The sequence below is a fragment of the Chiayiivirga flava genome, from assembly GCF_014202825.1.
GTDB classification, from domain to species: domain Bacteria; phylum Pseudomonadota; class Gammaproteobacteria; order Xanthomonadales; family Xanthomonadaceae; genus Chiayiivirga; species Chiayiivirga flava.
The window spans coordinates 115344-229208 of the sequence record NZ_JACHHP010000001.1 but is presented as its reverse complement, the minus strand read 5'-3'; the positions used below and the strand labels follow the sequence as shown (position 1 = coordinate 229208).

The 113865-nt window shown below is 69.0% G+C and carries 101 protein-coding genes and 1 pseudogene (2 of these 102 running past the window's edge); 54 read left to right on the top strand and 48 right to left on the bottom strand.

What is annotated here, in order from left to right; translation table 11 throughout:
• The 5 genes from lexA to HNQ52_RS00990 all read left to right on the top strand — a co-directional run.
• Positions 1 to 266: the 3' portion of a transcriptional repressor LexA gene (gene lexA / locus HNQ52_RS01010; protein WP_183958911.1), read on the top strand. It extends 349 nt beyond the left edge of the window; 266 of the gene's 615 nt are visible here — the last part of the coding sequence; its start codon lies off the left edge, out of view; it ends in the stop codon at positions 264 to 266.
• Entirely contained in the window at positions 263 to 517 is a 255-nt protein-coding gene (locus tag HNQ52_RS01005; RefSeq protein WP_183958909.1) for a hypothetical protein, read from the top strand. The genes lexA and HNQ52_RS01005 overlap by 4 nt, the downstream gene beginning before the upstream one ends.
• 3 nt (positions 518 to 520) lie before the next feature.
• Positions 521 to 1147: a translesion DNA synthesis-associated protein ImuA gene (imuA, locus tag HNQ52_RS01000; protein ID WP_183958907.1), complete on the top strand. Its 627-nt coding sequence runs from the start codon at positions 521 to 523 to the stop codon at positions 1145 to 1147.
• 311 nt (positions 1148 to 1458) lie between these two features.
• The gene (locus HNQ52_RS00995; RefSeq protein ID WP_183958905.1) at positions 1459 to 3045 is read left to right on the top strand and encodes a Y-family DNA polymerase; all 1587 of its coding nucleotides are present in this window, start codon (positions 1459 to 1461) and stop codon (positions 3043 to 3045) included.
• Positions 3046 to 3254: 209 nt separating this feature from the next.
• Positions 3255 to 6662 (top strand): error-prone DNA polymerase, encoded by a 3408-nt coding sequence (locus tag HNQ52_RS00990; RefSeq protein WP_183958903.1) that lies wholly within the window; start codon positions 3255 to 3257, stop codon positions 6660 to 6662.
• A gap of 327 nt (positions 6663 to 6989) precedes the next feature.
• Here the strand turns inward: HNQ52_RS00990 and HNQ52_RS00985 are convergent, their stop codons facing one another.
• Positions 6990 to 7832 carry an NYN domain-containing protein gene (locus tag HNQ52_RS00985; protein ID WP_183958901.1) on the bottom strand — a complete coding sequence of 281 codons (843 nt, stop codon included), beginning with the start codon at positions 7830 to 7832 and terminating at the stop codon, positions 6990 to 6992.
• 164 nt (positions 7833 to 7996) lie between these two features.
• Between HNQ52_RS00985 and HNQ52_RS00980 the strand changes: the two genes are divergently transcribed.
• Together HNQ52_RS00980 and HNQ52_RS00975 are read left to right on the top strand one after the other, a co-directional pair.
• The gene (locus HNQ52_RS00980) at positions 7997 to 9256 is read left to right on the top strand and encodes a TCR/Tet family MFS transporter (RefSeq protein ID WP_183958899.1); all 1260 of its coding nucleotides are present in this window, start codon (positions 7997 to 7999) and stop codon (positions 9254 to 9256) included.
• Between the two features lie 83 nt (positions 9257 to 9339).
• On the top strand, positions 9340 to 10071 hold the full coding sequence (locus HNQ52_RS00975) for an N-acetylmuramoyl-L-alanine amidase (RefSeq protein ID WP_343059131.1): 732 nt from the start codon (positions 9340 to 9342) through the stop codon (positions 10069 to 10071).
• A 35-nt stretch (positions 10072 to 10106) separates the two neighbouring features.
• On the opposite strand, the gene asd is transcribed toward HNQ52_RS00975, so the two are convergent.
• Positions 10107 to 10967 carry an archaetidylserine decarboxylase gene (gene asd, locus HNQ52_RS00970; RefSeq protein ID WP_183958895.1) on the bottom strand — a complete coding sequence of 287 codons (861 nt, stop codon included), beginning with the start codon at positions 10965 to 10967 and terminating at the stop codon, positions 10107 to 10109.
• The gene (locus HNQ52_RS00965) at positions 10967 to 11629 is read right to left on the bottom strand and encodes an SCO family protein (RefSeq protein ID WP_183958893.1); all 663 of its coding nucleotides are present in this window, start codon (positions 11627 to 11629) and stop codon (positions 10967 to 10969) included. Before HNQ52_RS00965 ends, asd begins: the two co-directional genes overlap by 1 nt.
• Before the next feature lie 101 nt (positions 11630 to 11730).
• Between HNQ52_RS00965 and prmB the strand changes: the two genes are divergently transcribed.
• From prmB to trpA, 8 genes are all read left to right on the top strand, one after another.
• Positions 11731 to 12651 carry a 50S ribosomal protein L3 N(5)-glutamine methyltransferase gene (gene prmB / locus HNQ52_RS00960; protein ID WP_183958891.1) on the top strand — a complete coding sequence of 307 codons (921 nt, stop codon included), beginning with the start codon at positions 11731 to 11733 and terminating at the stop codon, positions 12649 to 12651.
• A gap of 272 nt (positions 12652 to 12923) precedes the next feature.
• Positions 12924 to 14024 carry a chorismate synthase gene (gene aroC, locus HNQ52_RS00955; protein ID WP_183958889.1) on the top strand — a complete coding sequence of 367 codons (1101 nt, stop codon included), beginning with the start codon at positions 12924 to 12926 and terminating at the stop codon, positions 14022 to 14024.
• Positions 14025 to 14091: 67 nt separating this feature from the next.
• On the top strand, positions 14092 to 15111 hold the full coding sequence (locus tag HNQ52_RS00950) for an aspartate-semialdehyde dehydrogenase (RefSeq protein WP_183958887.1): 1020 nt from the start codon (positions 14092 to 14094) through the stop codon (positions 15109 to 15111).
• A 103-nt stretch (positions 15112 to 15214) separates the two neighbouring features.
• Positions 15215 to 17557: a FimV/HubP family polar landmark protein gene (locus tag HNQ52_RS17340; protein WP_183958885.1), complete on the top strand. Its 2343-nt coding sequence runs from the start codon at positions 15215 to 15217 to the stop codon at positions 17555 to 17557.
• Between the two features lie 86 nt (positions 17558 to 17643).
• The gene (gene truA / locus HNQ52_RS00940) at positions 17644 to 18411 is read left to right on the top strand and encodes a tRNA pseudouridine(38-40) synthase TruA (RefSeq protein ID WP_183958883.1); all 768 of its coding nucleotides are present in this window, start codon (positions 17644 to 17646) and stop codon (positions 18409 to 18411) included.
• Positions 18408 to 19058, top strand: coding sequence for a phosphoribosylanthranilate isomerase (locus tag HNQ52_RS00935; RefSeq protein WP_343059129.1), 651 nt, complete (start codon positions 18408 to 18410; stop codon positions 19056 to 19058). Before truA ends, HNQ52_RS00935 begins: the two co-directional genes overlap by 4 nt.
• A gap of 174 nt (positions 19059 to 19232) precedes the next feature.
• On the top strand, positions 19233 to 20447 hold the full coding sequence (gene trpB, locus HNQ52_RS00930) for a tryptophan synthase subunit beta (RefSeq protein WP_183958881.1): 1215 nt from the start codon (positions 19233 to 19235) through the stop codon (positions 20445 to 20447).
• 40 nt (positions 20448 to 20487) lie between these two features.
• Complete coding sequence (gene trpA / locus HNQ52_RS00925; RefSeq protein ID WP_183958879.1) at positions 20488 to 21303, top strand: tryptophan synthase subunit alpha; 816 nt, start codon at positions 20488 to 20490, stop codon at positions 21301 to 21303.
• A 60-nt stretch (positions 21304 to 21363) separates the two neighbouring features.
• Here the strand turns inward: trpA and lpdA are convergent, their stop codons facing one another.
• The 6 genes from lpdA to purB all read right to left on the bottom strand — a co-directional run bounded on the left by lpdA (position 21364) and on the right by purB (position 31196).
• Positions 21364 to 22788 (bottom strand): dihydrolipoyl dehydrogenase, encoded by a 1425-nt coding sequence (gene lpdA, locus HNQ52_RS00920; RefSeq protein WP_183958877.1) that lies wholly within the window; start codon positions 22786 to 22788, stop codon positions 21364 to 21366.
• A gap of 260 nt (positions 22789 to 23048) precedes the next feature.
• Positions 23049 to 24254, bottom strand: a complete 1206-nt coding sequence (gene sucB, locus HNQ52_RS00915) for a dihydrolipoyllysine-residue succinyltransferase (RefSeq protein ID WP_183958876.1) — start codon at positions 24252 to 24254, stop codon at positions 23049 to 23051.
• Between the two features lie 60 nt (positions 24255 to 24314).
• Positions 24315 to 27158 carry a 2-oxoglutarate dehydrogenase E1 component gene (locus HNQ52_RS00910; RefSeq protein ID WP_183958874.1) on the bottom strand — a complete coding sequence of 948 codons (2844 nt, stop codon included), beginning with the start codon at positions 27156 to 27158 and terminating at the stop codon, positions 24315 to 24317.
• 472 nt (positions 27159 to 27630) lie between these two features.
• The gene (locus tag HNQ52_RS00905) at positions 27631 to 28587 is read right to left on the bottom strand and encodes a GNAT family N-acetyltransferase (RefSeq protein WP_183958872.1); all 957 of its coding nucleotides are present in this window, start codon (positions 28585 to 28587) and stop codon (positions 27631 to 27633) included.
• Entirely contained in the window at positions 28584 to 29768 is a 1185-nt protein-coding gene (locus HNQ52_RS00900; protein WP_183958870.1) for a cupin domain-containing protein, read from the bottom strand. Before HNQ52_RS00900 ends, HNQ52_RS00905 begins: the two co-directional genes overlap by 4 nt.
• 63 nt (positions 29769 to 29831) lie before the next feature.
• Positions 29832 to 31196 carry an adenylosuccinate lyase gene (gene purB, locus HNQ52_RS00895; protein WP_183958868.1) on the bottom strand — a complete coding sequence of 455 codons (1365 nt, stop codon included), beginning with the start codon at positions 31194 to 31196 and terminating at the stop codon, positions 29832 to 29834.
• A gap of 127 nt (positions 31197 to 31323) precedes the next feature.
• Between purB and HNQ52_RS00890 the strand changes: the two genes are divergently transcribed.
• The gene (locus HNQ52_RS00890; protein ID WP_183958866.1) at positions 31324 to 32730 is read left to right on the top strand and encodes a class II fumarate hydratase; all 1407 of its coding nucleotides are present in this window, start codon (positions 31324 to 31326) and stop codon (positions 32728 to 32730) included.
• 142 nt (positions 32731 to 32872) lie between these two features.
• Here the strand turns inward: HNQ52_RS00890 and HNQ52_RS00885 are convergent, their stop codons facing one another.
• Genes HNQ52_RS00885 through HNQ52_RS00870 form a run of 4 tightly spaced genes read right to left on the bottom strand, consistent with a single transcriptional unit; the run spans position 32873 to position 35389 of the window.
• Positions 32873 to 33832: a hypothetical protein gene (locus HNQ52_RS00885; RefSeq protein ID WP_183958864.1), complete on the bottom strand. Its 960-nt coding sequence runs from the start codon at positions 33830 to 33832 to the stop codon at positions 32873 to 32875.
• A complete protein-coding gene (locus tag HNQ52_RS00880; protein WP_183958862.1) occupies positions 33829 to 34683 on the bottom strand; it encodes an ABC transporter ATP-binding protein in 855 nt (284 codons plus the stop codon). The genes HNQ52_RS00885 and HNQ52_RS00880 overlap by 4 nt, the downstream gene beginning before the upstream one ends.
• Positions 34680 to 35054 (bottom strand): GntR family transcriptional regulator, encoded by a 375-nt coding sequence (locus HNQ52_RS00875; RefSeq protein ID WP_183958860.1) that lies wholly within the window; start codon positions 35052 to 35054, stop codon positions 34680 to 34682. Before HNQ52_RS00875 ends, HNQ52_RS00880 begins: the two co-directional genes overlap by 4 nt.
• A gap of 2 nt (positions 35055 to 35056) precedes the next feature.
• A complete protein-coding gene (locus HNQ52_RS00870; protein ID WP_183958858.1) occupies positions 35057 to 35389 on the bottom strand; it encodes a hypothetical protein in 333 nt (110 codons plus the stop codon).
• A 174-nt stretch (positions 35390 to 35563) separates the two neighbouring features.
• Between HNQ52_RS00870 and HNQ52_RS00865 the strand changes: the two genes are divergently transcribed.
• The 10 genes from HNQ52_RS00865 (at position 35564) to HNQ52_RS00820 (ending at position 44407) form a co-directional block, all read left to right on the top strand.
• Positions 35564 to 36127 (top strand): glutathione peroxidase, encoded by a 564-nt coding sequence (locus HNQ52_RS00865; protein ID WP_425486456.1) that lies wholly within the window; start codon positions 35564 to 35566, stop codon positions 36125 to 36127.
• Between the two features lie 201 nt (positions 36128 to 36328).
• Positions 36329 to 37039: a BamJ family beta-barrel-assembly machinery protein gene (gene bamJ, locus HNQ52_RS00860; RefSeq protein ID WP_183958856.1), complete on the top strand. Its 711-nt coding sequence runs from the start codon at positions 36329 to 36331 to the stop codon at positions 37037 to 37039.
• Positions 37040 to 37175: 136 nt separating this feature from the next.
• Entirely contained in the window at positions 37176 to 38531 is a 1356-nt protein-coding gene (locus tag HNQ52_RS00855) for a UDP-glucose dehydrogenase family protein (protein WP_183958854.1), read from the top strand.
• Between the two features lie 10 nt (positions 38532 to 38541).
• A complete protein-coding gene (locus HNQ52_RS00850) occupies positions 38542 to 38751 on the top strand; it encodes a SlyX family protein (RefSeq protein ID WP_183958852.1) in 210 nt (69 codons plus the stop codon).
• Positions 38752 to 38760: 9 nt separating this feature from the next.
• Positions 38761 to 39372 (top strand): DUF2058 domain-containing protein, encoded by a 612-nt coding sequence (locus HNQ52_RS00845; protein WP_183958850.1) that lies wholly within the window; start codon positions 38761 to 38763, stop codon positions 39370 to 39372.
• Between the two features lie 67 nt (positions 39373 to 39439).
• The gene (locus HNQ52_RS00840) at positions 39440 to 40555 is read left to right on the top strand and encodes a hypothetical protein (RefSeq protein ID WP_183958848.1); all 1116 of its coding nucleotides are present in this window, start codon (positions 39440 to 39442) and stop codon (positions 40553 to 40555) included.
• Positions 40556 to 40785: 230 nt separating this feature from the next.
• Complete coding sequence (locus HNQ52_RS00835) at positions 40786 to 41871, top strand: 3-deoxy-7-phosphoheptulonate synthase (RefSeq protein ID WP_183958846.1); 1086 nt, start codon at positions 40786 to 40788, stop codon at positions 41869 to 41871.
• Between the two features lie 94 nt (positions 41872 to 41965).
• Positions 41966 to 43228 (top strand): FAD-dependent oxidoreductase, encoded by a 1263-nt coding sequence (locus HNQ52_RS00830; RefSeq protein ID WP_183958844.1) that lies wholly within the window; start codon positions 41966 to 41968, stop codon positions 43226 to 43228.
• Between the two features lie 20 nt (positions 43229 to 43248).
• Positions 43249 to 44028, top strand: a complete 780-nt coding sequence (locus tag HNQ52_RS00825; protein WP_183959922.1) for a HipA family kinase — start codon at positions 43249 to 43251, stop codon at positions 44026 to 44028.
• Positions 44006 to 44407: a DUF3037 domain-containing protein gene (locus HNQ52_RS00820; protein ID WP_183958842.1), complete on the top strand. Its 402-nt coding sequence runs from the start codon at positions 44006 to 44008 to the stop codon at positions 44405 to 44407. The genes HNQ52_RS00825 and HNQ52_RS00820 overlap by 23 nt, the downstream gene beginning before the upstream one ends.
• Positions 44408 to 44425: 18 nt before the next feature.
• Here HNQ52_RS00820 and HNQ52_RS00815 read toward each other — a convergent pair whose 3' ends face one another.
• From HNQ52_RS00815 to HNQ52_RS00795, 6 genes are all read right to left on the bottom strand, one after another.
• Positions 44426 to 46192 (bottom strand): ABC transporter transmembrane domain-containing protein, encoded by a 1767-nt coding sequence (locus HNQ52_RS00815; protein ID WP_183958840.1) that lies wholly within the window; start codon positions 46190 to 46192, stop codon positions 44426 to 44428.
• Positions 46193 to 46213: 21 nt separating this feature from the next.
• Entirely contained in the window at positions 46214 to 46816 is a 603-nt protein-coding gene (locus HNQ52_RS00810; protein ID WP_343059127.1) for an IMPACT family protein, read from the bottom strand.
• Positions 46817 to 46844: 28 nt separating this feature from the next.
• Complete coding sequence (locus HNQ52_RS16970) at positions 46845 to 47720, bottom strand: hypothetical protein (protein ID WP_246387450.1); 876 nt, start codon at positions 47718 to 47720, stop codon at positions 46845 to 46847.
• Positions 47720 to 48268 (bottom strand): RNA polymerase sigma factor, encoded by a 549-nt coding sequence (locus HNQ52_RS00805; protein WP_183958836.1) that lies wholly within the window; start codon positions 48266 to 48268, stop codon positions 47720 to 47722. Before HNQ52_RS00805 ends, HNQ52_RS16970 begins: the two co-directional genes overlap by 1 nt.
• 276 nt (positions 48269 to 48544) lie before the next feature.
• Positions 48545 to 50281, bottom strand: coding sequence for a vWA domain-containing protein (locus HNQ52_RS00800; RefSeq protein WP_183958834.1), 1737 nt, complete (start codon positions 50279 to 50281; stop codon positions 48545 to 48547).
• A 73-nt stretch (positions 50282 to 50354) separates the two neighbouring features.
• Positions 50355 to 51236, bottom strand: a complete 882-nt coding sequence (locus tag HNQ52_RS00795) for a PhzF family phenazine biosynthesis protein (protein WP_183958832.1) — start codon at positions 51234 to 51236, stop codon at positions 50355 to 50357.
• Positions 51237 to 51313: 77 nt separating this feature from the next.
• Here HNQ52_RS00795 and HNQ52_RS00790 point away from each other — a divergent pair, with 77 nt between their 5' ends.
• Positions 51314 to 51931 carry a rhomboid family intramembrane serine protease gene (locus HNQ52_RS00790; protein ID WP_183958830.1) on the top strand — a complete coding sequence of 206 codons (618 nt, stop codon included), beginning with the start codon at positions 51314 to 51316 and terminating at the stop codon, positions 51929 to 51931.
• 10 nt (positions 51932 to 51941) lie between these two features.
• On the opposite strand, the gene rlmC is transcribed toward HNQ52_RS00790, so the two are convergent.
• Complete coding sequence (rlmC, locus tag HNQ52_RS00785; RefSeq protein ID WP_183958828.1) at positions 51942 to 53075, bottom strand: 23S rRNA (uracil(747)-C(5))-methyltransferase RlmC; 1134 nt, start codon at positions 53073 to 53075, stop codon at positions 51942 to 51944.
• Positions 53075 to 54310 (bottom strand): TIGR03862 family flavoprotein, encoded by a 1236-nt coding sequence (locus HNQ52_RS00780; RefSeq protein WP_183958826.1) that lies wholly within the window; start codon positions 54308 to 54310, stop codon positions 53075 to 53077. The genes rlmC and HNQ52_RS00780 overlap by 1 nt, the downstream gene beginning before the upstream one ends.
• 342 nt (positions 54311 to 54652) lie before the next feature.
• Between HNQ52_RS00780 and HNQ52_RS00775 the strand changes: the two genes are divergently transcribed.
• Together HNQ52_RS00775 and HNQ52_RS00770 are read left to right on the top strand one after the other, a co-directional pair.
• Positions 54653 to 55135, top strand: a complete 483-nt coding sequence (locus tag HNQ52_RS00775) for a DUF2383 domain-containing protein (protein WP_183958824.1) — start codon at positions 54653 to 54655, stop codon at positions 55133 to 55135.
• A gap of 117 nt (positions 55136 to 55252) precedes the next feature.
• Positions 55253 to 56227, top strand: a complete 975-nt coding sequence (locus tag HNQ52_RS00770) for an NAD-dependent epimerase/dehydratase family protein (RefSeq protein ID WP_183958822.1) — start codon at positions 55253 to 55255, stop codon at positions 56225 to 56227.
• 58 nt (positions 56228 to 56285) lie between these two features.
• On the opposite strand, the gene HNQ52_RS00765 is transcribed toward HNQ52_RS00770, so the two are convergent.
• On the bottom strand, positions 56286 to 58418 hold the full coding sequence (locus tag HNQ52_RS00765; protein ID WP_183958820.1) for a M3 family metallopeptidase: 2133 nt from the start codon (positions 58416 to 58418) through the stop codon (positions 56286 to 56288).
• 347 nt (positions 58419 to 58765) lie between these two features.
• Between HNQ52_RS00765 and HNQ52_RS00760 the strand changes: the two genes are divergently transcribed.
• Together HNQ52_RS00760 and HNQ52_RS00755 are read left to right on the top strand one after the other, a co-directional pair.
• The gene (locus HNQ52_RS00760; RefSeq protein WP_183958818.1) at positions 58766 to 58975 is read left to right on the top strand and encodes a cold-shock protein; all 210 of its coding nucleotides are present in this window, start codon (positions 58766 to 58768) and stop codon (positions 58973 to 58975) included.
• 146 nt (positions 58976 to 59121) lie between these two features.
• A complete protein-coding gene (locus HNQ52_RS00755; RefSeq protein WP_183958816.1) occupies positions 59122 to 59817 on the top strand; it encodes a hypothetical protein in 696 nt (231 codons plus the stop codon).
• A 7-nt stretch (positions 59818 to 59824) separates the two neighbouring features.
• Here HNQ52_RS00755 and fghA read toward each other — a convergent pair whose 3' ends face one another.
• Complete coding sequence (gene fghA, locus HNQ52_RS00750) at positions 59825 to 60685, bottom strand: S-formylglutathione hydrolase (RefSeq protein ID WP_281377945.1); 861 nt, start codon at positions 60683 to 60685, stop codon at positions 59825 to 59827.
• A complete protein-coding gene (locus tag HNQ52_RS00745; RefSeq protein WP_183958814.1) occupies positions 60682 to 61791 on the bottom strand; it encodes an S-(hydroxymethyl)glutathione dehydrogenase/class III alcohol dehydrogenase in 1110 nt (369 codons plus the stop codon). The genes fghA and HNQ52_RS00745 overlap by 4 nt, the downstream gene beginning before the upstream one ends.
• A gap of 98 nt (positions 61792 to 61889) precedes the next feature.
• On the opposite strand from HNQ52_RS00745, the gene HNQ52_RS00740 reads away from it, so the two are divergent.
• On the top strand, positions 61890 to 62372 hold the full coding sequence (locus tag HNQ52_RS00740) for a glutathione peroxidase (protein WP_183958812.1): 483 nt from the start codon (positions 61890 to 61892) through the stop codon (positions 62370 to 62372).
• Between the two features lie 37 nt (positions 62373 to 62409).
• Here HNQ52_RS00740 and HNQ52_RS00735 read toward each other — a convergent pair whose 3' ends face one another.
• Both HNQ52_RS00735 and HNQ52_RS00730 read right to left on the bottom strand, forming a co-directional pair.
• Positions 62410 to 64278, bottom strand: coding sequence for an ABC transporter ATP-binding protein (locus tag HNQ52_RS00735; RefSeq protein WP_183958810.1), 1869 nt, complete (start codon positions 64276 to 64278; stop codon positions 62410 to 62412).
• 344 nt (positions 64279 to 64622) lie between these two features.
• Positions 64623 to 65087, bottom strand: a complete 465-nt coding sequence (locus tag HNQ52_RS00730; RefSeq protein WP_183958807.1) for a TerB family tellurite resistance protein — start codon at positions 65085 to 65087, stop codon at positions 64623 to 64625.
• A 205-nt stretch (positions 65088 to 65292) separates the two neighbouring features.
• Here HNQ52_RS00730 and HNQ52_RS00725 point away from each other — a divergent pair, with 205 nt between their 5' ends.
• Positions 65293 to 66807 carry a FumA C-terminus/TtdB family hydratase beta subunit gene (locus HNQ52_RS00725; RefSeq protein ID WP_183958805.1) on the top strand — a complete coding sequence of 505 codons (1515 nt, stop codon included), beginning with the start codon at positions 65293 to 65295 and terminating at the stop codon, positions 66805 to 66807.
• Positions 66807 to 67208: a hypothetical protein gene (locus tag HNQ52_RS00720; protein WP_183958803.1), complete on the top strand. Its 402-nt coding sequence runs from the start codon at positions 66807 to 66809 to the stop codon at positions 67206 to 67208. Before HNQ52_RS00725 ends, HNQ52_RS00720 begins: the two co-directional genes overlap by 1 nt.
• Positions 67209 to 67226: 18 nt before the next feature.
• Here HNQ52_RS00720 and HNQ52_RS00715 read toward each other — a convergent pair whose 3' ends face one another.
• The 3 genes from HNQ52_RS00715 to HNQ52_RS00705 form a co-directional block, all read right to left on the bottom strand.
• Positions 67227 to 68546: a DUF1501 domain-containing protein gene (locus tag HNQ52_RS00715; protein WP_183958783.1), complete on the bottom strand. Its 1320-nt coding sequence runs from the start codon at positions 68544 to 68546 to the stop codon at positions 67227 to 67229.
• 10 nt (positions 68547 to 68556) lie between these two features.
• A complete protein-coding gene (locus HNQ52_RS00710) occupies positions 68557 to 70536 on the bottom strand; it encodes a DUF1800 domain-containing protein (RefSeq protein WP_183958781.1) in 1980 nt (659 codons plus the stop codon).
• A 190-nt stretch (positions 70537 to 70726) separates the two neighbouring features.
• Positions 70727 to 71821 (bottom strand): aromatic ring-hydroxylating oxygenase subunit alpha, encoded by a 1095-nt coding sequence (locus HNQ52_RS00705; RefSeq protein ID WP_183958779.1) that lies wholly within the window; start codon positions 71819 to 71821, stop codon positions 70727 to 70729.
• Between the two features lie 111 nt (positions 71822 to 71932).
• Between HNQ52_RS00705 and HNQ52_RS00700 the strand changes: the two genes are divergently transcribed.
• Positions 71933 to 72811 (top strand): alpha/beta fold hydrolase, encoded by an 879-nt coding sequence (locus tag HNQ52_RS00700; protein ID WP_183958777.1) that lies wholly within the window; start codon positions 71933 to 71935, stop codon positions 72809 to 72811.
• On the opposite strand, the gene HNQ52_RS00695 is transcribed toward HNQ52_RS00700, so the two are convergent.
• The gene (locus HNQ52_RS00695) at positions 72799 to 75030 is read right to left on the bottom strand and encodes a DUF5916 domain-containing protein (protein ID WP_183958775.1); all 2232 of its coding nucleotides are present in this window, start codon (positions 75028 to 75030) and stop codon (positions 72799 to 72801) included. The two genes, HNQ52_RS00700 and HNQ52_RS00695, sit on opposite strands and share 13 nt — an antisense overlap.
• Before the next feature lie 146 nt (positions 75031 to 75176).
• Here HNQ52_RS00695 and HNQ52_RS00690 point away from each other — a divergent pair, with 146 nt between their 5' ends.
• Positions 75177 to 76037 (top strand): pirin family protein, encoded by an 861-nt coding sequence (locus tag HNQ52_RS00690; protein ID WP_425486455.1) that lies wholly within the window; start codon positions 75177 to 75179, stop codon positions 76035 to 76037.
• 69 nt (positions 76038 to 76106) lie between these two features.
• Here HNQ52_RS00690 and HNQ52_RS00685 read toward each other — a convergent pair whose 3' ends face one another.
• The gene (locus HNQ52_RS00685; protein WP_183958771.1) at positions 76107 to 76574 is read right to left on the bottom strand and encodes an outer membrane lipoprotein; all 468 of its coding nucleotides are present in this window, start codon (positions 76572 to 76574) and stop codon (positions 76107 to 76109) included.
• 123 nt (positions 76575 to 76697) lie between these two features.
• Positions 76698 to 77093, bottom strand: a complete 396-nt coding sequence (locus tag HNQ52_RS00680) for a cytochrome c (RefSeq protein ID WP_183958769.1) — start codon at positions 77091 to 77093, stop codon at positions 76698 to 76700.
• 106 nt (positions 77094 to 77199) lie between these two features.
• On the opposite strand from HNQ52_RS00680, the gene HNQ52_RS00675 reads away from it, so the two are divergent.
• A complete protein-coding gene (locus tag HNQ52_RS00675; RefSeq protein WP_183958767.1) occupies positions 77200 to 78000 on the top strand; it encodes a tRNA threonylcarbamoyladenosine dehydratase in 801 nt (266 codons plus the stop codon).
• Here HNQ52_RS00675 and HNQ52_RS00670 read toward each other — a convergent pair.
• Together HNQ52_RS00670 and HNQ52_RS00665 are read right to left on the bottom strand one after the other, a co-directional pair.
• Positions 77992 to 78765, bottom strand: coding sequence for a TatD family hydrolase (locus HNQ52_RS00670; protein WP_183959920.1), 774 nt, complete (start codon positions 78763 to 78765; stop codon positions 77992 to 77994). The genes HNQ52_RS00675 and HNQ52_RS00670 overlap by 9 nt on opposite strands.
• Complete coding sequence (locus HNQ52_RS00665) at positions 78765 to 78980, bottom strand: DUF6116 family protein (protein ID WP_183958765.1); 216 nt, start codon at positions 78978 to 78980, stop codon at positions 78765 to 78767. The genes HNQ52_RS00670 and HNQ52_RS00665 overlap by 1 nt, the downstream gene beginning before the upstream one ends.
• Positions 78981 to 79274: 294 nt before the next feature.
• Here HNQ52_RS00665 and HNQ52_RS17335 point away from each other — a divergent pair.
• The 8 genes and pseudogenes from HNQ52_RS17335 to HNQ52_RS00625 form a co-directional block, all read left to right on the top strand.
• Positions 79275 to 79706: pseudogene (locus HNQ52_RS17335) on the top strand (glycine zipper 2TM domain-containing protein); the annotation flags it as partial.
• 102 nt (positions 79707 to 79808) lie between these two features.
• Complete coding sequence (locus tag HNQ52_RS00655; RefSeq protein ID WP_183958761.1) at positions 79809 to 80507, top strand: glycine zipper 2TM domain-containing protein; 699 nt, start codon at positions 79809 to 79811, stop codon at positions 80505 to 80507.
• A gap of 132 nt (positions 80508 to 80639) precedes the next feature.
• Positions 80640 to 81806, top strand: coding sequence for an acyl-CoA dehydrogenase family protein (locus HNQ52_RS00650; protein ID WP_183958760.1), 1167 nt, complete (start codon positions 80640 to 80642; stop codon positions 81804 to 81806).
• A 25-nt stretch (positions 81807 to 81831) separates the two neighbouring features.
• Positions 81832 to 82356: a GNAT family N-acetyltransferase gene (locus HNQ52_RS00645; RefSeq protein WP_425486439.1), complete on the top strand. Its 525-nt coding sequence runs from the start codon at positions 81832 to 81834 to the stop codon at positions 82354 to 82356.
• 73 nt (positions 82357 to 82429) lie between these two features.
• Positions 82430 to 84691, top strand: coding sequence for a thiamine pyrophosphate-dependent enzyme (locus tag HNQ52_RS00640; protein WP_183958756.1), 2262 nt, complete (start codon positions 82430 to 82432; stop codon positions 84689 to 84691).
• A 220-nt stretch (positions 84692 to 84911) separates the two neighbouring features.
• A complete protein-coding gene (locus tag HNQ52_RS00635) occupies positions 84912 to 85811 on the top strand; it encodes an adenylate/guanylate cyclase domain-containing protein (protein WP_183958754.1) in 900 nt (299 codons plus the stop codon).
• A 26-nt stretch (positions 85812 to 85837) separates the two neighbouring features.
• Positions 85838 to 87436: a calcineurin-like phosphoesterase C-terminal domain-containing protein gene (locus HNQ52_RS00630; protein ID WP_183958752.1), complete on the top strand. Its 1599-nt coding sequence runs from the start codon at positions 85838 to 85840 to the stop codon at positions 87434 to 87436.
• Positions 87433 to 88350, top strand: coding sequence for a glycerophosphodiester phosphodiesterase family protein (locus HNQ52_RS00625; RefSeq protein ID WP_183958750.1), 918 nt, complete (start codon positions 87433 to 87435; stop codon positions 88348 to 88350). The genes HNQ52_RS00630 and HNQ52_RS00625 overlap by 4 nt, the downstream gene beginning before the upstream one ends.
• Positions 88351 to 88354: 4 nt before the next feature.
• Here the strand turns inward: HNQ52_RS00625 and HNQ52_RS17505 are convergent, their stop codons facing one another.
• The 6 genes from HNQ52_RS17505 to HNQ52_RS00595 all read right to left on the bottom strand — a co-directional run bounded on the left by HNQ52_RS17505 (position 88355) and on the right by HNQ52_RS00595 (position 94500).
• Complete coding sequence (locus tag HNQ52_RS17505; RefSeq protein ID WP_183958748.1) at positions 88355 to 89869, bottom strand: C13 family peptidase; 1515 nt, start codon at positions 89867 to 89869, stop codon at positions 88355 to 88357.
• Positions 89870 to 89871: 2 nt separating this feature from the next.
• Complete coding sequence (gene mtnC / locus HNQ52_RS00615; RefSeq protein WP_183958746.1) at positions 89872 to 90639, bottom strand: acireductone synthase; 768 nt, start codon at positions 90637 to 90639, stop codon at positions 89872 to 89874.
• 17 nt (positions 90640 to 90656) lie between these two features.
• On the bottom strand, positions 90657 to 92276 hold the full coding sequence (locus HNQ52_RS00610; RefSeq protein WP_183958744.1) for a right-handed parallel beta-helix repeat-containing protein: 1620 nt from the start codon (positions 92274 to 92276) through the stop codon (positions 90657 to 90659).
• A 194-nt stretch (positions 92277 to 92470) separates the two neighbouring features.
• A complete protein-coding gene (locus HNQ52_RS00605; RefSeq protein WP_183958742.1) occupies positions 92471 to 93028 on the bottom strand; it encodes a 1,2-dihydroxy-3-keto-5-methylthiopentene dioxygenase in 558 nt (185 codons plus the stop codon).
• Complete coding sequence (locus tag HNQ52_RS00600) at positions 93025 to 93663, bottom strand: methylthioribulose 1-phosphate dehydratase (protein WP_183958740.1); 639 nt, start codon at positions 93661 to 93663, stop codon at positions 93025 to 93027. The genes HNQ52_RS00605 and HNQ52_RS00600 overlap by 4 nt, the downstream gene beginning before the upstream one ends.
• Positions 93664 to 93750: 87 nt before the next feature.
• Positions 93751 to 94500: a type 1 glutamine amidotransferase gene (locus HNQ52_RS00595; RefSeq protein ID WP_183958737.1), complete on the bottom strand. Its 750-nt coding sequence runs from the start codon at positions 94498 to 94500 to the stop codon at positions 93751 to 93753.
• Positions 94501 to 94686: 186 nt separating this feature from the next.
• On the opposite strand from HNQ52_RS00595, the gene HNQ52_RS00590 reads away from it, so the two are divergent.
• From HNQ52_RS00590 to HNQ52_RS00575, 4 genes are all read left to right on the top strand, one after another.
• Positions 94687 to 95130 carry an Rrf2 family transcriptional regulator gene (locus tag HNQ52_RS00590; RefSeq protein WP_183958735.1) on the top strand — a complete coding sequence of 148 codons (444 nt, stop codon included), beginning with the start codon at positions 94687 to 94689 and terminating at the stop codon, positions 95128 to 95130.
• Between the two features lies 1 nt (position 95131).
• Entirely contained in the window at positions 95132 to 96055 is a 924-nt protein-coding gene (locus HNQ52_RS00585; RefSeq protein ID WP_183958733.1) for an NAD(P)/FAD-dependent oxidoreductase, read from the top strand.
• Positions 96052 to 96726 carry a class I SAM-dependent methyltransferase gene (locus tag HNQ52_RS00580; protein WP_183958731.1) on the top strand — a complete coding sequence of 225 codons (675 nt, stop codon included), beginning with the start codon at positions 96052 to 96054 and terminating at the stop codon, positions 96724 to 96726. Before HNQ52_RS00585 ends, HNQ52_RS00580 begins: the two co-directional genes overlap by 4 nt.
• A gap of 138 nt (positions 96727 to 96864) precedes the next feature.
• On the top strand, positions 96865 to 98340 hold the full coding sequence (locus HNQ52_RS00575; RefSeq protein ID WP_183958729.1) for a DNA recombination protein RmuC: 1476 nt from the start codon (positions 96865 to 96867) through the stop codon (positions 98338 to 98340).
• A gap of 34 nt (positions 98341 to 98374) precedes the next feature.
• Here the strand turns inward: HNQ52_RS00575 and HNQ52_RS00570 are convergent, their stop codons facing one another.
• Both HNQ52_RS00570 and HNQ52_RS00565 read right to left on the bottom strand, forming a co-directional pair.
• Positions 98375 to 99700, bottom strand: a complete 1326-nt coding sequence (locus HNQ52_RS00570; protein ID WP_183958727.1) for an amino acid permease — start codon at positions 99698 to 99700, stop codon at positions 98375 to 98377.
• Between the two features lie 3 nt (positions 99701 to 99703).
• The gene (locus tag HNQ52_RS00565) at positions 99704 to 101170 is read right to left on the bottom strand and encodes an amino acid permease (protein ID WP_183958725.1); all 1467 of its coding nucleotides are present in this window, start codon (positions 101168 to 101170) and stop codon (positions 99704 to 99706) included.
• Positions 101171 to 101336: 166 nt separating this feature from the next.
• Between HNQ52_RS00565 and HNQ52_RS00560 the strand changes: the two genes are divergently transcribed.
• Together HNQ52_RS00560 and HNQ52_RS00555 are read left to right on the top strand one after the other, a co-directional pair.
• Positions 101337 to 101888, top strand: coding sequence for an NUDIX hydrolase (locus tag HNQ52_RS00560; protein ID WP_425486438.1), 552 nt, complete (start codon positions 101337 to 101339; stop codon positions 101886 to 101888).
• The gene (locus HNQ52_RS00555) at positions 101885 to 102778 is read left to right on the top strand and encodes a carboxylesterase family protein (RefSeq protein WP_183958723.1); all 894 of its coding nucleotides are present in this window, start codon (positions 101885 to 101887) and stop codon (positions 102776 to 102778) included. The genes HNQ52_RS00560 and HNQ52_RS00555 overlap by 4 nt, the downstream gene beginning before the upstream one ends.
• 258 nt (positions 102779 to 103036) lie before the next feature.
• On the opposite strand, the gene efpL is transcribed toward HNQ52_RS00555, so the two are convergent.
• The 6 genes from efpL to HNQ52_RS00525 all read right to left on the bottom strand — a co-directional run bounded on the left by efpL (position 103037) and on the right by HNQ52_RS00525 (position 108406).
• Complete coding sequence (gene efpL, locus HNQ52_RS00550; RefSeq protein WP_183958721.1) at positions 103037 to 103600, bottom strand: elongation factor P-like protein EfpL; 564 nt, start codon at positions 103598 to 103600, stop codon at positions 103037 to 103039.
• Positions 103601 to 103703: 103 nt separating this feature from the next.
• On the bottom strand, positions 103704 to 104474 hold the full coding sequence (locus HNQ52_RS00545) for an SDR family NAD(P)-dependent oxidoreductase (protein ID WP_183958720.1): 771 nt from the start codon (positions 104472 to 104474) through the stop codon (positions 103704 to 103706).
• 70 nt (positions 104475 to 104544) lie between these two features.
• Complete coding sequence (locus HNQ52_RS00540; RefSeq protein WP_183958718.1) at positions 104545 to 105156, bottom strand: hypothetical protein; 612 nt, start codon at positions 105154 to 105156, stop codon at positions 104545 to 104547.
• Between the two features lie 74 nt (positions 105157 to 105230).
• On the bottom strand, positions 105231 to 105677 hold the full coding sequence (locus HNQ52_RS00535) for a hypothetical protein (protein WP_183958716.1): 447 nt from the start codon (positions 105675 to 105677) through the stop codon (positions 105231 to 105233).
• 129 nt (positions 105678 to 105806) lie between these two features.
• Positions 105807 to 106982: a thiolase family protein gene (locus tag HNQ52_RS00530; protein WP_183958714.1), complete on the bottom strand. Its 1176-nt coding sequence runs from the start codon at positions 106980 to 106982 to the stop codon at positions 105807 to 105809.
• Positions 106983 to 107308: 326 nt separating this feature from the next.
• Positions 107309 to 108406: a Glu/Leu/Phe/Val dehydrogenase gene (locus HNQ52_RS00525; RefSeq protein WP_183958712.1), complete on the bottom strand. Its 1098-nt coding sequence runs from the start codon at positions 108404 to 108406 to the stop codon at positions 107309 to 107311.
• A gap of 261 nt (positions 108407 to 108667) precedes the next feature.
• Here HNQ52_RS00525 and HNQ52_RS00520 point away from each other — a divergent pair, with 261 nt between their 5' ends.
• From HNQ52_RS00520 to HNQ52_RS00510, 3 genes are all read left to right on the top strand, one after another.
• Positions 108668 to 109246: a hypothetical protein gene (locus tag HNQ52_RS00520; protein ID WP_183958710.1), complete on the top strand. Its 579-nt coding sequence runs from the start codon at positions 108668 to 108670 to the stop codon at positions 109244 to 109246.
• A 98-nt stretch (positions 109247 to 109344) separates the two neighbouring features.
• Complete coding sequence (locus HNQ52_RS00515) at positions 109345 to 112170, top strand: WD40/YVTN/BNR-like repeat-containing protein (protein ID WP_183958708.1); 2826 nt, start codon at positions 109345 to 109347, stop codon at positions 112168 to 112170.
• 288 nt (positions 112171 to 112458) lie between these two features.
• On the top strand, positions 112459 to 113865 hold the 5' end (the start) of the coding sequence (locus tag HNQ52_RS00510) for a methylmalonyl-CoA mutase family protein (RefSeq protein WP_183958706.1). The gene runs 2130 nt beyond the window's last position; 1407 of the gene's 3537 nt are visible here — the first part of the coding sequence; its start codon is at positions 112459 to 112461; its stop codon lies beyond the right edge, outside the window.

Sequence of the window (113865 nt, the reverse complement as noted above, 5' to 3'; positions counted from 1 at the left end):
TCCTGCTGCGTGTGGAAGGCGACAGCATGGTCGACATCGGCATCCTCGACCGCGACCTCATCGCCGTGCACCGCACCCCCGACGCGCAGCACGGGCAAGTGGTGGTGGCACGCATCGACGGCGAGATCACGGTCAAGCGCCTGCACCGCAAGCAGGGCGAGCTGCGCCTGCTGGCGGAAAATGCGGCGTACGCGCCGATCGAGATCGCGCCGGATGCCGAGTTCGCGATCGAAGGGCTGTACGTCGGCGTGATCCGTCGCGCATGAACGCGCCTGTGGGCATGCATGCGATCTCCCGCCCCGGCGCCGATGCGCGCGGTTGTGCGGCATGGCTGGCGCAGGCGCGCTGGCTGGCGGCATTGCGGGCGGTGCGTGCGGCGTCGGCGCCGGCATCGACGGGCAGCGTCGATGCGGTGAACGTCGATGCCGTGAAACCGGAGGCATCGGACATGCATGCATCCGAGGGTGCCGTGCTGCCGGCATCGGTTCCTGCGCGTCCAACCCAGCGCGAGCGATGAGGCATGCGTGCCGTGCTTTCGCTCAACCAGGCCCTGCTCGACGGCCGCCTGTTCCTTGCCGGCAAGCCGCTGGCGCGCGGGCAGGGTGCGCTTGCCAGTGGTTGGGATGCCCTCGACGCCGCGCTGCCGTGGGGCGGATTTCCGCGCGGCGCGCTGACCGAAATCCTCTATCCCTTCGATGGCGTCGGCGAGTTGGATCTGGTGCTGCCGGCCTGGCGCGCGCTGCTGCGCGAAGAAACGCTGGCGCTGGTTGCCCCGCCGTATCTGCCGTACGCGCCGGGCTTCGCGTTCGCGCGGCTGCCGCTGGAGCGCCTGCTGTGGATCGACGCCCCGCGCGAACGTGCGCTGTGGGCGGCCGAACAGTGCCTGCGCGCCGGCTGCCTCGGCGGTGCCGCGGTGTGGAGCACGGACGCCGATGTGCGCCCGCTGCGGCGGTTGCAATTGGCGGCGGAAGAAGGCGACAGCGTGGGGTTCGTCTGGCGTCCGGCCCGGCATGCGCACAATCCCAGCCCGGCTGCATTGCGTCTGCAATTGCTGAAGGCCGACACCGGCGAACTGTGCGTGCGGGTGCTGAAGAATCGCGGCGCGATGGCCCAGGTGCAGCCGCTGCGGCGCGGGCGGGTGCATTGATGTGTGTGCAGGCACGTTGGGGCTGCCTCGGTCAGGCCAGTCGAGTTGCGAACCGCAGCAATGCAACCGCCGGGTGTGCTGTGTTGAACGCCTCGAACGCCTCGAAATTTCCCGAAGCCCTGGAAGCCCCTCTCCCGCCGGGAGAGGGGTTGGGGAGAGGGTTCGGGCTTTCGCGCTCGGGTGAATTCAACGAGCAAGGTCGTCCCGTATTACGCCCGGACCGCCCCAGCCCCCAGCCAGCACGCCTCCTCCTCCGCACCATCGAAGCGACCCACCCCCCACACCCCGAGCAGGCGCGGCATTGATCTGCCATGCAATCGCTGTGGATCTGCTTCGTGCTGCCGATGCTTCCGTTGGAAGCCCACCCGAGCGTCACCGGTGCGGCCACGGTTGCGGCTGGCCGCGACGGCTTCATCGATTTCCGTGACTTCGACCCCGCCACAGCTGCGTCCACACCCGCCGCATCCGGCCACCACACACCCTGCGCCATCCACGACGGCGGCGCCCCGCGCTCCCGCATCGTCCGCGCCAACGCCGCCGCCAGCGCCGCCGGCATCGTCCCCGGCCTGACACTCGCGCAGGCGCAGGCACTGCTCCCCGGCCTGCGCTCCTATCCGCGCGACACCGCTGCCGAAACCCGGCGGCTCGAACACCTCGGCGCCGTCGCCTACGGCTTCAGCAGCCAGGTGCGCCTGCTGCCGCCCGACGCGGTGGCGCTCGAAGCCGGCGGCAGCCTCAGGCTCTTCGGCGGCTACGACGCCTTGCAGCGCGAACTGCGTGCGAGCCTGGAGCAGCTCGGCCACGTCCATCATTGCGCGGCGGCGCCCAATGCGCTCGCCGCGCGCGTGCTCGCGCCGCTGCACGATGGCATCGCTCTGTTCAGCGACGAGCACATGCGACGCGAACTGGCCCGGGTGCCGATCGAACGCGCGCACCTCGACGCCGACACCGTCGCCGCACTCGCGCGCCTGGGCCTGCGCCGCCTCGGCGACGTCGACGTCCTCACGCCCGCCGCGCTCGCACGCCGTCTCGGCCGCCCGCTGCTCGACACGCTCGATCGCCTGCACGGCCACATCCCCGATCTCGCATCGCTGTACCAGCCGCCGAACCGCTTCGAACGACGTTTCGAGTTCGACTACGGCGTCGAACGCAGCGGCGCGCTGGTGTTCCCGCTGCAACGCCTCGCGCGCGATTTCGCGGCCTTCCTGCACGCGCGCGACGGCGGCGTGCTGCACTTCGAATTGCGCTTCGACCACGAAGACCATCCGCCCAGCCGCATCCACGTGGGCCTGCGCAAGCCGGCGCGCGATGTCGATGCCTTGTTCGAGGCGGTGCGCGGCCGGCTCGAACGCCTCGCGCTGCCCGCCGCGGTGCAGGCCGTGACGTGGATCGCCGAGGACCTGCCGCCGTTCGTGCCCGAACGCTTCGATCTCTTCGACGCGCGCACCCGCGGCAAGCTCGATCTGGACACGCTCGCCGAACGCCTGCGCACGCGCCTGGGCGACGACGCCGTGCGCATGCTCGGCGTGCGTGCCGACCACCGCCCCGAGCGTGCCTGGTTCGCCACCGGCACGCTGCCGGCCGCGCGTGCGCGCGCCGACCACGGCGATGCGCCGCGCAGCACCGCCACCACCAACGCCCGCGGCATCGCGCCTCCGGCCGTGCCGGCCGCGCCGGTGCGCCGTCCGCTGTGGTTGCTGCCACATCCCATTCCGCTGCGCGCGCGCGTGCTGCGGCTGCTCGAACCGGATCCCGAACGCATCGAAAGCGGCTGGTGGGACAACGCCGACACGCGCCGCGATTACTTCGTCGCCGAGCTCGACAGCGGCCAGCGCGCCTGGATCTACCGCACCCTGGGCAGCGGCGACGACTGGATGTTGCACGGCTGGTTCGCATGAGCGGCGGCGGCAACGAGGACCGGGACGGCATCGATCCGCGCTGGCGCGATCACTATGCGGCCCGCGGCGGCAAACGTCCGGCAACACGGTCCTCCATTGCCGGGCCTGCGCCGGTATCGGAGCCGGTCCCCGCTCGGGCCGGCCCCGTGGCGCCGGCCAGGGCGCCGGCGGCGGGAACGGCACGGCGGATGTCGCCGGATGCGGCGTCGATGCCGGATGCCATTGCGGCGCCGGCTCCGGCGGCGTCGGGTGCGCCGGCATACGCCGAACTCCACTGCCTGTCCGATTTCAGCTTCCAGCGCGGCGCATCCAGTGCCGAGGAGCTGTTCGCACGTGCACGGTTGCTCGGCTACAGCGCGCTCGCGATCACCGACGAATGCTCGCTCGCCGGCGCGGTCCGGGCGCTGAAGGCGTCGGAGGAGACCGGCGTGCGTCTCATCGTCGGCAGCGAGTTCGTGCTCGACGACGGCCTCACCGTCGTGCTGCTGTGCGAAACCCGGGCAGGTTACGCCACGCTGTCGAAACTCATCACCCGTGGCCGCCGTGCCGCGCCCAAGGGCGAGTACCGGCTGTCGCGCGAGGACATCGTTCGGCACGTGTTCGCCGACGGCACGCACCTCGATGCCTCCGCAACCGGCGACGCATCCACGCCGCATCGCAGCGACGGCCTTTTCGCTCTGTGGATACCGCGCCGCCAGGAGCGCTGGGGCGAAGAGCTGCGCTGGCTGCGCGATCGCTTCGGCGACCGCCTCCGCGTGGCCGTCGAACGCCACCGCGAGGCCGGCGAAACCGCGCGCATCCAGCACCTCGTACGCATCGCGCAGGGGTTCGGCGTGCCGCTGGTGGCCTGCGGCGACGTGCACATGCACCACCGTTCGCGGCGCGCGCTGCAGGACGCGATGACCGCCATCCGCCTCGGCCGACCGCTTGCCGACTGCGGCCATGCGCTGTTTCCCAACGGCGAACGGCATCTGCGTCCGCGCGAATCGCTGCGCAAGCTCCACGACGAAGCCTGGATGGCCGAAAGCGTGCGCATCGCCGAGCGCTGCAGATTCACGATGCGCGACCTGAAGTACCGGTATCCGGCGGAACTGGTGCCCGACGGCCACACGCCGACGACATGGCTGCGCAAGCTCACCGAAGACGGCCTGCGCCAGCGTTGGCCGCAAGGCGAGAGCGCCGATGTGCGCCGGCTCGTCGAGAAGGAACTCACGCTGATCGCGGAACTGGAATACGAGGCCTTTTTCCTGACCGTGGAAGACATCGTGCGCTGGGCCCGCGCGCACGACATCCTCTGCCAGGGGCGTGGTTCCGCAGCCAATTCCATCGTCTGTTACTGCCTGCGCATCACCAGCGTCAGCCCGGATCGCATCGGCATGCTGTTCGAACGCTTTCTCTCGAAGGAGCGCGACGAGCCACCCGATATCGATGTCGACTTCGAGCACGAGCGGCGCGAGGAAGTGCTGCAGTACGTCTACGAAAAATACGGCCGCGAACGCGCCGCGCTCGCCGCCACCGTCATCGCCTACCGCAGCAAGAGCGCGGCGCGCGACCTGGGCATGGCGCTGGGGTTTCCGCAGGACCGCATCGAGGAACTGTCGCAGGCCTACCGCTACGGCTTCGGCGCACCGCTTTCGGAGAAACTGCGCGAGCGCGGCTTCGACCCCGATGCGCAGGAGGTGATGCGCCTCACCGCGCTGGTGCAGCAGATGTACGGCAAGCCGCGCCACCTGTCGCAGCACGTCGGCGGTTTCGTGATCTCCGGCGAGCCGCTGCACGATCTGGTGCCGGTGGAAAACGCCTCGATGGCCGATCGCAGCGTCATCCAGTGGGACAAGGACGATCTCGAATACCTCGGCCTGCTGAAGGTCGACTGCCTTGCGCTCGGCATGCTCACCTGCCTGCGCAAGTGCTTCCGGATCATCGAACGCCACGGCGGACCGCGGCTGCGCCTGGCGGACGTGGACGAAGGCGACGAACCCACCTACGAGATGATCCGCCGCGCCGACACCATCGGCGTGTTCCAGATCGAATCGCGTGCGCAGATGGCGATGCTGCCGCGGCTGCGGCCCGAGCACTACTACCACCTCGTGATCCAGATCGCGATCGTGCGACCGGGACCGATCGAGGGCGGCATGGTGAATCCGTACCTGGAAGGTCGCGCGCGCGAACGCGCCGAGCGCGAGGCACGTGCGCGGAGCGGCGCGGGCGGGGCGTCGCCGAGCGCGGACGATCCGGATTTCATGGCGATGGGCGAGGTCGAGAACGAGCACCATCGCGCGGTCAAGGCACTGCTCAAGCGCACCTGCGGCGTGCCGATCTTCCAGGAACAGGTGATGGCGCTGCTGAAGGCGGCGGCGGACTTCAGCGAGGGCGAGGCCGACCAGTTGCGGCGTTCGATGGCGGCGTGGAAAAAACGCGGCGGACTCGAGCATTTCGAGGAAAAGATCTTCGCCGGCATGCGCAGGAACGGCTTCAGCGACGAATACGCGCAGCGCATCTACCGGCAGATCCTCGGCTTCGGCAGCTACGGATTCCCCGAATCGCACGCGGCGAGTTTCGCGTTGCTGGCGTACGTGTCGTGCTGGCTCAAGTGCCGGTATCCGGCGGTGTTCGCGTGCGGCCTGCTGAACTCGCTGCCGATGGGCTTCTACGGGCCGGCGCAGATCGTCGCGGATCTGCGTCGGCACGGGTACGCGGTGTCGCCGCCCGACGTCACGCGCAGCGAGTGGGACCATCGGCTGGAGCGGGCCGGCGTGAACCTGTGTCCGGACGACGACGCGGCGTTGTGGCAGGCGCTCCCGCCGCAGCACCCGCGCGTGGCGGCGGCGGGCAGCCTGCCGCCGTCGGTCACGCCGGGCAAGCCGCCGCCGCCGGACCTGCACGACGGCCGCGTCGAATACGATCGCAATCTCGGCCTGCGCCTGGGCCTGCGCGCGATTTCCGGGCTGGGCGAGGACGTGGCGCAACGCATCGTGGCCGCGCGTCGTGTCGCGCCGTTCCGCGATGTTGCCGATCTGGTGCGCCGCGCGCGCGTGGATGTGCGCAGCCGCGATGCGCTGGCATCGGCCGGCGCGCTGCATCGGCTAGCCGGGCATCGGCATCGCGCCTACTGGGACATCGCCGGCATCGACATGCGCGACGACGTGCTGCGCAACGCCGATTTCGACGAACGCCGCCCCGTGCTGCGCCCGCCGAGCGCGGCCGAAAACCTCACCGCCGACTACGCGACGCTCGGGCTCACGCTGGGCCGGCATCCGCTGCAACTGTTGCGGCCGCAGCTGCAGGCGCGCCTCTGCAGGCGCTCGGACGAACTGCAGCACCTGCAGCACGGCGCGCCGGTGCGGTTCGCAGGCCTCGTGACACTGCGCCAGCATCCCGAAGCGGCCAAGGGCGTCACCTTCATGACGCTGGAGGACGAGCGCGGCCTGGTCAACATCGTGGTGTGGCAGCAGGTGGCGCTGGCGCAACGCCGCCCGATGCTCGAATCGCGCCTGCTGCACGTCGCCGGCAGGCTCGAACACAAGGACGGCGTCCTGCACGTGGTGGCGCGCACGCTGCAGAACTGGAATGCGATGCTCGGCGGCCTGCGCGTGGAGTCGCGCGACTTCCATTGATGTTGCGAGGTGCGGCAACGTCGTCGATTGCACGGAGCACGTTGCGAGTCGACACCGAGAACATTCGTTCTCGCCTTCCCGGCGAACGCCGGGATTAAGGGGCGCTGCTCGGTGTTGCTCGCATTTTTAGGATTGAACCGGAAGAAACGCCACTGGGTCCCGGCGTTTGCCGGGACGACGGAATGTGGAGCGCGGCGAGATTCCCGGACCGCAGTGGGCACTCGCCGGGTTGACGTCGGTGCAGCAACGTTTCCCCTGCAGCCAGCGCACGATCACCGCGTTACCGGATCGGGGGAACACCTGCGTTTGCCCGAAAAGCCAGGTGTCTCAGGGCTTCACCGCGCGCACGAAAATCGTCTTCGTCCCGGCCGTGTTGCCGCGTTCCTCGGACTGGAACGCCGCCGGAATGGCGCGGATCAGATCGCTCAGCTTCCGGTGGCCATACAACCGCGGGTCGAAGTCCGGACGGATCTTGGTGAGGTAATTGCCGACCGCGCCGAGGCTGGCCCACCCGGTTTCGTCCGTGGCCTCGTCGATGGCCTGCAGGATGAGCTGCACCGGCACGGCGGAGGCGCGATTCGTCGAAGGCGGCGTGGATGGCGCGGGCGCCGCGGCGCTTTCCACCGTGCGGCCCGACACGCGTTTTGCCGGCGCCTTTTTTGCAGGCGTCGGGGCAGGGCGAGCCGCCGGCTGCGGCGTTTCCGGGCGCAGCACCTCGGTGTAGACGAACTTGTCGCAGGCCACCACGAACGGTTCGGGCGTTTTCTTTTCGCCGAAGCCGAGCACCAGCAGGCCCTCCTCGCGCAGCCGTTGCGCCAGGCGGGTGAAGTCGCTGTCGCTCGAAACCAGGCAGAAGCCGTCGAAGCGGCGCGTGTACATCAGGTCCATCGCGTCGATGATGAGCATGCTGTCGGTCGCGTTCTTGCCCGAGGTGTACGCGAACTGCTGCACCGGCGCGATGGAGTGGCGCAGCAGCGCGCGTTTCCACTGCGCGTGGCTGGTGGAGGTCCAGTCGCCGTAGATGCGCTTGACCGCGGCCACGCCGAACTTGGCCACCTCCTCCAGCAGGCCCTGGATCACGGACGGCTGCGCGTTGTCGGCATCGATGAGCACGGCGAGGCTGCGCTGGTCGTCGCCGCCGTCGAGGCGGGTCTTGTCGCGGGTGGGCATGGGAACCTCGTTGCCGGCGGAAGTGGCGACGATCCTCGCACACCCGCGCGGCGGACGCGGCGGCCGGCCCGCATCGGCTGCAACGACGCTGCGATACCATCGCGTCGCGTGCCGTGCGACGTGTGCGGCGCATCGTGCCGACTTCGCTCCCGCTCCGGATGTCCATGCCTGTCCTCACCACCGGCCGCCGCCGCGCTGCGGTCGCCTTCATCCTCGTCACCGCCGCGCTCGACATCATCGCGATGGGCATCATCATTCCGGTGCTGCCGGAGCTGATCGAGCAGTTCGTCGGCTCCAACGCGCGTGCCGGTTTCATCAACGGCGCGTTCGTGGCGTTGTGGGCGCTGATGCAGTTCGTCGCCTCGCCGATCATCGGCAGCCTGTCCGACCAGGTCGGGCGCCGGCCGGTGATCCTGCTGTCGGCCGCCGGACTTGCCGCCGACTACGTGCTGATGGCGCTGGCGCCGAACCTGTGGTGGCTCGCGGTCGGGCGCATCATCGCCGGCATCACGTCGTCGAGTTTCACCACCGTGTTCGCCTACATGGCCGACATCACGCCGCCGGCACAGCGTGCGCGTGCCTACGGACTCATCGGAGCGGCGTTCAGTGCGGGCTTCGTCGCGGGACCGGCGCTGGGCGGCGTGCTCGGCGAGATTTCGCCACGCGCGCCGTTCTGGGCCGCGGCGGCGGCGAGTGGCCTTGCCTTCGTGTATGGGCTATTGGTGCTGCCCGAATCGCTGGCGCCGGAAAAACGCATGCCGTTCGCGTGGTCGCGCGCCAATCCGGTCGGTGCGCTGAAGCTGCTGCGCACGCATGCGGAACTGGCGGGGCTCGCCGTGGTGAATTTCCTGCTGTATTTCGCGCACCACGTGTTTTCCGCGGTGTTCGTGCTGTACGCCGGCGCGCGCTACGGCTGGGGACCGTGGGAGGTTGGCGTGTTGCTGGCGATGACGGGCGAGCTCGACATGATCGTGCAGGGCCTCGTCGTCGGCCCGGCGGTGAAGCGCTTCGGCGACCGTCGCGTGATGGTGTTCGGCCTGTTCGGCGGTGCGCTCGGCATCGCGTGCATGGGGCTCGCACCGACGGGGCTGCTGTTCACGCTCGCGATGCTGCCGAACGCGCTGTGGGGACTGGCCATGCCGACGCTGCAGTCGCTGATGACGGCGCGCGTGTCGGAGTCCGAACAGGGCCAGCTGCAGGGCGCCAACATGAGCGTGGCGAGCATCGCGGGCGTGCTGTCGCCACTGTTTTTCGGCTTCGTGTATTCGGTGACCACCGGCACGGACGCGTGGTTCGCGTTTTCCGGCACGGCCCTACTGATGGCCTCGCTGGTGCTGCTGGTGGCGGCACTGATCGGCTGGCGCGTGGCGCGCGATGCGGGCCGCGCCGACGCGGTCGCGGTGCTGGCGGGCGGCGCGCAATGACGTGCCGGCGCTGTCGAACGCGTGGCGTCGTTGCCGTATTGTCCGGCGTTCGCCACCCGCGTAACACGGCTTTCGTGCGGGCGATGCTGCTCGTCGCGCTGGTCTGCATCGGCGGCTGCGCAACCGCGCCGATGCGCAATCCGCTTGCCGCCTGGGTGCCGTCGTCCAATCACGATGCACGTCGGCCGGTGCTCGTCGTGCTGCATGCCACGGAGCAGTCGGGCGTTGCCGAAAGCCTCGGCACGCTGCGCACGCGCAACAGCGGCGGTCGCGTCAGTGCGCATTACCTGATCGGGCGCGACGGCGCGCGCTACCAGCTGGTGGCCGACGGCGAGCGTGCGTGGCATGCCGGCGCCGGTCGCTGGGGGACGATCACCGACGTGAATTCCGCGTCGATCGGCATCGAGCTCGACAACGACGGCGTCGCGCCGTTTCCCGAGGCGCAGATCGCGTCGCTGCTCGTGCTGCTGGAGGACCTGACGTCGCGCCTGGGCATCCCGCGTACCCAGGTCATCGCCCACGCGGACATGGCGCCGGCACGCAAGCGCGACCCCGGCCGGCTGTTCCCGTGGCAACGGCTCGCGGAGGCCGGGTTCGGTCGCTGGCCGTCGTCCGTGGACGCCCCCGTGCCGGACGGTTTCGATGCCTGGCTCGCGCTGGCCTGGCTCGGCTATCCGCTCGACGATCCCGGCGCCGCGGCGCGTGCCTTTCGACGCCATTACCGCGGCATCGACACCATCCACGACACCCTCGATCCGGACGACGCGGTCATCCTGCACGCGCTGCTGCGCGATGCCCGGGCCGCTCCGCGCTGAGCCCCGGCGGTCGCCGCACGACACGGGCGGCGGCGTCAGCTCCGTGCTGCCGCGCCGACCGTGGTGCCCAGCCGCTGCCCCACCTTCACCGACTGCTCCGGCCCGAGTGCCGGGTCGAGCTCCACCGCGCCGTGCGGCCACAGCACCACCACGGTCGAGCCGTAGTTGAAACGCGCCATCTCGGCGAAGCGCGCAAGTTCGATGCCCTTGCCGCGCCAGTCCTTGCGCACCGGGCGCGAGGCGTACTTCGGAATCTCGATGCCGCTCCACACCGTTTCCACGCCCGACACCAGCATCGCGCCGACCATCACCACCGCCATCGGACCGATGTCCGTGTCGAAATGGCAGACCAGGCGCTCGTTGCGCGCGAACAGGCGCGGGATGCCGCGCACGGCCCACGGCGCCACGCTGAACAGGCGGCCGGGGATGTGCAGGGTTTCGCGCAGCGTGCCGGCCCACGGCATGTGCACCCGGTGGTAGTCGCGCGGCGCAAGGTAGATGTTGGCGAAATTGCCGCCTTCGAATGCCGCGGCGGCGGATGCGTCGCCGAGCAGTTCGGCCGCGGTGAACGACTGGCCCTTGGCTTGCAGGATGCGGCCGTCCTCGATCCGGCCGAGCTGGCTGATGCGCCCGTCCGACGGCATCACCTGCGCGCGCGGGTCGGGATCGGCGATGCGCGCGCCGGGCTTCAGCGCACGGGTGAAGAAGGCATTGAAGCTCGGATGCGAAAATGCGTCCGGGTTCTCGGCCTCGTCCATGTTCACGTCGAAGCGCTTGAGGATCTGCCCGATGAAGGCGTTTTTCCACGGCGCCCAGCGCCAGTGCGCGGCGAAGTACGCCAGCCGCGACAGCAGCCGGTGCGGCGCGACGTACTGCAGGAAGACGCCCGGCGACATCAGCGCGACACCAGCGTGCGCAGGTCCGCGGCGATCTTCGCGGCGTCCAGCGGCGGGCGGATCAGGCCGGCGATGCGCGCCTGCGGATCGAGCACGGCGATCGTCGCGCTGTGGTCGATGGTGTAGTCGCCGTCGGCGAGCGGCGTCTTCATGTAGAGCATGCCGAGGCCGTTGGCGAAGGCGTCGAGCTGCGCCTTGCTGCCCGTGCCGGCGAGCGCGTCCGGGCTGAAGTGGCGGGCGTAGGCACCGATCTGCGCGGGTTCGTCGCGCTCGTAATCCACCGAGACGAACAGCACGCGCGGTTGCCTGTCGGCGGGGATGTCGGCGAGCTGCTTCTGTGCCTGGCCGAGCGTCGCGAGCGTGGTGGGGCAGATGTCCGGGCAGTGCAGGAAGCCCAGGAACACCAGCGTCCAGCGTCCCTGCAGCTGCGCGGCCGTGAGCGGCTGGCCGTCCGAGCCCTGCAGCGTGAAGGGCGGCAGCGGACGCGGCGCGCCGTACAGCACCGTGGTGGCGAGCGCCGGCTGCGCGGCGAGACCGCCGAACCAGCGCTGTCCGGCCCACAGGCCGAGGCCGGCGGCGACGGCGACGACGATGACGGCGAGGATCGGCAGGCGCCCGGTGCGGCGCGGCGGAGAAGGGGAGGCGGCAGGTGTGTCGGTCATCGCCCGATTATAACTTCTGCGGCGTGCCGTCCCCTGCGAAGGCATGCCGTGCATTCGACACGGCCGCTATACTCCCGCCGCTGTTCCCTGCGAATGTCCCCATGCCCGCCGAACTCCTGACGATCGTCGACCTGATCCGCTACGGCGCGAGCCGCTTCGGCGCATCCCGGCTCACCTTCGGCCACAATTACGACAACGCGCTCGACGAAGCCACGCAGCTCACCCTGCACGCGCTGCACCTGCCGCACGACCTGAGCCCGGTGTACGGCACGGCGCGGGTTACCGGCGAGGAAAAGGCGAAGGTGCTGGCCTTGTTCGAACGCCGGATCGACGAACGCATCCCGGCTGCCTATCTCACCGGCGAGGCCTGGTTCGCCGGCCTGCCGTTCATCACCGACCCGCGCGCGCTGGTGCCGCGCTCGCCGATCGCCGAACTGATCGAAAGCGGCTTCGAGCCGTGGCTGGCCGGGCGCCCCGTCGAGCGTGTGCTCGACCTGTGCACGGGGTCGGGCTGCATCGCCATCGCGACGGCCGTGCATCAGCCGGACTGGCAGGTGGATGGCGTCGATCTCAGCCGCGATGCGCTGGATCTGGCGCAACTCAATCTCGAGCGGTTCGAGGTGGGCGATCGCGTGCGCCTGCTGCAGTCCGATCTGTTCGCGGCGCTGGCGGGCGAGAAATACGATCTCATCGTCAGCAATCCGCCCTACGTGACGCACGCCGAAGTCGACGCGCTGCCGCCCGAGTACGAGCACGAACCCGCGCTTGGCCTGCGTGCCGGCGACGATGGCCTCGACCTTGCGCTGCGCATCCTGCGCGACGCACCGGCGCATCTGAACGACGGTGGACTGTTGATCTGCGAGGTGGGCGAGAGCGAGCGGGCGCTGGTGGCGCTGCTGCCGGAGATCCCGTTTTTCTGGGTGGAGTTCAAGGTCGGGCAGATGGGCGTGTTCGTGATCGAGGGCGAAGATCTGATCGCGCATCACGACACGATCAAGGCGTTGGCCGATGCGCGTGGTTGAACGCACCGCGCGCCGCGGCATCCCGACCTCGCGCCCCTCTCCCCGTGGGAGAGGGGTTGGGGAGAGGGTCCGGGATGCCTCGATGGCTACGCTTGGCGTGATCGCGTTCGAAGCCATTGCCTGCCGTCGCATGGCCGTTTCATTTGCGCCTGGCTGGCGAAAGCGTTTGTCGCAATCTTCGGCATCGACGACCGCCGAACCCTCTCCCCAACCCCTCTCCCACGGGGAGAGGGGCTTCCAGGCGACCGCATCCCGCGGGGCGATGCACTGACATGGCATCGAACACCTTCGGCACGCTGTTCGCCGTCACCACGTTCGGCGAATCCCACGGTCCGGCGATCGGTTGCGTGATCGACGGCTGCCCGCCCGGCATCGACATCCACGAAGACGACTTCCGCGCCGATCTCGATCGCCGCGCCACCGGCAAGAGCCGCCACACCTCGCAGCGTCACGAGGAGGACGCGATCGAAATCCTCAGCGGCGTGTTCGAAGGCAAAACCACCGGCACGCCGATCGCGCTGCTGGTGCGCAACACCGACCAGCGCAGCCGCGACTACGCGAAAATCGCAGAGCAGTTCCGCCCGGCGCACGCGGACTACACCTACTGGAAGAAATACGGCATCCGCGATCCGCGCGGCGGCGGTCGCAGTTCCGCGCGCGAAACCACGATGCGCGTCGCCGCGGCCGTGATCGCGAAGAAGTGGCTGGCGCAGCGCGGCATCGTCGTGCGCGGGCACCTGTCGCAGCTCGGCGAACATGTGCCGGCGGCGTTCGACTGGGGCGCGGTGGAAGACAACCCGTTTTTCTGGCCGGACGCGGCGATGGTGCCGACGCTCGAAACCTACATGGACGCGCTGCGCAAGTCCGGCGATTCGGTTGGCGCGCGCGTGCGCGTGGTGGCGCACAACGTGCCGGCGGGGTGGGGCGAGCCGATCTACGGCAAGCTCGACGGCGATCTCGCCGCCGCGTTGATGAGCATCAATGCGGTGAAGGGCGTGGAGATCGGCGACGGCTTCGCCGCCGCCGGCCAGCGCGGCACCGAGCACCGCGACGAGATGACGCCGCAGGGCTTCCTGAGCAACCATGCCGGCGGCATCCTCGGCGGCATTTCCACCGGCCAGGACCTCGTCTGTTCGATCGCGCTCAAACCCACGTCGAGCCTGCGCCTGCCCGGTCGCAGCGTGGACGTGCACGGCAACGCCATCGAGGTGGTCACCACCGGCCGCCACGATCCCTGCGTCGGCATCCGCGCCACGCCGATCGCCGAGGCGATGGTCGCGCTGGTGCTGATCGACCACGCGCTGCGCCACCGCGCGCAGTGCGGCGACGTGGGCGAGGTGGTGCCGACGATCCCGTCCGCCGTTTCGACCTGATTCGGCCTCTTCCTCGACACCGCGCGGCGGCATGCTGCGCGTTCCCACACGGCACACAGGCACGCACATGACATCGAGCACCAGGACCTACACCGTCGCCATCGTCGGCGCCACCGGCGCCGTGGGCGAAGCCATGCTCGCCATTCTCGAGGAACGCGACTTTCCCGTCGGCAAGCTCGTCGCGCTTGCCTCCGAGCGGTCCGCCGGCGAGGACATCACCTTCCGCAAGCGCGCGATCACGGTGCAGGACCTGGCCACCTTCGATCCGGCCGGCGTCGACATCGCGCTGTTTTCGGCCGGCGGCTCGGTCTCGCTCGAATACGCGCCGAAGTTCGCCGCGGCCGGCGCCATCGTCATCGACAACAGCTCGGCGTTCCGCTACGACGCCGACATTCCGCTGGTGGTGTCGGAGGTGAACCCCGAGCAGGTGCACCGGCGACCGCGCGGCATCATCGCCAATCCCAACTGTTCGACGATGCAGATGCTCGTGGCGCTCGCGCCGATCCACCGCGAGGCCGGCATCGAACGCATCAACGTCGCCACGTACCAGTCGGTGTCCGGTGCCGGTCGCTCGGGCATGGACGAACTCGGTCGGCAGACCGCCGCGCTGCTCAACTTCGCGCAGCTCGAACCGGCGAAGTTCGCCGTGCAGATCGCCTTCAACCTCATTCCGCAGATCGACGACTTCCAGGACAACGGCTACACGAAGGAAGAGATGAAGCTCGTCTGGGAAACGCGCAAGATCCTCGGCGACGACAGCATCCAGGTGAACCCGACCGCGGTGCGCGTGCCGGTGTTCTACGGCCACTCCGAAGCGGTGCATCTGGAAACGCGCCGGCCCATCACGGCCGAACGCGTGCGCGAACTGCTCGAAGCGGCGCCGGGGGTGGAGGTGGTGGACGAGCGCGTGCCCGGCGGCTACCCGACGCCGGTGACGCACGCCTCGGGCACGGACCCGGTGTACGTGGGCCGCATCCGGCAGGACATTTCCCATCCGCGCGGCATCGATCTTTGGATCGTTTCGGACAACATCCGCAAGGGCGCGGCGCTCAATGCAGTGCAAATCGCCGAACTATTGGTTAAATAGCTGCGCTACTCTATAGTTAGCGTCGCGTTGTCATGTCGATTCTAGCTTCCAGGGGGAGGCGGCGCGCCTGAGACATCCAATGGAATTCTGGGGGAAGTGATCGATGAACAAACGTCTCCGACTCCCGCTGGCGTTGGCGCTGGCGCTGGGAAGTGCGCAGGCGCTCGGGCTGGGCCTGGGTCAGATCGAGGTGAAATCCGGTCTGAATCAACCGCTTGAAGCGGAAATTCCCGTCGTCGGCAGTGCCGGCGAAACCGAAGCCCTGCAGGTCCGGCTGGCGTCGCCCGATGCGTTCGCGCGGGTCGGGCTGGACCGTCCGGCCACGCTCGCGGCCAACCTCGAATTCGACGTGGCCACCGATCCGCGCGGCCGCACCGTCATCCGCGTCAGCACCCCAAGCGACATCGTCGAGCCGTTCCTGACCTTCCTGCTGGAAGTGGACTGGGGCCGCGGACGCATGCTGCGCGAATACACCGTGCTGCTCGATTCGCCGACGATGGCGCCGATCCAGGGCGCACCCGCCGCCACCTCGCCGGTCGTCGACAGCGAACCGCAGAGGGCCGAGGCGCTGCCGCCGCCGTCGATGCCCGAGCCCGTGCCCGCACCGCGCGACACCGCCGCGCCGCCGCCGGCCAGCGCCCCGAGCGCGGCGCCGAGCGCCCCCGCGTACGCCAGCGACAGTTACGGCCCGGTGGCCGCGGGCGAAACCTTGTGGTCGATCGCGTCGCGCACGCGGCCGGACAGCGAGATCAGCGTCAACCAGATGATGGTGGCGTTGCTGCGCGCCAATCCCGATGCCTTCATCGGCAACAACATCAACCGCCTGCGCAGCGGCGCCGTGCTGCGCATTCCCGGGCGCGAGGACGCGGTGGCCATCGCCGCCGCGGAAGCCGCCGCGCAGGTGCGCGACCAGACCCAGAGCTGGCGCGATTCCGTGCAGCCTGCACCGCAGCCGGCCACCGACGACTCCTACACCGGTCTGGTGGAACCGGACGCGACCCGCTCGACATCCGCGCCCGATTCGCGCCTCGAGCTCACTCCGCCGTCGAACGAGGCCGGCACCGCCAGCGCCACGCAGTCCGGCGCCAGCGCGGGGGGCGAGGGGCGCGAACTGCGCGCCGATCTTGCCCGCAGCCGCGAGGAAGTGGGCACGCTCACGCAGGAGAACGTCGAGCTCAAGTCGCGTGTCAGCGAACTGGAGAAGATGCAGGGTGACAGCAGCCGCCTGATCGAGCTCAAGAACAGCGAACTGGCGGCCGCGCAGCGGCGCCTGGCCGAGCTCGAAGCGCGTGCCGCCGCGGCCGAAGGCGTTGCGACGATCCCGAGCGACACGGCCGTCGCCGCCAGCGATCCGGCCGCGAGCGTGCTGCCGGCAGACGAACCCGTCGCCACGGCAGGCACCGATGCGCTCGATGCCGCGGCCGATCCCGCCGCATCGACCGACCCGGCCGCCAGCGACGCCATGCCGTCCGACAGCGCCTCGGCCGACGCGGTGACGCCGCCGATGAGTTTCGAAACCCCGTCCGACGCCGCCGCGACCGGCGACGGCGCAACGCCCGCAACCGATGCGCCCGCTGCGGTGGCGACGACCCCGGCCGCGGCCACGCCCGCGACCCCGGTGCCCGATGCCATGCCCCCGCGCCCGGAACCGGCACCGTGGTACACCAACTGGTGGATCCTCGGCGGCGGTGCGCTGGCGCTGATCGGGCTGATCGCGCTGCTGGCCGGACGCCGCCGCGCGGCCGCCTCGCCCGGCGCCGGGCGCTACGACAGCGATGCGCTGGCCGCCAGCGTGGCCGCCGCGCAGGCGGGTGCGGCGCCGGCGGTCGCCGACGACGTCGACGATCGCGAAGGCGACCTGATCGAAGCCATCTCGCGCGATCCGACCGATCTGCAGCGCCATCTCGACCTCGTGCGCCACTACTACGACACCGGCGACGCCGCCGGCTTCGAGAGCGCGGCCGAGGCGATGTATTCGCGCGTCTACGATCCCGAGGACGATGCCTGGCAGGAAGTGGTGGCGCTGGGGCAGGAAATCGCGCCCGAACATCCGCTGTTCGTCACCACGGCGGCAGTGGCGGTTGAGCCGGACGTGCCGGCGCCGCCGCCGGCGTCGGTCTCGGCGGAACGCGAGATCGTCTGGGACATGCCGCCCGCGGCACAGGACACCGACGCCACGCAGCCGATGCCGCTCGCGCCAGCCGAGCCGGCGCCGGCACCGCTCGACGACTTCACCTACGACAGCCCGGCCGACACCTACCCCGCGGATCTGGGCGATGCCGACGACAGCGGATCCGACGCGGCGGCCACCAAGCTGGAGCTGGCCCGCGCGTATCTGGACATGGGCGATGTGGAAGGCGCGCGCGGCATGCTCGAGGAAGTGCTTAACGAGGGCAACGCCGCGCAGCGCAACGACGCCCGCCGGCTGCTCGACGAAATCCGCTAAGCTGCGGGCCGCACCGAAGGGCCGGAAGCGCGCTTCCGGCCCTTTTTCTTTGCGCGGCCGCGCCGCGTCCGGACACGATTCCCCGCATGCGCTACGCCCTCGGCATCGAATACGACGGCACCGATTTCCTCGGCTGGCAACGCCTTGGCGACGGTCCGAGCGTGCAGGCCGCGCTCGAAACCGCGTTGTCCTACGTGGCAGACCACCCCGTGGCCGTCACCTGCGCCGGCCGCACCGACAGTGGCGTGCACGGGCGCGGGCAGGTGGTGCATTTCGACAGCGATGCCGACCGCACCCCGCGGGCCTGGCTGATGGGGTCGAACGCGCGCCTGCCCGACAGCGTGGCGACGCTCTGGGCGCAGCCGGTGTCCGACGAATTCCACGCGCGCTTTGCCGCGCGTGCGCGGCGCTATCGCTACAGGCTGCTCAACCGGCGCGTGCGGCCGGCGCTGGATGCACGCTACGTGGCCTGGGAGCGTCGCCCGCTCGATGCCGACGCGATGCACCGCGCCGCGCAGGCGCTCGTGGGCGAGCACGATTTCAGCGCCTTCCGCGCGATCCAGTGCCAGGCCAAGCATGCACGGCGCCACCTGCAACGCATCGCGGTCACACGTATCGACGACGAGGTGGTGGTGGAAGTGCAGGCCAATGCATTCCTGCACCACATGGTGCGCAACATCGTCGGCAGCCTGATGCTGATCGGGCGCGGCGAGCAACCCGAGGACTGGATGGCCACCCTGCTGGCCGGCCGCGACCGCACCGTGGCCGGGCCGACCGCACCGTCCGCCGGCCTGCTGTTCCTCGGTCCGCTGTATCCGGCGCAGTGGCAGCTGCCTGCGGAGGTGACGCTGTGACGACGGCATTGCGGACCCGCATCAAGTTCTGCGGCATGACACGTGCCGAGGATGTTGCGGCGGCCGTGGCGCTCGGCGTCGACGCCATCGGCCTGATCCTCGTGCCGGGCAGTCCGCGCGCGCTGTCGCTGTCGCAGGCCGTGGCGCTGCGCGCCTCGCTGCCGCCGTTCGTCGCCAGCGTCGCGCTGTCGCTCGATGCCGATCCCGCGGATGCGCAGCGCAGCGCCGCCACGCTGCGCCCGACGTTCTGGCAGTTCCACGGCAGCGAAGCGCCCGAAGATTGCGACCGCATCGGCCTGCCGTATCTCAAGGCCGTGCCGATGGCGCAACCCGAGGACGCCGCGGCGTTCGCTGCGCGGTATCGCTCGGCCAGCGGCTTCGTGCTCGACAGCCACGTCGCGGGCGGGCAGGGCGGCAGCGGCCGGCGCTTCGACTGGAGCCGGATTCCGGCCGACCTCGGCCGCCCGCTCGTGCTCGCCGGCGGTCTGACCCCGGACAACGTGTTCGATGCGGTGTGCGCCGTGCGGCCGTATGCGGTGGATGTGTCCAGCGGCATCGAATCGGCGCCGGGCGTGAAGGACGGCGACAGAATGCGCGCCTTCGTCGCGCAGGTGCAGCGAGCGGACGCCATCCTCCGGTCGGCCTGACGCAGTCCGATCGTCACGATCTTCGCCGCAGCGCATACGCCCGGCGCTGCGCTTCCGTATCATGCACTGCTGCTGCGCAACATCACGGTTGCGGTGGACGACCCGCGGCAATGCAGCGCGCCTCGAACAGGCAGCAGGAATATTCCGCAACCAGTTGTTTCGAATGGAATAAAGATGAACGCCCAGATCGCCGACTACTTCCAGTATCCCGACGCCCGCGGCCACTTCGGCCCCTATGGCGGCACCTTCGTCGGCGAAACACTGATGCAGCCGCTGCAGGAGCTGGCCGAGGCCTACAGCCGCTACCGCGTCGACCCGGAGTTTCTCGCCGAACTCGATGCCGACCTCAAGCACTACGTCGGCCGCCCGAGCCCGATCTACCACACGACGCATCTGTCGAAGAAGGTCGGCGGCGCGCAGATCCTGCTGAAGCGCGAAGACCTGAACCACACCGGCGCGCACAAGATCAACAACACCATCGGCCAGGCGATGCTCGCCCAGCGCATGGGCAAGACCCGCATCATCGCCGAGACCGGCGCCGGCCAGCACGGCGTCGCGAGCGCCACCGTGGCCGCACGCCTCGGGCTCGAATGCGTGGTGTACATGGGCGCGACCGACATCGAGCGGCAGGCGATCAATGTCTACCGCATGAAACTGCTCGGCGCGACCGTGGTGCCGGTGACGTCCGGCTCGCAGACGCTCAAGGACGCGCTCAACGAAGCGATGCGCGACTGGGTGACCAATGTGCGCGACACGTTCTACATCATCGGCACGGTCGCCGGCCCGCATCCGTACCCGACCCTGGTACGCGACTTCAACGCCGTGGTCGGGCGCGAGGCGCGCGCCCAGATGCTGGAGCAGTACGGGCGCCTGCCGCACGCGATCACCGCCTGCGTGGGCGGGGGATCGAACGCGATCGGGCTGTTCCATGCCTTCCTCAACGATGCCGAGGTGCGCATCGTCGGCGCGGAGGCGGCGGGCGAGGGCATCGCCAGCGGACGCCATGCGGCGTCGATCTCGGCCGGCCGCCCCGGCGTGCTGCACGGCAACCGCACGTATCTGCTGTGCGACGACGATGGCCAGATCATCGAGACCCATTCGGTGTCCGCCGGCCTCGACTATCCCGGCGTCGGCCCGGAGCACGCCTTCCTCAGCGACAGCGGCCGCGCCCAGTACGTGGGCATCACCGACGACGAAGCGCTGGAGGCGTTCCACCTGCTCGCGCGCACCGAGGGCATCCTCGCGGCGCTCGAGTCCTCGCATGCGGTGGCGCAGGCGATCAAGCTCGCGCGCGAGCTGCCGAAGGACCAGCTGATTCTCTGCAACCTGTCCGGCCGCGGCGACAAGGATGTGCACACCATCGCCCGGCGCGAAGGCATCACGCTCTGATCGTCCCGGTGACGCCGCATCCCACTTTTCGGCAGCCTCAATGAACCGCATCGACACCCGCTTCGCCCAGTGCAAGGCCGCCGGCCGGACCGCGCTGATCCCGTTCTTCACCGCCGGTGACCCGTCGATCGAGGCCACCGTACCGGTGATGCACGCCCTCGTCGCTGCCGGAGCCGACGTGCTCGAGCTCGGTGTGCCGTTTTCCGACCCGATGGCCGACGGTCCCGCGATCCAGCAGTCGAGCGAGCGCGCGCTGGCGCGCAAGGTCGGCGCCACGCGCGTGCTCGATTTCGTGCGCGAATTCCGCCGCACCGATGCCGACACGCCGGTGGTGCTGATGGGTTACCTCAATCCGGTCGAGATCTACGGTGTGGAGCGTTACGCGCGCGATGCGAAGGACGCCGGCGTCGACGGCCTGCTGCTCGTCGACTGCCCGCCGGAGGAAGCGGACACGGTGCGCGATGCGCTCGCGCAGCACGGTCTGCACCGCATCAGCCTGGCCGCGCCCACCAGCGGCCCGGCGCGGCTCGACGCGATGCTGGCCGGCACGCGCGGCTATCTGTATTACGTGTCGTTTGCCGGCGTCACCGGCGCGGCGCGCATCGAGATGGCGGACGTGGCCGCAAAGATTGCGCAGCTGCGCGCGCGCACCACGTTGCCGATCGCGGTCGGCTTCGGCGTGCGCGATGCGGCGTCGGCCGTGGCGATCGCAGCGGTGGCGGATGCGGTCGTGATCGGCAGTGCGCTGGTACTGGCGCTGCATGCATCCGATGGCGTCGACGGCGCGGTGGCCGCGGCGACGGACTTCCTCGCACCGATCCGCGCTGCGCTGGACACGGCTTCGCGCACCGGCTGATCGGCGGCGTGCCGGCGGGCGGCACCGCGCACGGTGGCCGACCCGCGCAGCAGGGCGCGATCAGTTCGGCTTGTGGATCGCCCGCTTCGACACCGCCATCGCCGCGTCGTGGATCGATTCGGACAGCGTCGGATGCGCGTGGCAGATGCGTGCGAGGTCGTCGGCCGAACCCTTGAACTCCATCGTCAGCACGCCCTCGTGCACCAGCTCGGAGACGCCGACGCCGACGAGATGCAGGCCAAGCACCGTGTCCGTCTCCGCATGCGCGATCAGCTTCACGAAGCCCGCCGGTTCCGCCATCGCCACGGCGCGGCCCAGCGCCGCAAACGGGAACGTGCCGACCTTGTACGGCGTGCCGTCGGCTTTCAACTGCGCTTCGGTCTTGCCGACCCAGGCGATTTCCGGCTCGGTGTAGATCACCCACGGGATCGTGTCGAAGTTCACGTGGCCGGGCAGGCCGGCGATCAGTTCCGCCACCGCGATGCCTTCCTCGAAGCCCTTGTGCGCCAGCATCGGGCCGCGCACGCAGTCGCCGATGGCCCAGATGCCTTCGACGCCGGTGAAGCAGTGGTCGTCCACTTCCACGAGGCCGCGATCGGTGAGTTTCACGCCGGTGCCGTCGGCGAGCAGGTTCTTCGTCGCGGCGCGGCGGCCGACGGCCACCAGCAGCTTGTCGACGACGAGCGACTTCTCGCCTTCGGCATCGGCGTAGGTGAGGTGCACTTCGTTCTTCTTGACCTCGGCCTTCGACACCTTGGCGCCGAGCTTGATTTCGAGGCCCTGCTTCTTGAATTCCTTGAGCGCGGTCTTTGCGACATCGGCATCGGCCGCGGCGAGGAAGTCCGGCAGCGCTTCGAGAATGGTGACCTCGGCGCCGAGGCGCTTCCACACGCTGCCGAGCTCCAGGCCGATGACGCCGGCGCCGATCACGCCGAGGCGCTTGGGGACCTCGGTGAAGTCGAGCGCGCCGACGTTGTCGACGATGGTCTTGCCGTCGAACTTCGCGAACGGTAGTTCGATCGAATCCGACCCCGCGGCGATGACGATGTGCTTGCCGGCCAGTTCGATCTCGGCGCCGTCGTGCTGCTTCACCTTGACGACCTTGCCCGGCTGCAGCTGCGCGAAGCCGTAGTACGGCGTTACCTTCGCGGCCTTGAACAGCTGCACGATGCCGCCGGTGAACTGTTTGACGATCTTGTCCTTGCGGCCGACCATCGTGCCGACGTCGATCTTCGCGTCCGACGTGGTGATGCCGTGTTCGCCGAACAGATGCTGGAGGTTCCAGTACTGGCGCGAGGAGTCCAGCAGCGCCTTGGACGGGATGCAGCCGACGCGCAGGCAGGTGCCGCCGAGGGCGGGCTTGCCGTCCTTGCCGAGCGCGGCGTCGATGCAGGCGGTCTTGAGGCCGAGCTGCGCGGCGCGGATGGCGGCGTGATACCCGGCGGGGCCGGCTCCGATGACGACGACGTCGAATTGTTCGGCCATGACTTGATCCTTGGCTTTAGCCCTTCTCCCGCCGGGAGAAGGTGGCGCGCAGCGCCGGATGAGGGTTCGGGCGGAGCGGGAGGCGGAGACTTGCGATGCCCTTGATGGACGTATGGGCTGGCTTGTTCCGGGGGAAGGCGGGGTAGTGCGACTTGCTGGAACTGGGCGAGTCAGGGACGTTTTCGGGTTACCGGACCCTCACCCCAACCCCTCTCCCGGTGGGAGAGGGGCCAATGCGCGTGGGCGGGGCGGGCGTCGCGTCAGATCCCCAGCAACATCCGATGCGGATTTTCCAGCTGGTTCTTGATGTCCACCAGGAAGAGCACCGCGTCCTTGCCGTCGATGATGCGGTGATCGTAGCTGAGCGCGATGTACATCATCGGCGCCACGACCACCTGGCCGTTCTCCGCGATCGGACGCTCCTTGATCGCATGCATGCCGAGGATCGCCGACTGCGGCGGGTTCACGATCGGCGTGCTCATGAGCGAACCGAAGGTGCCGCCGTTGGTGATCGTGAAGGTGCCGCCCTGCAGGTCTTCGAGCTTGAGGCCGCCTTCGCGTGCGGCCTTCGCGTAACCGGCGATGGCGTGCTCGACGTCGGCGAAGCTCATGTTCTCGACGTTGCGCAGCACCGGCGTCACCAGGCCCTTGTCGGTCGACACCGCGATCGAGATGTCGGCGTAGCCGTGATAGATGATGTCGTTGCCGTCGACCGATGCGTTGACGATCGGATGGCGCTTGAGCGCTTCCGCCGCCGCCTTGGCGAAGAAGCTCATGAAACCGAGCTTGATGCCGTTCTGCTTCTCGAACGCCTCCTGCAGCTCCTTGCGCATCGCCATCACCTTGCCGAGGTTCACCTCGTTGAACGAGGTCAGCATGGCGATGGAATTCTTCGACTGCATCAGGCGCTCGGCAATGCGGGTGCGGATGCGCGTCATCGGGACGCGTTCTTCCGGACGCGCACCGCCGGCCATGCCGCCGGACTTCATGTGGTTGACGAGGTCTTCCTTGGTCACCGCACCGCGGCGGCCGGTGCCGGCCACGTCGGCGGGGTTGATGTTGTTGGTTTCGGCGGTGAAGCGCGCACCCGGCGGCAGCGACGAGGTGTCGGCCTTGGCCGCAGGCGCGGCTTTCGCGGGTGCCGCCGCGGCCGGCTTCGCGGCCTCGGGCTTCGGTGCATCGGCCTTGGCCGCTGCAGGTTCGGCCTTCGCGGGCGTGGCAGCCGCCGCACCTTCCTCGATGATCGCGATGACCTGCTCGCTGTTGACTGTCGCGCCGACGTCGAAGCGGATTTCCTTCAGCACGCCGTCGACCGTCGACGGCACTTCGAGCACCACCTTGTCGGTCTCGAGGTCGACGAGGTTCTCGTCGCGTTTCACCGCGTCGCCGGCCTTCTTGTGCCAGGTGGCAATGGTCGCGTCGGAAACCGATTCCGGCAGGACCGGGACTTTGACTTCGATGGCCATGGATGCGTCCTTGGTGCGTTCTTGTTGTCTGGGTGCGATGTCCGGCGGCGGCGCGAGCCGTCATTCCGCCACGTGGTCGCCGTTGAGCTTCGCCACCAGCGCATCCTCGACCAGCTTGGCCTGTTCGGCGTTGTGCTGGGCGAGATGGCCGGCGGCCGGCGTCGGCGAACGCGAACGGCCGGTGTAGCTGAGTTTCTGCTTGCCCTGCAGGCAGAAGCGCAGGTGGTGCTGGATCTGGTACCAGGCGCCCTGGTTCATCGGCTCTTCCTGGCACCAGACGAGATCCGTGGCCTTCGGGAAGCGCTTGATCTCGGCGATGAGCGCCTCGCGCGGGAACGGGTAGAGCTGCTCGACGCGCACGAGGGCCACGTCCTTCACCTCGCGCTTCTGCGCGTCTTCGAGCAGGTCGTAGTACACCTTGCCCGAACACGCGACGATGCGCTTCACCTTGGCCGGGTCGGCGGCGAAACTGTCCGGAATCAGGCGCTGGAACTCGCCCTGCGCCAGCTCGTCCAGGGTCGACACCGCGAGCTTGTGGCGCAGCAGCGATTTCGGAGTCATCACGATCAGCGGCTTGCGCGTCGGGCGCTTCATCTGGCGGCGGATCATGTGGAAGGCCTGCGCCGGCGTGGTCGGCACGCAGACCTGCATGTTGTCGAGCGCGCACAGCTGCAGGAAGCGTTCGAGGCGCGCGGAACTGTGCTCCGGGCCCTGGCCTTCGTAACCGTGCGGCAGGAACAGCGAGAGCCCGCACATGCGCGCCCACTTCGATTCGCCCGAGCTCAGGAACTGGTCGATGACCACCTGCGCGCCGTTCGCGAAATCGCCGAACTGCGCTTCCCAGATGCCGAGGGTCAGCGGATCGGACGTGTTGTAGCCGTATTCGAACGCCATCACCGCTTCCTCGCTGAGCAGCGAATCGATGATGGTGACGTGTTCCGGATTCTGCGCAAGCTGCGCCAGCGGCACGTAGGTCTTGCCGGTGTTCTGGTCGTGCAGCACCGCGTGGCGGTGGAAGAAGGTGCCGCGGCCCGAATCCTGCCCGACCAGGCGCAGGCGGTAGCCTTCCTTCAGCAGGGTCGCGTAGGCGAGGTTCTCGGCGAAGCCCCAGTCGCCGGCGAGCTCGCCGGCGGCCATCTTGCGGCGGTCGTCGTAGATCTTGGCCACGCGCGGATGCAGCTTGATGTCGTCCGGCACGGTGGTGATCCGCGTCGCCAGCGCGTCGAGATCCTTGCGCAGCACGCCGGTCTCGGCCGGGCTCGCGAGCGTGCCCTTGAGGAACGGCGACCAGTCGATGGTCACCATGCTCTTGTCGGCGGGGGCCAGCTCGGTGGTGAGCTCGCCCTTGTCCAGGCGCGCACGCAGGCTGTTGGCCAGATGCTGCGCTTCCTCCGCGTCGATCACGCCGGCCTTCTGAAGACGCTCGGCATACAGCTCGCGCGTGGTCTTGCGGCTGCGGATGTTCTGGTACATCAGCGGCTGGGTCGCGGCCGGCTCGTCGGCCTCGTTGTGACCGTGGCGGCGGTAGCAGACCAGGTCGATGACCACGTCGCGCTTGAATTCGCGGCGGTAGTCGAACGCGAGCTGCGCGACGAAGGCGACGGCTTCCGGATCGTCGCCGTTGACGTGGAAGATCGGCGCGCCGACCACTTTCGCCACGTCGGTGCAGTACAGCGTGGAACGCGCATCGTCCGGACGGCTGGTGGTGAAGCCGACCTGGTTGTTGATGACGATGTGCAGCGTGCCGCCGACCGCGAAGCCGCGTGCCTGCGACATCTGGAACAGCTCCATCACCACGCCCTGGCCGGCGAATGCCGCGTCGCCGTGGATCAGCACCGGCAGCGCGACCTCGCGCCTGGTGTCCTCGCGACGCACCTGGCGGGCGCGCACGGAGCCCGCGACCACCGGATCGACGATCTCAAGATGCGACGGATTGAAGGCGAGCGCGAGGTGCACCGGGCCGTTCGCGGTCATCACGTCCGAGCTGTACCCCATGTGGTACTTCACGTCGCCGGCGTGGTCGGGCGAATCGGGGTGATCGAAGATGCCCTGGAATTCGTCGAACAGCTTCTGCGGCGACTTGCCGAGCGTGTTCACCAGCACGTTGAGGCGACCGCGGTGCGCCATGCCGATGGCGATTTCCTTGACCCCCGCCTCGCCGGACTTCTCGACCACGACATCGAGCAGCGGAATGAGGCTGTCGCCGCCCTCGAGCGAGAAGCGCTTCTGACCCACGAATTTGGTGTGCAGATACCGTTCGAGGCCTTCGGCGGCGGTGAGACGTTCGAGGATGCGCTTCTGCCGCGTCGCGTCGAAGTCGAACTTGCCGCCGGCGGTTTCCAGGCGCTTGTAGATCCACTGGCGCTGGTTCACGTCGGTGATGTGCATGAACTCGGCGCCGATCGTGCTGCTGTAGGTCGCCTTGAGCGCGGCCAGCAGGTCGCGCAGTTTCATGCGTTCCGGGCCGAAGAGCGCGCCGGTGGCGAACTCGACGTCCAGGTCGGATTGCGCCAGTTCGTGGAAGGCCAAGTCCAGATCCGGCGCGTCCGGCTTGCGCACCATGCCGAGCGGATCCAGATCGGCGCCGAGATGACCGCGCGAGCGGTAGGCGGTGACGAGCTTGCGCACGCCGCCCTGGCTCTGGGCGTGGGCGTCGTCGACCGGGGCCCCGGCGGCGGACACCGCCAGGCGGCCGCCGAGCTGCGCGGCAAGCGCGATGCGTGCGATGGCGGCCGAGTGCGGCTGGTCGCCGGCCTCGCGGCCCTGGAAGCCGTCGAAATAGGTCCGCCACGCGGGGGTGACCGACGCGGGGTCGGCGAGATAATCCTCGTACAAGCCCTCGACATAGTCGGCATTGCTGCCCAGCTGCGAGGATTGACGGAACTGCTGGATCGAACTGCTCACGTGCGGCCCTTGCCCGAGCCGGCGTCGCCGGCGCCAAACGCTTGAGAACTGTGGGAAAACCCGCCGATGCTGCGGTGCCGCAGCGGGAGCCGCCAATTATAGCCCGCGTTCGGCGGGAAGCGGAACGGTGACGATGGTCGAAGCGTCAGGTGGACGACAGGGTCCGGGCGGGGTGAGCAGACCTCGCGACATCGCGCACGAGGACCGCAATCCCGCGCACGGCATCGCGTCGCCGCGCGTTCGCGATCTATGGCATCGCATCGCCGCGCGTTCCCGATCTGGCGTGCCTTCTCCCGCCGGGAGAAGGTGGCGGCAGCCGGATGAGGGACGCGCCCGGCACGCGGCCTCGAGGCAACCTGACAGGCGCGTCCCTCATCCGCCTCCGGCACTCCGGATCAGGTCCGCGGCAGGCTCTTCTCCCGAGGGGAGAAGGAACGGCAGGCGCAGGTCGGCGTCGAAGGACGCTGCGGCGTCAGAGTTGCACCGGCCGCAGCTCCGGACTCGGCGCCGCACGTTCCCACACCTGCTCGAAGTACTCGCGCAGCTGCCGCTGACGCCCCGGGCCGTGCAGATCCGCGGTGCCTTCGAAGCGCGTGCCGACCGGGCGGAACAGGTAACCGCCGCTGTCTTCGCAGGCAAAGGCACCGGCGTATTGCGTGTCCGGTTCCTCGCCGATGACGCGCATCTCGATGCGGCTCGGCAAGCGGTGGGCGAGGGCGATCAGCCCGTGGCCGTTGCGCACGGCCGTGGCCGGATCGTGCAGCAGCACGCGCACCAGCGCCTCGCGGTTCGACAGCGCGAAGGTCTTGATCGCCTGCAGCATGTCCGGGGTGGCGTAGAGCAGGGCGTCGAGATCGCGGGTGTAGAGCCACAGACGGCGGCGCGCCTGCGCGACCAGGCGCAGCGTGAGGTCGCGCGTCTGGTCGAGCGACTCCACATCGATCAGCTGCCCCTGCCGCCGGGGCGGAAGCCCGGGCGGCGGCGCGGGTGCGAGTGGCGCGAGCTCCAGGCGCATCGAGCGGTGGCGGATGCCGGCTTCGTCGTACTCGTCGCCGAAGGCCGCAAAGCCGAACTTCTCGTAAAAACCGATCGCGGAGACCTGGGCATGCAGCTCCACCTCTGCATGCCCCAGGCCGCGCGCCAGATCGATCAATGCCGTCAGCAGCGCGTCGCCGACGCCGCGCCCGCGCCAACCGCGCAGCACCGCCATGCGGCCGATCTTGCGCTCGGGCGTGAGGCGGCCGGTGCCGATGGGCGTGCCGTCCAGGTCGCGCGCGAGCACGTGGCGGCTGCGTGGATCGAGTTCGTCCCATTCGAGTTCGATCGGCACGTTCTGTTCGACCACGAACACCGGCTCGCGCACGGCACGCAGGGCCGCGAGATCCCGCTCGAAATCGGCAATCTCGACGAGGAAGTCGTTGCGGATCATCGGCGACTCCGTGGTCTGGTGGGCGCGAGGATGCCGCGTTCGACCAGGGTCTGCACGAGGCCGCGTGCCTCCTGCGGCAAGGCGGCGAGGGCGGCGGCATCGAGCGGGGCGCGGTCGGCGAGGCGCGCAGCCGTCGCGACGCTGCACGGCCAGGCGTCGCCGTTCGCGAACAGCGTCGCGCCCGTGCCGCTGCGCTGCCACGCGACGCGCGCGTACGGATGTGTGCGCAGCTGCGCGCCTTGCGCGAGCCGCTTGTCGAGGTCGGCGCGCGACGGCGGGCGCGGTGGCGCGGCGATCTCGCCGGCGCTGCGGTAGCGGGTGATGAAGCGGCCGAACCAGTCGCCGACTGCATCGCCCTGCGCCGCCAGCAGCGGTGCGAGTGCGTCGCGCACGCGGGCGAGGGCGGCGGCGTCGATCTCGCCGGCTGCCGTTGCCGGCAAGAGGTCGGGATCGGCGTAGCGCGACGACTCGGGCAGCGATTCCGCCAGATGTTCTGCCAGATCGACCAGCAATTCGCCCTGCGACGGCGCCCGCATCCCGATCGAAAAGGTCAGGCACGGATCGAGCGCCACGCCGTGGTGCGGCACACCGGGCGGCAGGTAGAGCATGTCGCCCGGTTCCAGGATCCAGTCGTGACTCGGCGTGAATTCGCGCAGCAGCTTGAGTTCGACGTCGTCGCGAAAGGCCGTGGGCGGAGCCGGAGACGCGTCGATCTGCCAGCGGCGGCGACCCAGACCCTGCAGCAGGAACACGTCGTAGTGGTCCACGTGCGCGCCGACCGAGCCGCCCGCTGCCGCAAAGCTCACCATGATGTCGTCGACGCGCCAGCGCGGCAGGAAATCGAATGCGGGCAAGAGCGCGGCGACATCGGCGTCCCACTTGTCGACGTCCTGCACCAGCAGGGTCCAGTCGCGGTCGCCGATGTCGGCGTAGGTGTCCTCGGCGAAGGGTCCGGTGGCGACATGCCACGTCTCGGCCACGGGATCGTGCCGGATCAGGCGCGACAGCGCGTTGTCTTCCAGCGACAGGCCGGCGAGGTCGTCCGGTGTCAGCGGCGCCGTGAAATGCGGGAACGCGTTGCGAATAAGTAGCGGCTGCTTTTGCCAGTAAAGCTCAAGAAAGAGCTCGGGAGGCATGCCAAGTGGCGGGTAGGTGCGTGCGTCGACAACCATGGTGTGCATGGCGGCGCCCCGGCCAACTTGCGCGTTCGCATCAACCTCAGTGGGCGGCGCTTGCGTCATCGTTTAAATGTCTTTCGCGAGAGTTTCGGCAAGGCCGATGTAGCTTGCAGGCGTCAGCACGCGCAGCCGCGCCTTGGCGTCGCCGGGCAGGTCGAGCGTTTCGACGAAGGCCTGCATCGATTCGCGCGTGATGCCCTGGCCGCGCGTCAGCGCCTTCAGCTGCTCGTACGGATTCGGCAGCCCGTGGCGGCGCATCACGGTCTGCACGGCTTCGGCGAGCACTTCCCAGCTCGCGTCGAGGTCGGCATCGAGCCGCTCCGGCGCCACCGTGAGCTTGCCCAGACCCTTCGCGAGCGAGTCCAGCGCCACCTGCGTGTGTCCGAACGCGGTGCCGAGCGCGCGCAGCACGGTGGAATCGGTGAGGTCGCGCTGCCAGCGGCTGATCGGCAACTTGGCGCTGAAATGTTCGAACAGCGCATTGGCGAGACCGAAGTTGCCTTCGGCGTTCTCGAAATCGATCGGATTGACCTTGTGCGGCATGGTCGACGAGCCGACTTCGCCGGCCTTGAGCTTCTGACGGAAGTAGCCGAGCGAGATGTAGCCCCAGACGTCGCGCGCAAGATCGATCAGGATGGTGTTGATGCGGCGCAACGCGTCGCCGATTTCGGCCACGCAGTCGTGCGGCTCGATCTGGGTGGTGTACGAATTGAACGCGAGGCCGAGGCCTTCGACGAACCGCTGCGCGAACGCGGGCCAGTCGACGTCGGGATACGCCACCACGTGGGCGTTGTAGTTGCCGACCGCGCCGTTGATCTTGCCCGACAGTTCCACCGCCGCGAGCTGGCGGCGCTGGCGTTCCAGGCGCGCGACGACGTTGGCCAGCTCCTTGCCGAGCGTGGTCGGCGAGGCGGTCTGCCCGTGCGTGCGCGAGAGCATCGGCTGCTCCGCGTTGGCATGGGCGAGCGAGCGCAGCGTGCCGATGACGCCGTCGAGTGCGGGCAGCAGCACGCCGTCGCGCGCGTCGCGCAGCATCAGTGCATAGGCCAGGTTGTTGATGTCTTCGGAGGTGCAGGCGAAGTGGACGAATTCCTTCGCGGCGCCAAGTTGCGGATCGTCGGCGATCGATTCCTTGATGAAGTATTCGATGGCCTTGACGTCGTGATTGGTCTCGCGCTCGATCGCCTTCACGCGCTCGCCGTCGTCGGGCGAGAACTCGCTCGCGACCATGTCGAGCCGGGCGCGGTCCGCATCGGACAGCGGCGCCACCTCGGCGATGCGCGGCTCGTCGGCCAGGGCCGCCAGCCAGCGGACTTCCACCAGCACCCGGCGCTGCATGAGGCCCAATTCGCTGAACACCGGGCGCAGGGCTTCGACCCTCGCGGCGTAGCGGCCGTCGAGCGGGGACAGGGCAAGCAGGGCGTGGCTCATCGTGCGGTCGTCGTCGTGGCGCGGAGACGCGGGATTTTAGCGTGCATTGGCCGGCATGCGTGGCCTGTCATCGCGGCGCGGCATAATCGCCCGCAACCACGAAAACGACACGCAAGGACACCACCGCATGAAAACCCGCCTCGAACACGACAGCATGGGCGAGCTGCGCGTCCCCGCCGACGCGCTCTATGGCGCGCAGACCCAGCGCGCCGTGGACAACTTTCCGATCTCCGGCCTGCGCATGCCGCGCGAATTCCTGCGCGCGCTCGGGTTGATCAAGTCCGCCTGCGCCGGCGCCAACGAGCAGCTCGGTCACCTGGCGAAAGCGCAATCCGCCGCCATTCGCAAGGCGGCGGCGCGTGTGGTCGACGGCGAGGTCGACGCACACTTCCCGATCGACGTGTTCCAGACCGGCTCGGGCACATCGAGCAACATGAACGCCAACGAGGTGATCGCGGCGCTCGCCAACGGCAGCGGCAAGACAAAAACGGCGGTGCATCCGAACGATCACGTCAACATGGGCCAGAGCTCGAACGACGTGATCCCCACTGCCATCCAGGTCTCCGCCGTGCTCGCCGTGCGCGAGCGCCTGCTGCCGGCGCTGACCCACCTGCGCAAGACCATCGACGCGCGCGCCAAGGAGCTGGCGAAGGTGGTCAAGACCGGCCGCACCCATCTGATGGACGCGATGCCGATCACGTTCGGGCAGGAACTGTCGGGCTGGTCGGCGCAGATCGCCTCGGCGATCGAACGCCTGCACGACACGCGCAAGCGTCTGCGCCGCCTGCCGATCGGCGGCACCGCGGTCGGCACCGGCATCAATGCCGACGCGCGCTTCGGATCGCTCGTGGCCAGGCATCTCACCGAGTTGACCGACGTGAAGTTCGAGAGCGCGGACAACTACTTCGAGGGCATCTCGGCACAGGACGCGGCGGTGGAGTTGTCCGGCCAGCTCAACACGCTGGCCTGCGCGCTGATGAAGATCGCCAACGATCTGCGCTGGATGAATTCCGGGCCGCTCGCCGGGCTGGGCGAGATCGAGCTGCCGGCGCTGCAGCCGGGTTCGTCGATCATGCCGGGCAAGGTGAATCCGGTGATTCCCGAGGCGACTGCGATGGTGTGCGCGCAGGTCATGGGCAGTCACACGACCATCACCGTGGCCGGGCAGAGCGGCAACTTCCAGCTCAACGTGATGCTGCCGGTGATCGCCTACAACCTGCTGCAGTCGATCGATCTGCTGGCGAATGTATCGATGCAGCTGGCCGACACGGCGATTGCCGGATTCCGCGTGCGCACCGATCGCATCAAGGACGCGCTGGAGCGCAACCCGATCCTCGTGACCGCGCTGAACCCGGTCATCGGCTATGAAAAGGGCGCCGCCACCGCGAAGCAGGCCTACCGGGAAGGCCGTCCGATCCTCGATGTGGCCCGGGAAACCACCGGCTTGTCGGAGGCGGAGCTGCGCAAGCTGCTCGATCCGGCGGCGCTTGCCAAAGGGGGCATTCACGGCAAGCCGGGGGGCGGCGCGGGCTGAGGGTCTGGCATCGCACCGCATGCGTGTGGTGCCCCCGCACAGGTTGCACGAAAAAAAGGCCGCACATCGCTGTGCGGCCTTGCTCGGAAACGGAACGGGCGACCGACACCGACCAGCAGCCGCGCCCCGTTACCGCATCGCGTCAGCCCTCGTCGCGCTTGCGGCGGAAATACACCGCGCCGGCCAGCATGGCCAGACCGGCCACCGCGCCGATCCACAGATCCGCCGTGCCCAATGCCGCATAGGCGTTGCCGAGGTCGAACAGGCGGGCGAAGTCGTCCGGGCCCTGGAAGTTGTCGTCGATCCCGGAGGTGTCGAGCCACGAGCCCGGCATTAGCGACAGCAGCAATCGCGCCACCACGTTCTTCCAGAACCAGGCGTCGGGCACCGTCAGACTCTGCATCAGGTCGAACCAGCTCACCATGATGCCCAGACCGATCGGAATCGCCAGCGCCCACAGGAACGGCTTGCTGCGTGCCCATGCCGAACACAGCATCAGCCAGCCCACGCTCGGCAGCGCCCACAGCGCCGCCAGCGGGATGTAGGCCAGCATCTGCGCCGCGGCTTTCCACGGCCCGGCCTGCAGCCACACCAGCGTGATCGGATTCATGCCGTAGTAGCCCACGTACGCGCTCAGCAGCACAAGGAACGCAAGGCCGGTGGCGATTGCGGCGACGGTGGAAATCAGCGGCACCACCAGCAGCGCGGTCACCGCCTTCGACGCCACCGTCTCGAGGTTGGACAGCGGCAGCGACTTCCAGAACAGCACGCTGCGGTCCTTCCTGTCGTCGTACAGCGCGCCCAGGCAGTAGAAAAACAGCACGAAGAACGTCACCACAAAGATCAACCCTGGCACCGTGTACATCGCGATCTGCAGGCCGGTGCCGAGCATGTGCATCTGCTCGCCGGTGAGGTGGCTTGTGACCGCATCCATGCCGAAGAACTTCGGGTCGACGTTGGCGCGGTGCATCGACACCTCGCCCACCACGATGCCCATCGTGAACAGCACGAGCGAGATGACGCCGACGATGATCGGCGCCCAGAAAAAGCCGCCGCGGTGTTCCCAGAACTCCCGCTTCAGGAGCCAGGCGAAAGTGTTCATGCGTAGGCTCCTTTCATGGTGGCGACGAACAGGTCGGCGACGTTCGGTGGCCGGGTTTCGCCCAGCGCGGCCAGTTGCGCTTTCGGCACGTTGTCGAACAGGAAGATCGATTTGCCGAACACCTGGCGTTCGTCGAGCGGATTGAGCGCACGCGCGCCGGCGGCGCGTTCGGCCGGCACCATCACCTCGGTGAAGCGCTCGGCGACTTCGTCCATCGTGGCCGAGAGCGCGATCTTCCCGTTCTGGATGAAGATCAGATCGGTGAGGATGTGCTCGATCTCCTCCACCTGGTGCGTGGTGACGATGATGGTCTTTTCTTGGTCGAAGTAGTCGTTGAGCAGGTGCTGGTAGAACTGCTTGCGGTAGATGATGTCCAGGCCCAGCGTGGGCTCGTCGAGCACCAGCAGCTTCGCGTCGATGGCCATCACCAGCGCCAGGTGCAGCTGCACGATCATGCCCTTGGACATCTCGCGCACGCGCTGGCCGGGCTTGAGCTGGGTCTTCGCGAGCAGCGCTTCGGCCTTGGCGCGCGAGAAGCGCGGATGCACGCCTTCGACGAAATCGACGGCCTCGCGCACCCGGATCCAGCGCGGCAGAACCGCGACGTCGGCGATGAAGCAGACGTCCTTCATCAGGTCGTCGCGCTGGCTGCGCGGATCCATGCCGAGCACGGAGAGTTCGCCGTCGAAATCGGCCAGTCCGAGTATGGCCTTGAGCGCGGTGGTCTTGCCGGCACCGTTGGGCCCGATCAGGCCGACGATGCGGCCGGCGTCGATGCTGAAGTTGGTGCTGTCCAGCGCGATCTTGCTGCCGTACTTCTTGCTGAGGTTGCGGGCGACGATGGCGCTCATGAACGGGTCTCCGGCTGCGGGGCGGCATCGCGCATCAGCTGGTCCATGCGCAGGCCGAGGCGCGCGATGCGCTCGACCACCAGCGGCCATTCATCGCGCAGGAACCGCTCGCGCTCGCTCGCCAGCAGTTTTTCCGGCGCCCCATCGGTGACGTACATGCCAAGCCCTCGTCGTTTTTCCACCAGCGATTCGTCGGCCAGTTCCTGATAGGCACGCGAAACGGTGATGGGGTTGAGTTGAAAATCCGCCGCCACCTGGCGGACCGAAGGCAGGGCATCGCCCGGCTTGAGCACGCCGTCGAGCATCATCGCGACGACGCGTTCCTTCAGTTGCAGGTAGATCGGCGTGGTGTCGTTCCAGGTCACGGACATGCTTACGACTCCTGTGGCGGACGCGGCAGGAACGACGCGAACGAGAAGTAGGGCATGCCGAGCACCGGGCGCGCGTTCCTCTGACGCCGCGCCTGCGGCTGGCGTGACGGCTCGGCGGCGGCGTCCTGCGCCTCCGCCTCGTCCAGTTCGGCGCTGGCGTGCGCGATCGACACGGTGGCGTTGAGCAACGCGAGCGCGATGCGTGCTTCGGGCGACAGCGTGCGCGCGCTGTCGGCCTGCGCCGGCCGCAGCGGCTCGCTGAAAAAGGCGCCGCCGACCACGAAGGCGAGAACGGCGCTCAGGGCGATGATGGAGTTGCGGAACTTGGTGTGCATGGCAGCCATCCGGCGTGAGGTGGTGTAACGGGTCGGTGTTGTAGTTAACTATAACACTAAAAAATGGCCTGTCAACGGTTTCTTGCGTTGCATTGCCCCGGCGTCGGGCGGGGACTACGCTGGGCCAGCACACCGGCCCTCATGCCGGTGCAGATGCTTGAAATCATTGAGTTCATGGAGTCCACCTTGAAAACGATCGCCGTCGTTGCCGCGCTGCTGCTGGCAAGCGCCCCCGCCTGGGCCTGCCCGGACTTGCTGAACCGCGACTATCGGCCGCTCGCCGGCAAGCAGCCCACCAGCCTGTGCCAGTACGAGGGCAAGGTGCTTCTCGTGGTGAACACGGCGAGCAAATGCGGTTTCACCCCGCAATACGAGGGACTCGAAGCGCTGCACGCGCGGCTGGCCGAGCGCGGATTTGCCGTGCTGGGCTTTCCGTCGAACGACTTCATGGGCCAGGAGCCCGGGAGCGAGGCGGAGATCCAGGAGTTCTGCACGCTGACCTACGGGGTGAAGTTCCCGATGTTCGAGAAGGTGCACGTGGTCGGCGACGAGGTGACGCCGCTGTACCGCGATCTGGAGCAAGCCACCGGCGAAGCTCCCGGCTGGAACTTCCACAAGTACCTGATCGATCGCAGCGGCAAGCCGGTGGGCAGCTTCGGCAGCCGTACCAAGCCTGACGATGCCGCACTGCTCGAACGGATCGAGGCACTGCTCGCGGCCGAACCGGCCGCAGGCTGAACGCGCGCGGGCTTCGACGGAACCGCAGCCGCAAGGCCCGGTCGGAGGCAGGTCATCCACAGCAGCTTGCCGCGCCCGTGCCGTTGCGCGGTCGGGAACGCGGCCCCACAATACGCCGCCTCTCGTGCGCGCTCGCGGCGCGCACTTCATCACGTCTCACCCCCAGCACGTCTCCCCCCGCTTTCCTTTCCGGAGTACTCGATGAATCGTCGTTTCCTGCGTCAAAATCTGCTGGCCGCCGCTGCCGTGGCCGCGCTCGGTGTGTCCGGCGTCGCCGTCTCCCAGACCAAGCTCGAGACGGAGAAAGACAAGGTCAGCTACATGGTCGGCATGCAGGTCGGCGGTTCGCTCTCGCAGATCAAGGACGAGATCGACATCGCCGTCGTCGTGAAGGCGCTCGAAGCCACGCTCAAGGGCGAAACCCCGGCACTGACCCAGGCCGAAGCGATGGAAGTGCAGAAGGCGTTCGCCGAGCGCCTGCAGAAGAAGCAGGCCGCCGCCCAGCAGGAAGCGGCCACCAAGAACAAGACCGAGGGTGAAGCCTTCCTCGCCGCCAACAAGAGCAAGCCGGGCGTGAAGACCACCGCCTCCGGCCTGCAGTACCAGGTGATGACCGAAGGCAAGGGCCCCAAGCCCGCCGCCACCGATACGGTCAAGGTGCACTACGTCGGCACCACGCTGTCGGGCGAGGAATTCGACAGCTCGGTCAAGCGCGGCGAGCCGGCGCAGTTCGCGCTCAACGCCGTGATCCCGGGCTGGACCGAAGCGCTGCAGCTGATGCCGGTCGGCAGCAAGTACACGCTGTGGATCCCGTCGAATCTTGCCTACGGCGACCGCGGCACGCCGGGCCCGATCGGTCCGAATGCCACGCTGAAGTTCGAAGTGGAGCTGCTCGAGATCGTCAAGCAGTAAGCGACGCGTCCGTTCCGAAACGACGGCCGGCGGGGCGACCCGCCGGCCGTTTTCGTTTGTGCGCGCGAGACGCGTCGCTCATCTGCCGCCGCCAGCCGCTATCATCCGCGCCCCACCCGACATTGCGAATCGACCGATGCGCGTATCCATCTTTGGCACAGGCTATGTGGGCCTGGTCACCGGCACCTGCCTCGCGGAGGTCGGCAACCAGGTCACCTGCGTCGACATCGACGCGGCCAAGGTCGAGGGCCTGCGTCGCGGCGAGATGCCGATCTACGAGCCGGGGCTCGACACGCTCGTTGTCGACAATCATGCGGCCGGGCGGCTGTCCTTCACCACCGATGCGGCGTCCGCCATCGCATCGGCCGAGATCGTCTTCATCGCCGTGGGCACGCCGCCGGACGAGGATGGCAGCGCGGACCTGCGCCATGTGCTGGCGGTCGCGCGAACCATCGGCCAGCACCTCACGCGTACGGCGGTGATCGTCAACAAGTCGACCGTGCCGGTGGGCACCGCCGACCGCGTGCGCGACGCAATCCGCACCGAGCTCGATCGGCGTGGCCTGGATCTCGCCTTCGACGTGGCCTCCAATCCCGAATTCCTCAAGGAAGGCGACGCGGTGAAGGACTGCATGCGTCCCGACCGCATCGTCATCGGCTCCGACAGCCGCCGCGCCATCGAACAGCTCAAGCGCCTGTACGCGCCGTTCAACCGCAACCACGAGCGCATCGTGCAGATGGACGTGCGCTCGGCCGAGCTGACCAAGTACGCGGCCAACGCCCTGCTCGCGACCAAGATCAGCTTCATGAACGAGATGGCGAACATCGCCGAACGCGTCGGCGCCGACATCGAGATGGTGCGTCACGGCATCGGTTCGGACCCGCGTATCGGCTATTCCTTCATCTACCCGGGCGCGGGGTACGGCGGTTCGTGTTTCCCCAAGGACGTGCAGGCGCTGGAGCGCACCGCGCGCCAGTACCGCTACGAGGCGAAGCTGCTCGGTGCGGTGGAGGCGGTGAACCGTGCGCAGAAGCAGGTGCTCTTCGCGCGCATGCACGAACATTTCGAAGGCCGTCTGGTCGGCCGCACCGTCGCGGTCTGGGGGCTTGCGTTCAAGCCCAACACCGACGACATGCGCGAAGCCTCCAGCCGCGCGCTGCTCGACGCGCTTTGGTCGGCCGGTGCCACCGTGCGCGCCTACGATCCGGAGGCGATGCACGAAGCCGCGCGCATCTTCGGCAAACGCGACGACCTGGTGCTGTGCGACAGCGCGGACGCCGCGCTCGACGGCGCCGACGCGCTCGCCGTGGTCACCGAGTGGAAGGCCTTCTGGAGCCCGGATTTCGCCCGCATCGCCGCCGCGCTGCGGCAACCGGTGATCTTCGATGGCCGCAACATCTACGACCCGGCCGCGGTGGAAGCGGCGGGCATCGCGTACTACGGCATCGGGCGCGGGCGCTCGGTGCGTACGCCGGCCGCGGCGCAGCGCTAGAATCCGTCCCATGGACAACGAACCGCGCTGGATCGAACTGGAGACCCGACTCGCCTTCCAGGAACACACGCTCGGCGAGCTGAGCCGGATCGTGCACGAGCAGCGCATCGACATCGACGCGTTGCGATTGCGCCTGGACCGCGCCTTGTCCGACCTCGGTTCGCTGCGCGATTCGCTCGCCGGCGACGCTGCCCCCGAGCCCCCGCCGCCGCATTATTGAGCCGCACCGATGACCGATTCGCTGAAGGATCAGCTGTTGAAGCTGGGGTTCAAGAGTGCGCCGCGCGAGGAGCGTCGTCCGCCGCCGCAGTCCCGGCCTGCGCGCCACGAAGCGGGCAAGCAGGGGCCGCAGCAACGCAAGGACCAACCGGCGCAGCGCGCGACGCGACCGCCGTCGGGCGGGCCTCGGACGCAGGGCGAGATCGATCTGGCCAAGGCCTACGCGATCCGCTCGCAGCGCGAGAAGGACGAGCGCATCGCGGCCGAGAAGCGCAAGCAGGAAGAAGCGGCACGACGCCGCGAAGGCAAGACGAAACTGGCCGAGCTCCTGAAGACCGCATCGCGCAACGTGCCCGAGGCCGACATCGCGCGCCATTTCGAGTACGGCGGCAAGATCCGTCGCGTCTATGTCACGGCCGAACAGCTGCGTCAGGTCAACGCCGGCGAGCTGGCCGTCGTGCAACTGGGCGGGCGCTATCATCTGGTGTCGCCGGACGATGCGCGGGCAGCCGAGGCGATGCTCGCCGGGGCGCTTGCGCTGCTGGTGGATCCGGACGCACCCGCGCCGGAGGTGGATTACGCGGATCCGAAGTACCAGGTGCCGGACGATCTCGTCTGGTAGGCGGCCCGGCGGACGCGTCCGCCGCGTGTGTCTGTTCGATGCGATGCTCGCTGCACGGGAGGCATGGATGGACGTTCGATGCATCGGCTGCGGCCTGTGGGCCCTGCTGTTCGCGGCCACCGCGCAGGCCGCGTCGCCGCCGCGGTTTCCCGCCGGTTCGGTCTGGCATCAGTCGATCGCCGATGCGGACGTGCACCCGCAGTCCGGCGCGATGCTTGCCCGCCTGCAGACGCTCGGCGGCTGGGGCAACGGCAATCGCATGCAGATCGATTTTTCCTTCCACGTCCAGCACGTGCCGCCGGGCGAGGATCCGCCGCGCTATCCGGTGGTGCCGCACGCGGTCTACGACGACTACTACAGCCCCGATTGCGAAGCGCCCGGCAGCACGATGCCGGTGCCCGCGGGCGCCGCCTTCGAAGGGCAGGGCGGCCTGCAGTGCGACAACGACTGCAGCGACGACGAATGCGAGGATTGCCACCTGATCGTGGTGGAAAACGCGCTCGTCTACGAGCTCTACAACGGCAACTTCGACGGTGCACGGCTCGACGCGCTGTGCCTGGCGGTGTGGGACACCAGCGTCGTCTATCCGCCCGAGGGTCGCGGCGAGCACTGCACCAGCGCCGATGCCGCGGGGTTCCCGATCGCGGCGCTGCTGCCCAATGCCGACGGCGTGGCCGCCGCCGCAACGCAACCGGACGGCGATCTGGGTCACGCGATCCGCTTCATCCTGCCGAACGCACGCATGGCCAGCGACGCCAGCCTCGGCGGCAGCGACGGCAAGCTCTATGTGCGTCCCGCAAGCCACGCGGGCGGACCGAGCGGCCCGGCGGAAACCGTGCCGTACGGCGCGCGCCTGCGCCTGCGCGCCGATTTCGACATGACCGGCTACAACGCCCCCGCGCGCGCGATCCTGCGCACGATGCAGCGCTACGGCATCGTGCTGGCGGACGGCGGCAACATCGCGCTCACCTTCGAGAGCGACCGCTTCACCGAAGCGACGTGGGACGAGTTGGACATCACGCCACACATCTTCTGGGACGGCGATCCCGGCGATCGAACGCCGTTGGCGGTGACGGATTTCGCCGTGATCGACACCGGTCCGCGCATCGCCGAAACCTACGACTGCGTGCGCAGCAGCGTGGTGCCCGGCGCCGGCGTGTTCGCCGACGGCTTCGAGGGATGAGCCGGCGCGCACGGTTTGCAATGGCCGAAAACTGTGCTAACAATGCAGCCATGATCTCCGTCTGCCGTCGCTACTGGTCGTTTTATTTTGGGCTTCCGGCCAAGGCGGAGGACGAGACGCGTTCGACCTGATCCCACGATCACACAGAATCCCTCGAAAGCCGCCAGCAGCCCTGGCGGCTTTTTTGTTGCCCGCGATTTTTCCCGCCGTTTCCAGCCAGGACCCACGCCATGCACCGCCACACCGACGACCTGCGCATCCGCGACCTCCGTCCGTTGAGCACGCCCGCCCAGGTCATGGGCGAGATCGAATGCGGCGAGATCGCCGCCGCCACCGTCAGCGCCGCGCGCCACGCGCTGCACGCCATCCTCCAGGGCAACGACGACCGCCTCGCGGTAGTGGTCGGCCCGTGTTCGATCCACGATCCTGTCGCCGCGCTGGAGTACGCACAGCGCCTGCGGCACGAGCGCGACCGCCTCGGCGCGGATCTGGAAATCGTCATGCGCGTCTATTTCGAGAAGCCGCGCACCACGGTCGGCTGGAAAGGCCTCATCAACGATCCGGGCCTGGACGACAGCTTCGACATCAACCGCGGCCTGCGCGTGGCGCGCGGCCTGCTGCGCGACGTGAACGCGCTGGGCCTGCCGGCCGGCTGCGAGTTCCTCGACATGATCACGCCGCAGTACATCGCCGACCTCGTGGCCTGGGGCGCGATCGGCGCGCGCACCACCGAGAGCCAGGTGCATCGCGAGATGGCATCGGGCCTGTCGTGCCCGGTCGGATTCAAGAACGGCACCGACGGCAACGTGAAGATCGCCGCCGACGCGGTGCAGGCGGCGATGCACTCGCACCATTTCCTGGCGGTGACGAAGGACGGCCGCTCGGCCATCGCCACCACGGCGGGCAACGCCGATTGCCACGTCATCCTGCGCGGCGGCAGCACGCCGAACTTCGATGCGGCCGGCGTCGCGGCCGCGAGCGCGCTGCTGCACAGGGCCGGCCTCGTGCCGCGCCTGATGATCGACGCCAGCCACGCGAACAGTGGCAAGAAGCCCGAAAACCAGCCACGCGTGATCGATAACGTGGCGCAGCAGCTCGAAGCGGGCGAACGTCGCGTCATCGGCGTGATGATCGAAAGCCACCTCGTCGCCGGACGGCAGGATCCGATGCCCGGTCGCGCGTTGACCTACGGCCAGAGCATCACCGACGGCTGCATTGGCTGGGATGACACCGTGGCCGTGCTCGACCGCCTTGCCGCCGCGGTGCGGGCACGGCGCAGCGCCCCGGCGTCGGAGGCCGCGGTGAAGGCGGCATGAGCGACGCGCAGCGTTCCGGCCCCGGGGCGCGGGCGCCAGCGCCACCGCCCAAGGCGACTTGTTCGGCGTGGTCGGCGCCTGCGATCCTGCCGCCATGACCGATCCGCTGCGCATCGCCATCGTGGGTTACGGCACGGCCGGGCAGGCCTGTGCGGCGCTGCTCGCCCGGCGGGGACACGCGCTCGATGTGTTCGAACGCGCGCCGATGCTCGGCCCGGTCGGCGCCGGCCTGCTGCTGCAGCCCACGGGCATGGCCGTGCTGCACGGCCTCGGCGTGCTGGACGATGCGATCCGCAGCGGCCGCATCGTGCGCCGGCTGTTCGGCGACACGTGCGCGGGACGCTGCGTGATGGACATGCGCTACAGCGAGCTCGATGCGCGGCTGTTCGGTGTCGGAATCCAGCGCGGAGCGCTGTTCGAACTGCTCGGCCGCGCGTGGCCGGGACGTGCCGGCGTGCGCTGCGGCACGCGCGTGGTGGCGGTCGATGCGGAACGCGGCCTCGTGCGCAGCGCCACGGGCGAGGCGTTCGGTCCGTACGACCTCGTGCTCGTCGCCGACGGCGCGGCCTCGACGCTGCGCGGCGCCACCGGGCCTGCACGCATCGACCAGCCGTATCCGTGGGGCGCATTGTGGTGCCTGGTGCCGATGGGCGACTGGCCGCACGCGGACGAACTGCGGCAACGCTATCTCGCCGCGCGCAAGATGATCGGGCTGCTGCCGGTCGGCACGCGTCCCGACGATCCGGTGCCGCGCCTGAGCTTCTTCTGGAGCCTGCCGATGCAGTCGATGGCGGGGTGGGAAACCGACGGCATCGACGCATGGAAGGCCGAGCTCGCCGCGCTGTGGCCGGACGTGCTGCCGCGCCTCGCGCAGGTGACGGCCACGACGCAGCTGGCGCGCGCCAGCTACCGCGACGCCGCACCGCGCGCCTGGCATCGCGGTCGCGTGGTGCTGGTGGGCGACGCCGCACACGCGATGAGTCCGCAGCTGGGGCAGGGCGTCAACATGGCGCTGATGGATGCGCAGGCGCTCGATGCCGCACTCGCGGCGCACGCGTGCGTCGCGCAGGCGCTCGGCGCCTACGAACGCGAACGGCGTGCGCACGTGGGCATCTACCATTTCTGGAGCCGCTGGCTCACGCCGATCTTCCAGTCCGACCTGGACACGCTCGCCGCGCTGCGCGATCGCCTGTTCCATCCGCTCGGCCGCCTGCCGGGCGGGCGCGGCACCATGCTGCGCGTGCTCAGCGGCACGCAGCGTGGCTGGCTCGGCCGCCTGCGTCTGCACGAGGACCTGCTCGCGACACTCGCACGTCATGCGGATGCCGATGCGCGGTCTGCGACAATGCCGGCATGAGCGTTCCGCCGTTCCGTCCGCTGCGCACCGTCTGCGCCAGCCGCTACGTCACGCCCCTGCGCGAGGGCGGATCGCTGCCGGCCATCGTCGAGGCGGACGACGCCGGACTGTACGTGCTCAAGTTCCGCGGCGCGGGGCAGGGGCCAAAGGCGCTGGTCGCCGAACTGGTCGCGGGCGAGATCGCGCGTGCGCTCGGCCTGCCGGTGCCCGAGATCGTGTTCGTCGAACTTGATGCGGAGCTCGCGCGCACCGAGCCCGATCCGGAAATCCAGTCGCTGATCCGCGCCAGCGCCGGGCTCAACCTCGCGCTCGACTACCTCCCGGGGTCGGTGACGTTCGATCCGGCCATCGTCGAGCCCGACGGCGCGCTTGCCTCGTCGATCGTGTGGTTCGACGCGTTCGTCAGCAACGTCGACCGTACCGCGCGCAACAGCAACATGCTGCTGTGGCATCGGCGCCTGTGGCTGATCGACCACGGCGCGGCGCTGTATTTCCACCACGGCTGGGATGCGCGGATCGTCGATCGCGCCACGGCCCCGTTCGCACTGGTGCGCGACCACGTGCTGTTGCCGTTCGCCGATCGCCTGGAACAGGTCGATGCGGCGCTCGCCGCGATGCTCGATCCGGACCGCGTGCGCGAGATCGTGGCACAGGTGCCCGAGCGCTGGCTCGACGGCGACAGTGCCTTCGGCACGCCCGAGGCCCAGCGCGCGGCCTATGTCGCGTACTTCTGCCGGCGCCTGGAGGCGCCGCGCGCCTTCGTGCAGGAGGCCGTGCGTGCACGCTCCGCACACGTATGACTATGCCATCGTGCGCGTGGTGCCGCGCGTGGAGCGCGGCGAGTTCGTCAACGTCGGCGTCATCGTGTCGTGCCACGCACAGCGGCACCTCGCGGCGCGCATCGAGCTGGACGCGGCGCGGCTGCGCGCGCTCGCCCCGGGCATCGACGTGCAGTTCGTCGCCGACGCGCTGGCGGCGATTCCGCGCATCTGCGCCGGGGGCCGCGAGGCGGGACCGCTCGGAGCGTTGACGCTGCGCGAACGCTTCCACTGGCTCACCGCGCCGCGCAGCACCGTGGTGCAGACCTCGCCCGTGCACAGCGGACAATGCCGCAACCTCGATCAGGCGATGGAACACCTGCTGACGACGATGGTGCGGGTGGACGGCGGCGCGGCCTGATCGGACGCGCCTGCGCGCTCAGACGCTGAACTGCAGCCGCGCGAGCTCCGCATAGAGCCCGCCCTGCGCGATCAGCGCCTCGTGCGTGCCCTCGGCGACGATGCGACCGTGGTCGAGCACGACGATGCGGTCCGCCTGGCGCACCGTGGCGAGGCGGTGGGCGATGACGAGCGTGGTGCGGCCCGCCATCAGGCGTTCGAGCGCCTGCTGGATCGCGCGTTCGCTCTGTGCGTCGAGCGCGCTGGTGGCCTCGTCGAGCAGCAGCACCGGCGCATCCTTGAGCACCGCGCGCGCGATCGCGATGCGCTGCTGCTGGCCGCCGGACAGGCGCACACCGCGTTCGCCCAGGTACGTGCGGTAACCGTCCGGCAGCGCGGCGAGGAACTCGTGCGCCTCAGCGCTCTTCGCCGCGGCGATGACGGCGGCTTCGTCCGCATCGAGACGGCCATAGCGGATATTGTCGGCAGCGTCGGCGCCGAACAGCATCGGATCCTGCGGCACCAGCGCGATCTGTTCGCGCAGCCGCTGCGGATCGACCTGGCGCAGGTCGAGGCCATCGAGCGTGATGCTGCCGGACGCGGGATCGTAGAAGCGCAGCAGCAGCTGCAGCACGGTGCTCTTGCCGGCCCCCGACGGGCCCACCAGTGCCACGGTTTCGCCCGGGCGCACGTGCAGCGTGAAATCCTGCAACGCCGCGGTGTCCGGGCGGCTCGGATAGTGGAACGTGACCTTGTCGAAATGCAGCTCGCCGACGGCCCGCGCCGGCAACGACATCGGCTGCGGCGGTGCCGTGATGCGCGCGGGTTCGGCCAGCAGTTCGTCGATGCGGCCCATGCCGCCGCCGGCGCGCTGGAGCTCTGCCCACACTTCGGTGAGCGCCCCGACCGAGCCCGCGCCGATCACCGCGTACAGCACGAATTGCCCGAGCGTTCCCGCCGTCATCGTGCCGGCGATCACGTCCTGTGCGCCGGTCCACAGCACGGCCGTGATCGCGCCAAACACCAGCAGGATCACCACGCAGGTCAGCGCGGCCTGGGTCCGGATGCGGCGTCTGGCGCTGCCGATGGCCAGCTGCACCGCGCCCGCAAAACGTTCGAGTTCGAACGGTTCGCGCGCGTAACTCTGCACGGTGTGCATCGCGCCGAGCGTCTCGCTGGCGCGCGCGTTCGCGTCGGCGACGCGATCCTGGCTGTCGCGCGACTGTTTCTGCACGCGCCGTCCGTACAGCACGATCGGCAGGATCACCACCGGAATGCCGATCGCGGCCAGCCCCGCGAGGCGCGGGCTGGTCCACGCCAGCGCCGCGGCACTGCCGACGAAGGTGACCACGCTGCGCAGCGCCACCGAAACCGTCGATCCGACCACGCCACGCAACAGCTCGGTGTCGGCCGCGAGCCGGCTGACGAGTTCGCCGGCGCGGGTGCGCTCGAAAAAGCCCATGTCCAGCGCCAGAAGCCGGCCGAAGACGCGTTCGCGCAGGTCGGCCACCACGCGTTCGCCGAGCAGCGCGATGCAGTAGAAGCGGCCCGCCGTGGCAACTGCGAGCACCGCCGCGACGGCGAACAATCCGCCGAACCAGCGATCGATGCTCGATGCATCGCTGGCGCTGAAGCCGTGGTCGATCATCAGGCGCACGGCCACCGGCAGCAGCAGGGTCGCGCCGGACGACAGCGCCAGGAATCCCAGCCAGCCGGCGATGAGTCCGCGGTACGGGCGCAGGAACGGCAGCAGCGTGCGCAGCGCGGCAAACGGGCGCGGGGAACGGGCAGGGTCGGGATCGGTCACGGGCGTTCGGGCGGCGGGGCGTCAGCGGTCGGAGGCATCGATGCGTGTCACGCCGGCTCGGCCGCGCGTCGCATCGCGCAGTGTAGCGGCCAGCGCGTCGATATGCTGCGCCGGCACGCGGACACGCAGGCGCACGCCGTCGGCATCGTAGTGTTCCTCGAGCTTGTTGCCGCCGTGGGCGGCGAGCAGCGCGTGGGCGGTGGTGACGTCGGCGAACGCGCACTGCAGCCACGCCGTCCCGAACGCCACGAGCGCGCGCCGCGGTGCGAGCCGCAGGCATTCCGCGGCGGTGCCGCCGTAGGCGCGCACGAGTCCGCCGGCGCCGAGCTTGACGCCGCCGAACCAGCGCGTCACCACGACGAATACGTGATCGAAGCCCTGACCCTCGATCGCGGCGAGGATCGGCCTGCCGGCGGTGCCGGCCGGTTCGCCGTCGTCGGAAAACCGGTAGCGGTCGCCGATGCGGTAGGCCCAGCAGTTGTGACTGGCATCGCGCTGCCCGAGCGACGCAAGCGCGGACAGCGCCGCGTCGGGCGAGTCGGCTGTCACGGCGTGGGCGAGGAAGCGGCTCCTGCGGACGTCGCGTTCGAGGCAGGCAGGCGACGCGATCGTGTCCGCGCTCACCGGGCGAGGTATCGCGTCGTCGCGCGGGTCACTGCACGAGCAGCACGGTGAGATCGTCCGGCACCGGTTGCGCGGGATGGACCTGCACGTAACGCCGCAGGCTGAAGCGCGCGCCGTCGCGGTCTCCCGCGCGGACACGCTCGCGCACGCGCTCGAGCCATGGGGCCGGGGCGAGCGTCGCATCCTCGGGCCACGGCGGCAGGTCGCTGTCGACGCGCTTGATGCGCGAGCCGGTGACCTGGATCCGATCCAGCGTGGATGTGTCGGCCGCCTGCTCGTTGCGCCCGTCGCGCTGCAGGGTGCCTGTCACGTCGGCAGGCGCGGCCGACGTCGGTGCGGGCTCGGGTGCGGTCGCCGCGGGCGCGCGCAGTTCGGCGGCGAATTCGCTGTCCTGCACCGGCGCCGCCTCCTGCGCGGGAAACGCCTCGGGGCTGCGTGCACGCGGGGCGGGCGGGGGAGGGGGCGCGGCAGGCGCGGGCGTCGTGCCGCCCGCATCGGCGTCCGCTTCCGCCTTTGCCGCCTGCGCCGCGGCGCGCGCCTGTTCGCGTTCGAGAAAGTCCACGTCGACGCGATCCTTGCGTTCGGGCCGGCCCGCACCGTCGGGCGCGGGCACGGCAGGTGCGGTGGCCGGCGCGGATTCGTGCAGTCGACCGTCGCCGATCAGTCCGACCTGCCATGCAAGTCCGGCCGCCAGCACGGCGGCGGCCGCCACCCCCGCGCCGGGCAGGAGATACCACGGGCGCGGGCGGCGCGTGCGCGCCGTGGCGGACGCAAGCACCGCGCGTGCGTGCGCCAGCACGCGCGCGTCGAGTTCGGGCGAGGGTTCGGGCCGCGGCAGCGCGGTATACGCGCGGGCAACGGCGGCCTCGTCGGGTGTCAGCGGCTCGCGCGGATCGTGCGCCATCACGCGAGCCTCGTCTTGAGCTTGTCGAGCGCATAGCGCAATCGCGATTTCACCGTCTCGCGTCCGACACCGGTGACGCCGGCGATGTCTTCGAGCGGCATTTCCTGCTCCAGCCGCAGCTGCAGCGCGATGCGCTGCTCGTCGGGCAGCTCGTCGAGCGCCTGCTGCAGGCGACGGCGCTGTTCGAAGTCGGAGAGCGCGCGTTCGGGCTGCTCGTGTTCCCCGGCCTGCAGCTGCGCGAGCGGCGCGCTGTCGTCGTCGGCGGAGACTTCCGGCCGCGCACGGCGGTATTGGTCGACCAGCAGGTTGTGCGCGATCTGGTACAGCCAGGTGCTGAATTTCGCGTCCGGCCGATAGCGCTCGCGCGCCGTCACCACGCGGCTCCAGACCTCCTGGAAGCACTCGTCGGCACTCGCGCGCGGGCGGATGCCGCGCAGCAGGAAACGGTACAGCGGCCCGCGGTGGCGCGCGTACAGCGTTTCGAACGCAGCAATCTGGCCGGCGGCGTAGGCCAACATCAGTTCCTCGTCGGTGGGGTCCGCCGTCATGCGCGGCAGGGTAAGGGATCGGGGTGGGTGGTGGATAGGTTGGGGCCGTGCGGGCGTTCGGCAATCGACCGTTGCGTTTTCCTTCTCCCGCCGGGAGAAGGTGCCGAAGGCGGATGAGGGAGGGCGTTCCGTTTTAACCGAAGGTTGGTCGAACGCGGTCTGGTCGCTTGTGCACACATCGCGATCGGCCGGCAGGCGCGTCCCTCATCCGCCTGCCGGCACCTTCTCCCGGCGGGAGAAGGATTTCCTTTTGTCCTGCGTTTCGATCAGAAAAATTCAGTCGGCAATCGCCACTGGCGTCGACCCGGCCTTCAGCGCCTTCGCCTGCTGCACCAGCGCCACGAACTCCGCGCGATACCCGAACGGATCGGCCCCGCCGCGCGCTGCTGCCGCGATGTCGTCGAAGGTCCAGCGTCCCAGGTGTGCGCCGTCGCGCAAGGCGTCGGAGAACGCTGCGACTGCCGCCGCGAAACGCAGTCGCTCGCTCGGCGCGTACTCAACCGTGCGCGACAGCGGTGTCTCGATCAGCTTGCTGGTGTCGCCGTCCGGGGCCTTGTAGCGCAAGCGCAGGAATCCGAGTTCATCGCCGGTGCCACCGGCCACGGGCGCTGCGTAGCGCAGCGGCTCGCTCGCCTCGCCGCCCGAGCCCACCACGGCGATTTCGTACAGCGCGGTCACGTCGTGGCCGGCGCCGATTTCGCCGGCGTCGACCTTGTCGTTGTTGAAATCCTCGCGCGCCAGCAAGCGGTTCTCGTAGCCGACCAGGCGATATTCCGCGACGACCGCCGGGTTGAACTCGATCTGGATCTTCACGTCGCGGGCGATGGTCATCATCGTCGACGACAGTTCCTCCACCAGCACCTTGCGCGCCTCGTTCGGCGTGTCGATGTAGGCGTGGTTGCCGTTGCCGATGTCGGCGAGACGTTCGGCCAGCTGGTCGTTGTAGTTGCCCTGGCCGAAGCCGAGCGTGGTCAGCGCGATGCCGCTGTCGCGCTTGTGTTTCACCAGGGTTTCGAGCGCGTCCTGGCTGACCGTGCCGACGTTGAAATCGCCGTCGGTGGCCAGAATCACGCGATTGACGCCGCCTGCGATCAGGTGCGCCTGCGCGGTGGCGTAGGCAAGCTCGATGCCGGCGCCGCCATTGGTGGAGCCGCCGGCCTGCAGGCGGTCGATCGCCGCCAGGATCGTGGCCTTGTCGCTGCCGGCGGTGGAGTCGAGCACAAGCCCGGCGCTGCCGGCGTAGGCGACGATCGCGACACGATCCTGCGGCCGCAGCGATTGCGTCAGTTCCGCGAAGGCCTGCTTGAGCAGGTCGATCTTGTCCGGGGACTGCATGGAGCCGGAGGTATCGATCAGGAACACCAGGTTCGAGGCCGGGATCGCGCTCGCCGGCACTTCGTAGCCCTTCAGTCCGACCAGCAGCAGATGCCGCTGCGGATTCCACGGCGCGACGGCGAATTCGGTGGTCACCGAAAACGGCGTGGCGGGCGACGCCGGCGGCGCGTAGCCGTAGTCGAAATAGTTGAGGAATTCCTCGCTGCGCACCGCGTCCGACGGCGGCAGCCGGCCCTGCACCAACATGCGGCGCACGTTGGCGTAGCTGCCGCTGTCGACATCGATGGAAAACGTCGATACCGGCTCCTCGGCCGCGCGATGGATCGGGTTGCTGGCGATATCGGCGTAGGTTTCGCGGTTTGCGGGTTCCACGACGCCGGGCTGCGCACGCATCGGCGGCGGCGGGGCAGCTGCCGCGACGCTCATCGGCGCGGTGCCGCCCACGACATGCATCGCCGTATCGCGACGCGCGATGCGCGAGCCGGTGACGGTGATCGAATCGAGCGGTGCCTGTTCCTCGGCGAGCACCTCCTGCGTGCGCTCGGCCTTGGCGGACGCCTGTGCGACGGCGTCGGGCTCGGGACGGACACGTGATTGCGTTTGATCGGGCGACGACGTGGAGCAGCCTGCGAGCAAGGTCAGGACGATGGCAGCGGTGAGCGGGGACAGACGGTGCATGGCGACATCTCCGGTGGGGGTGTCGCTGTCAACGCGGCGTTGCCGACGATGGGGTTAACGCGTGCGCCTTACGTCATCCGGGCCAGTCGAGCGTGCCCGTCACCATCGTGTTGGTGCGGCCACCCACCCACACCGCGCCGGTCGAATCGATGCGTACATCGATGCGGGCATCGTGGCCGATTTCACGGCCCTGGCTGACGCGATAGCCGCGCGCCAGCGGTCCATGCGGTTCGCGCTGCGCGATGAAGGCGGCGATCAATCCGTTCGCGGCGCCGGAGGCGGGATCCTCGACGATGCCGACGCCGGCGGGAAAGGCCCGCACGGCCAGGTCGTGCCCGGCGTCGGGTTCGCGTGCAAACACGCACAGGCCAAGGCTGTCGCTGCGGCGGGCGAGGGCGAGAATGGCCGCGTGCGGCGGTTGCCATGCGCGAAGCGCTGCCGCGTCGGCGAGTTCGGCCACCCACCAGCGCCGACCGCCCTCGACCAGCGCCACGCCGAGCGCGCCGCACGCGAGACCGTCGAGCAGCGCGCCCAGTTCGGCGGCGGCGGTCTCGCCGTCGTGCACGATCGTGGCGGTCGGCGCCTGCACCGAGAGCCGGCGCGCAGGGCCGTCGCCTTCGACCAGCACCGGCAGCAGGCCCGCGCCGCATTCCTGCACCAGACGCCCGCCGCGCGGCGCGGCCAGACCGGCATCGAGCGCGGCGTGCGCGCTGCCGATGCTCGGATGGCCCGCGAACGGAATCTCGCGCTGCGGCGTGAAGATGCGCACGCGGTAGCTTGCGTCGGGCACCGTGGGCGGCAGCAGGAACGTGGTTTCGACCAGACCCGTCCATGCGGCGATGCGCTGCATCGTCGCCGCATCGAAGCCGGCACCGTCGACGACCACGCCGAGCGGATTGCCGCCGCCGGTGCGCGCGGCGAACACGTCGAGCTGCTGGTAACGCGAGAGGGTCATGCGGGGAAATCGCGGCGCCGCGATGCGCGGGAGCGGCAGGGTATAGTGCCGACCCCGATTGCGGAAGTGTCACGGCGATGCCCTTTCAGCTCAGCGCAACCATCGTTCTCATCATCGTCACCGCCGCGGTGTCGTGGTTCGCGTGGAAGAACCCGCGATTGATGGAGCGCCTGATCCTGTGGCCGCCGGCGATCGCGCGCAGGAAGGAATACTGGCGCCTGGTCACCTACGGCTTCGTGCATGCGGATCCGATGCACCTGCTGTTCAACATGATCACGCTGTTCTTCTTCGGGCGCTTCATCGAAGGCATCTTCGCGAACTACTTCGGGCCGGTCGGCTTCGTGCTGTTCTATCTCTCGGCGCTGGTGGTGTCGATCCTGCCCAGCTACATGCGCCACCGCGACGATCCGAACTACCGCAGCCTCGGCGCGTCCGGCGCGGTGGCCGCCGTGCTGTTCGCCTTCATCCTGGTGCAGCCGTGGGCGCTGATCTTCATCCCGATCCCGGTGCCCGCGATCCTCTACGCGGTGGGCTACGTCGGCTACAGCATCTGGATGGATCGCCAGGGCCGCGACAACGTCAACCACAGCGCGCATCTGTGGGGCGGAGCCTACGGCCTGCTGTTCTTCATCCTGCTCGAACCGCGCGTGCTGCAGGTGTTCCTGCGGGCGCTGGTGAATCCCTCGTTCGGCTGACCGTCGCGCGTCAGCGCGACCCGCGTTCGAGCAGCACGATCACCTCGTAGTGGCGGGTGTGCGGGAACATGTCGAGCACGCGTGCGTGTGTCGCGCGAAAGCCCGGAAGCATCGCGAGGTCGCGCGCGAGCGACTCGCTGTTGCAGCTCGAATACACCAGCGAGCGCGCGGCGGATGCGTCGAGGAACCGGCACAGGTCCGCGCCGATGCCGCGCCGCGGCGGGTTCACGATCACCAGTGGCGGCGCCTCGCGTGCATCGAGCGCGAAACGCGTGGCATCGAGCGCAGCGAAGCGCACGTTGGCCAGTCCGAGCGCATCGCGCGACCGCTCCGCGCTGGCGATGGCGTCGCGGCTGGTTTCGATGCCGGTGACCTCGCGCTGCCCGTTCGCGCAGTGCAGGGCGAAGCCGCCGACGCCACAGAACAGGTCCCACAGCGCCGGCGGATCGATGGCCTCGACCCACTCGCGCGCCTGCCGGTAGAGCGCGGCGGCCACCTCGGTGTTGGTCTGGAAAAAACTCTGCGGACGCAGGTGCAGCGGCAGGCCATTGACCTGCATCGTGAGGGTCTGCTCCTGCGTCAGCAGCAGTTCCTGCTCGCCTTCGAGCACGGCCTTGTGCTCGGGCTGCAGGTTGGCCGAGACCACGCGCAGCTGCGGCAGTGCCGCGCGCAGCGCCGGCAGGTGCTTGCGGATGCGCGCGAGCGGCTCCTGCGAACGCAGCACGAAGCGCAGCATCAGGTCGCCCGAATGCTCGGCCAGCGTCAGCAGCAGGTACTTCAGCTCGCCGCGCCGTGCCGGGATGTCGTACGGCGCGATGTTCGCCTGGGTGATGAACGCGGCGAGCGCGGGAAAACATGCGGCCAGCGCGTCCGGGTACAGCGGGCAGCCGGTGAGGTCCACGCCGTGCTGCTGCGCGTCGAGAATGCCGAGCACCGGCGCCGCGGCCGTTCCCCCGACAACCATCTTGGCCTTGTTGCGGAAGCCCGTCGGACGGCTCGGCACGGGTGCGAGCCAGGCGATGCCGTCGCACGCGGCCAGCGTCGCGACCGCGTGCGCCTGCTTGGCCGCGAGCTGCGCCGCGTACGGCACCGCGAGTTCGCCGCACGAGCGGCACCGGCCGGCGGCAAAGTAGGCGCAGTGCATCAGCGCCCCAGCCACGCGAGCACGCCGTCGGCCGCGACCACCCCGCTCGCGAAGCAGGCGGTCAGCAGGTAGCCGCCGGTCGGCGCGTCCCAGTCGAGCATTTCGCCGGCGCAGAACTGGCCGGGCAGGGCGCGCAGCATGAGGGCGCCGTCCAGTGCGGCGAAACGCACGCCGCCGGCGGTGCTGATCGCCTCGTCGATCGGACGTGTGCGTCGCAGCGGCACCGGCACCGTCTTCAGGGCCGGGGCGAGGCGTGCCGGATCGGCCAGCGTCGCAGGATCGAGCAGTTCGCGCGCGAGCCCGGCGCGCACGCCGGCGAGGCCGAGCTGGCGCCGCCACTGCTCGGTCCGCGAGCGGCCGTTCGCGGGCCGGAGCAGCGCCGCGTGTACGGCATCGACACTGCGCCCGGGCAGCAGATCGAGTTCGAGTGTCGCGATCCCGTCGCGCACCAGGGCATCGCGCAGCGACGCCGACAGCGCGTAGACGAGGCTGCCTTCCACGCCGTGCCGCGTCACCACGAATTCGCCCTGCTGCATCGCCGCGCCGCTACCGCCCGTGCGCGCAGCCACGGGCTTGACCGGCGCGCCGGCGAAACGCTCGACGAACACGGGCGACCAGTCGCACTCGAAGCCGCAGTTGGCCGGCTGCAGCGGCGCGACGCCAATGCCGCGCGCGCCGAACGCTGCCGTCCAGGCGCCGTCCGAACCGAGTTTGGCCCAGCTGCCGCCGCCGAGCGCGAACAGCACGGCATCGGCGCGGACCACGGCCTCGCCCGACGGCGTCGCGAAACGCAGCGCAGCGGCGCCGTCCCAGCCCAGCCAGCGGTGATGCATGTGCAGCCGCACGCCGGCGGCTTTCAGTCGCCGGACCCAGGCGCGCATCAGGGGGCCGGCCTTCAGGTCGCGCGGAAACACGCGGCCCGAGCTGCCGACGAAGGTGTCCACGCCCAGGCCCGCCGCCCACGCGCGCAGCGCCGCGGCGTCGAAGCGGTCGAGCCAGCCGCCGACCGTTGCGGCTGCGGCGCCGTAGCGCGCGTCGAAGCCCGGGCGGGCCTCGCCGTGGGTCAGGTTGAGCCCGCCCTTGCCGGCGAGCAGGAACTTGCGCCCGACCGACGCGGTGCGTTCGTACAGGTCCACCTGCAGTCCGGCCGCGGCGAGCCGCTCGGCGGCCACCAGGCCGGCCGGCCCGCCGCCGACGATGGCAACCGTGCGGCGCGGCTGCGCCCGGTCAGGCACGCCCGTTCCAGCGCCGGCTGTGGCCAAAACGCAACAGATCCGCGCAATCTGCCCCGGATTGGAGCGATCGGGCCAATGCGCTATTCCTTGCAAAGGACATCAACAATGTTCCATAAAAACATGATCCCAAATGATAAGTGCGGACACCATGTCCCGCGTCCCCCGTCGTCATAACGATCATTTAATGACCAATCGGTTAATCTGAGCCCAAGCTGAGCGCCCGCCATTGCACCACTTCCGGGCGCGCAAGCGTTATCCGTCGTGCCATGTCGCCAGCAGCCGCCTTCGGCGGGTGCTGCTCCGGTGCCGACGCCGATCCGCCAGTCCGCAAGGAGTGTCCCGATGAGCGAGTCGCTGAATATTCTCCCCGAATTGATCGAAGCCAGCCGCGACGGCATGGATTTCTATGCCGAAGCTGCCGATACCGTGCGGGACACGGAATTGAGCAAGCTGTTCCGCCGCATGGCGCGGGCCAAGGCGGATCTGGCGCAGGAACTGAGCAACGAGGTCGACACCCAGCCGGCCAAAAAAGCCGCGGCGAGCAAGGCCAAGCCTGCCGGCAAGCGCGCCCAGGTGGCCGCGTGGGTGCGCGAGCTGCACGCCACGTACCGCGACCTGCGCGAAGGCCTGAGCGCGATCCACCTCGACCAGGTCGCGCAGATCGAGCAGACCGAAGCCGAGCTGCTCGGCCGCGTGCAGAAGATCCGGCACGATCGCGACCACAGCTATGTGGTGCGCGTGCTGGCGATGCAGTACGAGGCCCAGGCGCGTGTGGTGCACGAGGGCCTGCGCGCCCGCAAGCGCAGGCTCGCGCCCACGCGCTGAGTGCAGCCGCGGCGGTCGCCGCAACCGCCGCCACCGGAACGCCGCGCATTTGCGCGGCGTTTTCGTTTGCGCCGATGATGCGTCCCGCGCGGCATGGCGCCGCGCGGGGGATCGACCATGACGACCGTTCTTGTCACGGGTGCGGGCGGCTTTCTCGGCCAGCACCTGCTGCGCGAACTGCGCGAGGCCGGGTGCAACGTGCGCGGGCTCTCGCGCGGCAGCGCCAGCGACGACGCCATCGCCGCGCACGGCGCGTTTCCGGTGCGCGGCGATCTCCTCGACGGCGCGAGCCTCGCGACGGCGGTCGCCGGCGTCGATGCCGTGTTCCACGCCGCCGCCGACACCGGTACCTGGCGCGGCGACAACGCGCGCCAGACCCGCATCAACGTCGGCGGCACGGCGGCACTGCTCGCCGCCGCGGCCGCGGCTGGCGTCGGCCGCGTGATCCACACCTCCAGTGTCTCGGCCTATTCGCATCGGGTGCACGAGGAACTGCGCGAGACGGTGGCGCAGCGCGGCGGCGAATCGTGGATCAACTACGAACGCGACAAATTCGCCACCGAACAGCTGGTGCGCGGCAGCGGCCTCGACTGGGTGGTGCTGCAGCCGGCCCACATCCTCGGTCCGGGCGACCGCCACAACTGGTCGCGCCTGATCCGGCTGGTCGACACCGGCGCGCTGCCGGGCGTGCCGCCCGGCTCCGGTGCCTTCGCCGACGTGCGTGAGGTCGCCCGCGCACACGTGCAGGCGTGGCGGAGCGGGATCGCGCGCGAGGCCTTCCTGCTCGGCGGCGAGCACGTCTCGTTCCTGCAGCTGATCGGGAAGATCGGCGCGCGGCTCGGGCGCAAGGTCCCGCAACGCGCGACGCCGGCGTGGGCGCTCGTGGCCTACACGCGTGCGCTGGATCTGGTCTCGCGCGTGACGCGCCGCGCGCCCGCGCTCACGCCCGAAGCGGCGGCGTTCACCTGCCACCACCTGCGCGTGGACTCGGGCAAGGCCGTCCGCGCGCTCGGTTACCGGATGACGCCGATCGATACGCTGCTCGACGACACGCTTGCATGGATGCGGCGCGAGGGCATGCTGGCGGGGTGACGCCAACCGATCGGCAGCGTCGACGCGGGCAAGCCCGCGTCGCGCCGGCGTGGGCCCGTTACTTCGGCTCCAGCCCCCGTCGCTCCAGCAGCGGTCCGATCTGCGGATCGCGGCCGCGGAAATCGCGGAACAGCTGCATCGCGTCTGCGCTGCCGCCGCGCGAGAGCAGGGTCTTGCGGAAATGGTCGCCGTTGGCGCGCTTGAGCCCGCCGTTTTCCTCGAACCACTTCACGCTTTCCGCATCGAGCACCTCGCTCCACAGATAGGCGTAGTAGCCGGCCGCGTAGCCCCCGACGATGTGCGAGAAATACGTGGTGCGATAGCGCGGCGGCACGGGCGCATAGTCGAGCCCCACCTTCTTCAGCGCCGCCGCTTCGAATCCGAGGATGGCATCGGCCGTGGGTGCCTGGCTGGCGGGAAGCTGGTGGTAGGCCTGGTCGAGCAATGCCGCGCCCAGATACTCGGTGGTCGCATAGCCCTGGTTGAATTTTTCCGCGGCCAGCACCTTGTCGAGCAGCGCCTGCGGCAAGGGCTCGCCGGTTTCGTGGTGTTTGGCGTAGTTCTTGAGAATGGCCGGATCGCTGGCCCACATCTCGTTGACCTGCGAGGGATACTCGACGAAATCCAGCGGCACGTTGGTGCCGGCGAAGCGCGGGTACTTCACGTTCGAGAACATGCCGTGCAGCGCATGGCCGAATTCGTGGAAGGCCGTGGTGACTTCGTCGTAGGTCAGCAGCGTCGGTTCGCCGGCAGGGGGCTTGGGGATGTTGAGGTGGTTGCCGATCACCGGGCGCGTGCCCATCAGCCCGCTCTGCGAGACGTATTCGTTCATCCACGCACCGCCGCGCTTGTTGTCGCGCGCGTACCAGTCCACGAGGAACAGCGCGAGCGGCGAGCCGTCGGTGTCGAACACCTCGAACACGCGCACGTCGGCCTGGTACACCGGGAGATCCTTGCGCTCCTTGAAGGTGATACCGTAGAGCTGCGTGGCCGCGTGGAACACGCCGTCGACCAGCACGTGATTCATCTCGAAATACGGCCGCAGCTCCGATTCGTCGAAGGCGTATTTTTCGCGCCGGACCTTTTCGGCGTAGTAGGCCCAGTCCCAGGCAGCGAGCTGGAAGCCGCCTTTCTCGCGATCGATCATCGCCTGCATGTCCGCCGCCTCGCGGCGCGCGTTGGCCACCGCCGCCGGCGCCAGGCCGCCGAGCATGTCGTTGACGGCGCGGGTGGTTTTCGCGGTCTGGTCTTCGAGCACGTAGCTGGCGTGGTCGGCGTAGCCGAGCAGGGCGGCACGTTCGGCACGCAGTTTGACGATCTCCGCGATGATGGCGCGGTTGTCGAACTCGCCGCCGTGGCTCGCGCGGTTGAGGGACGCCTTCATCAGCGTTTCGCGCAGCGCGCGGTTGTCGAGCGAGGCGAGCGCGGGCTGGCCGGAAGTGTTCTGCAGCGCCAGCACGAACTTGCCGTCGAGCTTGCGCGCCTTGGCCTGCTCCACGGTGGCCGCGACGGCGTCGTCGGGCAGGCCGGCCAGCTGCTCGCGGCTGTCGACGACGACGGCCGACGCGTTGTTTTCCTTCAGCAGGTTCTGGCTGAAATCGGTCTGCAGCGTTGCGATCCGGCCATTGATGGCTTTCACTCGCTCCTTGTCGGTGTCCGACAGGTTGGCGCCGGCGCGGATGAAATCGGTGTGGTAGCGCTCGAGCAGACGCAGCGATTCGGGGTCGAGCCCGAGCGTCTCGCGTGCATCGTGCAGCGCCTTGACCCGGGCGAACAGCTTCGCATCGAGCGCGATGGCGTCCTGGTGCGCCGAGAGCTTGGGCGCGTATTCGCTCTGGATCGCCTCCATCGCATCGTTGGTGTTTGCGCCGGTGAGATTGAAGAACACCGCCGACACGCGCGACAGGGTCTGGCCGCTGCGTTCCAGCGCCACGATGGTGTTGTCGAAGGTCGCCGGCTCGGCGTTGTCGGCGATCGCGGCGATCTCGCGCAGGTGCTCGGCCATGCCGCGGTCGAACGCCGGCGCGTAGTCCGCGTCGCGGATCCGGTCGAACGGCGGGTACTGGAACTGGAGCGGACTCTTGTCGAAGAACGGGTTGGAAGTGTCTGATTTTTCTTCGGAATCTTTCGCGGACACGGGCAGGATCACGGCCGCTGCGACGGCCAGGGCGAGCAAAAGGCGGGATGACATCGGCAGATCCTCTCGGGCGGTTGCACACGGGCAATCGCCGAGCCTAGCGCAACGGCGGGCGGCGGCCCCGTGACGAAAGGCATGGGCGGCAGGGTGCTCCGCCTGGCCGGTTCGCGCCACCGCCCGTCCGGCGCCGGTCCGGGCCGGATTGTGAATAATGGCAATTCTGAATCAATGGGTGTATAAAGCGCCCACTGTGTTTGCATGGGTCACAATGCATCGTGGCCCGGGCAGGATCGAAGATCCGCGCTCCATCGCCTCGCGTCGCGTACTCCTGCAACCTCAGTCTCGCCGGCTTGTGCTGGCGCGATTACTTATCCAGTTCACCAAGTTTCAGGAGTTACACCATGTCTGATCGTCAGACCGGAACCGTCAAGTGGTTCAACGATGCAAAGGGTTTCGGCTTCATCAGCCGCGACGGTGGCGAAGATCTCTTCGTGCATTTTCGTGCGATCCAGGGCACCGGCTTCAAGTCGCTGAAGGAAGGCCAGAAGGTCACCTTCGTCGTGACGCAGGGTCCGAAGGGCTACCAGGCCGACCAGGTCCAGCCGCTCTAAGATCCAGCATCATCGAGTAAGACAGGCGCCGACCGGATGCAAGTCCGGTCGGCGTTTTCGTTTGCGCGGCGGGAATACGCGCTGCGGCCTCCCGATCCGCACCCGCGGTCGTTGACGCACGCGTCCCGCACGTCGAGACTTCCGCCGTGAACGATTCGCCCCCGCCACCGCCGGTCCTGCCGCCACCGCCGCCGAAGGACCGACCGATCCCGCCGAGCACGCCCACATTCGAGGGCGCCGCCGCGACTCCGGGACTCGCACTGAGCCAGGAGCAGCGGCTCGTCGTCGCCGTGGTGGCGGCCATCGGCCTCTTGCTCTGCGTGGCGGCGATGGTGATGGGCGCACGCTGGCTGCCGGGCATCTTCGGCATGTTCCTGCTGGTGTACGCCGGCATCATCGTTGCCGGCAGCCTGCCGGCGCACTGGATCTCGCAGCGCGTGGACCGCGTGCTCGATCGCTGGGTGCGCGACAAGACCGGCAGCGGCTATTACGGCATGGTGGCGCTGGGCGTGTTCGCGCACGCCGAGGTGGCGGACATGATCGACCTGCAGAACGGGCTGTTCGCCGGCTGGGACTTCGTGCAGGGCTCACTGATCGAGCACTTCATCGGTTTCAGCGTCGACTCGTTCACGCATTTCGTCACGGCGATCATCTGGCCGTTCCGGTTCGCGGGCGAATACGGCCTGCTGCAGACGGGCGCGTTCGCGGGCGGCTGCTGGGCGGTGTTCCAGGTCGGGCGCAGCTTCCTGCCGATGCCGGACCTGGTGAAGGTGGCAGCGGCGCCGGACGGCGCGAAAAAGCGCAAGCGCGACTGGTTCCAGCGCATGCGCTTCTGGCAGTAGCCGCGCGTCAGGCCCGCTGCGGGCCGAGGAGAATGCGCGCGTGATGCCGCAGGTGCGCCTCGACGAAACTCGCGATGAAGAAATAGCCGTGGTCGTAGCCCGCGTGGCGACGCAATGTCAGCGGCTGACCGGCGGCTGCGCAGGCGGCCTCGAGTCGTTCGGGCTGCAGTTGCGACGCAAGGAATGTGTCCGCGAGGCCCTGGTCCACGAGCGGCTCGGACGCGAAACGTTTGCCGGCGCGCAGCAAGGCGCAGGCGTCGTACGTTTCCCACCCGTTGCGATCCTCGCCGAGGTAGCGGGAGAACGCCTTGTGGCCCCACGGCACCTGCGTTGGAGCGACGATGGGCGCGAACGCGGACACGGACCGGAAACGCTCGGGAGACGTCAGCGCGAGCGTCAGCGCACCGTGGCCGCCCATCGAGTGGCCGACGATGCCGGCACGGTCGACATCGGCCGCGAACGCATCCGCGACGACCTGCGGCAGTTCCTCGGCCACGTAGCTGCGCATGCGGAACCGCTGCGACCACGGCGCCTGCGTCGCATCGAGGTAGAAGCCCGCGCCTTCGCCGAACTCCCAGTCGCCGGTGGCGCCGTCCATGCCGGTGTCGCGCGGACTGGTGTCCGGCGCCACCAGCATCAGGCCCAGGTCCGCCGCCACGCGCTGCGCACCGGCCTTGATCGCGAAGGTTTCCTCGTTGCACGTGAGTCCGGCGAGGCAGAACAGCACCGGCACCGCGCCGCCGCGCGCCTGCGGCGGCCGGAACACGGAGAATTTCATTGCGCCGCGCGTGGCATCCGACGCGTGCCGGTAGTAGCCCTGCACGCCGCCGAAGCAGGCGTGCTCGGAGAGCGTTTCGATCGCCATCAGTAGACGACCACGCTGCGGATCGATTCGCCGCGGTGCATCAGATCGAACGCGTCGTTGATCTTCTCCAGCGGCATCGTGTGCGTGATCAGCGAATCGATGTCGATCTTGCCGTCCATGTACCAGTCGACGATCTTCGGCACATCGCTGCGCCCGCGCGCGCCGCCGAAGGCCGAACCGCGCCAGTTGCGCCCGGTCACGAGCTGGAACGGACGCGTGGAGATTTCCTGTCCCGCACCGGCGACGCCGATGATCACGGAGGTGCCCCAGCCCTTGTGTGCGCACTCCAGCGCCTGGCGCATCACCTTGACGTTGCCGATGCATTCGAAGGTGTAGTCGGCGCCGCCCTTGGTCAGCGAGACCAGGTAGGGCACAAGATCGCCCTCAACCTCGTTCGGATTGACGAAGTGCGTCATGCCGAACTTTTCGGCCATGGCCTTGCGGTTCGGATTGAGATCGACGCCGACGATCATGTCACAGCCGGCCAGCTTCGCGCCCTGGATCACGTTGAGCCCGATGCCGCCGAGGCCGAACACGATCACTTTCGAGCCCACCTCCACCTTGGCCGTGAAGATCACCGCACCGATCCCGGTGGTGACGCCACAGCCGATGTAGCAGATCTTGTCGAACGGCGCGTCCTCGCGCACTTTCGCGAGCGCGATTTCCGGCAGCACGGTGTAATTCGCGAAGGTCGAGGTGCCCATGTAGTGCAGCACCTTCTCGCCGCCGATCGAGAAGCGGCTCGATCCGTCCGGCATCAGGCCTTGGCCCTGGGTGCTGCGGATCGCCTGGCAGAGGTTGGTTTTCGGATTGAGGCAGTACTCGCACTCGCGGCATTCGGGCGTGTACAGCGGGATCACGTGGTCGCCCTTCTTGAGCGAGGTGACGCCCGGCCCGACATCGACCACCACGCCGGCGCCCTCGTGGCCGAGAATGGCCGGGAACAGGCCTTCCGGATCCGCGCCAGACAGCGTGAATTCGTCGGTATGGCAGACGCCGGTGGCCTTGATCTCGACCAGCACTTCGCCGGCGCGCGGGCCGTCGAGGTCGACGGTTTCGATGCTGAGCGGGGCTCCGGCCTTGCGGGCCACGGCGGCGCGTACCTTCATCGCGGATTCCTTCGGGTCATGAGCTGATGCAGTCGCAAAGTCTAGCGCAGCCGCGATTGCACTATGCTGGGCCTGGGCATCCAACCTCGGGAACGTGCATGGGCACCATCAACGACTTCAGCGCGAAGGACATCGACGGCAGGGAAGTGTCGCTCGCCGACTACCGCGGCCGCGTGCTGCTGGTGGTGAACACCGCCTCCAAGTGCGGATTCACGCCGCAGTACAAGGGCCTGGAGGAGCTGCAGCACAAGTTCCGCGACAAGGGGTTCGACGTGCTCGGCTTCCCCTGCGACCAATTCGGCCACCAGGAACCCGGCGACGAGGCCGAGATCAAGAACTTCTGCACGCTCAACTACGACGTGAGCTTTCCGCTGTTCTCCAAGATCGACGTCAACGGCCCGCACGCGCATCCGTTGTACCAGTGGCTCAAGGGCGAGAAGGCCGGCTTCCTCGGCACCGAGGCCATCAAGTGGAACTTCACCAAGTTCCTGATCGACCGCAACGGCGCGGTGGTGAAGCGTTACGCGCCGACCGAGACGCCGGCGAAGATCGAGAAGGACATCGCCGCGCTGGTCGACTGACCGGCTCCATCCGGGGGCGGCCGCGTGCCCGACCGCCTCAGCGGTAGCCTTCCGCCTGCAGGTTGAAGAGTTCCGCGTAGAGACCGTCGGCGGCCAGCAGCTCGGCGTGGCTGCCCAGTTCGATCACGCCACCGTCCTTGAGCACGAGGATGCGGTCGGCCATGCGCACGGTCGAGAAGCGGTGCGAGATCAGCACCGTGGTCTTGCCTTCGCTCAGGTCCTTGAAGCGTTCGAACACTTCGAACTCGGAACGTGCGTCGAGCGCGGCCGTGGGCTCGTCGAGGATCATCACCTGGGCGTCGCGCAGGTAGGCGCGCGCGATCGCGAGCTTCTGCCATTCGCCGCCGGACAGATCCACGCCGTTGCGGAAGCGGCGCCCCAGCGGCTGGTCGTAGCCCTGGGGCAATCTGCGGATCACCTCGTCGGCGAGGCTGCGCTCGGCGGCGCGTTCGATCGCGGCGCGGTCGTCGCGCGCGGCGATGCGGCCGACCGCGATGTTCTCGGCCGCGGTGAGGTTGTAGCGCACGAAATCCTGGAAGATCACGCCGACGGCGGCGCGCAGCTGGTCGAGGTCGTAGTCGCGCAGGTCGCGGCCGTCGAGCAGGATGCGGCCCTCGTCGGGGTCGTACAGGCGCGCGAGCAGCTTGACCAGGGTGGTTTTGCCGGCGCCGTTCTCGCCCACCAGCGCCAGCGCTTCGCCGGCGCGCAGATGGAAGCGCAGGCCGCGCACGGCCCAGCGTTCCGCGCCGGGGTAGCGGAAGCCGACATTCTCGAACACGAAGCCGTCGCGGATCGGTTCGGGGATCGGCAGCGCATCGTCGCGCGTGGCGATTTCCGGAGCGATCTCGAAGAACGAATACAGGTCGTCCAGATACAGCGCCTGGCCCGCGACCTGCGAGAAGCCGCTGAGCAGCGATTCGAGCAGTTGCCGCAGGCGACGGAACGAGCCGGCGAGGAAGGTCAGGTCGCCGATGGTGAAATCGCCGCGCACCGTGCGCCAGGCAAGGTAGCCGTACGCGGCGTAATAGCCGAGCGTGCCCACCGAGGCGAGCACGCTGCCCCACAGCGCGCGACGCCCCGCGAGCCTGCGGTTCGCGGCATAGAACTTCTCCGCCAGCTCGCGGTAGCGCTGGATCAGGAAGTCCTGCAGCGCGAAGATCTTCACTTCCTTGGCCGACTCGACGCTGGCGCCGGTCTGGCGGATGTAGTCGAGCTCGCGCCGTTCCGGCGTCCACACGTAGTTGAGCGAATAGTTCAGCGCGTTGAAGTGCGCCTCGCCGAGGAACGCGGGCAGCAGCGCCACGAGCAGCAGGGCGATCAACCACGGCGCGTAGGCGAGCAGGCCGATCGCGAAGCTGATCACGGTGACCGCGTCCTGCGCCTGGCCGAACAGCTGGCTCATCAGCTGGCTGCGGCCCATGGTCTGGCGGCGCGCGCGTTCGAGGCGGTCCTGCAGGTCGGCGTCCTCGAAGTCTTCCAGATCGAGCGTGGCCGCGTGCTGCATCAGGCGGATGCTCGCGGCATTGACGAAGAGCTCGGACAGCAGCGAATCGACCAGGGTCACGAGGCGGCCGAGAATGTCGGACACGATGGCGAGCGCGAATTCGAGCCCGACGAGCAGCAGCAGGTGGTCGAGCGTGCCGGAGGTCCAGGCGTCGCGCAGGTTCCACACCGTGCCGGCAGGCTGCGCGAGCAGCACCACCTCGTCGATGATGAGTTTGCCGACATACAGCATCAGCACCGGCAGCAGCGCGCGCAGCAGGCGCAGCGTGAGCGTGGCGAGCGTCAGTCCCGGACTCGTGTCCCACACCTGGCGCAGAAACGGACGCAGGTTGCGCAGCGCGCCGAAGCGTTCGCGCAGGCTGCGTGGGGTGGAAGCGGGACGGGCAGGCGGCGGGACGCTCATCGATGGAGCTTAGCGGAGGCCGGCGTGTGGTGGTGCATGCAAGTTGCCACGGCGTCGACAGGCCTCTCCTTCTCCCGTCGGGAGAAGGTGCCGGCAGGCGGATGAGGGAAAGGCGCTAGGTACCGCGCTGCGCAACGTCGGAGACGAGAGAAATCAACCGCTGAAGATGGAATTCAAGTGTCTGGTTCGCACTAACCGCGGTGTGCGTCCCTCCGGCTGCGTTCGGCCGGCGGTAGCCGCCTCACCCTTCTCCCAGTGGGAGAAGGATCTCACGATGGGACTGGCTGCCTCCGGACGGGAGAACGACGCCTCAATCGGCCACATGGCGTGTGTGGCGCGCCCGATCAGATGCCGCGGATGGTTTCCAGGCGGCGATCGATGTCGGCCTCGTTCAGGCCCAGCGCTGCGGCGAGTTCGGACAGCGCCTGGCGCTCGCGCGGAAATACGCGACCGTCGGCCGCGGACAGCCCGAGCAGGGTGTCGAACAGCTCGTGCACCTGGCGCGAGCCCGCGCCGTACGCCGCCACGAACCGCCGGCCTTCGACCTTGATGTCGATCTGCCGCAACCTGCCGCGCTCGAACGAGGCGTTGGCGAGTGCGCGACCCTGGGTGGGCAGGTCGAGTTCGTCCATCAGCGCGTTGACGAACTCGGCCTCGTGGCTGGTGATGATGCTGTCGGCCTTGGCCAGATAGCCGATGAGGGCGAAGGTCACCTCCACCGGCAGTTCGCGCTCGTGGTCGAGCTTGCCGAACGTGAAGAGCTCGCTCAACGCCTTGCCCATGTCTCGCAGTCTGCTCGAATCGGTCATGTCTGAGGTCCCCCGGGGCGCGAGCCGCCATCGTGCGGCACGGCCGCGGAATTGAAAAGAGGGTGTGGCGGTCCGAACTGGCTGACGACATACGGCGCGTCCACGTGTCAGGGCGCATGCGCGAACGCACGGGACTCCGTTTTCGAACATCCGCTCGGTCCGCACTTGTTACAATTTCGTGTTTTCCGCCACCCGCCGGCCGCACGTGACCACGATCCGCCAGGACGATTTCATCCAGAGCGTCGCCGACGCGCTGCAGTACATCAGCTATTACCACCCGGTCGACTACATCCGGAACCTCAGTGCCGCGTACGAGCGCGAGGAGTCCCCGGCCGCGAAGGACGCCATCGCGCAGATCCTGATCAACTCCCGCATGTGCGCCGAAGGCCATCGTCCGATCTGCCAGGACACGGGCATCGTCACCGTGTTCCTCGAGATCGGCATGGACGTGCGCTGGGACGCCACGATGGGCGTCGAGGCCATGTGCAACGAGGGCGTGCGCCGCGCCTACAACCACCCGGACAACAAGCTGCGCGCCTCGGTGCTGGCCGATCCGGCGGGCAAGCGCAGCAACACCAAGGACAACACGCCGGCCGTCGTCAACATGAAGGTGGTGCCGGGCAACACGGTGGACGTGATCGTCGCGGCCAAGGGCGGCGGCTCGGAGGCGAAGTCGAAGTTCGCGATGCTCAATCCGTCCGATTCCATCGTCGACTGGGTGCTCAAAACCGTGCCGACGATGGGCGCGGGCTGGTGCCCGCCGGGCATGCTCGGCATCGGCATCGGCGGTACCGCGGAAAAGGCGATGCTGCTCGCGAAGGAATCGCTGATGGAGCCGATCGACATCACCGATCTGATCGCGCGCGGGCCGTCGAATCGCGCGGAAGAATTGCGGCTGGAACTGTACGAGAAGGTGAACGCGCTCGGCATCGGCGCGCAGGGCCTGGGCGGCCTCACCACGGTGCTCGACATCAAGGTGAAGGACTATCCGACGCACGCGGCGAACCTGCCCGTGGCGATGATCCCGAACTGTGCCGCCACGCGCCACGCGCATTTCACGCTCGACGGCTCCGGCCCGGTGATGCTCGATCCGCCGTCGCTGGACGACTGGCCCAAGCTCACCTACGACAGCTCGAAAGGCCGCCGCGTCGATCTGGACACGATCACGCCCGAGCAGGTCGCAGGCTTCAAGCCCGGCGAAGTGCTGCTGTTGAACGGCAAGCTGCTCACCGGCCGCGACGCCGCGCACAAGCGTATGGTCGAGATGTTGAATCGTGGCGACGCGCTGCCAGTCGATTTCCGCGGCCGCTTCATTTACTACGTCGGCCCGGTCGATCCGGTGCGCGACGAAGTCGTCGGCCCCGCCGGCCCGACCACGGCCACACGCATGGACAAGTTCACCGAACAGGTGCTGGCGCAGACCGGCCTGCTCGGCATGGTCGGCAAGGCCGAGCGCGGCCCGGCCGCGATCGAGGCGATCCGCAAGCACCGCTCCGTCTACCTGATGGCCGTCGGCGGCGCCGCGTATCTCGTGTCGAAGGCGATCAAGGCCGCGAAGGTGGTCGGCTTTGCCGACCTCGGCATGGAGGCGATCTACGAGTTCGAAGTGCAGGACATGCCGGTTACCGTCGCGGTGGATTCCAGCGGCGAATCGGTGCACCAGACCGGCCCGAAGCTCTGGCAGTCGCGCATCGGCAAGATTCCCGTGGTGATCGCCTGATGCCGCTCGAACGGACGGTGCAGGGCGACGGCTTCGTCCTGCGCTTTTCCTGGCACGGCGATCACCTGCGCGCGCAGGTCGACGGCGAACACGACACGTACGAGATCTCGCTCGCCTACTGGATGCTCGTGGCGCAGGAGTGCGCTCGCCGCCAGGCGACCCGCGTGCTGGTGGTGGAAAACATCGCGCAGCAGGGCGACGACGTCGACCTGCCCAAGCTCATCGACGCGATCATCGCGCTTGGATTTCGCGACATCCGGGTGGCGTTCGTCGACCTCGTGGAAGCGCACATGAAGGCGATGGAACACGGGGAGATCCTCGCGCGCGAGCGCCACATCACCGGTCGCGTGTTCGCCCACGAACACGATGCCGTGCGCTGGCTGCGGCACGGCATCGAGTGACCCCGCCGCCGCGCGATCTCAGGCGAACGCCATCGGACTGTAGGTGAAGGGCGCCTCGGGGTCGTCGAAGATGGCCTCGGCAGCATCGTTGCCCATCAGTCTGTCGACAACGGTCGCGAGGACCTGGCGGAAGTCCGTCGTCGGCCGCACCGCGTCGCCGACGAGCGACGCCAGGCCGGGGAACTCGCCGTACATGCCGCCGTTGACGCCGCCGCCGATGACGAACATCGGATTGCCCAGACCGTGGTCCGTGCCCTGCGACTCGTTTTCCGTCACCTGGCGACCGAATTCGCTCTGGATCACGATGCCCACGCGATTGGCGAAGTTGCTGCCGGCAAGATCCTTGTAGAACGCCGTCACCGCGTTGCTCAGGTCGCGCACATTGTTGTAGTAGCCGCCGAACTCGAACACGCCCTGGTTGTTGTGGGTGTCCCAGCCGCCGACGTCGAGCGTGGCCACGCTCAGGCCGATGTTGCGCCGCATGAGGGTGGCGATGAGGCGCAGGCTGCGGCCGATGCCGGTGTCCGGGTAGGTCACGCCGCCGCCCGGCACGTAGGCGTTGAAATCGATGCCGCTGACCAGGTCGACCGCGCCGACGGCCGCGGTGGCGGCGACGTCGAGATCGCTGCCGCCGGTGTACATCGAACGCAGCGCTTCGAGGTGGGTGCGGGCGAAGGTGGTATCGCTCGTGTCCGGATGGAAGCTGCCGGTGGTGCTCAGCGTCACCGCGTCGCTCCAGCCCTGCAGGCTCTGCGGCGGCGAACCGCCGGCGGCGATGGCGTTGAAGATGGCGCTGTCGACGAGGTCGGGCGTGGTGGCCATGTGCCGCGCGAGCCAGCCGGTGATGCTGGACTGCACGCCGGGCGTGCCGAGTTCGATCTGTTCCTGCGCGTCGAAATGGCTGCGTGTCTGCGTGGCGGGCGACAGATGGCCGCAGCCATGCACGATCGCGAGCCGGTCCATGTCCCACAATTCCTTGAAGCCGGTCATCGCCGGGTGCAGGCCGAAGAGTCCGCCCGGCAGCGCGATCGGGCGGCGGGCGGCGTTGCCGTCGCTCGCATCCATGCGCGTGCTGTTGCGCTTGGTGCGGTAGATCTGCGCATCGGCGCCGGAACCGATCGGCACCACGCAGCTCAGCCCGTCCATCGCGCCGCGCAGGAAGATGTAGACCAGGGTCCTGGCCGAGGTGGCCGACTGCGCCGCCAGCTGCGGCGCGAAGCCGATCGAGACCGCGCCCGCGCCGAGGGCGGCGCCCGAGCCGCGCAGGAAGTTGCGCCGGCTGATGGAACCGCACATCGCGTCGAGGCGGCAGGTGTCGCTGGATGCCTTGCTGTTCATTCTCGGGTCCTCAACGCTGCGCGAAGTTCGGCGACCACAGGATCAACGCGACCAGACCGCGTGTACGGCGGTTCCAGTCCTCGAAATCCTGGTTGACGCGGAATTTGTCGCGCGGGATGGGATCCGAGTCCTCGGTCCAGAGGTTGCGATCGCGCTGCGGGAAGCCGGACTGGATGAAGAACCGCAGTGCCTGCTTGCCGATCGCGGTGGGCGCCGCGGACCACGGCGTGCCGACCGGACCGGTCCAGCCGCCGTCGGGCGTGTAGCCGAGCAGCCAGTTGCACCAGAACTCGACCACCTGGCGTGCAGTCGGGTCGCCCTGGATGTTCTCGAGCGTGATGTCGACGATGCGCATCACCCGTTTGCTGTCGTCCATCGCATCGCGATCGGTCAGCCAGTCGATGGTGCGCCAGCCCTGCACCATCGTGTTCGAACCCTGCCAGTGCTCGCGGTGGTCGGGATAACCGTCCGGTGGCCGCCAGTTGAACAGGCGCTGGCCGGTCGAGGCGAAGGTGTTGATGAAATCGTTGCTGGTGTTGGTGGGATCGTCTTCGCGGAACGTATGGTTGCAGCCGCCGGCGCGCATCGCGGCCACCACCAGCTCCAGCGGTCGCCGGATCTTGCTGCCCCACAGCGCCGGATCCTTGAATTCGGGCGACAGCACGATGGTGCGGATCGTCCGCGAAATCTGCTGACTCGACAGACGATTCGCGTAGAACGTGTTCGCCGCGGCCGTCACCACGCTTTCCGGCGGATCGTCGGCGATCAGCCGCTGGCAGAGCTTGCGTGCGATGTGGCGCGCGGTGGCCGGATGGTAGGCCATCAGCTTGAGCGCGATGCGGCCGTCCTGCTCGGCCGGCAGATCGGCGGTGTGCGTGAGCAGGCCGCGGCCGAGCACCGATTTCTGCCCGCCGGTGTGGTCGGCATCGTCGGTGTAGAACGCGGCGGTGTCGCAGCTCGTGCCCGTCTCCGAGCGCCGGTAACGCCAGCCGGTCAGCGCCTTGGCGGCCTCGTAGACGTCGTTGTCGACGTAGTACGCCGCGATCGATCGGCTCGGGCTCGACAGCGCGAGGCCGCCGGCGAGCGACGGATCGTCCAGCTCGTCGTCGCCGAGCACGGTGTAGGGATTGGTCTCCAGCGCGTCGACGCCCAGCGGCTCGGCGAGGCCACGGTAGTTCTCGGCGCCGAGCGTGTGCAGCTCCATCACCTCGCGTGCGTAGTTTTCGTTGAAGCGCACGTCGCTGCGGTAGTTGTCGAGGTAACGCAGCATCGTGACGTGCGTCGCGGTGGCGTACAGGAAGTTGTAGAAGTTGCCGTACGCGTAGCGGCGGATCACGTCGCGATCCCAGGAATGCCAGCTTGCGTAGGTGTGGTTGCTCAGCGGCGCGTAGACGTTGAAGTGGTTGTGCCAGAAATCGACGGTGAGTTCGTAGAGCTGGCGTCGGCTGTAGACGGCACGCGTGAGCGCGAGTTTTTCGACCTCGCGGTACGGCCGGACGTATTCGTCGAAACTGCGGCAGGCACGCTGCGAAAAGACCGTGGCAAGGCTCTGGCGCGACACCGCGAACGAGCCGGGATACGCGGCCAGACGCGCCTCCAGGTCGGAATCGTCGATGAGACTCGGCGCGAGCTGCTCGGTGACGTAGGCCTCCAGGCGCTCGTCGTCGGTGCCGCCGAGGCTGTTGAAGTAGCCGATGTCGTCGGAGCCGAGTTCGCCCTGGCTCTCGAAATCGCTGTTGAAGACGTCGTCCGGGCCGGATGGCAGTGCAGCGGCCTTCAACTTGCGCCGCGCGGGCCCGAAGCCGAGACGGTGCAGGGCACGCACGGCCAGCGGCGGCACGGGCTCGGCGAGACCCTTCGTCGCTGCGGCGATGGCATGCGACAGCGCATTGCGGCCGGGCTGCGCGCCGACCGGGACGACCGAGCCCAGCGCCGCGGCGCCAAGCCCCGTAACGATGGCGCGACGCGCGCCCGACAGCTCCGATACCATGGATCGATCCCCGAAAACGTGAAAACAAACGATGCCGCCCCTAGCGCGATGGTAGCGACTGACGCAAGAGGGTGCACGCGTTTTCTGACAATTTGTTGCGATTGACGTGACGGCGCGCCGGGCAGATTGCACTGTCCGCATCGGCCCGGTCAGGGAAGCGGGCCGCATCGACGCCGTCGTGCCGTTGCCCTCAGCGCGTGAGGCGGACGCCTGCGCCGCGCTCGCGCCAGACCGAACGCAACAGTTCGTGGAAGTGGAACACGGCGTTTTCGCGTTTCGGATTGAGCCGGCCGGGCACGTAGCCGCCGGACGCGAGACCGCGCTGCACGGCGGCGCAGATCGCGCCGTCCTCGTGCTGGACCTCGTCGCTGAACTCGCGATCGCGGGTCCGTGCCTGGATGTCGTCGCCCGCGTCGCCGGCGTAGCTGTAGTCGAAATCGATGCGGCAGCGGTCGATGCCGAGCGGCACCACGCGATTGGTCTGCAGGCGGCCGGGCAGGATATTGAGCATGGTGTTCGGCCAGAGAAACACGTAGAGCGCCTCGCCGGCCGTGTAGATGCCGCCGCTGTCCGCCAGCGGGCTGTACTGCAGCGAATGCCGCGCGCCGGTTTCCACCACGTAGCTGCGGTAGTCGAGCAGCCGGTTGAGGCCGGGATGCACGTGCGGCAGGTGGTAGCCCTCGAGGTAGTTGTCGATGTACACCTTCCAGTTGCACTGCGCCTCGTACGGCACGCGGCGGTCGAACGCGTAGTGCTCGAATCCGCGCTCGCCGAGGCGCGCGTCGACCTGCGCGATCAGCGTTGCGAAGTCCTCGACCGGGTCGAGCGACACGAACACCAGGCCGCGCCAGACCACCAGCGGCACCGACGGCAAGCGCACCACGGCCGGATCGAAATCCGCCGCGCCGCCCATTTCGGTGGCGCTGCGCAGGCGTCCGTCGAGGCCGTAGGTCCAGCCGTGGTAGCGGCAGCGCAACGAGCGCGCACCGCGGCCGTCGCATTCGGCCAGCGGCCCGGCGCGATGGCGGCAGACGTTGTGCAGGGCGCGCAGTTCGCCGTCGTCGCCACGCACCACGAGCAGCGGCACGCCGGCGATGTCGGTCACCACGTGATCGCCGCTGGCGGCGACCTGCGATACGTGCGCGACGAGCTGCCAGCTGCGCGAGAACAGTTCGGCCTGCTCGAACGCGAGCGCCTCGGGGGCGGTGTAGAACGGCGCCGCGAGCGCGGTGGCGCGTTCGAGCGTCTGCGGCGCAAGGGTGGCGGGGTCGGGAAGCACGGACATGCGGAGGACGGCTGGCGCTGGCGGGCAGTGGGGCGGTTCGCGCTATCGTGGAAGTTGCGGTGCGCCGGATGCAAGCGCGCGGTCGCTTTCCCTCAATCGAGCGGATCCAACGTGCAACGCAAGACACTGCGTGTGACCTCCAACGACGGCGCCAGCGCGGCGCTGGAGCTGTTCCTGCCGCCCATGGCGCCGGACCGGGCCCTGTTGTGGCTGCCGGCGCTCGGCGTGGGCATCGGTCCGAACGTGCGTTTCGCGCAGTCGCTCGCGGCGGCGGGTGTCACCGTGGCGGTGCTCGAATGGCGTGGGCTCGGCAGCAGCGACCGCCGCGCGTCCCGCCGTTCCGATTGGGGCTATCGCGAGCTGCTCGACGACGACATTCCCGCCGCCGCGCGCCTGGCGGGCGCGCAATTGCCGGACGCGGCATGGTGCATCGGCGGGCACAGCCTCGGCGGGCAGCTGGCGCTGCTCCACGCCGCCCGCAACGCGCGCGACTGGTCGGACTGCGTGCTGGTGGGCAGCGGGCATCCGCACTGGCGCACCTTCCGTGGCTGGCGCGGTCATGCACTGCGCCTGCTGCTGCACGCGATCGCGCCGACCACGGCCCTGTGGGGCCACTTTCCGGGCCACCACCTGCGCTTTGCCGGGCGCGAAGCCCGCCGGCTGATGCGCGACTGGGCGCGGACGGCACGCACCGGCAGCTACCGTGTCGCCCCGTTCGACGCCACCCTGGACGCGGATCTGCGCGCCTGGACGGGCGCCGTCCTCGGCGTGCGTCTCGCCGACGACCGGCTGGCCCCGGCCGCCTCGCTCGATCACCTGCGGGCGCTGGCCCCGCACTCGGACTGGACCGTGCGCACATTGACGTCGGCGCAGTTCGCGCACCGGCGGGCCGATCACTTCGGCTGGTTGCGCGAGCCCGGCGCCGTGGTCGACACCGTGCGTGCGTGGCTCGACACGCGCGCGGCCGTCCATCGCACTCAGAAGCGATAGCGCAGCTTGGCCAGGAACTGGTCCGCGTCGCGCAGCGTGAGTGCCTCGTCGAACAGGTCGCGTGCGCCCGGAATGTCGTCCTCGTGGCGCGACACGCCGCCGCGCGAATAGACGAGGAACAGCTCGGACTGCACCGCGACCTCGTAGCGGTAGCGCAGCTGCAGGCCGAAGTTGTTGAGCGAGAAATCCTCGCTCGGTGCCCCGGTCGGGCGCATGGCGCCGCTGCCGTCGAGCACGTAACGGCGGCCATCGTGCGCGCGGATCGCGAGCCACTGCGTCTTCACGCGCAGCTCGTGCCGCTGCGCGGGAAACCAGTTGAGATTGATCTCCGCCTCCAGGGCACGCCGACGGAAGCGGTCGAAGCGGTTGGCCTCGTCCCAGATCAGCCAGTCGCGGCTCCACAGCGGACCGCCGCCGAATTCCAGGTTCAGCGCATCGCTGACGAACCAGTTGGCGGTGAAGATCAGCTGCAGCGCCGGATCCGACAGCCCTTCCTCGAAATACACGAACTCCGATTCGGTTTGCCAGCCGCCGCGCACCGGGCTGCGCCAGTCGCCGTAGAGCACGTTGCGCGCCGGCCGCCGCCAGTGGCCGTTGCCGCGCGAAATCAGATCGTCGATACCGTCGGTCTCGAACGCGCCCTCGAGCTGCGCGAACGCGCCGGACCCGAACTCCGCCGTGTGGGTGAGCACCAGCACGGTCGGCAGGCGATCGCCACTGTCGTTGCTGCGCGCCTGCAGCTCGGCGCGCCATCGCCGGCTTCGCACCCGCGCGTCGGGATCGTCGACGTTGCGGCGCAACTCGCCGGTGATTTCCAGTTCGTTGAGTCCGGCGCGGCGCTGGAAGCCCAGATCGCTGAAATCGAGCTCGCGCGCAAAATGCGTGGCCTCCACTTCGTAAGTCTGCAGCGGGGTCGGCAGCCAGAACGCACGCACCCACGCGCCGTCGCCGTGGCGCTCGCTGCCGGCCTGATCGATGGTGCTCGCGAGCGCCTGCGCATTGACCACCCACGCCGGGCTCGGCCGCCAGCTCAGATCGACGGTCTGCACATCGGCGTCGCGATCGAGCAGGGGACGGTCGGCCCAGGTGCCCAGATAACCGACGCTCAGACTGTCGTCGACCGGCAGCAGTAGGCGCTGTGCCGCGAACGTGCGGCCGTTCTCGGACCCCACATCCGATTCCTGCGCCGCGAGCACGCCGTAGCCGAGCCGGCCGACGGCGCCATTGAGCTTCACCGCCGCGTCGATGTCGGCTGCAAGCCCGGACCCGTCGTCGCGCGGGCCGCCGATGCGGCGGGTGTAGACCAGTTGGCCCGAATCGGGCGTGGTCACATCGAACATGCCCTGGTTTTCGGTGAAGAACGGGCGCTTGTCGGAATAGTAGGTCTCGATCGCGTCGAAATTGATGACCAGTTCGTCGGCCTCGACCTGACCGAAGTCCGGATTCAGCGCCGCGCTCAGCTGGAAGCCGGCAGACGGCTTCCAGAACACGTCCACGCCGCTGCGCACATCGTTGCGGTTGCGTACGAAATCCTGCTGCGCGGTCACGTAGGGAAAGACATCGAGCGTGGATTGACGGAACTGCGGGATTTCGATCGGGTGGAAGTCCGAGACGAACCGTCCGCGCTCGAACGTGGCGGCCGGAAACGCCTGGCGCTCGTCCGTGGCGCCGATCACCCGGTCGAAATACACCGCCACGCGACGCGATCCGGCGCTGCCGTCGCGCATCGCCGCCACCGACCACGGGATCAGCATCTCCACCCGCCACGCGTCTGCGTCCTCCTCCACAGCCTGCAGCCAGTCGGGATTCCAGTCGGGGTTGAATGCGTTCTCGCCGGTGATCGAATCGTCCTGGATCGATCCGGACAGCAGCACGGCGAAGTCGTAGGCCTGGCGGCCGTCGCCGTCGAAATCGATCATGAAGTTGACCCGGTCCGCGGTGCGGCGCTGGTCGCGCTCCACGCGCGGGCGCAGGCGCGGCACTGTGGCGGGATGCTCGCATTCGAACGCCACGGCGATGCCCTCGGGCGTGGACAGCAGCCAGGCCGTGGTCCGGAGCGCGGGTGCGTCGAGCGTGTAGGGCGCGGTGACGCGGAAATCGTCGAAACGTTGCGCAGCCCGCCATTCGGGCTCGTCGCGCCGTCCGTCGACCACGATGGCGGCGACGGCGGGCGATGCGATACAGCACAGCGCCAGCACGGCGCAGACACGAAACGGCATGATCTTCCCGATCCCAGCGCAGCGTCCGAGCCGCACGCCTTGTCGTTCTTGTTGTAGGGCCCCGTTTCCCGGCAGCGTCTTCTGGTCGCGCGGCGCGGGCAGCACGTATGATCCAGACTTTTCCGGAGACGGCAAGCATGGCCCCGATCAACGTGCGGATTCGCGGACGAGTGCACGATCTCGGAGGGTTCACCGTGCGCCGCGTGCTGCCGTCGGCGGAACGGCGCCAGGTGGGCCCGTTCGTCTTCCTCGATCACATCGGACCGGCCCGGTTCGCGCCGGGCGAGGGCCTGGACGTGCGTCCGCATCCGCACATCGGCCTCGCGACGGTCACGTATCTTTTCGAAGGCGCGCTGATGCACCGCGACAGCGTCGGCAGCGAGCAGGTGATCCGGCCCGGCGACGTCAACTGGATGACGGCCGGTCGCGGCATCGTGCATTCGGAGCGCACGCCGTCGCCCGAGCGCGAGGACGGGCATGCGATGCACGGGCTGCAGTTCTGGGTCGGATTGCCGCAGCGCGACGAAGAAGTCGAACCCTCCTTCGTCCATCATCCGGCCGCCGCGCTTCCCGAGTGGGACGAAGGCGGCGTGCGCCTGCGGCTGATCGCGGGCCGCGCGTTCGGCAGGCAGGCGCCGACGCGGGTGCTGAGCCCGCTGTTTTTCCTCGATGCCCGCTTGCCGGCCGGCGCCAGCCTCGCCCTGCCGGCCGACTACTCCGAGCGCGCGATGGTGGTGCTGTCCGGCGACGTGCGTATCGGCGAGGAGACGGTGGAGCCCGGCGAAACCGTCGTGTTCGAGGCTGCCGCACCGATCGTGCTCGACAGCGCGGGCGGCGCGCGGGTGGGGCTGTTCGGCGGCGAGCCGCTGGACGGGCCGCGGCGCATGTGGTGGAACTTCGTGTCCAGTTCGCCCGAACGCATCGAGCGCGCGAAGGACGACTGGCGTGCGCAACGCTTGGGCCAGGTCCCGGGAGAAAGCGAGTTCATTCCGCTGCCTGAGCAGTGACGCCGCGCCGCAACGGAAAACGGCCGCACCGGGCGGCCGTTTTCCTGCGTGGCAACGCGTGTGGGTCCGTCAGAGCAGGCGCGCGCGTCCGCCGCTGACTTTGACGTACGAACCCTCGCGGATGCCGTTGAGGTCGCGCTGGTCGACCACGATGCGACGACCGTCGTCCATGCGCACGAACAGCTCGTACATGGCCGCAGCGTTGTTGTTTTTCTCGATCGCATTGCCGGCCACGCCGCCGGCGATCGCGCCGGCCACCGTTGCGGCCTTGCGTCCGCTGCCGCCGCCGACCTGATTGCCGAGCACGCCGCCGACGATGCCGCCGAGAATCGCGCCACCGCCCGACGAGGTGCGTTCGCCGTAGGTGCGATCGATGCGCTCGACCGTGCCGCAGTCGTAACACCGGGCATACCCGTCATAGCGGCCGCTGTTGTAGCCGCGCTCCGGATACGAGGAGCGCGAATAACCGCCGCCGCTGGCACACGCGGTCAGCAGCAGCGCGAGAAAGGAAACGAAAAGGAATCGGGTCGTAGTCATGGCTGTCCTCCGCACGGATTAGGATTTCCGCTTGGGTGCGACCATAGGCCGGGGGCACTGAACGCGGGCCGAGTCCGCCGCGCACGTTCAGGCGGCGGTCACGCGGTCGGCAACATTGGGCCCTCAGCGGAAGTCGTCGTGACAGGCCTTGCAGGCGCCGCCGATGCCCTGCATCGCGCCGGCCAGCGTGTCGCAATCGCCCGGCGCACGCGCCAGCGCATCGTCGATGGCGGACGACAGCGCCGCCGAATGGCGGCGGAACAACACGTCGTCGCCGACCGGCAGGAAAGCTGCATCGGTTTCGCCGGCGACCGCCTGCATCAGGCGCAGCCGCCGCGCGATCTCCGGCGCCTCGCAGCGACCGGCCTCGCGCATCGAACGTAGCGCGCCGGTCTGGCGTCCGAGCACGGTCATGACCGCGTCGTTGTACGGCGTGCCTTGGCGCAGCGCGCCGATCGCCACCACGGCGCCGACGACGCCCATGAACAATCCGATCAACAACATCGCAAGCCAACGCATCTGCCCGATCCTCCGTGTGATGGATGGGACTGTCGGGCACCGCGCGGCGTGCGTCAATCGGGCTGCGGGCGCCGTATCATGGGCGGCCCGCCGCTCCGAGACCCGCATGACCGTCGCCGCTGCCGTGTCCGACCGCTTCGGCGGCATCGATCGCCTTTACGGACGCGGCGCGCTCGAGCGCCTGCAGGCGCGGCACATCTGCGTGATCGGCATCGGCGGTGTCGGATCGTGGGCGGCGGAAGCGCTGGCGCGCAGCGGCGTCGGCACGCTGACTCTCATCGATGCCGACGACATTTGCGTGAGCAATACCAACCGCCAGGTGCACGCGCTGGACGGGCAGTACGGCCAGCGCAAGGTCGATGCGACCGCTGCGCGCCTGCGCGCGATCAATCCGTCGATCCGGGTCGACACCATCGCGAAGTTCCTGACCCGCGACAACCTCGTCGAGCTGCTGTCGCGCGATCACGATGCCGTGCTGGACGCCTGCGACAGCCTGCGTACCAAGATCGAAACCGTGGCGTTCTGCCGGCGGCGCAAGCTGCCGCTGGTGGTGGTCGGTGCCGCCGGCGGCCGCACCGATCCGACCCGGCTGCAGGTGCGCGACCTGTCACGCACCGAACACGATGCGATGCTTGCCCTGATCCGCAAGCGGCTGCGCGCGGAGCACGCGTTTCCGCGCAACCCGGACCGCTACTTCGGCGTGCCTGCGGTGTACTCGCTCGAGAACGTCAAGTACCCGCAGGCCGACGGCAGCGTCTGCGGCGTGCGGCCACAGATCGGGCCCGATGCCGCACTGAAGCTCGACTGCGGAGCAGGGCTGGGCGCCGCCGCGCACGTCACCGGCGCGTTCGCGTTCGCGGCCGTCGGAAAGATCCTCGAACTGCTGCTGCGGCCGGCCTCACGCTGACACGCGGATGCCGAACAGGCGTTCGGCGTTGGCCGTGGTGACGCGGGCGATGGCCTCGCGCGACTCGCCGCGCAGCGTGGCGATGCAGTCGAGCACCTCGGTCAGGTGGGCAGGCTCGTTGCGCTGGCCGCGGCGGGTCGCATTCGGCTGATCCGGGCTGTCGGTTTCCAGCAGCAGGAACTCGAGCGGCATGTGCCGCACCACATGGCGGATGCGGCGTGCGCGTTCGTACGTCACCGGCCCGCCGATCCCGATGCAGAATCCCAAGCCGAACAGCTGCTCGGCCTGTTCCATGCTGCCGGCGAAGCTGTGCACCACGCCCCGCAGGCCGCCGATGCGGCGCAACGCGAGGATCACATCCTCGAAGGCGCGCCGCGCGTGCACGATCAGCGGCAGGCCGGCCTCTTTCGCAATCTCGCACTGCGCCAGGAAGTAGCGCTGCTGCAGCTCGAAGCGGGGATCGTCGATGTAGCGGTCCAGCCCGCACTCGCCGACCGCGCACGGCGACTCGCGCGCGATCCAGTCGCGCAGCAGGTCGATGTGTCCGGGGGCGTGGTGATCGAGGAAGGTCGGATGCAGGCCGTACGCGGCGTGCAGCGATGCCTCGACACTGCACACCTCGCGCAGCGCCGGCCAGGTGTCCGCCATGATCCCCGGCACGATCTGCGCGTGCACGCCGGCGGCCCGGGCGCGCCGCAGGACATCGGCGCGGTCGGCGTCGAACGCGTCGACATCGACATGGCTGTGGCTGTCGACCAGCGCGATCAAGGCGTGCGCGGTTCCGTCGACGCGGGTTTGCGCCGGTTCTTCCAGCTGCCGAACAGCAGCGTCACCAGCGCGAGCATCAGCTCGTCGATGAACGGCACGAGGTCCGGCACCACGACATCGACTGCGAACAGTGCGGCGGCGATCGCGAACAGCTGCGGATGGCGCAGACGGCCGAGCCAGGCGAGAACGGGAGCAAGCAGCGGATTCGTCATGTCGGTTCCCTGAAAAGTGCAACCCGGCGGGCAGAATCGGACGGACTGGCTCGGACGTGATCGGTCTGTTCCTGGCCTGAATCAAGTCCGCCCTGGATCAAACCTGTGTTGGATCGGGCCTCTCCTGGATCGATCCTGCTTCCAAGCAAGCCTGCTTCGAGCACGGTGAAGCAACACCGTCGACGGTGCAAGCCCGACAGATCGGACAGGGCGGGTGATGCGCGGGTTCGCCGCCGTTCATTTCCGGCGGCCCGGATCGCCGCGCGGTTCAGGTTCCGGCTGCTGTACTCGGTGATGTCCGGATCGGACGCCCCAGACAAGAAGAAGGAGACGACCATGAATCGTTACGTCATCACTGCCGCCGCCGCGCTGCTCGTCGCCGGCACCGCGCACGCGGGCCAGGCTCCCCGGGCCGAGCGCGACGCACCGTCCGCGCAGACATCGCCGCTGACCGTGGCCGGCAGCGAGCGCAGCCGCCGCGTGGTGGCGCGCGAAGTGTGCGAGGACGTCGAAGTCACCGAACGCCGTGAACGCGATGGCAATGTCGGCGGCACCGTCGCCGGGGCCGTGATCGGCGGCCTGCTCGGCAACCAGGTCGGCAGCGGCAGCGGCAGGAAGGCCGCCACCGTGGCGGGTGCCGTCGCGGGCGGTGTGGCCGGCAACCGGATCGACCGCAACCACGACGGTGGCAAGCGCCGCACCCACGTCGAGCGCGAATGCCGCACGGTGTACGAAGAGCCGCGTTACCGCTGAGGCGGGCCACTCTCCCGCGCAGGCGCCGGCATGCGGCCCGCGCCTCGCTTTGTGACGGAATTGCTGGAGGTTTATATGAATCGTTACGCGATGATCGGCGCCGGTGCGGTGCTTGTCGCCGGAGCCGCTGCGGCCGCCTACACCACCGCCCGCGGCGACTATGCCGAGGTGGTGCGCGCTGAGCCCATCGTGCAACCGCAGATGGTGCATGCGCAGGTGTTGTCGGCCGAGCCGGTCCGCGGCGTGTCTTCGGTGCCGCGCGAGGTGTGCAGCGACCGTGTGGTGCAGGAGCGTTTGCCCGAGCGCGATGGCAACGTCGGCGGCACCGTCGCCGGTGCGGTGATCGGCGGCCTGCTGGGCAACCAGGTCGGCGGTGGCGACGGCCGCAAGCTCGCGACGGTCGCCGGCGCGGTTGCAGGCGGGTATGCGGGTCGCGAAGTCGACCGTCGCCATGTCGGCGGGCGGGTGGTGAACCGGGCGCAGCGCGATTGCCAGACCATCAACGAGGCCAAGGAGGGCATCGTCGGCTACAAGGTCGATTACCGCACCGACGATGGCGAGCGTGGCCAGACCCAGGTCGACAGCGAACCCGGCGACACGATCGCACTGGGCGAGCGCGACACGGTGGTGGGCTACGACGTGACCTATCGCTACAACGGGGTCGAGCGCTCCGTGCGCATGGCCGAGGAGCCCGGCGACCGGCTGCCGGTGGTCGACGGTGCCGTGGTCGTGGCCACCGATCGTGTCGTGCAGGACGCGCCGCAGCGTCGATAGCCGCACGGGAAACGTTTCCACATCTCGGCGGGCGCGGTCGCAAGGCCGCGCCCGCATGCGTTGTGGGCCTAGCGAAGGTAGACTATCCGGCTAACGCGCGCGCCCCGCGCGCCCTGCCGTCGAGCGTCCGCCATGCCCGCGTTGAACCCCACCGATCTTTTCGACATCCGTTCCCAGCTCAGCGAGGAAGAACGCGCGGTGCAGGACACCGTCGCGCGCTTCACCGACGAACGCGTGCTGCCGATCATCGGCGATTGCTTCGACGAAGGCCGCTTTCCGAAGGAACTGATTCCCGAGATTGCAAGCCTCGGCCTGCTCGGCTCGTCGCTGCCGGAAGAGTACGGCTGCGCCGGCCTCAACGGCGTCTCCTACGGGCTGATCTGCCAGGAACTCGAACGCGGCGATTCAGGCATCCGCAGCTTCGTCTCGGTGCAGAGCTCGCTCTGCATGTATCCGATCTACGCCTACGGCTCGGAAGAACAGCGCCGCGAATGGCTGCCGCGCATGGCCGCGGGCGAGGTGATCGGCTGCTTCGGCCTCACCGAACCGCACGGCGGCTCGGACCCGGCCAACATGAAGACCTACGCCAAAAAGGACGGCGGCGACTGGGTCATCAACGGCGCCAAGATGTGGATCACCAACGGCAACGTTGCGCAGATCGCCATCGTCTGGGCGCAGACCGAGGAAGGCATCCAGAGCTTCATCGTGCCCACGGACACGCCCGGGTTCACCGCGCAGGTGATCAAGCACAAGATGAGCCTGCGTGCGTCGGTGACGTCCGGCCTGTTCTTCGACAACGTGCGCATCCCGGACAGCAACCGCCTGCCGAACGTGAAGGGCCTCAAGGGCCCGCTCGGCTGCCTCACGCAGGCGCGCTACGGCATCACCTGGGGCCCGATCGGCGCCGCCATCGCCTGCCTGACCGAAGCCAACAACTACGCGAAGGACCGCGTGCTGTTCAATCGCCCGATCGCGGCCACGCAGGCGGTGCAGCTCAAGCTCGCCGACATGGCGCGCCGCATCACGCTGGCGCAGCTGCTGTCGCTGCAGCTCGGCCGCCTGAAGGACGCGGGCACCATGCAGCCGGCGCAGGTGTCGCTGGCGAAGTGGAACAACTGCCGCATGGCCATCGACATCGCGCGCGAAGCCCGCGACATCCTCGGCGGCGCCGGCATCACCACCGAGTACTCGCCGATCCGCCACGCGCTGAACCTCGAATCCGTCATCACGTACGAAGGCACGGAAACCGTGCACCAGCTCGTGATCGGCCGCGAAGTCACGGGCATCAATGCGTTCTGATCGGCCAGCGTTTGCGGACGGCCCGGTGCTCGAAACCGAGCGCCTGATCCTGCGCCCGCCCGGGATGCAGGATCTGGACGCCTTCTGCGCGTTCGCCTCCGATGCGGCCACGATGACGCATCTGGGCGGCGTGCAGGCGCGCTCGCAGGTGTGGCGCGCGCTCACCTCGATGGCGGGCGCGTGGCACCTCGAAGGCTTCGCGATGTTTTCCGTCATCGAGAAGGCCAGCGGCCGCTGGATCGGCCGCCTCGGTCCGTGGATGCCGGCCGACTGGCCGGGCACGGAAGTGGGCTGGGGCCTGCTGCGCGAGTTCGAGGGCAAGGGCTACGCCGCCGAAGGCGCCACCGCCGCGATGGACTGGGCCTTCGACACGCTCGGCTGGACCGAGATCATCCACACCATCGCACCGACCAACCACGCGTCGATCCGCCTCGCCGAACGCCTCGGCGCGCGCCATCGCGGTCCAGGCCGCCTGCCGGCGCCCTACGGCGATCTGCCCGTCGACATCTGGGGCCAGACGCGCGAGGAGTGGCGCGCCCGGCGCCGCTGACACCCACACCTTTCGACACCGCTACCACCATGCCCGCGCCTCCCGCGGGCATGTCACGTTCAGGACCCGAACAATGGCTGCCCAACCGATCCCCGCCCGCATGCGCGGCCTCAATCGCGCCGAAATCTGCGACCAGAACTTCATCGAATTCGTGCAAGGCTGGAACGGCCGTGCCGATGCGAAGCCGGCCGCGCATGAAGCTGTGCTCGACGGCAGCGGCGCCACCGCCGCGGACTTCGAAGCGCTGTTCGAATCGCAGCTGGTCTCGCGCCATCTCGACCTGATGGCGCGCGTGCTGCGCGTGAAGAACAAGGTGTTCTACACCATCGGCTCCAGCGGCCACGAAGGCAACGCGATGGTGGCGCGGCTGACGCGGCACACCGATCCGGCGTTCCTTCACTACCGTTCCGGTGCGTTCATGGCCGAGCGCTTCCGCAAGCTGCCGGGGATGGATCCGATCATGGATTCGGCGCTGAGCTTTGCGGCGAGTGCGGAAGATCCCGCGTCCGGCGGCCGCCACAAGGTGTGGGGCTCGAAGCCGTTGTGGGTGTTGCCGCAGACCTCCACCATCGCGTCGCACCTGCCCAAGGCGCTGGGCACGGCCATCGCGATCGAACAGGCGCGCCGCATTGGCCACACCTTGCCGGTTCCCGCGGACTCCATCGCGATCTGCTCGTTCGGCGACGCATCGAGCAACCACGCCACCGCGCAGACCGCGTTCAACGCCGCCGCGTGGACCGCGTACCAGAAGCTCCCGGCGCCCGTGCTGTTCGTCTGCGAAGACAACGGCATCGGCATCTCGGTGAAGACGCCGGGGGGCTGGATCGCGGCCAATTTCTCCGGCCGCCGCGACCTGGATTATTTCTACGCCGACGGTCTCGACGTTGCCGAGGGTTACACCCAAGTGCAGCGCGCCGTCGAACACTGCCGCACCACGCGCCGCCCCACGTTCCTGCACCTGCGCACCACCCGCATCATGGGCCACGCCGGCACCGATTTCGAAATCGAATGGCGCAGCATCGAGGAACTGTGCGCCGTCGAAGCCACCGATCCGCTGCTGCGCAGCGCCGCGATCGCGCTCGAATCGGGTCTGTACTCGAAGGACGCGCTGATCGCCAAGTACGAGGACATCCGCGCCAAGTGCTTCGCCGCCGCCGACGAAGCCGACCGCCGCACCAAGATCACCACGCTGGCCGAAGTCGTGCGCCCGCTCGCACCGTACACGCCCGATGCCGTCAAGGCCGAAGCCGAACGCGTCACCGACACCGACAAGCGCATCGCCGTCTTCGGCGGCGAGGACAAACTGCCAGAGCGCCAGCCGCCGCGGCACCTCGCGATCCAGATCAACAACGCGCTGCACGACCTCTTCGCCAAGTACCCGGACACGCTGCTGTTCGGCGAGGACGTGGCGCAGAAGGGCGGCGTCTACACGGTGACCAAAGGCCTGCACAAGACCTTCAAGAACGCCCGCGTGTTCAACACGCTGCTCGACGAGACCATGATCCTCGGCCTCGCGCAGGGTTACGCCAACATGGGCATGCTGCCCGTGCCCGAAATCCAGTACCTCGCGTACTTCCACAACGCCTGCGACCAGATTCGCGGCGAAGCGGCCTCGCTGCAGTTCTTCTCCAACGACCAGTACCGCAATCCGATGCTGGTGCGCATTGCCGGCCTCGGTTACCAGAAGGGTTTCGGCGGGCACTTCCACAACGACAACTCGATCACCGCGCTGCGCGACATCCCGGGCCTCGTGGTCGGTTGCCCGAGCCGCGGCGACGACGCCGCGACGATGCTGCGCACGCTGGCGGCACTCGCGCGCGTGGACGGCCGCGTGACGGTGTTCCTCGAACCGATCGCGCTCTACATGACCAAGGACCTGCACGAGGCCGGCGACGGCCAATGGCTGTTTCCGTACCCGGCGCCGGACCAGGCGATGCCGCTGGGCGAAGGTCGCGTCTACAACGACGACGCCGACGACCTAGTGATCTTCAGCTACGGCAACGGCATCCCGATGAGCCTGCGCGCGGCGCGCGCGATCGAGGCCGCGCACGGCTGGCGGGTGCGCGTGGTCGACCTGCGCTGGCTGGTGCCGCTCAACGAGGCGTTCATCGCGGCGCAGGCGAAAGGCGCCAAGCGCATCCTCGTCGTCGACGAAGGCCGCCACAGCGCCGGCGTGGGCGAGGGCGTGATCACCGCGATCGTCGAAGGCGGTTCGGGTGCGACGCCGCTGCGGCGCGTCGTGGGCGCGGACACGTACACGCCCCTGGCCGGTGCGGCGCTGCTGGTGCTGCCGGGGGATGACGACATCGTTAATGCGGCAGCGGAGCTGGCCTGAGCCTCCGCGATATCGGGATGGTGGCGCCCCCGTCGTCCCGGCGAAAGCCGGGACCCAGTGGCGTGGCTCTCTCGGACGGGCGTGGAAGAGCAACGCCACCGGGTCCCGGCTTTCGCCGGGACGACGGTGAGGGGCGATCGGAACCCCGTGCGCAGCGTCGTGGCGCGACTCTGCAAACCGTCTGGAGCCCGCCACACGATTCGCCTATGATGTTCCGGTCATGACGCAGACCCAAGCCCTCGCGATCCTCTTCGCCGATGTCAGCGGCAGCACCAAGCTGTTCGAGCAGCGCGGCGACGTCGAGGCCCGGCGCATGATCTCGGCGGTGCTCGATGCCCTGTCCGACGTGGCGGCGCGGCACGGCGGCAAGGTCATCAAGACCATCGGCGACGAAATCATGTGCACCTTCCCGGGCGCCATGAACGGCGTGATGGCGGCGTGCGACATGCAGCGCCGCATGGCGCAGGACATCGTCTTCGTGCGCGACAACCTCGGCATCCGCATCGGCATGCACCACGGCGACACGTTGGTCGAGGACGGCGACGTCTACGGCGACGCCGTCAACACCGCCGCTCGCATGGCCTCGCTCGCCAAGCGCGAGCAGATCGTCACCACGGCCAGCACGCTGAAGGGCCTGACCAACGTCGGCGCCATCCGCAGCCGCAGCCTCGGCCGCGCGCGCGTCAGCGGCAAGCTGCTGCCGATCGAGATCGTCGACGTCATCTGGCAGGAAGACACCTCCAACATCACCACCGTGCAGCGCGCCATCCGCATCGACGACGGCGGCACCACCGAAGTGAAACTCACGCTGCGGTTCCGCGGCCAGGTCATCGAGCTGAACGAGAATTCGCCGATCTTCATGATGGGGCGCGACGCGTCCAATGCTCTCGTGGTCGACGCCGAGTGGGTCAGCCGCACGCATGCGACGATCGAGTTCAAGAAGGGCTACTTCGTGCTGGCCGACCGCAGCACCAATGCCACCTACCTCAAACTGGGCGACGACGAGGAAATGCGGCTGCACCGCGACGAGGTGCATCTGCGCAAGTCGGGGGCGATCAGCCTCGGCCAGGCGATCGCGCTCAACCAGAGCGACGTCGTCTACTTCCAGTGCAACTACTGACGGGCCGCGCGCACGTCGGACGTCCCATGCCGCGGCTCGTGCTCCTGCTGCTGTCGTGCATCGTGTTTCCGGCGGCCGCCGCGCAGATGTCCGGGCGCGTGTTCGAGGATCGCGACGGCGACGGCGGGCGCGATCCGCGCGAGCCCGGCGTCGCCGGCGTCAAGATGTCGAACGGCCGCGACATCGTCGTCACCGACAGCGGCGGCCGCTATCGCATCCCCGTCCGCGACGGCGACACCGTGTTCGCGATCAAGCCGCCGGACCACGCGTTCGCCGTGCGCAGCAACGGTTTGCCGGCGTTCTGGCGACACCACGTTCCGCGCGGTTCGCTGAAGCCGCGCCACGGTGGCATCGCGAAAACCCGCGCCACAGGCAAGTTTAACGTTGCCCTGACGCGGCAGGCACGTAGCGCGGCGGAGCTCGACGTGCTGGTCTTCGCCGATTCGCAGCCCAAGACCGCCCTGCAGGCCGGGTACTTCGAGCGCGACATCATCGAAAGCGTGCTCGCCGACCGGCCCGGCGTGCCCGCGGCCGATCTCGGCCTCACCTTGGGCGACGTGGTCGAGGACGATCTTTCGCTCTACCCGCAGATGATCCGCGCCACCGCGCGGCTGCGGACGCCGTGGCTGTACGTCCCGGGCAACCACGACATCGATTTCGACGTGCCCGACGATGCCGCTTCCACGCTGACGTTCCGCAACACCTTCGGGCCCGACACGTACGCCTGGGAAGAGCCCGGCACCGCCTTCGTCGTGCTCGACGACGTGATCTACCTGCCGGGACAAAAGCCGGCCTACGTCGGCGGCATCGGCGACGACCAGTTCGCGTTCCTCGAACGTTACCTCGCGACGCTGCCCGACACCCATCGCGTCGTGCTCGCGGTCCATATCCCGCTGTTCGACGCTCCGGGCGCCGGTGAAACCTTCCGCCGCGCCGACCGTCTCCGGCTGTTCGACCTGCTTGCACGGTTCCGCCAGCCGCTGGTGCTGAGCGGACACAGCCACACCCAGCGCCACGTCTTCCACGGTGCCGACAGCGGCTGGACCGGCGCCGAACCCCTGCACGAATACAACGTGGGTGCGGCCTGCGGCGGCTACTGGTCGGGCGTGCCGGACGAGCGCGGCATTCCCGACGCACGCATGGCCGACGGCACGCCGAACGGTTATGCGCGCGTGGCGTTCGCACCGCAGGCATACCGCATGCACTGGGTGGCCACGGGCATGCCCGACGCGCAGCGCGCGATGCTGCTGAGCGCGCCGAAGGTGTTGCGGCGCGGTGCGTATCCGGCCTTCGGCGTCCATGCCAATGTCTACATGGGCATGGACGACACGCGCGTGGAGTACCGGATCGACGACGGAGCCTGGACTCCGATGCGCAGGCTCGAGGCGCCCGATCCGGCACTGACGGCGCTCAACGTGCTCGACGATCTCTCCGCAACGCTGCGCTCGTTCGATCGTTCCGTGACGGCCGACGTGTCGCACCACCTGTGGCGCGGCACGCTGCCGACCGACCTTGCGAGCGGCGAGCACCGCATCGAGGTCCGGGCTTTCACGCGCTGGGACGGCGAGGTCCGCGCCGTCACCGGCTACCGCCTCGACGACGCTCCGCCGTCCGCCGCGCCGTGACCTGGTCCACGCTGGACGGTCTGCCGCCGCGGATCATCGCCCACCGCGGCGCCAGCGGTCTGCGCCCGGAGCACACGCTGGAGGCGTACACGCTCGCGCTGGAGCAGGGCGCCGACGTCGTCGAACCGGACCTGGTCGTGAGCCGCGACCTGCAGCTCATCGTGCGGCACGATCGCGGCCTGGCGCGCAGCACGGACGTCGCGGCGCATCCCGCGTTTGCCGCGCGCAAGCGCGACGGCGACTGGTGGGCCGAGGATTTCGACGCGGCCGAGATCGCCCAGCTGCGCGCCACCCAGCCGTTCCCGCAACGCGACCACCGCCACGATGGCGAATTCCGCATCCCCACGTTTGCCGCCGCGCTGCTGTGGGCGGAGACGGCAGCGCGCCAGCGCAACGCGCCGGTGCTGCTGTACCCGGAACTGAAGTCGCCCGGCCTGCTTGCCGCGCGCGGGCGCGATCCGCTGCCGCGCTTCTTGGCCCTCGCGCGGCAGCGCAATCCCGCGCGCGTGCAGCTGTGGCTGCAATGCTTCGAGATCGAGCCGCTGCGCCAGCTGCGGGAGCAGGCCGAATTGCCGGTGTTCCTGCTGCTCGACCAGGGCAGCGACTGGCGCCGCGCGCTGCGTCTGCACGGCGGCGATGTCGACGGATTCGGGGCGCACAAGAGCCTGCTTGCGGATGCGCGCGGCGACAGCACGGGCCTGGTCGAGGAGGTGCATGCGCGCGGGCTGCGCGTGCATGCCTGGACCTACCGCGACGATGCCGTCGCTCCCGGTGTCCGCAGCATCGATGCCGAGCTCGATCTCGCGTTCTCGCTCGGCGTCGACGGAGTGTTCTCGGACTTTCCGTCGACTGCGCTGCGCTGCCGGCAGCGGTACGCATCGTTTGCGCAGGCGCTCGGGAACGACCGGGGCTGACGCCTCAGCGGATCGCGTTCGCCGCTTCGTCGGAGGTGTCGCGGCCGTCCGTGTCGTCAGGTCCGGTCCGTGCGGGGACCGCGTCGCGCGCCGCGCCATCGGCGTCGCCGGCGGCCGCTTGACCTGCCGGCGTGTCCGGCCGCGGGACGAACGGCAGCGCCGCGCCCGGCGTGAAACCGGCGCGCCACCGGTCGAGCTGCGCGAGGATGCGCTCGCCGGCATCCCATTGCGGCTCGGACGGGTCGAACTCCTCGGCCTTTTCGCGCTCGGCGATCGCGGTACTCGCCGTTTCGAACGCTTCGCGCAGGTCCGTGGTGCGGTTCAGCGCTTCTGCAACGAAGGCGTTGCCGAACCACGTGATGTCCGACTCCGATCCGCAGCCGAACGAGGTGCGGTCGGCGCGCGCCGCGGTGATCACGAGCGTCTGCGGATCGCGCAATGCCTCGACGAATCCGCCCGAAAAACACGCCGACACCACCACCACGCGCCAGCGGATGCCGGACGCATCGAGCGCGGCGCGCAGCCGCTGCGGCGTGATCTGGTCGAACGGCAGCGGCGGCTGGTTGACGTAGAGTTCGTGGTCTTCGCTGCCGTGGCTGGTGAGGTAGACGAAGACGATGTCTTCGTCCGGATCGATGCGTTCGCCGATGGCGGCGAGTCCACGCTCGAGGTTGGTGGCGGTCGCCAGCGGCCGCGTCGCGACGCTGTCGGGATGATTGAGCAGTCCGAGCACGCGGCCGGCGGCGTCGAAACGCTGCGGGAACAGGCGCTCGATGTATTCGACCTCGTTGCGGAACACGTCTTCGCCGGCATCGCCGCCGAAGGCGAGCACGTACATGTCGACCGTGCCCGGTCGCTGCGGTGCCAGCGCCGCGACGGCAGCATCCAGCCGCGTGCCGAGCGCGTACATGGCCGCCTCGGGATCGGCCAGCTCGCCCGGCTCGCCGCTGTCCTCGAACTGCGACGTGTCCGCCGAGAGCGCCTGCCAGTCCGTGGTCCACAGCAGCTGCGACTGCAGCACGAACCACGGCAGCAGCAGCACGGCGGCAGCCAGCGGGCCCGCGAGCCCGCGTCCGAGGCGGGAGCGCGTGAGGAACCAGGCGAGCCGCAGGAGAATCGCGAACGTCCACGCCATGGCCGCGCCCCACATCCACGGCGACGCCAGCGCCTCCCAGCCGCCCGCAAGGCCCACGCAGGCGAGCAGCGCGGTCGGCAACAGCATCGACGCCTGCAGCCAGCACGCCACCGTCCAGAACAGTGCGCGGCGATCGCAGAGGGCGCACAGCACGGCAGTCGCGGCCAGCGCGAGCATCGCGCGCATGGCCCAGGTCTGGATGCCGAAGCCGTTGAGCGTGCGCGGCGGATCGAACAGACGCCATTCCCACGCCAGGCCGACCGCCGCCAGCAGCAGGCTCGTGAGCAGGAATGTGCCCACGCCGCAGTCGAGCGGCGTTCGCCGCGGCGCGAGCAGCAGCGACAGGCGCAGCCCGCCGCCGAGCACGCTGGCGATGGCGCGCACGCTCAGCCCGCCGCGCCCGGCGCGTTCGCCGGATCGCCGTCGCCCGGCCGGATGTCGGCAAAACTCGTGACGCGGGCGTGGCCATGCGTGACATCGCCGGTGCGCGGTGCCGGATAGTCGTCGATCCGATCGAGCAGCACGGTGGCAAGGCCCGCCTCGCGCGCCGCGTCGAGTTCCGCGACGACGTCGGAGAGGAACACGATGTCCGCAGGAGCGCGGCCGATCGCCTCCGCGATGCGGCGGTAACTGGCCGCATCGCGCTTGCCGCCGATTTCGGTATCGAACCAGCCCGAGACCAGCGGACGCAGATCGCCGGCCTCGCTGTAACCGAAAAACAGCTTCTGCGCGGGCACCGATCCGGAGGAATACACGTACAGCGCGTGGCCGGCCGCGTGCCAGGCGCGCAGCGCGCGCGGCGCATCCGGATACATGTGCGCGGCGAAGTCGCGGCGCGCGTAGCCGTGCTGCCAGAGCAGACCCTGCAAGGCCTTCAGCGCGGTGTGCTTGCTGTCCGCGTCGACCCAGCCCTGCAGCGTCTCCACGAGCACATCGTCGCTGCAGATGCCGCCGGCATCCACCGCCGCCGCATCGAGCCAGCGACGCACCTCGGGCTCGTGACCATGCTCGCGCACGAAGTCGGGCAGCGCGGCGCGGGCGTACGGAAACAACACGTTCTTGACGAAGCTGATGCTGCTGGTGGTGCCTTCGATGTCGGTGAGGATGGCGCGCACGGTCGGTTCCACGATTCGCAAAGCGAAACGATACCGCATGTGCCGCGGCGCGCGTGTCAGTCCTCGAACCCGTCGCCGAACACGCGATCGAACGGCGCAGGCACGGCACCGACTTCCACCGCGCCCGCATCGCATGCGACACCGGCAGGACGCGGCGCGCCGCGCTGGTCGACCGGATCGATGCCGCACGCGGCCGTCGGCACGAAGTCGATCGCGTCGCTGCCGGCGGCGGGCGGCAGCGTGGGGGTGGGACCGCCGTGCTCGCCGAACGCGAGGAAGGGCAGGGTCGCGTCGAGCAGATCGTCGCCGCCGAAGGCACTTCCGCAATACGTGTCGTCGCTGAGGTTGTAGCCGAGCGAGACGATCTCGCCGCCGGCGCAGTTGCCCGAGGCCGTGGCGTCGATGGCGTTGGCGGCGACGATCGAACGCTGAACGTAGATCGTGCTGCCGGGCGCGGCGCCGGGGAAGTTCGCGATGCCGGCGCCGTAGCCGGCGCGGTTGCCGACCACGGTGACGTCGTCCAGAATCGCGACCGCGCCGGATCCGGTCTGGTACAGCGCACCGCCGCCGGAATCGGCGGCGGCCTCGTTGTCGTGGAACGTGGACGCGCGCAGCTGGATGTCGCTTGCACTGTAGACGGCGCCGCCGTGCGCCGCGGACAGATTGCGCACAAACGTGCTGTTGCGGATCGACGCGTTGCCGGCGGCATCGAGCAGGCTCACGGCGCCGCCGTCGTCGCCGGCGGTGTTGCCGTCGAACAGCGACGTATCGATCGCCAGGTCGCCGCCGTTGCGCTGCCAGATGGCCCCGCCGAGCGCGGCGGCCGTGTTCTCGACAAAGCGGCTGCCGGCGATGGCGACGACGCCAGTCTGCGACTCGATCGCGCCGCCGTAGGTGGCGTCGTTGCCGATGAAACGGCTGCCGGCGACGCGCAGTTCGCCGGCAGGATCGACGAAGATCGCGCCGCCGTCGAACGCCCGGTTGTCGGCGAAATCGGTGCGTCGGACGACCACGGTGCCGGCGCTCACGAGGATCGCGCCGCCGAGTGAAGCGGCGGGCGTCTGGCCGTTGCCGGCGAACACCGCATCCTCGATGGTGGCGGTGCCGCCCTCGTTCGTCAGCACCGCGCCGTCCGGCACGATCCCGGCGCCGGAGAACGTGTTGTTCTCGAACACGCCGCCGCGGACGAGCAGGGTGTCGTAATTCGCGATGAGGCTGCGGCTGGGCGCGTTCGGCCCCACCTGCACGTCTTCCAGCGTCAGCGTGCCGAAATTCTCGATCGCGTGCTGCGTGGTGCCGACGTTGTCGCGGATGCGTACCCCGCGCAGCCGCAGCGAGCGGTCGTCGAACACCTGGAACAGTGCCTGCACACCGTTGCCGGTGAGGGTGACATCGCCGTCGGCGACGATCGCGACATCGCTGCTGATCTGGCGACGGACGTCGAACAGCACGGTCAGCGGCGCGGGGCAATCGAAACCGATCGTGCCGCCGCCGCTGCCCTGCACGTCGGCCAGGGCAGCGAAAAATCCGGCGGACGTGCACTCGGCCCCGTCCACCACCGCGTCGTCGGCAAGCGCGGGGTTGCAGGACAGCAGCGCCACCGCAAGCAGACGGCAAGCGGGCAGGGCGGAATGCTCGCGACGCAAGCGCGGGCAGGACGGCTTCGAAGCGTTCATGGCGTTCCTCGGTCGGCGGACGGACACGGCACCACGCACCCACCGCCCCATGCTACGCGCCCGCTGTGCGCGACGCATGGACGATGCACGTGACTGTGCCGATCCGATCAACGCCGGACGGGGACGAATCCCGACACGCTGTCGGCCACAACGCAGATCGCCGGGCGGCGAGGCCAGGCGCCTCCGCCGCGCGGCTAGCCTGCCTGTCCCGGCTCGTAGCGGGGAAACTTCCCCGCGATGTCGGTGCCGGTGAAGTGGCCGACCCAGCCGTCCGGCTCGGTGAAGAAGCGGATGGCGACGAAATACGGTTCCGGCCCCATGTCGAACCAGTGCGTGGTGCCGTCCGGCACGCCGATGAGATCGCCCTGTTCGCAGCGGATCTCGTACACGCGGCCGTCCACGTGCAGCGTGAACAGGCCCGAGCCGGCGACGAAGAAACGCACCTCGTCTTCCTTGTGGAAGTGTTCGTCGAGGAACTTGCCGCGCATCGTCTCGCGTTGCGGATGGTCCGGCGCGATGCTGACCACATCGATGCTCTTGAAGCCGTTTTCCGCGACGAGGCGGTCGATATCGGTCTTGTAGGCGGCCAGCACGTCTTCGGACGGCGCCCCGGGCTCGATCGGATGCATCGCCTCCCACTGCTCGAAGCGCACGCCGATGCCCGCGAGCTTGTGCGCGATGCTGGCGTGGTCGGTGCTGACGAAATCGGGCGTGACCGGATCGTCGTCGGCGAAGATGCGTAGACGGCTCATGCGCGCAACCTCCTCAGGTCCAGTTCGCAGGCGAGCAGGAAGTCGAAGGCCTCCAGGTGACGGCGGGCTTCGGCCATGGTGCGGCCCCAGGCATAAAGCCCGTGGCCGTCGATCAGGTAGCCCCAGAGCGTCTGCGTATCGAGCAGGCGATCCACGCGGGACGCCAGTTCCGGCATGTCCTGCGTGTTCGGCAGCACCGGCAGATCGATCGCCGCCTCGTGCGTGGCGTTGCCGTGCAGCGCCTTGAGCAATTCGTAGCCCGCAAGCGGGACCTTGCCATCCGCTGCGAACAGGCGCGACGCCACCGTCTGAACGCGCGAATGCGTGTGCAGCACGCAGCCGATGTCCGGACACCGGCGGTAGAGCTGCGTGTGCAGCAGGGTTTCGGCGGACGGGCGTTGCGTCGTCGCCACGGGCTGGCCGTCGAAATCGACCACCATGATGTCGCCGTCGCCAAGCCGCCCCTTGTCGCGGCCGGACACCGTGATCGCGGCGTGGCGATCGTCCAGGCGCAGCGAGAAGTTGCTGCTCGTGGCCGGCGTCCAGCCGAGCGCGGCAAGCTCGCGCGTGTTTTCGACGAGTTCGCGCGCGGCGGCATCGAACCGCTGTCGGTCGTAGGGCAGGGGCTGGTTCATCGATCGAATCTTAGCGCAAGCGTAGCGATGCAATGCGCACACCGGCGCTGCGGATGCGCGGCGTTCATGCCCGCGTGCGGGACGCGTTCACAGGTGCGACGGCAGCGCGATGCGTCGCCGCGGCCGGCCGACCAGATCGAGGAAATTCTCGAACACGTCGCGGGCCGCGTCCTGCGTGGCGGCGGCGTGTTCGAGCGTGGCGCGCCGGATGGTCTCCGGACATTGCCCGGCGTCGGCGGCGAGCAGTTCCTCGCGGTAAGCGGGAATCGAAAGCCAGCGCTCGATCAGGGCGCGATCGACCTCCAGATGGAATTGGAATCCGTAGGCGTTGTCGCCGTGGCGAAAGGCCTGGTTCTCGCAGCTCGACGTGCGTGCGAGATGCGTTGCCGACCGCGGGATGTCGAAGCTGTGGCCGTGCCACTGGAACACAGGGCGCACGCGCCCGAGCGGCGCCAGCACGCGGTCGACGCGGCCGGCCTCCGTGGTGGACAGGTCGTACCAGCCGATCTCGTGGCAGCGGTGGCGCCGCACCGGCGCGCCGAGCGCGTGCGCGAGCAGCTGCGCGCCAAGACAGATGCCGAGCACGGGCTTGCCTTGCGCCAGCGCGTGTTCGATCAGGCGCAGCTCGGTGCGCAAGTGCGGCCGCGCCGCCTGATCCTCGACGTTCATCGGCCCGCCGAGCACGATCAGTCCGCGATAGCGGTCGAGCGACGGCTGCGCGTCCGGATCGCGCTGGAAGTTGACGTAGCGGATGCGATGCCCGCGCGCCCGGATCAACGGATCGAGCGTGCCGAGCGGCTCGGCGGCCACGTGCTGGAGGACAAGGATGCGGGACATGCGGCGCGGAGACGGAGAAGGGTCACTGTGCCTGCGCGCCGCGGAGAGGGGAAGGGCTGGGAAGGCATGACGTCAGAACTCGCCGATGGAGCGAGTCCAGGCGTTCGGCCCGCGTGCGCTGCCGATTCAGGATGTTCTTCGGCAGCATATTTGACGCGCAACCGGATATGAAACATCATCAGTTACATGAACCGGGACAGCCGCCTTTCATCCGTACTGCATGCCCTGCTGCACATGGCCGAGCACGACGGCCCCGTCACGTCGCAAACGCTGGCGCGATGCCTGGGCACCAATCCCGTCGTCGTCAGACGCACGATGGGGTATCTGCGAGAGGCCGGCATTGTCACCGCGGGTCGCGGCCATGCAGGAGGCTGGCGGATTCGCGCAGACCTTGCCACCGTCACCCTGCGCCAACTGCATGCCGCGCTGGGCGAGCCGGCGCTGTTCGCGGTCGGCAACCGCAACGAAGCATCGCAGTGCCTGGTCGAGCAATCGGTGAATGCCGCGCTCGAAGGCACGTTCGCCGAGGCCGAGGCGCTGCTGCTCACGCGCTTCTCGGAGATCACCCTGGCCGATCTGGCCGCCGACTTCGCACGCCGGCACGCGGCTGCGCGACGCCCGAGGAATTGAGATGCAGCACGACGTGATCGTCATCGGTGGAAGCTATTCGGGCATGGCCGCGACCCTGCAATTGTTGCGCGCGCGCCGGACCGTGCTGGTGATCGATGCCGGCGAGCGGCGCAACCGTTTCGCCCGCCATGCGCACGGCGTTCTGGGCCACGATGGCGAGCCACCGGACGAACTCGCGGCGAACGCGCGCCGCCAGCTCGAAGCGTATGCCACGCTGACCTGGGTCGAGGGGCGGGTCGACGCCGTGGCCGGGCAGGTGGACGACTTCATCGTCACGACCACGGCCGGCCTCTCGTTCCGAGGGCGCCGCGTTCTTCTGGCCAGCGGCGTGACGGACCGCCTTCCGGCCGTCGAAGGACTCGCCGAACGTTGGGGCAGGACGGTGTTCCACTGTCCGTACTGTCATGGCTACGAACTCGGCCAGGGCCGCATCGGGATCGTCGGCGCAAGTCCGATGTCGATCCATCAAGCCGAGTTGCTCACCGACTGGGGCGATGTGACCTTGCTCGTCAACGGTGCCATGGATCTGGACCACGAGGCCAGGTCCGGGCTGGAGCGACGCGGCGTGGCGATCGAGGATACGCCCATCGACAGGATCGAGGGCTCGGCCGACGTGGTGATGGCCGACGGACGACGTCTGCGCTTTGCGGGTCTGTTCACGGCCACGCACACGTCTCCTTCCGGCGCTCTGGCCGAAACGATGGGCTGCGCACTGGAAGAGACGCCGTTCGGTGTCCAGATTTGCGTCGACGCCGAGGCCCGAACCTCGGTCGCAGGCGTATTTGCCTGCGGAGATGTGGCGCGGGCGCCGCATTCGATATCGCTGGCGATCGGTGGCGGAGCGCTCGCGGGCGCCCAGGTCCACCGTTCGCTGCTCTGGCCCGGGACCATCGCCTCCGCGCAGGCCGACAGCGGCGTTCGATGATCCCGTTCTCCGATCCCGTGGTCGTGGCGGGCTATGCCGAACGAACCGCCCGGATCGTCCCCGGTCTGAGGGACCTGCACACGATGGCAGGTGTCCTGCTGGCCGAACGCGCGCCCGCCGACGCACGCATCCTGGTGCTCGGTGCAGGCGGTGGGCTGGAGCTGAGGGCGCTTGCCGGCATGCATGCGGGCTGGCGCTTCGACGGCGTCGATCCGTCTGCACCGATGCTCGATCTCGCCCGCACCACCCTCGGACCTCTGGCGTCTCGCGTGCGCCTGCACGAAGGTGATGTCGACAGCGCGCCGATGGGGCCGTTCGACGGAGCGACGTGTCTGCTGACGCTGCATTTCCTGCCGTCGCACGAACGCCTGCAGACCCTCGAGCGGATGCTGGTGCGACTGCGGCCCGGCGCATCGCTGGTCGTTGCGCATCACAGCATTCCCGGCGACGCGCCTGCGCGTGACAGGTGGCTTGCACGCAATGCAGCCTTTTCGGCGGCGTCCGGCGTGCCCGCGGCGCAGGCCGACGGCAGCGTCTCGGCAATCCGGGAGCGGCTTCCCGTGCTTTCACCGGCGCAGGATGTCGATCTGCTGGGTGAGGCCGGATTCACGGACATCGAGCTCTTCTACTGCGCGTTCACCTTCAAGGGCTGGGTCGCCTATCGTCCGTGAACGCCTGCGCCGCGAGGCAGGTGCGCGCAGGCTGCGGGCGAGCCGGAGATCACCGATTGCCGCCCGGGCGAGCCCTCGCCACGGCGCCGGCGGCACCGATCGCAGCTCCTGCGACGTCGCCGCCGCTAGAATCCAGACATGCTCGAGACTCCCGTCACGCTGATACTCGTCGCGCTTGCCGCCGTCCTGCTCGGCATCGTCCTCGCCCGACTGCTGCTCGTGCCGCGCGCGCATGCCCGCGGTCGCGAGGCGCGCGAGCCCGAACTCGTCGCGCTCGCACGCGACCTGCAATCCACGCAGGCCCAGCGCAACGATCTGGCAGCCCGGCTCGAAGCCGCCGACCAGACCATTCACACCTTGCGCCAACGCGCAGACGCCCTCGCCGACGAGCGCGCCGGCCTCGCCGCGCAGGCCGAGCGCGTCACCGGACTCGAGCGCCAGCTCGCCGCACTGACCGAGGAGCTCCGCATCTCGCGCGAACAACGCAGCCAGGCCAAGTCCCTGGCCGCGGACCTGGCCGCACGGCTCGAAGAACAGAAATCCGCCACCGACGCGCGGCTGCGCGAGTTCGATGTCCGGCTCAAGGCCGAGATCGGCAACCTCGCCACCACGCTGCTGGAGGAAAAGTCGCGCGCCTTCGGCGAACGCAGCGAGAAGCAGCTCGGCGGCCTGCTGGCGCCGCTGCGCGAGCAGTTGCAGCAGTTCAGCCAGACCATCGCCAATACCAACGTCGAGATCCACTCGCTCAAGCAGCTCAACCGGCAGATTACGGCCGAGGCCGCCAACCTGACCCGCGCGCTGAAAGGCGACAGCCGCACCCAGGGCGCCTGGGGCGAACTCGTGCTCGAACGCGTGCTGGAGATGTCCGGCCTGCAGCAGGGTCGCGGCTACGAGCTGCAGATGGTGTTCCAGGACGAGGAGGGCGGCCGCCCGCGTCCGGACGTGGTGGTGCGCCTGCCCGACGCGAAGGATCTGGTGATCGACGCCAAGGTCTCGCTGATCGCGTGGGACCGCGCCTGCGCGGCGCCCGACGATGCCGAACGCGCGATGGCGATGAAGGCGCACGTCGAATCGCTCAAGCGCCACATCGACGGGCTCGGCAAGCGCGACTACACCCGCGTCGAAGGCCTGCGCACGGTTGATTTCGTGCTGATGTTCGTGCCGGTGGAGGCGGCGTGGATCGAGGCGCTGCGAATCGACGACGGCCTCTACGCCCACGCGCTCAAGAGCAATATCGCGCTCGTCAGCCCGAGCACCCTGCTGGCGACGCTGCGCACCGTGGCCCACCTGTGGAAACTGGAGGACCGCAACGTCAACGCGCAGGAAATCGCTCGTCAGGCCGGGGCCCTGCACGACAGCTTCGTGCTGCTCGAATCCGAACTCGATGCCGTCGGCGAACAGCTCGCGCGCGCCGCGCGTTCGCACGAAAACGCGGTCAAGCGCATCAGCACCGGCAAGGGCAACCTGCTCGGACGCGTGGACAAGCTGCGCACGCTCGGCGCGAGCGCACGCAAGCAGCTGTCGGACCGGCGCCTGGAAAGCGAGGACGAGGGTCCGCCGGCGGCCGATCCGGTCGCCGACGGGTCACCGCCGGATCCGGCCCAGGGAAACTAGGCTGGGCAGCGGCCGGCCGAACCGGCGACCGAGGTCAGGCCTTGGGGCCGAACAGCCGAAACGCGCCCCACACCACGGCCACCACAACGACGCCACCGCCCAGCATCGACAGCGGATACGAAGCCAGCAGCAGCACGCAGGCGAGCAGTGCACCGATGCCGAACAGGCGGTCCTGGCCGTTCGGACGCCGCTGCGCGGTGCCCAGCAGCAGGCTCAGGCCTGCCGCGGCGTAGGCGAGCACCACCATCATCACGACGATCTCGACGATGAGGCCGAACTGGTCCGCGACGGTGGGCGACAGCGTCAGCAGCGCGATGCCGCTCATCGCGGCGGCGACGATGCCCAGCCCCCACGCCGCCGCACCGCGTCGGTTGAAGCGTCCGAACACGGCGGGCAGGAAACCGCGTTGCGCCGCACGCGCACCCGATTCGCCGGAGACTTGCATCCAGCCGCCAAGCGTGCCGGTGGCTTTCAGCGCGGCCGCCGCGGCGATCACCGGAATCGCCCAAGGGCCGAAGATCTCGCCGGCCACGAGCGCGAACGGGGCGCTGGACCCGGCCAGCGTCGACGCCGGCACGATGCCCATCACCAGCACCGACGACACCAAGTACACCGTCCCCGCGATCAGGATGCCGGCGAGCGTGGCGCGCGGCACGTCGCGCGCCGGATCGCGCACGATGCCGGCCACCATCGCGCCGGTTTCGAGCCCCACGAACGCCCAGAAGATCGGCGCCAGCGACGTGAACACCAGGGCCATGTCCGAGCGCGGCGCCGGAACGCCGCCGTCGGGGGCGTTCCAGGCTTCCCCGGTGGTGTTCCACGCGGCGTGATACATCGCCGAATCGAAACTGCCCCAGCCGAAGATCAGCACCACGGCCACCGGCAGCAGGCCGAACACCACGCAGAAGGACTGGAAGCGGGCCACCGGCCGCGGCCCGAGCAGGTTGATCGCGAACATCATCCAGATCAGCACCACCTGGCCTGCGACCTGCACCGCCGGATTGCTGCCGTCGAACGGCAGCAGCATGATCAGATAACCGAACGCCGCCACCGCGATGGCGTTGTTGCCGATCCACGACGACACCCAGTACAGCGTGGTGGCCAGGAAGCTAGCATCGCGCCCGAGCGCCGGACGCACGTAATCGTCGGGCGTTTCCAGGCTCGGATAGTCGCGCGCCAGGCGGGCGAAGGCGCCGCCGAGCACCAGCGCGAGCACCATCGTCATCAGCCAGCTCAGCACCGTGACGGCGCCGGACTGCGCAAGCGTCGCCGGCAACAGGAAGAACCCCGAGCCGATCATGTTGTTGGCCACCACGAAGGTGGCCAGCAACGGGCCGATCTTCTTTGCGGGTGCCGTCATGGCTCAGCGCTTGCGGAGCTTGCTGTTGCGGTATCCGTAGAGGAAATAGATCGCCATGCCGATCGCGGTCCAGCCCACCATCAGATGCCAGTGCTGCGAGAACGGCTGCCAGAAGAGGTACAGGCACGCAGCCGCGCCGAGCGGGCAGATGATGGACGCGGCCGGTACGCGGAACGGCCGCGCGAGGTCCGGGCGCGTGCGGCGCAGCACCATCACCCCGATGCAGACCGTGGCGAAGGCGAGCAGGGTGCCCATCGACACCAGCTCGCCGAGCAGGCCGATCGGCAGGAACCCGGCCAGTGCCGCGGCCACGACGCCGACGATGATCGTGCCGATGTACGGCGTCTGGTGTTTCGGATGCACCTTGCCGAAGAAGCGCGGCAGCAGCCCGTCCTGCGCCATCGCGTAGAAGATGCGCGGCTGGCCCATCAGCATCACCAGGATCACCGAGCTCAGACCCGCGATCGCGCCCAGCTCCACCACGTGCTTGAGCCACAGCAGGCTCGGATAGGCTTCCAGCGCCGTGGCCACCGGCTTGGGCGTGCTCAGCTGGGAGTAGGGCAGCATGCCGGTCAGCACCGCCGAGACGATGATGTAGATCACCGTGCAGATGAGCAGCGAACCGAGGATGCCGCGCGGCATGTCGCGCTGCGGGTTCTTCGCCTCGCCGGCGGCGGTCGACACCGCGTCGAAGCCGATGTAGGCGAAGAAGACCACCGCCGCGCCGCGCACGATGCCGTCGAAACCGTAGCGCCCCGGCCCCTGGTTTTCCGGGATGAACGGCACCCAGTTGTCCGGATTGACGAACTGCAGGCTGAAGGCGACGAACAGCAGGATCACCGTGACCTTGATCGCGACGATGATCGAGTTGACGAAGGCCGACTGGGTGATGCCGACGTAGCACAGCCCGCTGATGGCCGCGATGATGAACACCGCCGGTAGGTTGATGATGCCGCCGGTGTAGACGAGGCTGCCGTCCACCACGTTCAGCGGCGCCGCCGCGAGCGCCGCCGGCAGCGCCAGACCGAACGAGCCGAGCAGGCTGTTGAGGTAACCCGACCAGCCCACGGCCACCGTGGAGGCGGCGAACAGGTATTCGAGCACGAGGTTCCAGCCGATGAACCAGGCGACGAATTCGCCCAGCGTCGCGTACGAATAGGAGTAGGCGCTGCCCGACACCGGCAGCATGGCCGCGAACTCGGCATAGCACAGGCCCGCGAGCGCGCAGGCGATGCCGGCGAGCACGAAGCTGAGCACGATCGCGGGGCCGGCATGCTCGGCCGCGGCGTGGCCGGTGAGCACGAAGATGCCCGCGCCGATGACCGCGCCGATGCCCAGCATGATGAGCTGGTTGCCGGTCAGGGTGCGCTTGAGCGCGGTTTCGCCCTGCAGCGAGCCTTCGACGGGTTCGCCGGCATCGACATGGCCGGCGGGCGCCACCGGTTTCGTGGCCAACAGGTTCTTGAGCATGCGACTTCCCCGTGCGTGTTTCGAATTGTCGGTCCGGACGCGGGTCCGTTCCCCTAATCGATGCACCTTAACCTGCGCTGACACGCCCGGCAAGGCCGTGCGCTAGGACGACGCGGCGGTGTCGCCGCGGCATACTTCCTCCCCGCTCCGGAGGCGCCAACGCCCAGTGAACCCCGCTTTCGCCGACACCGCCGCGCAGATCAGACAGCACGCCGCACGTTGCCCGGCCGAGCGCGAGGTGGCTGCGCTGTTCCTCCGATTCCTCGCATCGGCTCCAGAGGTGTTCGAGCGCACGCACCGCGTCGGCCACTTCACCGCCTCGTGCTGGCTGGTGAGCGGCGACGGCCGGCGCGTGCTGCTGACGCATCACCGCAAGCTCGGCCGCTGGCTGCAATTGGGCGGCCATGCCGACGGCGACACGGACCTCGCCGCTTCCGCCTTGCGCGAGGCGGAGGAGGAGTCGGGCCTGGCCGGATTGACCATCGAACCGGACATCTTCGATCTCGACCGGCACCGCATTCCGGCCCGCGGCGACACGCCCGAACACTGGCACTACGACGTGCGTTACGTGGTGCGCGCCGGCGCGAGCGAAGCGTTCACCGTCAGCGACGAATCGCTGGCGCTCGCGTGGCGCGAGATTGCGGCGATGCCCGGCGATCGCTCGCTCGACGCATCGATGCGGCGCATGGCTGCGGCCTGGCTGGCGCGATCGGCATGAGTGCCGCGCGCGATGCACGCTTCGACGAGGAGTCGGGGATGGATCTGCAGGCGTGCGATCGGAACGGGAGCGTGTCGCCGCGGCGGCGTCTGCTCGCGGCGGGACTCGCCTGTGCGGGCCTGGGTGTCCTGCCGGGCTGCATGACGGTCGCCGGTCCGCCACCGTCGGCCGACGTATTCCTGCCACGCCGCGTGCGGCGCAACGGTCGCAGCGTCGCCTACCGCGTGTTCGCTCCGCGCCGCCGCGACGCGACGCTCGTGCCGGTGGTGATGTTCCTGCACGGCTCGGGCGAGCGCGGCGATGACAACGTGGCGCAGACGCGCTCGGGTCTGGGCCCGCAGCTGGCGCGCATGCCGGACTTCCCGGCCATCGCGGTGTTCCCGCAGGCGCCGCTCGAACGCAACTGGAGTGGCGATGTGGCCGCCGATGCGATGGCCGCGCTGGAGAACGCGACACGCGAATTCGGCGGCGATGCCGCGCGCACCTGCCTCACCGGGATGTCGCGTGGCGGCTACGGCGTGTGGGAACTGGCGCTGCTGCATCCGGCGCGGTTCGCGGCGCTGGTGCCGGTGTGCGGCGGGATCGAGAACCCGCCGAACTACGACGACCTGTTCGTCGCGCCGCTGCGCGGTGCGGCCGATCCGTACGCGGAGCTCGCGCGACGGTTGCATACGGTGCCGGCGTGGTTGTTTCACGGCGCACGCGACGATCTGGTGCCGCCGGACAACTCGCGACGCATCGTGGCGGCGTTGCGCGCCGCGGGCGGCACACCGCGCTACACCGAGTTCCCCGACGCGAACCACAACAGCTGGGATCCGGCGTACGCGATGCCCGAGCTGTGGGCGTGGGTGTTTGCGCAGCGGCTGGACAGCCGCAGTATCGTTCGCTAGCGACCGGTTGCGTCTGCTTGTGCCGTCCGGAGGAGGCGACGGCGGATGCACGACTTGACGCTCTTCCTTCTCCCGCCGGGAGAAGGTGCCGAAGGCGGATGAGGGACGGGCGCCGCAGTCCTTTCGCACCGCAATCATCCGCCGCGCGCATCGATTGCAGCGGACGTGGACCTGCGAGGTGATTCCCTCATCCGCCCTGCCGCGCACCTTCTCCCGCAGGGAGAAGGAAACGCCCGATGCGACCGTTCGCGGAGACCGTCACGCGCGCCCGGCAAACTCGCCGGTCACCGTGTTCACCCAGATCTTCTCGCCGTTGGTGATGTATTCGGGCACCTGTATCTCCAGACCCGTGCTGAGCGTAGCCGGCTTGGGCCGCTTGGTGGCGGTGCCGCCTTTGAGCTCCGGCGGCGTGTCGACCACCTCCAGCACCACGCTCTGCGGCAACTGCAGGCCGACGGCCTGGTCGTCGATGATCTGCACGAAGCTGCCGCCGAGGCCGTCGGTGATGTAGACGCCGTTGTCGCCGACGATTTCCGGGCCGAGCACGTACTGGGTGTAGTCCTCGTCGTCCATGAACACGAACGCATCGCCGTCCTTGTACGAGAACGTCGCCTGACGGCGCGCGAGATCGACCTCCTTCAGGTCGTCGTCGGCGCGCAGGCTCAGGTCGTACTTGGTCCCGCCGGGGATGCTGTACATCGTGAAGCGGAACGTGACGTTGCCGCCGCGCGCGGTCGGCGCACTGCGCTCGATGTCGCGCACCTGGTAGACGGTGTTGTTGTGTTCGACGACGTAGCCGCGCTTGACTTCGGATGCTTTCATTGGGAAGACCGGGAGTGGGGAGTCGGGAGTGGGGAATCGTTGAAAGCGGAGCGGGTGGGGCAGGAGTCGGGCGCTGTCGCGATTCCCGATTCCCGATTCCCGGTTACTTGGGCGCGAGCCGGATCGCACCGTCGATGCGGATGGTCTCGCCATTGAGGTAGCGGTTGGTGAGGATCCACGCCACCGCGTCGGCGAATTCGTCCGGCTGGCCCAGGCGGGGCGGGAAGGGTACCTGGGCACAGAGCGACTGGTAGACCTGCTCGGGCATGCCGTCGACCATCGGGGTGTGGAACACGCCCGGCGCCACGGTCATCACGCGCACGCCGATGCGCGTGAATTCGCGCGCCAGCGGCAGCGTCATCGCCACCACGCCGCCCTTGGACGCCGAGTACGCGACCTGGCCGATCTGGCCTTCGAACGCCGCGATCGACGCGGTGTTGACGATCACGCCGCGTTCGCCGTCGTCGCCCGGCGGGTTGTGCTGCATCGCGTCGGCGGCGGCCTTGGCGAGGTTGAAGGTGCCGATCAGATTGACCGCGATCGTGCTCGCGAAGCCCTTCAGCGGCATCGGGCCGTCCTTGCCGAGCGCGCGCCCGGCGCCGAGGATGCCTGCGCAGCCGATCGCGGCGTTGACGCCGCCGAGGAACTCCTTCGCCGCGACCACGTTGGCGGCAACGCTGTCCTCGTCGGTGACGTCGGTGCGGAAGTAGCGCGCGCGCTCGGCACCGAGCTCGGCCACGGCGGCGGCGCCCTTTTCGTCGTTGATGTCGAACAGTGCGACCTTGCCGCCTTCGACGACGAGCCGCCGTGCGACCGCAAGACCGAGGCCGGAAACGCCGCCGCTGACGACGGCGCGAACATCCTGCAATTTCATGTCGGAAAGATCCGTGTGCGCGAAACCGCCATTGTAGCGGGGCGCCGGGGGATGCGCCGCGGCGGGCGGCTCAGCGCGTGGCCGCTCCGTCGCCGGCGCGGCGGAAGCCGATGCCGTTGCTGGTGTCGAACAGGCGGTACTTGCGCAGCAGCGCGGCGGTGGCGGCGCTGTCGCCCGGGATGCGCACGGCGAGGGCGTTCTCGCGCGCGAGCAGTTCGCCGGCGATGTCCTTGTCGAGCACGCGATGCGCGAGCGCACGATGGCGCACCGCGTAGAGCGTCAGGCGGTCGCGGCCGGTGCTGGTGTACGAGAGCAGGTAGATGTCGCCGGGCCGGTCGAGCGGACTGGCCTGGACGTCGAACGCGGCGTGCGCCCATGCGGCATCGATCCAGAGATAGTGTCCGCCGGCGAGGCGGTCGGAACGCAGCGTGGTGCTTGCCGATCGCTTCACGCCGCCGTCGCTCGGTTGCTCGACGCGCAAGGTGCAGCTCGCGTCGACATGCGCGATCAGCTCGCCGTCGTGGCCGCCTTCGTCGCCTTCCGACACCCAGTGCCCCACCAGTGCCTTGTCGCACCGCGCGCTGGCCGACGGCGGCGACTGGAACACCGTGCGTTCGCAGCCGCACAGCACGAGCACGGCGGCGAGCCAGAGCGGGCGAAGGGCGGCAGGACGGCGGCGCATCGGTCGATCCTCGGGCTAGAACGGACGAAGGCGCGCAAGAGCGCGCCTTCGTGCTCGACGGGAGAGGCGGTCGATCAGCCCTCGCCGTCCTTCTTCTCGGCCGGCGTGGTGACGGCGGCATCGACCTTGTCGGATGCGGTCGCGGCGGCTTCCTTGGTGGCGTCGATCGCGTCGCTGCCGGCTTCCTTCATCGCGGCGCCGGCGTCCGCTGCCATGTCCTTGGCATCCGCAGCCACTTCGGCGGTGGCGTCCTTGGTCGCTTCCCACGCCTCGCCGGTCTTGGCGGCGACGTCGCTTGCGACCTCACCGGTCTTGGCCGCAGCGGCGTCCACCGCTTCACCGGTGGCGGCGGCGGCGTCGGAGGCGGCTGCGCTCACGGCGGCGCCGGCGTCCTTCGCCGCTTCCTTGGTGGCATCCACGGCCTGGGCCGCTTCCTGTTTTGCGGTTTCCTGCGATTGCTCGCTGCAGGCGACGAGGGTCAGGGCCAGGGCAGCGGCGAGCAGCGTCTTGTTGAGCGACATGTGCGCGAATCTCCGAGTTGATCGATGCGATGGGTCGATGTCGAGCGCGCCCCCTTGGCGCGTCGCACGACATCATCCCCCGCGCTCAGCGATCTTGCAAATTACAACCTCGCGGCAGCGGCTCGCCGGTCATGGACACTCGATCGCGATCGCTGTCGCTTCGCCGCCGCCGATGCACAGCGCGGCCACGCCGCGCTTGAGCCCGCGCGCGCGCAACGCGTGCAGCAGCGTCACCACCAGGCGCGCGCCGGTGGCGCCGATCGGATGGCCCAGCGCGCAGGCGCCGCCGTTGACGTTGAGCTTGTCGTGCGGAATGCCCAGCTCCTTCATCGGCGCCATCGCGACGCAGGCGAAGGCTTCGTTGACTTCGAACAGGTCGACGTCGTCCACCGTCCAGCCGGCCTTTGCCAGCACGTTGGAAATGGCCGCCACCGGCGCCGTGGTGAACCACTCCGGCGTCTGCGCGTGCGCCGCATGCGCCACGATGCGCGCCAGCGGCGTCACGCCACGGGCCTTCGCGTCGTCCGCCGACAGCAGCACCACGGCGGCGGCGCCGTCGGAAATGCTCGACGAGCTGGCGGCGGTGACCGTGCCCGTCTTGTTGAAGGCCGGGCGCAGCGACGGGATCTTGCCGATGTCGCACTTGCCCGGCTGCTCGTCGGAGGTCACCACCACGTCGCCCTTGCGGCCGGACACCGTCACCGCGGCGATTTCCGCGTCGAACGCGCCCGACTGCTGTGCCGCGAGGGCGCGCTTCACGCTCTCGGCCGCATAGGCATCCTGCGCCTCGCGCGTGAAGCCGAGCTTCTCGGACGTGGCGTCCGCGAACACGCCCATCGACTGCCTGTCGTACGGATTGGTCAGGCCGTCCCACGCCATGTGGTCGACGAGTTCGCCGGCCCCGTAGCGGATGCCGGTGCGCGAGCCGTTGAGCAGATGCGGCGCGTTGGTCATCGATTCCATGCCGCCGGCGACCACCACGCTGGCCGAGCCGGCCCGGATCAGGTCGCTGCCGAGCATGATCGCCTTCATGCCCGAGCCGCAGACCTTGTTGAGCGTGGTGCAGCCGGTGGAGGTGGGCAGTCCTGCCGCGAGCGCGGCCTGACGCGCCGGGGCCTGGCCCAGGCCGGCGGGCAGCACGCAGCCGACGATCGCTTCGCTCACGTCGTCGGCGGCGATGCCGGACTGCTCCAGCGCGGCGCGGATCGCGACCGCACCGAGCGCGGGTGTCGGCACGCCGGTGAACTGGCCGAGGAAGGATCCGATGGCGGTGCGCTTGGCACCGGCGATGACGACGTCGGTCATGGTGACACTCCGGTTCGTGGAGCCCAGCAGATGGGGCCTGAACCCGCAATTTCAGCACCGATGATGCGGCGCCGCAAATTGGTCGTTGGGGTGGGGTGGTGCGGGGACGCAGGCGCGGACGAGGAATCGGGAGCACCCCCTTCCGCCTGCCGGCACCTTCCCCCGCTGCGCGGGAGAAGGAACGCTCCGATGTAGGTGCGGGACAATCCTCACCGTCTTCGCTGTCGCAGCCATCATCGAAGGAATCCTTCTCCCGCGTAGCGGGGGAAGGTGCCGGCAGGCGGAAGGGGGCACGCGCAGAGCGCCGCCTCACCCCACCGCAAACCTCACTGCCCGCGCATGCGCCCCAGGAACTTCGGCTGCGCCCGCCCCATCGGCAGCTTCAACCGCCCAATCTTCTGGATGCGCTCCTCCGCCATGCGGTCCGCCGCCATGTAGGTCGGAATGCTGTCGCGCCGCGCGATCTCGAAGATGCGGCCGACGTTGTAGTAGATCGTGCGCATCATCCGCAGCGCGCGCTCGCGGTTGTAGCCGTCGATCTCCAGGCTGATGTTCATCACGCCGCCCGCGTTCACCGCGTAGTCGGGCGCGTAGAGGATGCCGCGTTTTTCCACTTCGTCGCCGATCGCATTGGAGGCGAGCTGGTTGTTGGCCGCGCCGCAGATGATCTTTGCCTTGAGGCGCGGAAGGGTCTGCTCGTTCACCGTGCCGCCGAGTGCGCACGGCGAATACACGTCGGCGTCCACATCGTAGATCTCGTCGGTGCCCACGGCCTCGGCACCGAGGTCCACGGCCTCGTCGATGCGGTTCTGGTGGATGTCGGTGACGAACACCTTGGCGCCTTTCTCGCGCAGCAGCTTGACGAATTCGAGGCCCACATGACCTAGGCCCTGTACCGCGAAGCTGCGTGCGCCGACATCCTCGTCGCCGAACTTCGCCTGCAGCGAGGCCAGCAGACCCTGCATCGTGCCGTAGGCGGTGAACGGCGACGGATCGCCCGAGCCGCCGTGCACCTGGTGCACGCCGGTGGCGAAGTCGGTTTCCTTGAGGATGTACTCCATGTCGTTGACGTCGATGCCCACGTCTTCGGCCGTGATGTAGCGTCCGCACAGCGAATCGACGAAGCGCCCGAACGCACGGAACAGCACTTCGGACTTGTCCTGGTGCGGATCGCCGATGATCACCGCCTTGCCGCCGCCGAGGTTGAGCCCGGCCACCGCGTTCTTGTAGCTCATGCCGCGCGACAGGCGCAGCACGTCGTCGAGCGCGGCCTGTTCGTTTTCGTACGGCCACATGCGCAGGCCGCCCAGCGCGGGGCCGAGCACGGTGCTGTGCACCGCGATGATCGCCTTCAGGCCGGCGTCCTTGTTGTGGCAGAACACCACCTGCTCGTGACCGAACGTACCCAGGGTTTCAAACAGCATCGTCGACTCCGTGTCTGCGCGGCGAGCGCCGGACGAGATGTCATCCGGTTTCGCAGAAAGTTGTTGCAATCTAATGATTGGAAAAAGAAAACGGCCGATTCCCGGAGGCGGGCCGGTCGCGGTGGGCGCCCAGTCTAGTGCAACGGCCCGGCAAAGCCATGTCCCGATGCGGTGCCCCGCGCCGTACCGTTTTGCGTATGTGCGCCACCATGCCGGAGCGCGCACGACAGTTCCTTCGTCCACCCGACCCGGAGTCCACCGATGCCACAGTTCGCCACCGCCGTGCTGGTTCTCGCCACCCTGTTTGCGTCCGCTGCCCATGCCGATGCCCGCGACGAGGTCATCGCGGCGTTCGACACGGCGCTCGCGAAGCGGGCCTATCACGTCACGATGGTGACCCAGGTGCGCGGCAAGCCCTACGAAACCCGGACCGCGGTAAAACTGCCCGGAAGCTTCCACATGACCAATCCGGATTCGGAAACGATCGTGCTGCCGGGCGGCAGCTGGATGCGCACTGGCAACGAGTGGATGCGGCTGCCGATGGACATGAGCCGCCTCGTGCAGAACATCACGTTCGAGTCGATGAAGGACGGCGAGCGCTACGTGCAGGACGTGCAGGCCACCGGCGAGGAGACCATCGACGGCTGCGTCTCGAAGGGCTACCGCTACGTCACGGATGGCAAGTTCATGGGATTCAAGGCACGCAGCACGGTGGAGCTGTCGGTCTGCGGCGACACCGGGCTGCCGATCCGCATGATCTCCACCGACGCCAAAGGCAAGAACCGCACGGAACTGCGCTACGACTTCGTCACGCCGGTCGACATCCGCGCCCCGGGCTGACGCCGCACGCGCCCGGCTGCCGTGACGATGTCGGAGCCCGGCGCGTTTCCACGTAAGCAGGTTCCAGATTCCGCACTGTTCCGCGTCCGGAGGACGAGATGCGCAAGACACAACGATGCATGCTGGCGCTGCTGGCCGCCGCCGCGGGCGTGGCCCAGGCCGGCCCCGGGGTCTGGACGACGACCGGCCCGGAGGGCGGTGCGACGATGCAGATCGTCGTCGATCCGACCGCCCCCGGCACCCTCACGCTCGCCGCGCGCGGGGGTCTGTACCGCAGCACGGACGGCGGCGACAGCTGGAGCCGGTTCGAGGACGGACTGCTCTACCAGTACCCGTACGGCCTGGTCGCGTCCGACACCGGCGACGCGATGTTCGTTGCGCCCGATGCCGGCACGCTGTTCCGCAGCAGCGGCGGCGCAGGCTGGTCGCCGACCGGTCTGTCGCTGCCGCCCGGCGCCTACCTGCTGGACCTGTCGCTGCGCGCCGGCGGCGACCAGCATCTGGCGCTCGCGACCTCGGTCGGCGTTCTGACCAGCGGCGACGGCGGCGCGAGCTTCGCGCCCGCCGCGGGGACGGGCCTGCCGGCGGGTGTGGACATGGCGCGCATCGAGCACGCCGCGGGCAGCCGCCTGTACGCCGCCTACGGCCAGGCGGTCCCGCCGTTCACCGCGCAGGTATTCCGCAGCGACGACAACGGCGGCACGTGGACGCCGACGGCCGACCTGCCGGGATTCGCCGGCTTCGTGTCCTACGGGGACGGCGACCTCGAAGCCGCGCCCGCGGACGCCGATCGCATCTACTTCGCCAGCAACGGCGCGGTCTATCGCAGCAACGACGCCGGCGGCTCCTGGATCGAATGCGCGACAACGCCCGGCAACCACCGGCAACTGGCCGTCGATGCGGGCGATCCCGACAGGCTGTGGCTGGCGACCGGCGAGGCGCTCGCGTCGAGCACCGACGGTTGCGCCACCTGGACCCTGCACGGCAGCGGCCTCAGTGCCGACGGCACGCGCCCCGATGCGCTCGTGACGGTGGTGCCGGCGTCCGGTTTTCCGGTGGACGACCGGGTCTGGGTCGGCACCGAGCACGGCGGCGTGTATCGCAGCGACGATGCCGCCGCCACGTTCTCGGCGATCAACACCGGCATGATCAGCAGCAACGTCCGCGCCATCGCGGTGCATCCGCTCGCGGCGTCGCGCATCCTGGTCGGCTACGGCGATGCCACTTCGCCGTCGGCCACGCTCTGGCGCAGCGACGACGGCGGCGGCAGCTGGACGCGCTCCAACGGCGGACTCGACGCGGTGCAGCTGCGCGGTCTGGCGATCGATCCCACCACGGCCGCCACGACGGCGACCACGCACGTCTATGCGGTCGGCAGTTCGCGCCGGCTGGGCGTGGCGCCGGATCCGTCCAACACCGACGGCGGCATCTACAAGAGCACGGACGGCGGCGTGACGTGGAGCACCATCGACGCCGGCCTGCCGGCCACGTATTTCGGCACGCGCTACATCGGCACGGTGCGCAACATCGTGCTCGATCCGCGCTCGTGCGCCTCGCCGCCGGCAAGCGGCCCGTGCACCGCCGGACCGCTGCAGACCGCGTACGTCACCGCCAGCGGCCGTGCGAACCACACTTCCGGCGTGTACGAGGCCGCCCGGGTTTACAAGTCGACCAATGCGGGCCTGACCTGGGCGGCGTCGGACATCGGATTGCCGCTGCCGTCGCTCGCGGGACCGTGCCCGACGAGCCAGATCGCGGTCCCGCTGGTCATCGATCCACGCTCGCCGGACACGCTGTACCTGGGGCTCACGCTCAACCAGACCGATCCCGCATGCCCCGAACCCACCGTCGCGAACGGCATCTTCAAGTCCACCGACGGCGGCGCCACGTGGGTGCATGCGAGCGGCGGGCTTGCACGCGTCGGTGGTCCGGGCAGTTCGCACTACAACGTGCTGGCGCTGGCGATGGACCCGAACGACTCGGACGTGCTGTACGCCGGCGGCTACCGCGACTCCTACGACTTCAGCGGCGGCCGCGTGTTCAAGAGCATCGACGCGGGCGCGTCGTGGAGCGAGGTCAGCGTCGGCGTCGCCGGTGCCGACGTGCGTGCGCTCGTGGTCGATCCATCGGATTCGGACACGGTCTACGCCGGTGTCGGCGGCGGTTCGCCGGCCGATCCGAGCGGGGTTTACCGCAGCACCGACGGCGGGCTGACGTGGAATTCCTTCAGCATCGGGCTGCCCGTCGACGCGGCCACCGCGCTGACCGTGGACCCGCACGACGCCACGCGGCTGCTCGCCGGCACACCCGGCGGGCTCTGGGAATTCACCCAGGTGGCCGACGAGGACAGCGACGGCGCCGTCACGTCGGTCGAAGACGCCGCGCCGAACGGTGGCGATGCGAACGGCAACGGGGTGCAGGACGCGGGCGAGTCGGACGTGGCCTCGTTCTTCGGCATCGCCGACGCTGCGCCCGGCCGCGGCGCGGCGCCGCCGCCCGCCATCACGCTCGATGTCCTGCCGCTCGCCGGCACATGCGCGCGCATCAACAACGCCCACGCGATCGCCGGCGGCCGCCTGCCGCACGATGTCGCGCGCGGCGTGGCGGCGACGCTGTTCGACCGCGGCGTGCTGCGTTTCGAATTGCCGGACTGCGAACGCGCGCGCGTGACCGTCACCTTCCACGGCGCGGACGACAGCGATCCGGACTGGGTCTGGCGCAACTACGGTCCGCTGCAGCCGGGTGTTGCCGGCTCGTTCGGCTGGTACACCTTCGCCGGCGCGAGAAAGATCGCGGCGGACACCTGGGAGCTGACGATCGATGCCGGCGAGCGCGGCAACTACCGCGACGACGCAGCATCGATCCTGTTCGTCGGCGCGCCGGGCTTCGTCGACATCCATCTGTTCGGCGACGGGCTCGAATGATTCTGGCCAGCGCGGACGCCCGACACGGCTGACCGACGCCGGGGCGACATTCGTCCTCGTTTGCTGCGCGCCTCGTTCCGTCGTCCCGGCGAACGCCGGGACCGAGTGACGTTGCTCGCGTTGCCTGTGTCGCAAGAACGCGAAAAGTCGCTGGCTCCCGACGAACGCCGGCACGACGGCGTGGAGGATTTCGTTCTTCTCCGAGCGGCCGCGAGCACGCGCCCGGACCAGGGCGCGAGACCACTCGCGCTACAATCGCTGTCTCGACGCTTCCCGAGTCAGCCAGCGATGAGCACCACCGCCTCCAGCATCCCAGCCATCGCACCGGCCACCACGCCGCTGCGCTTCGTCACCGCCGCCAGCCTGTTCGACGGCCACGACGCGGCCATCAACATCATGCGCCGCCTGATCCAGTCGCAGGGCGCCGAGGTGATCCATCTGGGCCACAACCGCAGCGTCGAGGACGTGGTGCGCGCGGCGCTGCAGGAAGATGCCGACGCGATCGCGCTGTCGAGCTACCAGGGCGGCCACGTCGAGTACTTCAAGTACATGGTCGACATGCTGCGCGAACGTGGCGCCTCGCACATCCGCGTGTTCGGCGGCGGCGGCGGCACCATCACGCCGGAAGAGATCCGCGAACTGCAGGCCTACGGCGTGGAGCGCATCTACCACCCGAACGACGGCATGCACATGGGGCTGGTGCAGATGATCGAGGATGTCGTCCGTCGCACGGCGACAGGCCGGGATTCGTCATTCGCGATTCGTGATTCGCAGGAGCGCGCTGCCGGTATGCCTTCGCTCGATGATGAGATCGGGATAGGCAGGGTGCTGAGCGCGATCGAAGACGGCGCCTTTTCCGAAGCCGAACTCGCGATGCTGCGCAAAATCTGGGCGAAGCGCGTTACCGAGTCACGAATCACCAATCACGAATCTCAACGGCCGGCAACGCCGGTCGTCGGCATCACCGGCACCGGCGGGGCCGGCAAGTCCTCGGTCACCGACGAACTGCTCAACCGCTTCCTCGCCGCGTTCCCGCAGATGCGGATCGCCGTGATCTCGGTCGACCCGACGCGCCGCCGCACCGGCGGGGCGCTGCTCGGCGACCGCATCCGGATGAACTCGCTGCGCAGCAGGCGCGTCTACATGCGATCGATGGCCACGCGGCGGCAGCACGTCGCCACCAACGCCGTGTTGCGCGACTGCATCGCGTTCCTCAAGGGGCTGGACTACGACCTCGTCATCGTCGAAACCGCGGGCATTGGCCAGAGCGATTCGGAGATCGTCGATCTGGTCGACTTCCCGATGTACGTGATGACCAGCGAGTACGGCGCCGCGAGCCAGCTCGAGAAGATCGACATGCTCGACTACGCCGAGCTGATCGCGCTCAACAAGTACGACAGGCGCGGCGCCGAGGACGCGCTGCGCGACGTGCGCAAGCAGTGGAAGCGCAACCGCGTGGCGTTCCAAGTGCCGGACGAGCAGGTGCCGGTGTATCCGACCATCGCCAGCCAGTTCAACGATCCGGGCGTGAGCTGGATGTTCGTCAATCTGTGCCGGCTGCTGCGCGAGAAGCTGCACGTCGGGCACGGGCGCTGCAATTTCGAACCGTCGCTCGACACCTCGCTCAAGGAACCGCGCGCCACCGTGCTGATCCCGGGCGCGCGTGTCCGTTACCTCGCCGAGATCGCCGAGCAG

Excerpts from the sequence above, each read along its gene's own strand:
- HNQ52_RS01005 (WP_183958909.1), top strand. The coding sequence starts at position 263 with ATGAACGCGCCTGTGGGCATGCATGCGATCTCCCGCCCCGGCGCCGAT.
- imuA (WP_183958907.1), top strand. The coding sequence starts at position 521 with ATGCGTGCCGTGCTTTCGCTCAACCAGGCCCTGCTCGACGGCCGCCTG.
- HNQ52_RS00995 (WP_183958905.1), top strand. The coding sequence starts at position 1,459 with ATGCAATCGCTGTGGATCTGCTTCGTGCTGCCGATGCTTCCGTTGGAA.
- HNQ52_RS00990 (WP_183958903.1), top strand. The coding sequence starts at position 3,255 with ATGCCGGATGCCATTGCGGCGCCGGCTCCGGCGGCGTCGGGTGCGCCG.
- HNQ52_RS00985 (WP_183958901.1), bottom strand. The coding sequence starts at position 7,832 with ATGCCCACCCGCGACAAGACCCGCCTCGACGGCGGCGACGACCAGCGC.
- HNQ52_RS00980 (WP_183958899.1), top strand. The coding sequence starts at position 7,997 with ATGCCTGTCCTCACCACCGGCCGCCGCCGCGCTGCGGTCGCCTTCATC.
- HNQ52_RS00975 (WP_343059131.1), top strand. The coding sequence starts at position 9,340 with ATGCTGCTCGTCGCGCTGGTCTGCATCGGCGGCTGCGCAACCGCGCCG.
- asd (WP_183958895.1), bottom strand. The coding sequence starts at position 10,967 with ATGTCGCCGGGCGTCTTCCTGCAGTACGTCGCGCCGCACCGGCTGCTG.
- HNQ52_RS00965 (WP_183958893.1), bottom strand. The coding sequence starts at position 11,629 with ATGACCGACACACCTGCCGCCTCCCCTTCTCCGCCGCGCCGCACCGGG.
- prmB (WP_183958891.1), top strand. The coding sequence starts at position 11,731 with ATGCCCGCCGAACTCCTGACGATCGTCGACCTGATCCGCTACGGCGCG.
- aroC (WP_183958889.1), top strand. The coding sequence starts at position 12,924 with ATGGCATCGAACACCTTCGGCACGCTGTTCGCCGTCACCACGTTCGGC.
- HNQ52_RS00950 (WP_183958887.1), top strand. The coding sequence starts at position 14,092 with ATGACATCGAGCACCAGGACCTACACCGTCGCCATCGTCGGCGCCACC.
- HNQ52_RS17340 (WP_183958885.1), top strand. The coding sequence starts at position 15,215 with ATGAACAAACGTCTCCGACTCCCGCTGGCGTTGGCGCTGGCGCTGGGA.
- truA (WP_183958883.1), top strand. The coding sequence starts at position 17,644 with ATGCGCTACGCCCTCGGCATCGAATACGACGGCACCGATTTCCTCGGC.
- trpB (WP_183958881.1), top strand. The coding sequence starts at position 19,233 with ATGAACGCCCAGATCGCCGACTACTTCCAGTATCCCGACGCCCGCGGC.
- trpA (WP_183958879.1), top strand. The coding sequence starts at position 20,488 with ATGAACCGCATCGACACCCGCTTCGCCCAGTGCAAGGCCGCCGGCCGG.
- lpdA (WP_183958877.1), bottom strand. The coding sequence starts at position 22,788 with ATGGCCGAACAATTCGACGTCGTCGTCATCGGAGCCGGCCCCGCCGGG.
- sucB (WP_183958876.1), bottom strand. The coding sequence starts at position 24,254 with ATGGCCATCGAAGTCAAAGTCCCGGTCCTGCCGGAATCGGTTTCCGAC.
- HNQ52_RS00905 (WP_183958872.1), bottom strand. The coding sequence starts at position 28,587 with ATGATCCGCAACGACTTCCTCGTCGAGATTGCCGATTTCGAGCGGGAT.
- HNQ52_RS00900 (WP_183958870.1), bottom strand. The coding sequence starts at position 29,768 with ATGCACACCATGGTTGTCGACGCACGCACCTACCCGCCACTTGGCATG.
- purB (WP_183958868.1), bottom strand. The coding sequence starts at position 31,196 with ATGAGCCACGCCCTGCTTGCCCTGTCCCCGCTCGACGGCCGCTACGCC.
- HNQ52_RS00890 (WP_183958866.1), top strand. The coding sequence starts at position 31,324 with ATGAAAACCCGCCTCGAACACGACAGCATGGGCGAGCTGCGCGTCCCC.
- HNQ52_RS00885 (WP_183958864.1), bottom strand. The coding sequence starts at position 33,832 with ATGAACACTTTCGCCTGGCTCCTGAAGCGGGAGTTCTGGGAACACCGC.
- HNQ52_RS00880 (WP_183958862.1), bottom strand. The coding sequence starts at position 34,683 with ATGAGCGCCATCGTCGCCCGCAACCTCAGCAAGAAGTACGGCAGCAAG.
- HNQ52_RS00875 (WP_183958860.1), bottom strand. The coding sequence starts at position 35,054 with ATGTCCGTGACCTGGAACGACACCACGCCGATCTACCTGCAACTGAAG.
- HNQ52_RS00870 (WP_183958858.1), bottom strand. The coding sequence starts at position 35,389 with ATGCACACCAAGTTCCGCAACTCCATCATCGCCCTGAGCGCCGTTCTC.
- HNQ52_RS00865 (WP_425486456.1), top strand. The coding sequence starts at position 35,564 with ATGGAGTCCACCTTGAAAACGATCGCCGTCGTTGCCGCGCTGCTGCTG.
- bamJ (WP_183958856.1), top strand. The coding sequence starts at position 36,329 with ATGAATCGTCGTTTCCTGCGTCAAAATCTGCTGGCCGCCGCTGCCGTG.
- HNQ52_RS00855 (WP_183958854.1), top strand. The coding sequence starts at position 37,176 with ATGCGCGTATCCATCTTTGGCACAGGCTATGTGGGCCTGGTCACCGGC.
- HNQ52_RS00850 (WP_183958852.1), top strand. The coding sequence starts at position 38,542 with ATGGACAACGAACCGCGCTGGATCGAACTGGAGACCCGACTCGCCTTC.
- HNQ52_RS00845 (WP_183958850.1), top strand. The coding sequence starts at position 38,761 with ATGACCGATTCGCTGAAGGATCAGCTGTTGAAGCTGGGGTTCAAGAGT.
- HNQ52_RS00840 (WP_183958848.1), top strand. The coding sequence starts at position 39,440 with ATGGACGTTCGATGCATCGGCTGCGGCCTGTGGGCCCTGCTGTTCGCG.
- HNQ52_RS00835 (WP_183958846.1), top strand. The coding sequence starts at position 40,786 with ATGCACCGCCACACCGACGACCTGCGCATCCGCGACCTCCGTCCGTTG.
- HNQ52_RS00830 (WP_183958844.1), top strand. The coding sequence starts at position 41,966 with ATGACCGATCCGCTGCGCATCGCCATCGTGGGTTACGGCACGGCCGGG.
- HNQ52_RS16970 (WP_246387450.1), bottom strand. The coding sequence starts at position 47,720 with ATGGCGCACGATCCGCGCGAGCCGCTGACACCCGACGAGGCCGCCGTT.
- HNQ52_RS00805 (WP_183958836.1), bottom strand. The coding sequence starts at position 48,268 with ATGACGGCGGACCCCACCGACGAGGAACTGATGTTGGCCTACGCCGCC.
- HNQ52_RS00800 (WP_183958834.1), bottom strand. The coding sequence starts at position 50,281 with ATGCACCGTCTGTCCCCGCTCACCGCTGCCATCGTCCTGACCTTGCTC.
- HNQ52_RS00795 (WP_183958832.1), bottom strand. The coding sequence starts at position 51,236 with ATGACCCTCTCGCGTTACCAGCAGCTCGACGTGTTCGCCGCGCGCACC.
- HNQ52_RS00790 (WP_183958830.1), top strand. The coding sequence starts at position 51,314 with ATGCCCTTTCAGCTCAGCGCAACCATCGTTCTCATCATCGTCACCGCC.
- rlmC (WP_183958828.1), bottom strand. The coding sequence starts at position 53,075 with ATGCACTGCGCCTACTTTGCCGCCGGCCGGTGCCGCTCGTGCGGCGAA.
- HNQ52_RS00775 (WP_183958824.1), top strand. The coding sequence starts at position 54,653 with ATGAGCGAGTCGCTGAATATTCTCCCCGAATTGATCGAAGCCAGCCGC.
- HNQ52_RS00770 (WP_183958822.1), top strand. The coding sequence starts at position 55,253 with ATGACGACCGTTCTTGTCACGGGTGCGGGCGGCTTTCTCGGCCAGCAC.
- HNQ52_RS00765 (WP_183958820.1), bottom strand. The coding sequence starts at position 58,418 with ATGTCATCCCGCCTTTTGCTCGCCCTGGCCGTCGCAGCGGCCGTGATC.
- HNQ52_RS00760 (WP_183958818.1), top strand. The coding sequence starts at position 58,766 with ATGTCTGATCGTCAGACCGGAACCGTCAAGTGGTTCAACGATGCAAAG.
- HNQ52_RS00745 (WP_183958814.1), bottom strand. The coding sequence starts at position 61,791 with ATGAAGGTACGCGCCGCCGTGGCCCGCAAGGCCGGAGCCCCGCTCAGC.
- HNQ52_RS00740 (WP_183958812.1), top strand. The coding sequence starts at position 61,890 with ATGGGCACCATCAACGACTTCAGCGCGAAGGACATCGACGGCAGGGAA.
- HNQ52_RS00735 (WP_183958810.1), bottom strand. The coding sequence starts at position 64,278 with ATGAGCGTCCCGCCGCCTGCCCGTCCCGCTTCCACCCCACGCAGCCTG.
- HNQ52_RS00730 (WP_183958807.1), bottom strand. The coding sequence starts at position 65,087 with ATGACCGATTCGAGCAGACTGCGAGACATGGGCAAGGCGTTGAGCGAG.
- HNQ52_RS00720 (WP_183958803.1), top strand. The coding sequence starts at position 66,807 with ATGCCGCTCGAACGGACGGTGCAGGGCGACGGCTTCGTCCTGCGCTTT.
- HNQ52_RS00715 (WP_183958783.1), bottom strand. The coding sequence starts at position 68,546 with ATGAACAGCAAGGCATCCAGCGACACCTGCCGCCTCGACGCGATGTGC.
- HNQ52_RS00710 (WP_183958781.1), bottom strand. The coding sequence starts at position 70,536 with ATGGTATCGGAGCTGTCGGGCGCGCGTCGCGCCATCGTTACGGGGCTT.
- HNQ52_RS00705 (WP_183958779.1), bottom strand. The coding sequence starts at position 71,821 with ATGTCCGTGCTTCCCGACCCCGCCACCCTTGCGCCGCAGACGCTCGAA.
- HNQ52_RS00695 (WP_183958775.1), bottom strand. The coding sequence starts at position 75,030 with ATGCCGTTTCGTGTCTGCGCCGTGCTGGCGCTGTGCTGTATCGCATCG.
- HNQ52_RS00685 (WP_183958771.1), bottom strand. The coding sequence starts at position 76,574 with ATGACTACGACCCGATTCCTTTTCGTTTCCTTTCTCGCGCTGCTGCTG.
- HNQ52_RS00680 (WP_183958769.1), bottom strand. The coding sequence starts at position 77,093 with ATGCGTTGGCTTGCGATGTTGTTGATCGGATTGTTCATGGGCGTCGTC.
- HNQ52_RS00675 (WP_183958767.1), top strand. The coding sequence starts at position 77,200 with ATGACCGTCGCCGCTGCCGTGTCCGACCGCTTCGGCGGCATCGATCGC.
- HNQ52_RS00665 (WP_183958765.1), bottom strand. The coding sequence starts at position 78,980 with ATGACGAATCCGCTGCTTGCTCCCGTTCTCGCCTGGCTCGGCCGTCTG.
- HNQ52_RS00655 (WP_183958761.1), top strand. The coding sequence starts at position 79,809 with ATGAATCGTTACGCGATGATCGGCGCCGGTGCGGTGCTTGTCGCCGGA.
- HNQ52_RS00650 (WP_183958760.1), top strand. The coding sequence starts at position 80,640 with ATGCCCGCGTTGAACCCCACCGATCTTTTCGACATCCGTTCCCAGCTC.
- HNQ52_RS00640 (WP_183958756.1), top strand. The coding sequence starts at position 82,430 with ATGGCTGCCCAACCGATCCCCGCCCGCATGCGCGGCCTCAATCGCGCC.
- HNQ52_RS00635 (WP_183958754.1), top strand. The coding sequence starts at position 84,912 with ATGACGCAGACCCAAGCCCTCGCGATCCTCTTCGCCGATGTCAGCGGC.
- HNQ52_RS00630 (WP_183958752.1), top strand. The coding sequence starts at position 85,838 with ATGCCGCGGCTCGTGCTCCTGCTGCTGTCGTGCATCGTGTTTCCGGCG.
- mtnC (WP_183958746.1), bottom strand. The coding sequence starts at position 90,639 with ATGCGGTATCGTTTCGCTTTGCGAATCGTGGAACCGACCGTGCGCGCC.
- HNQ52_RS00610 (WP_183958744.1), bottom strand. The coding sequence starts at position 92,276 with ATGAACGCTTCGAAGCCGTCCTGCCCGCGCTTGCGTCGCGAGCATTCC.
- HNQ52_RS00605 (WP_183958742.1), bottom strand. The coding sequence starts at position 93,028 with ATGAGCCGTCTACGCATCTTCGCCGACGACGATCCGGTCACGCCCGAT.
- HNQ52_RS00600 (WP_183958740.1), bottom strand. The coding sequence starts at position 93,663 with ATGAACCAGCCCCTGCCCTACGACCGACAGCGGTTCGATGCCGCCGCG.
- HNQ52_RS00595 (WP_183958737.1), bottom strand. The coding sequence starts at position 94,500 with ATGTCCCGCATCCTTGTCCTCCAGCACGTGGCCGCCGAGCCGCTCGGC.
- HNQ52_RS00590 (WP_183958735.1), top strand. The coding sequence starts at position 94,687 with ATGAACCGGGACAGCCGCCTTTCATCCGTACTGCATGCCCTGCTGCAC.
- HNQ52_RS00585 (WP_183958733.1), top strand. The coding sequence starts at position 95,132 with ATGCAGCACGACGTGATCGTCATCGGTGGAAGCTATTCGGGCATGGCC.
- HNQ52_RS00580 (WP_183958731.1), top strand. The coding sequence starts at position 96,052 with ATGATCCCGTTCTCCGATCCCGTGGTCGTGGCGGGCTATGCCGAACGA.
- HNQ52_RS00575 (WP_183958729.1), top strand. The coding sequence starts at position 96,865 with ATGCTCGAGACTCCCGTCACGCTGATACTCGTCGCGCTTGCCGCCGTC.
- HNQ52_RS00570 (WP_183958727.1), bottom strand. The coding sequence starts at position 99,700 with ATGACGGCACCCGCAAAGAAGATCGGCCCGTTGCTGGCCACCTTCGTG.
- HNQ52_RS00565 (WP_183958725.1), bottom strand. The coding sequence starts at position 101,170 with ATGCTCAAGAACCTGTTGGCCACGAAACCGGTGGCGCCCGCCGGCCAT.
- HNQ52_RS00555 (WP_183958723.1), top strand. The coding sequence starts at position 101,885 with ATGAGTGCCGCGCGCGATGCACGCTTCGACGAGGAGTCGGGGATGGAT.
- efpL (WP_183958721.1), bottom strand. The coding sequence starts at position 103,600 with ATGAAAGCATCCGAAGTCAAGCGCGGCTACGTCGTCGAACACAACAAC.
- HNQ52_RS00545 (WP_183958720.1), bottom strand. The coding sequence starts at position 104,474 with ATGAAATTGCAGGATGTTCGCGCCGTCGTCAGCGGCGGCGTTTCCGGC.
- HNQ52_RS00540 (WP_183958718.1), bottom strand. The coding sequence starts at position 105,156 with ATGCGCCGCCGTCCTGCCGCCCTTCGCCCGCTCTGGCTCGCCGCCGTG.
- HNQ52_RS00535 (WP_183958716.1), bottom strand. The coding sequence starts at position 105,677 with ATGTCGCTCAACAAGACGCTGCTCGCCGCTGCCCTGGCCCTGACCCTC.
- HNQ52_RS00530 (WP_183958714.1), bottom strand. The coding sequence starts at position 106,982 with ATGACCGACGTCGTCATCGCCGGTGCCAAGCGCACCGCCATCGGATCC.
- HNQ52_RS00525 (WP_183958712.1), bottom strand. The coding sequence starts at position 108,406 with ATGCTGTTTGAAACCCTGGGTACGTTCGGTCACGAGCAGGTGGTGTTC.
- HNQ52_RS00520 (WP_183958710.1), top strand. The coding sequence starts at position 108,668 with ATGCCACAGTTCGCCACCGCCGTGCTGGTTCTCGCCACCCTGTTTGCG.
- HNQ52_RS00515 (WP_183958708.1), top strand. The coding sequence starts at position 109,345 with ATGCGCAAGACACAACGATGCATGCTGGCGCTGCTGGCCGCCGCCGCG.